Source organism: Campylobacter sp. 2014D-0259 (assembly GCF_008000505.1).
Classification (GTDB): Bacteria; Campylobacterota; Campylobacteria; order Campylobacterales; family Campylobacteraceae; genus Campylobacter_D; species Campylobacter_D jejuni.
The window spans coordinates 230687-346029 of sequence record NZ_VOAQ01000024.1 but is presented as its reverse complement, the minus strand read 5'-3'; the positions used below and the strand labels follow the sequence as shown (position 1 = coordinate 346029).

The 115343-nt window shown below is 30.9% G+C and carries 110 protein-coding genes, 3 tRNA genes and 5 pseudogenes (2 of these 118 running past the window's edge); 52 read left to right on the top strand and 66 right to left on the bottom strand.

The features are described 5' to 3' along the window. The 11 genes from legF to pseI all read right to left on the bottom strand — a co-directional run. Nucleotides 1-598 carry the 5' portion of a CMP-N,N'-diacetyllegionaminic acid synthase gene (legF, locus tag SR63_RS06370; protein WP_052785320.1) on the bottom strand. The gene continues 110 nt to the left of window position 1, outside the view, so 598 of the gene's 708 nt are visible here — the first part of the coding sequence; the start codon lies at nucleotides 596-598; the stop codon falls past the left edge of the window. Further along, complete coding sequence (ptmF, locus tag SR63_RS06365; RefSeq protein WP_147498403.1) at nucleotides 591-1493, bottom strand: L-glutamine-D-fructose-6-phosphate isomerase subunit; 903 nt, start codon at nucleotides 1491-1493, stop codon at nucleotides 591-593. The genes legF and ptmF overlap by 8 nt, the downstream gene beginning before the upstream one ends. Further along, nucleotides 1490-2515, bottom strand: coding sequence for a nucleotidyltransferase family protein (locus SR63_RS06360; protein WP_147498402.1), 1026 nt, complete (start codon nucleotides 2513-2515; stop codon nucleotides 1490-1492). The genes ptmF and SR63_RS06360 overlap by 4 nt, the downstream gene beginning before the upstream one ends. 8 nt (nucleotides 2516-2523) lie before the next feature. Beyond that, nucleotides 2524-3678 carry a GDP-N,N'-diacetylbacillosamine 2-epimerase (hydrolyzing) gene (gene legG, locus SR63_RS06355; protein ID WP_052785369.1) on the bottom strand — a complete coding sequence of 385 codons (1155 nt, stop codon included), beginning with the start codon at nucleotides 3676-3678 and terminating at the stop codon, nucleotides 2524-2526. Beyond that, nucleotides 3671-4675 (bottom strand): N,N'-diacetyllegionaminate synthase, encoded by a 1005-nt coding sequence (gene legI, locus SR63_RS06350; RefSeq protein WP_052785322.1) that lies wholly within the window; start codon nucleotides 4673-4675, stop codon nucleotides 3671-3673. The genes legG and legI overlap by 8 nt, the downstream gene beginning before the upstream one ends. Before the next feature lie 46 nt (nucleotides 4676-4721). Next, complete coding sequence (locus SR63_RS06345; RefSeq protein WP_052785323.1) at nucleotides 4722-5681, bottom strand: hypothetical protein; 960 nt, start codon at nucleotides 5679-5681, stop codon at nucleotides 4722-4724. 62 nt (nucleotides 5682-5743) lie between these two features. Further along, nucleotides 5744-6412: a class I SAM-dependent methyltransferase gene (locus SR63_RS06340; protein WP_022552360.1), complete on the bottom strand. Its 669-nt coding sequence runs from the start codon at nucleotides 6410-6412 to the stop codon at nucleotides 5744-5746. Beyond that, on the bottom strand, nucleotides 6409-7128 hold the full coding sequence (locus tag SR63_RS06335) for a class I SAM-dependent methyltransferase (RefSeq protein WP_022552359.1): 720 nt from the start codon (nucleotides 7126-7128) through the stop codon (nucleotides 6409-6411). The genes SR63_RS06340 and SR63_RS06335 overlap by 4 nt, the downstream gene beginning before the upstream one ends. Next, entirely contained in the window at nucleotides 7125-8288 is a 1164-nt protein-coding gene (legC, locus tag SR63_RS06330) for an aminotransferase LegC (protein ID WP_052793635.1), read from the bottom strand. The genes SR63_RS06335 and legC overlap by 4 nt, the downstream gene beginning before the upstream one ends. After that, nucleotides 8281-9252: a 4,6-dehydratase LegB gene (legB, locus tag SR63_RS06325; protein WP_057036474.1), complete on the bottom strand. Its 972-nt coding sequence runs from the start codon at nucleotides 9250-9252 to the stop codon at nucleotides 8281-8283. The genes legC and legB overlap by 8 nt, the downstream gene beginning before the upstream one ends. After that, complete coding sequence (pseI, locus tag SR63_RS06320) at nucleotides 9249-10280, bottom strand: pseudaminic acid synthase (RefSeq protein WP_052793636.1); 1032 nt, start codon at nucleotides 10278-10280, stop codon at nucleotides 9249-9251. The genes legB and pseI overlap by 4 nt, the downstream gene beginning before the upstream one ends. 257 nt (nucleotides 10281-10537) lie before the next feature. Between pseI and pseA the strand changes: the two genes are divergently transcribed. From pseA to wbuZ, 3 genes are read left to right on the top strand one after another with little or no spacing between them, the layout of a single operon-like run. Then, the gene (gene pseA, locus SR63_RS06315) at nucleotides 10538-11674 is read left to right on the top strand and encodes a pseudaminic acid biosynthesis protein PseA (protein WP_022552355.1); all 1137 of its coding nucleotides are present in this window, start codon (nucleotides 10538-10540) and stop codon (nucleotides 11672-11674) included. Further along, nucleotides 11671-12276: an imidazole glycerol phosphate synthase subunit HisH gene (hisH, locus tag SR63_RS06310; RefSeq protein WP_002856473.1), complete on the top strand. Its 606-nt coding sequence runs from the start codon at nucleotides 11671-11673 to the stop codon at nucleotides 12274-12276. The genes pseA and hisH overlap by 4 nt, the downstream gene beginning before the upstream one ends. Then, nucleotides 12277-13023: a glycosyl amidation-associated protein WbuZ gene (gene wbuZ, locus SR63_RS06305; RefSeq protein WP_002786691.1), complete on the top strand. Its 747-nt coding sequence runs from the start codon at nucleotides 12277-12279 to the stop codon at nucleotides 13021-13023. Here the strand turns inward: wbuZ and pseH are convergent. From pseH to pseF, 3 genes are read right to left on the bottom strand one after another with little or no spacing between them, the layout of a single operon-like run. Further along, nucleotides 12988-13461 (bottom strand): UDP-4-amino-4,6-dideoxy-N-acetyl-beta-L-altrosamine N-acetyltransferase, encoded by a 474-nt coding sequence (gene pseH, locus SR63_RS06300; protein WP_022552354.1) that lies wholly within the window; start codon nucleotides 13459-13461, stop codon nucleotides 12988-12990. The two genes, wbuZ and pseH, sit on opposite strands and share 36 nt — an antisense overlap. Continuing rightward, a complete protein-coding gene (pseG, locus tag SR63_RS06295; RefSeq protein WP_002784879.1) occupies nucleotides 13458-14282 on the bottom strand; it encodes a UDP-2,4-diacetamido-2,4,6-trideoxy-beta-L-altropyranose hydrolase in 825 nt (274 codons plus the stop codon). Before pseG ends, pseH begins: the two co-directional genes overlap by 4 nt. Next, nucleotides 14266-14964 (bottom strand): pseudaminic acid cytidylyltransferase, encoded by a 699-nt coding sequence (gene pseF / locus SR63_RS06290; RefSeq protein WP_002792808.1) that lies wholly within the window; start codon nucleotides 14962-14964, stop codon nucleotides 14266-14268. Before pseF ends, pseG begins: the two co-directional genes overlap by 17 nt. A 79-nt stretch (nucleotides 14965-15043) precedes the next feature. On the opposite strand from pseF, the pseudogene SR63_RS06285 reads away from it, so the two are divergent. Further along, a pseudogene (locus SR63_RS06285) lies at nucleotides 15044-16262 on the top strand (DUF2920 family protein). 13 nt (nucleotides 16263-16275) lie between these two features. On the opposite strand, the gene SR63_RS06280 reads toward SR63_RS06285, so the two are convergent. From SR63_RS06280 to dcd, 11 genes and pseudogenes are all read right to left on the bottom strand, one after another. After that, entirely contained in the window at nucleotides 16276-16497 is a 222-nt protein-coding gene (locus tag SR63_RS06280; protein ID WP_002786077.1) for an acyl carrier protein, read from the bottom strand. Beyond that, entirely contained in the window at nucleotides 16497-17558 is a 1062-nt protein-coding gene (locus tag SR63_RS06275; protein ID WP_004313910.1) for a beta-ketoacyl-ACP synthase III, read from the bottom strand. The genes SR63_RS06280 and SR63_RS06275 overlap by 1 nt, the downstream gene beginning before the upstream one ends. Then, nucleotides 17548-19110 (bottom strand): HAD family hydrolase, encoded by a 1563-nt coding sequence (locus SR63_RS06270; protein ID WP_147498401.1) that lies wholly within the window; start codon nucleotides 19108-19110, stop codon nucleotides 17548-17550. The genes SR63_RS06275 and SR63_RS06270 overlap by 11 nt, the downstream gene beginning before the upstream one ends. Continuing rightward, entirely contained in the window at nucleotides 19107-19523 is a 417-nt protein-coding gene (locus tag SR63_RS06265; protein ID WP_004313912.1) for a VOC family protein, read from the bottom strand. The genes SR63_RS06270 and SR63_RS06265 overlap by 4 nt, the downstream gene beginning before the upstream one ends. Further along, nucleotides 19516-20409 carry a class I SAM-dependent methyltransferase gene (locus SR63_RS06260; RefSeq protein WP_002829515.1) on the bottom strand — a complete coding sequence of 298 codons (894 nt, stop codon included), beginning with the start codon at nucleotides 20407-20409 and terminating at the stop codon, nucleotides 19516-19518. The genes SR63_RS06265 and SR63_RS06260 overlap by 8 nt, the downstream gene beginning before the upstream one ends. Further along, nucleotides 20406-20636, bottom strand: a complete 231-nt coding sequence (locus tag SR63_RS06255) for an acyl carrier protein (protein ID WP_004313913.1) — start codon at nucleotides 20634-20636, stop codon at nucleotides 20406-20408. Before SR63_RS06255 ends, SR63_RS06260 begins: the two co-directional genes overlap by 4 nt. 30 nt (nucleotides 20637-20666) lie before the next feature. Then, nucleotides 20667-21458, bottom strand: a complete 792-nt coding sequence (gene legH, locus SR63_RS06250; protein WP_004313914.1) for an N-acetyltransferase LegH — start codon at nucleotides 21456-21458, stop codon at nucleotides 20667-20669. Next, nucleotides 21455-22761, bottom strand: a pseudogene (locus SR63_RS06245) (DUF4910 domain-containing protein). The gene legH and the pseudogene SR63_RS06245 overlap by 4 nt, the downstream one beginning before the upstream one ends. After that, entirely contained in the window at nucleotides 22754-23884 is a 1131-nt protein-coding gene (gene pseC / locus SR63_RS06240) for a UDP-4-amino-4,6-dideoxy-N-acetyl-beta-L-altrosamine transaminase (RefSeq protein WP_002867330.1), read from the bottom strand. Before pseC ends, SR63_RS06245 begins: the two are co-directional and overlap by 8 nt. Nucleotide 23885: 1 nt before the next feature. Beyond that, the gene (gene pseB / locus SR63_RS06235) at nucleotides 23886-24890 is read right to left on the bottom strand and encodes a UDP-N-acetylglucosamine 4,6-dehydratase (inverting) (protein ID WP_147498400.1); all 1005 of its coding nucleotides are present in this window, start codon (nucleotides 24888-24890) and stop codon (nucleotides 23886-23888) included. Nucleotides 24891-24938: 48 nt separating this feature from the next. Then, nucleotides 24939-25499 carry a dCTP deaminase gene (gene dcd / locus SR63_RS06230; protein WP_002854086.1) on the bottom strand — a complete coding sequence of 187 codons (561 nt, stop codon included), beginning with the start codon at nucleotides 25497-25499 and terminating at the stop codon, nucleotides 24939-24941. A gap of 148 nt (nucleotides 25500-25647) precedes the next feature. Here dcd and accB point away from each other — a divergent pair, with 148 nt between their 5' ends. Both accB and SR63_RS06220 read left to right on the top strand, forming a co-directional pair. After that, the gene (gene accB, locus SR63_RS06225) at nucleotides 25648-26103 is read left to right on the top strand and encodes an acetyl-CoA carboxylase biotin carboxyl carrier protein (RefSeq protein WP_002853623.1); all 456 of its coding nucleotides are present in this window, start codon (nucleotides 25648-25650) and stop codon (nucleotides 26101-26103) included. Between the two features lies 1 nt (nucleotide 26104). Further along, entirely contained in the window at nucleotides 26105-27436 is a 1332-nt protein-coding gene (locus tag SR63_RS06220) for an acetyl-CoA carboxylase biotin carboxylase subunit (RefSeq protein WP_002854112.1), read from the top strand. Nucleotides 27437-27473: 37 nt separating this feature from the next. On the opposite strand, the gene salC is transcribed toward SR63_RS06220, so the two are convergent. Beyond that, nucleotides 27474-28289 carry a peptidylprolyl isomerase SalC gene (salC, locus tag SR63_RS06215; protein WP_002876752.1) on the bottom strand — a complete coding sequence of 272 codons (816 nt, stop codon included), beginning with the start codon at nucleotides 28287-28289 and terminating at the stop codon, nucleotides 27474-27476. Nucleotides 28290-28353: 64 nt separating this feature from the next. Here salC and gltX point away from each other — a divergent pair, with 64 nt between their 5' ends. The 4 genes from gltX to SR63_RS06195 are packed head-to-tail and all read left to right on the top strand — an operon-like array spanning nucleotide 28354 to nucleotide 32282. Further along, nucleotides 28354-29745: a glutamate--tRNA ligase gene (gene gltX, locus SR63_RS06210; protein ID WP_002876753.1), complete on the top strand. Its 1392-nt coding sequence runs from the start codon at nucleotides 28354-28356 to the stop codon at nucleotides 29743-29745. A 1-nt stretch (nucleotide 29746) separates the two neighbouring features. Continuing rightward, entirely contained in the window at nucleotides 29747-30982 is a 1236-nt protein-coding gene (locus tag SR63_RS06205; protein WP_002876754.1) for a malic enzyme-like NAD(P)-binding protein, read from the top strand. Further along, complete coding sequence (upp, locus tag SR63_RS06200) at nucleotides 30979-31605, top strand: uracil phosphoribosyltransferase (protein ID WP_002831283.1); 627 nt, start codon at nucleotides 30979-30981, stop codon at nucleotides 31603-31605. Before SR63_RS06205 ends, upp begins: the two co-directional genes overlap by 4 nt. A 5-nt stretch (nucleotides 31606-31610) precedes the next feature. Then, the gene (locus SR63_RS06195) at nucleotides 31611-32282 is read left to right on the top strand and encodes an MqnA/MqnD/SBP family protein (RefSeq protein WP_002876755.1); all 672 of its coding nucleotides are present in this window, start codon (nucleotides 31611-31613) and stop codon (nucleotides 32280-32282) included. On the opposite strand, the gene SR63_RS06190 is transcribed toward SR63_RS06195, so the two are convergent. Both SR63_RS06190 and SR63_RS06185 read right to left on the bottom strand, forming a co-directional pair. Further along, nucleotides 32279-32929, bottom strand: coding sequence for a potassium channel family protein (locus tag SR63_RS06190; protein WP_002853664.1), 651 nt, complete (start codon nucleotides 32927-32929; stop codon nucleotides 32279-32281). The two genes, SR63_RS06195 and SR63_RS06190, sit on opposite strands and share 4 nt — an antisense overlap. Nucleotides 32930-32939: 10 nt before the next feature. Beyond that, nucleotides 32940-34283 carry a TrkH family potassium uptake protein gene (locus SR63_RS06185; RefSeq protein ID WP_002876757.1) on the bottom strand — a complete coding sequence of 448 codons (1344 nt, stop codon included), beginning with the start codon at nucleotides 34281-34283 and terminating at the stop codon, nucleotides 32940-32942. A gap of 140 nt (nucleotides 34284-34423) precedes the next feature. Between SR63_RS06185 and SR63_RS06180 the strand changes: the two genes are divergently transcribed. Continuing rightward, nucleotides 34424-34499, top strand: a tRNA-Phe gene (locus SR63_RS06180). 107 nt (nucleotides 34500-34606) lie between these two features. Here SR63_RS06180 and SR63_RS06175 read toward each other — a convergent pair. Both SR63_RS06175 and SR63_RS06170 read right to left on the bottom strand, forming a co-directional pair. After that, nucleotides 34607-34683 (bottom strand) — tRNA-Ile (locus SR63_RS06175). A gap of 53 nt (nucleotides 34684-34736) precedes the next feature. Continuing rightward, nucleotides 34737-35837 carry an FtsW/RodA/SpoVE family cell cycle protein gene (locus SR63_RS06170; RefSeq protein WP_002853654.1) on the bottom strand — a complete coding sequence of 367 codons (1101 nt, stop codon included), beginning with the start codon at nucleotides 35835-35837 and terminating at the stop codon, nucleotides 34737-34739. A 77-nt stretch (nucleotides 35838-35914) separates the two neighbouring features. On the opposite strand from SR63_RS06170, the gene SR63_RS06165 reads away from it, so the two are divergent. The 17 genes from SR63_RS06165 (at nucleotide 35915) to SR63_RS06085 (ending at nucleotide 55479) form a co-directional block, all read left to right on the top strand. Continuing rightward, on the top strand, nucleotides 35915-36883 hold the full coding sequence (locus SR63_RS06165; protein ID WP_063674734.1) for an RluA family pseudouridine synthase: 969 nt from the start codon (nucleotides 35915-35917) through the stop codon (nucleotides 36881-36883). Further along, nucleotides 36828-38063, top strand: a complete 1236-nt coding sequence (locus SR63_RS06160; RefSeq protein ID WP_147498399.1) for a fibronectin type III domain-containing protein — start codon at nucleotides 36828-36830, stop codon at nucleotides 38061-38063. The genes SR63_RS06165 and SR63_RS06160 overlap by 56 nt, the downstream gene beginning before the upstream one ends. Continuing rightward, a complete protein-coding gene (gene trmB, locus SR63_RS06155) occupies nucleotides 38063-39241 on the top strand; it encodes a tRNA (guanosine(46)-N7)-methyltransferase TrmB (RefSeq protein WP_002856145.1) in 1179 nt (392 codons plus the stop codon). Before SR63_RS06160 ends, trmB begins: the two co-directional genes overlap by 1 nt. 69 nt (nucleotides 39242-39310) lie before the next feature. After that, nucleotides 39311-39976, top strand: coding sequence for a cell division ATP-binding protein FtsE (locus tag SR63_RS06150; protein ID WP_002856386.1), 666 nt, complete (start codon nucleotides 39311-39313; stop codon nucleotides 39974-39976). Continuing rightward, nucleotides 39963-40769, top strand: a complete 807-nt coding sequence (locus SR63_RS06145; RefSeq protein WP_002853622.1) for an FtsX-like permease family protein — start codon at nucleotides 39963-39965, stop codon at nucleotides 40767-40769. The genes SR63_RS06150 and SR63_RS06145 overlap by 14 nt, the downstream gene beginning before the upstream one ends. Then, on the top strand, nucleotides 40766-41959 hold the full coding sequence (locus SR63_RS06140) for a murein hydrolase activator EnvC family protein (protein ID WP_147498398.1): 1194 nt from the start codon (nucleotides 40766-40768) through the stop codon (nucleotides 41957-41959). Before SR63_RS06145 ends, SR63_RS06140 begins: the two co-directional genes overlap by 4 nt. Before the next feature lie 51 nt (nucleotides 41960-42010). Beyond that, a complete protein-coding gene (gene pyrH, locus SR63_RS06135) occupies nucleotides 42011-42730 on the top strand; it encodes a UMP kinase (RefSeq protein ID WP_002854049.1) in 720 nt (239 codons plus the stop codon). A gap of 10 nt (nucleotides 42731-42740) precedes the next feature. Then, on the top strand, nucleotides 42741-42965 hold the full coding sequence (locus tag SR63_RS06130) for a DNA-directed RNA polymerase subunit omega (RefSeq protein WP_126210856.1): 225 nt from the start codon (nucleotides 42741-42743) through the stop codon (nucleotides 42963-42965). Beyond that, nucleotides 42949-45144, top strand: a complete 2196-nt coding sequence (locus SR63_RS06125; protein WP_126210855.1) for a RelA/SpoT family protein — start codon at nucleotides 42949-42951, stop codon at nucleotides 45142-45144. Before SR63_RS06130 ends, SR63_RS06125 begins: the two co-directional genes overlap by 17 nt. An 11-nt stretch (nucleotides 45145-45155) precedes the next feature. Continuing rightward, nucleotides 45156-46361 (top strand): tyrosine--tRNA ligase, encoded by a 1206-nt coding sequence (gene tyrS, locus SR63_RS06120; protein ID WP_002856563.1) that lies wholly within the window; start codon nucleotides 45156-45158, stop codon nucleotides 46359-46361. Continuing rightward, entirely contained in the window at nucleotides 46358-47449 is a 1092-nt protein-coding gene (locus SR63_RS06115) for a nitronate monooxygenase (protein ID WP_002866264.1), read from the top strand. Before tyrS ends, SR63_RS06115 begins: the two co-directional genes overlap by 4 nt. Then, a complete protein-coding gene (locus SR63_RS06110; protein ID WP_002876763.1) occupies nucleotides 47449-49428 on the top strand; it encodes an N-acetylmuramoyl-L-alanine amidase in 1980 nt (659 codons plus the stop codon). The genes SR63_RS06115 and SR63_RS06110 overlap by 1 nt, the downstream gene beginning before the upstream one ends. After that, nucleotides 49425-51266, top strand: coding sequence for a bifunctional tRNA (5-methylaminomethyl-2-thiouridine)(34)-methyltransferase MnmD/FAD-dependent 5-carboxymethylaminomethyl-2-thiouridine(34) oxidoreductase MnmC (mnmC, locus tag SR63_RS06105; RefSeq protein WP_002876765.1), 1842 nt, complete (start codon nucleotides 49425-49427; stop codon nucleotides 51264-51266). Before SR63_RS06110 ends, mnmC begins: the two co-directional genes overlap by 4 nt. Before the next feature lie 119 nt (nucleotides 51267-51385). Next, nucleotides 51386-52525, top strand: coding sequence for a hydrogenase small subunit (locus SR63_RS06100; protein ID WP_002876767.1), 1140 nt, complete (start codon nucleotides 51386-51388; stop codon nucleotides 52523-52525). A gap of 2 nt (nucleotides 52526-52527) precedes the next feature. After that, complete coding sequence (locus SR63_RS06095) at nucleotides 52528-54243, top strand: nickel-dependent hydrogenase large subunit (protein ID WP_002866259.1); 1716 nt, start codon at nucleotides 52528-52530, stop codon at nucleotides 54241-54243. A gap of 10 nt (nucleotides 54244-54253) precedes the next feature. Then, the gene (gene cybH, locus SR63_RS06090) at nucleotides 54254-54946 is read left to right on the top strand and encodes a Ni/Fe-hydrogenase, b-type cytochrome subunit (RefSeq protein ID WP_002866258.1); all 693 of its coding nucleotides are present in this window, start codon (nucleotides 54254-54256) and stop codon (nucleotides 54944-54946) included. Then, entirely contained in the window at nucleotides 54943-55479 is a 537-nt protein-coding gene (locus SR63_RS06085; protein WP_002876768.1) for a HyaD/HybD family hydrogenase maturation endopeptidase, read from the top strand. The genes cybH and SR63_RS06085 overlap by 4 nt, the downstream gene beginning before the upstream one ends. Here SR63_RS06085 and recR read toward each other — a convergent pair. From recR to SR63_RS06070, 3 genes are read right to left on the bottom strand one after another with little or no spacing between them, the layout of a single operon-like run. Next, nucleotides 55476-56048 (bottom strand): recombination mediator RecR, encoded by a 573-nt coding sequence (gene recR, locus SR63_RS06080; RefSeq protein ID WP_002855930.1) that lies wholly within the window; start codon nucleotides 56046-56048, stop codon nucleotides 55476-55478. The two genes, SR63_RS06085 and recR, sit on opposite strands and share 4 nt — an antisense overlap. Continuing rightward, the gene (locus SR63_RS06075; RefSeq protein ID WP_002876769.1) at nucleotides 56048-57283 is read right to left on the bottom strand and encodes an ArsS family sensor histidine kinase; all 1236 of its coding nucleotides are present in this window, start codon (nucleotides 57281-57283) and stop codon (nucleotides 56048-56050) included. Before SR63_RS06075 ends, recR begins: the two co-directional genes overlap by 1 nt. Continuing rightward, complete coding sequence (locus SR63_RS06070; protein ID WP_002876772.1) at nucleotides 57280-57951, bottom strand: response regulator transcription factor; 672 nt, start codon at nucleotides 57949-57951, stop codon at nucleotides 57280-57282. The genes SR63_RS06075 and SR63_RS06070 overlap by 4 nt, the downstream gene beginning before the upstream one ends. Nucleotides 57952-58105: 154 nt before the next feature. Here SR63_RS06070 and dnaJ point away from each other — a divergent pair, with 154 nt between their 5' ends. Then, nucleotides 58106-59230 (top strand): molecular chaperone DnaJ, encoded by a 1125-nt coding sequence (gene dnaJ, locus SR63_RS06065; protein ID WP_002876774.1) that lies wholly within the window; start codon nucleotides 58106-58108, stop codon nucleotides 59228-59230. 115 nt (nucleotides 59231-59345) lie between these two features. Here dnaJ and SR63_RS06060 read toward each other — a convergent pair whose 3' ends face one another. After that, entirely contained in the window at nucleotides 59346-60617 is a 1272-nt protein-coding gene (locus SR63_RS06060) for a major outer membrane protein (protein WP_002876776.1), read from the bottom strand. Nucleotides 60618-60868: 251 nt separating this feature from the next. After that, complete coding sequence (locus tag SR63_RS06055) at nucleotides 60869-61324, bottom strand: low molecular weight protein-tyrosine-phosphatase (protein WP_002853170.1); 456 nt, start codon at nucleotides 61322-61324, stop codon at nucleotides 60869-60871. A 53-nt stretch (nucleotides 61325-61377) separates the two neighbouring features. On the opposite strand from SR63_RS06055, the gene SR63_RS06050 reads away from it, so the two are divergent. Together SR63_RS06050 and SR63_RS06045 are read left to right on the top strand one after the other, a co-directional pair. Beyond that, nucleotides 61378-62562: an MFS transporter gene (locus tag SR63_RS06050; RefSeq protein WP_002876777.1), complete on the top strand. Its 1185-nt coding sequence runs from the start codon at nucleotides 61378-61380 to the stop codon at nucleotides 62560-62562. Between the two features lie 17 nt (nucleotides 62563-62579). Beyond that, on the top strand, nucleotides 62580-63242 hold the full coding sequence (locus SR63_RS06045) for a DUF4230 domain-containing protein (RefSeq protein WP_002866250.1): 663 nt from the start codon (nucleotides 62580-62582) through the stop codon (nucleotides 63240-63242). On the opposite strand, the pseudogene SR63_RS06040 reads toward SR63_RS06045, so the two are convergent. From SR63_RS06040 to guaA, 8 genes and pseudogenes are all read right to left on the bottom strand, one after another. Then, nucleotides 63239-63449: pseudogene (locus SR63_RS06040) on the bottom strand (2-hydroxymuconate tautomerase family protein). The gene SR63_RS06045 and the pseudogene SR63_RS06040 sit on opposite strands and share 4 nt — an antisense overlap. Nucleotides 63450-63506: 57 nt before the next feature. Beyond that, a complete protein-coding gene (locus tag SR63_RS06035) occupies nucleotides 63507-63989 on the bottom strand; it encodes a DNA-deoxyinosine glycosylase (protein WP_002876781.1) in 483 nt (160 codons plus the stop codon). Then, the gene (locus tag SR63_RS06030) at nucleotides 63986-66145 is read right to left on the bottom strand and encodes a polyribonucleotide nucleotidyltransferase (protein ID WP_002876783.1); all 2160 of its coding nucleotides are present in this window, start codon (nucleotides 66143-66145) and stop codon (nucleotides 63986-63988) included. Before SR63_RS06030 ends, SR63_RS06035 begins: the two co-directional genes overlap by 4 nt. Nucleotides 66146-66214: 69 nt before the next feature. Continuing rightward, the gene (locus SR63_RS06025; RefSeq protein ID WP_002876785.1) at nucleotides 66215-68263 is read right to left on the bottom strand and encodes an LPS-assembly protein LptD; all 2049 of its coding nucleotides are present in this window, start codon (nucleotides 68261-68263) and stop codon (nucleotides 66215-66217) included. Beyond that, complete coding sequence (locus tag SR63_RS06020; protein WP_002855813.1) at nucleotides 68253-68705, bottom strand: RDD family protein; 453 nt, start codon at nucleotides 68703-68705, stop codon at nucleotides 68253-68255. The genes SR63_RS06025 and SR63_RS06020 overlap by 11 nt, the downstream gene beginning before the upstream one ends. Beyond that, the gene (gene purD, locus SR63_RS06015) at nucleotides 68702-69952 is read right to left on the bottom strand and encodes a phosphoribosylamine--glycine ligase (RefSeq protein ID WP_002859311.1); all 1251 of its coding nucleotides are present in this window, start codon (nucleotides 69950-69952) and stop codon (nucleotides 68702-68704) included. Before purD ends, SR63_RS06020 begins: the two co-directional genes overlap by 4 nt. 239 nt (nucleotides 69953-70191) lie before the next feature. After that, entirely contained in the window at nucleotides 70192-71652 is a 1461-nt protein-coding gene (locus tag SR63_RS06010; RefSeq protein WP_002866246.1) for a hypothetical protein, read from the bottom strand. A gap of 85 nt (nucleotides 71653-71737) precedes the next feature. After that, nucleotides 71738-73273: a glutamine-hydrolyzing GMP synthase gene (gene guaA, locus SR63_RS06005; protein ID WP_002866245.1), complete on the bottom strand. Its 1536-nt coding sequence runs from the start codon at nucleotides 73271-73273 to the stop codon at nucleotides 71738-71740. A 138-nt stretch (nucleotides 73274-73411) separates the two neighbouring features. Between guaA and SR63_RS06000 the strand changes: the two genes are divergently transcribed. The 3 genes from SR63_RS06000 to SR63_RS05990 are packed head-to-tail and all read left to right on the top strand — an operon-like array spanning nucleotide 73412 to nucleotide 76899. Continuing rightward, nucleotides 73412-73906, top strand: a complete 495-nt coding sequence (locus SR63_RS06000) for a hypothetical protein (protein ID WP_002866244.1) — start codon at nucleotides 73412-73414, stop codon at nucleotides 73904-73906. Further along, the gene (gene uvrC, locus SR63_RS05995) at nucleotides 73899-75701 is read left to right on the top strand and encodes an excinuclease ABC subunit UvrC (protein WP_002876788.1); all 1803 of its coding nucleotides are present in this window, start codon (nucleotides 73899-73901) and stop codon (nucleotides 75699-75701) included. Before SR63_RS06000 ends, uvrC begins: the two co-directional genes overlap by 8 nt. A gap of 1 nt (nucleotide 75702) precedes the next feature. After that, on the top strand, nucleotides 75703-76899 hold the full coding sequence (locus SR63_RS05990; protein ID WP_012006741.1) for a hypothetical protein: 1197 nt from the start codon (nucleotides 75703-75705) through the stop codon (nucleotides 76897-76899). Here the strand turns inward: SR63_RS05990 and SR63_RS05985 are convergent. The 4 genes from SR63_RS05985 to SR63_RS05970 all read right to left on the bottom strand — a co-directional run bounded on the left by SR63_RS05985 (nucleotide 76896) and on the right by SR63_RS05970 (nucleotide 80572). Then, nucleotides 76896-77798 (bottom strand): radical SAM protein, encoded by a 903-nt coding sequence (locus SR63_RS05985; protein ID WP_002866239.1) that lies wholly within the window; start codon nucleotides 77796-77798, stop codon nucleotides 76896-76898. The two genes, SR63_RS05990 and SR63_RS05985, sit on opposite strands and share 4 nt — an antisense overlap. Beyond that, nucleotides 77795-78817, bottom strand: coding sequence for a uroporphyrinogen decarboxylase (hemE, locus tag SR63_RS05980; protein WP_002876790.1), 1023 nt, complete (start codon nucleotides 78815-78817; stop codon nucleotides 77795-77797). Before hemE ends, SR63_RS05985 begins: the two co-directional genes overlap by 4 nt. 179 nt (nucleotides 78818-78996) lie before the next feature. Next, nucleotides 78997-79317 (bottom strand): invasion antigen CiaC, encoded by a 321-nt coding sequence (ciaC, locus tag SR63_RS05975; protein WP_002876791.1) that lies wholly within the window; start codon nucleotides 79315-79317, stop codon nucleotides 78997-78999. Nucleotides 79318-79372: 55 nt separating this feature from the next. Further along, nucleotides 79373-80572, bottom strand: coding sequence for an MFS transporter (locus tag SR63_RS05970; RefSeq protein WP_002876792.1), 1200 nt, complete (start codon nucleotides 80570-80572; stop codon nucleotides 79373-79375). A 112-nt stretch (nucleotides 80573-80684) separates the two neighbouring features. Between SR63_RS05970 and SR63_RS05965 the strand changes: the two are divergent. Beyond that, nucleotides 80685-81294 (top strand): annotated as a pseudogene (locus tag SR63_RS05965) (hypothetical protein). Here the strand turns inward: SR63_RS05965 and pdxA are convergent. Both pdxA and SR63_RS05955 read right to left on the bottom strand, forming a co-directional pair. Then, complete coding sequence (pdxA, locus tag SR63_RS05960; RefSeq protein WP_002876794.1) at nucleotides 81277-82371, bottom strand: 4-hydroxythreonine-4-phosphate dehydrogenase; 1095 nt, start codon at nucleotides 82369-82371, stop codon at nucleotides 81277-81279. The pseudogene SR63_RS05965 and the gene pdxA overlap by 18 nt on opposite strands. Next, nucleotides 82368-83141 (bottom strand): pyridoxine 5'-phosphate synthase, encoded by a 774-nt coding sequence (locus tag SR63_RS05955; protein WP_002876795.1) that lies wholly within the window; start codon nucleotides 83139-83141, stop codon nucleotides 82368-82370. The genes pdxA and SR63_RS05955 overlap by 4 nt, the downstream gene beginning before the upstream one ends. A 56-nt stretch (nucleotides 83142-83197) precedes the next feature. Between SR63_RS05955 and SR63_RS05950 the strand changes: the two genes are divergently transcribed. Next, nucleotides 83198-84172, top strand: a complete 975-nt coding sequence (locus SR63_RS05950) for an exopolyphosphatase (RefSeq protein WP_002876796.1) — start codon at nucleotides 83198-83200, stop codon at nucleotides 84170-84172. Here the strand turns inward: SR63_RS05950 and SR63_RS05945 are convergent. From SR63_RS05945 to SR63_RS05910, 8 genes are read right to left on the bottom strand one after another with little or no spacing between them, the layout of a single operon-like run. Then, on the bottom strand, nucleotides 84169-85119 hold the full coding sequence (locus SR63_RS05945; protein WP_002876797.1) for an SAM-dependent methyltransferase: 951 nt from the start codon (nucleotides 85117-85119) through the stop codon (nucleotides 84169-84171). The genes SR63_RS05950 and SR63_RS05945 overlap by 4 nt on opposite strands. After that, on the bottom strand, nucleotides 85116-85937 hold the full coding sequence (locus tag SR63_RS05940; protein WP_022552341.1) for a M23 family metallopeptidase: 822 nt from the start codon (nucleotides 85935-85937) through the stop codon (nucleotides 85116-85118). The genes SR63_RS05945 and SR63_RS05940 overlap by 4 nt, the downstream gene beginning before the upstream one ends. Then, the gene (gene glyS / locus SR63_RS05935; protein ID WP_052778056.1) at nucleotides 85934-87928 is read right to left on the bottom strand and encodes a glycine--tRNA ligase subunit beta; all 1995 of its coding nucleotides are present in this window, start codon (nucleotides 87926-87928) and stop codon (nucleotides 85934-85936) included. The genes SR63_RS05940 and glyS overlap by 4 nt, the downstream gene beginning before the upstream one ends. A gap of 55 nt (nucleotides 87929-87983) precedes the next feature. Further along, a complete protein-coding gene (locus SR63_RS05930; RefSeq protein ID WP_002876800.1) occupies nucleotides 87984-88604 on the bottom strand; it encodes an HAD family hydrolase in 621 nt (206 codons plus the stop codon). Continuing rightward, nucleotides 88601-88933, bottom strand: coding sequence for a hypothetical protein (locus tag SR63_RS05925; protein WP_002853180.1), 333 nt, complete (start codon nucleotides 88931-88933; stop codon nucleotides 88601-88603). The genes SR63_RS05930 and SR63_RS05925 overlap by 4 nt, the downstream gene beginning before the upstream one ends. A 9-nt stretch (nucleotides 88934-88942) precedes the next feature. After that, a complete protein-coding gene (locus tag SR63_RS05920) occupies nucleotides 88943-90568 on the bottom strand; it encodes a cation:proton antiporter (RefSeq protein ID WP_002859297.1) in 1626 nt (541 codons plus the stop codon). Between the two features lie 6 nt (nucleotides 90569-90574). Then, nucleotides 90575-90949, bottom strand: coding sequence for a heat shock transcriptional regulator HspR (gene hspR / locus SR63_RS05915; RefSeq protein ID WP_002876802.1), 375 nt, complete (start codon nucleotides 90947-90949; stop codon nucleotides 90575-90577). Between the two features lie 15 nt (nucleotides 90950-90964). Next, complete coding sequence (locus tag SR63_RS05910) at nucleotides 90965-91858, bottom strand: DnaJ family protein (RefSeq protein WP_002876803.1); 894 nt, start codon at nucleotides 91856-91858, stop codon at nucleotides 90965-90967. A gap of 199 nt (nucleotides 91859-92057) precedes the next feature. Between SR63_RS05910 and htrA the strand changes: the two genes are divergently transcribed. From htrA to SR63_RS05890, 4 genes are all read left to right on the top strand, one after another. Then, the gene (htrA, locus tag SR63_RS05905) at nucleotides 92058-93476 is read left to right on the top strand and encodes a serine protease HtrA (protein ID WP_002853541.1); all 1419 of its coding nucleotides are present in this window, start codon (nucleotides 92058-92060) and stop codon (nucleotides 93474-93476) included. A gap of 75 nt (nucleotides 93477-93551) precedes the next feature. After that, nucleotides 93552-94226: a response regulator transcription factor gene (locus SR63_RS05900; RefSeq protein WP_002777451.1), complete on the top strand. Its 675-nt coding sequence runs from the start codon at nucleotides 93552-93554 to the stop codon at nucleotides 94224-94226. Then, complete coding sequence (locus tag SR63_RS05895) at nucleotides 94223-95470, top strand: ArsS family sensor histidine kinase (RefSeq protein ID WP_002853920.1); 1248 nt, start codon at nucleotides 94223-94225, stop codon at nucleotides 95468-95470. Before SR63_RS05900 ends, SR63_RS05895 begins: the two co-directional genes overlap by 4 nt. Before the next feature lie 92 nt (nucleotides 95471-95562). Beyond that, nucleotides 95563-95637, top strand: a tRNA-Asn gene (locus SR63_RS05890). A 221-nt stretch (nucleotides 95638-95858) separates the two neighbouring features. On the opposite strand, the pseudogene SR63_RS08645 reads toward SR63_RS05890, so the two are convergent. Both SR63_RS08645 and SR63_RS05880 read right to left on the bottom strand, forming a co-directional pair. Continuing rightward, nucleotides 95859-96098: pseudogene (locus SR63_RS08645) on the bottom strand (ribbon-helix-helix domain-containing protein); the annotation flags it as partial. A 10-nt stretch (nucleotides 96099-96108) separates the two neighbouring features. Next, a complete protein-coding gene (locus tag SR63_RS05880) occupies nucleotides 96109-96708 on the bottom strand; it encodes a bacteriohemerythrin (protein ID WP_002866222.1) in 600 nt (199 codons plus the stop codon). A 147-nt stretch (nucleotides 96709-96855) separates the two neighbouring features. Between SR63_RS05880 and dccR the strand changes: the two genes are divergently transcribed. Next, on the top strand, nucleotides 96856-97521 hold the full coding sequence (dccR, locus tag SR63_RS05875; RefSeq protein ID WP_002853205.1) for a two-component system response regulator DccR: 666 nt from the start codon (nucleotides 96856-96858) through the stop codon (nucleotides 97519-97521). Next, complete coding sequence (gene dccS / locus SR63_RS05870) at nucleotides 97514-98704, top strand: two-component system sensor histidine kinase DccS (protein ID WP_002866221.1); 1191 nt, start codon at nucleotides 97514-97516, stop codon at nucleotides 98702-98704. The genes dccR and dccS overlap by 8 nt, the downstream gene beginning before the upstream one ends. A 42-nt stretch (nucleotides 98705-98746) precedes the next feature. Here the strand turns inward: dccS and groL are convergent, their stop codons facing one another. Both groL and groES read right to left on the bottom strand, forming a co-directional pair. After that, nucleotides 98747-100384 (bottom strand): chaperonin GroEL, encoded by a 1638-nt coding sequence (gene groL, locus SR63_RS05865; protein ID WP_002859291.1) that lies wholly within the window; start codon nucleotides 100382-100384, stop codon nucleotides 98747-98749. Between the two features lie 20 nt (nucleotides 100385-100404). Further along, nucleotides 100405-100665 carry a co-chaperone GroES gene (gene groES, locus SR63_RS05860; RefSeq protein WP_002825273.1) on the bottom strand — a complete coding sequence of 87 codons (261 nt, stop codon included), beginning with the start codon at nucleotides 100663-100665 and terminating at the stop codon, nucleotides 100405-100407. A 161-nt stretch (nucleotides 100666-100826) separates the two neighbouring features. On the opposite strand from groES, the gene SR63_RS05855 reads away from it, so the two are divergent. From SR63_RS05855 to SR63_RS05840, 4 genes are read left to right on the top strand one after another with little or no spacing between them, the layout of a single operon-like run. Beyond that, nucleotides 100827-103367 carry a hypothetical protein gene (locus SR63_RS05855; RefSeq protein ID WP_002866220.1) on the top strand — a complete coding sequence of 847 codons (2541 nt, stop codon included), beginning with the start codon at nucleotides 100827-100829 and terminating at the stop codon, nucleotides 103365-103367. A gap of 8 nt (nucleotides 103368-103375) precedes the next feature. Then, the gene (locus tag SR63_RS05850) at nucleotides 103376-103987 is read left to right on the top strand and encodes a riboflavin synthase (RefSeq protein WP_002877087.1); all 612 of its coding nucleotides are present in this window, start codon (nucleotides 103376-103378) and stop codon (nucleotides 103985-103987) included. Continuing rightward, entirely contained in the window at nucleotides 103951-104631 is a 681-nt protein-coding gene (locus tag SR63_RS05845; RefSeq protein WP_002866218.1) for a polyphenol oxidase family protein, read from the top strand. Before SR63_RS05850 ends, SR63_RS05845 begins: the two co-directional genes overlap by 37 nt. Before the next feature lies 1 nt (nucleotide 104632). Next, a complete protein-coding gene (locus tag SR63_RS05840) occupies nucleotides 104633-104836 on the top strand; it encodes a hypothetical protein (RefSeq protein WP_002853612.1) in 204 nt (67 codons plus the stop codon). Here SR63_RS05840 and SR63_RS05835 read toward each other — a convergent pair. Continuing rightward, entirely contained in the window at nucleotides 104833-105993 is a 1161-nt protein-coding gene (locus SR63_RS05835) for a M23 family metallopeptidase (RefSeq protein WP_002852845.1), read from the bottom strand. The two genes, SR63_RS05840 and SR63_RS05835, sit on opposite strands and share 4 nt — an antisense overlap. 121 nt (nucleotides 105994-106114) lie before the next feature. Between SR63_RS05835 and SR63_RS05830 the strand changes: the two genes are divergently transcribed. The 3 genes from SR63_RS05830 to SR63_RS05820 are packed head-to-tail and all read left to right on the top strand — an operon-like array spanning nucleotide 106115 to nucleotide 109035. Further along, on the top strand, nucleotides 106115-106840 hold the full coding sequence (locus tag SR63_RS05830) for a plasminogen-binding N-terminal domain-containing protein (RefSeq protein ID WP_002853792.1): 726 nt from the start codon (nucleotides 106115-106117) through the stop codon (nucleotides 106838-106840). Between the two features lie 2 nt (nucleotides 106841-106842). Further along, nucleotides 106843-108225, top strand: a complete 1383-nt coding sequence (locus SR63_RS05825) for an FAD-linked oxidase C-terminal domain-containing protein (RefSeq protein ID WP_002866217.1) — start codon at nucleotides 106843-106845, stop codon at nucleotides 108223-108225. Between the two features lie 3 nt (nucleotides 108226-108228). Next, on the top strand, nucleotides 108229-109035 hold the full coding sequence (locus SR63_RS05820; RefSeq protein WP_002854134.1) for a YihY/virulence factor BrkB family protein: 807 nt from the start codon (nucleotides 108229-108231) through the stop codon (nucleotides 109033-109035). Here the strand turns inward: SR63_RS05820 and SR63_RS05815 are convergent. The 4 genes from SR63_RS05815 to SR63_RS05800 are packed head-to-tail and all read right to left on the bottom strand — an operon-like array spanning nucleotide 108979 to nucleotide 112904. Next, nucleotides 108979-110238 carry a ComEC/Rec2 family competence protein gene (locus tag SR63_RS05815; protein ID WP_002877089.1) on the bottom strand — a complete coding sequence of 420 codons (1260 nt, stop codon included), beginning with the start codon at nucleotides 110236-110238 and terminating at the stop codon, nucleotides 108979-108981. The genes SR63_RS05820 and SR63_RS05815 overlap by 57 nt on opposite strands. Beyond that, the gene (locus SR63_RS05810; protein ID WP_002866215.1) at nucleotides 110238-110795 is read right to left on the bottom strand and encodes a DedA family protein; all 558 of its coding nucleotides are present in this window, start codon (nucleotides 110793-110795) and stop codon (nucleotides 110238-110240) included. Before SR63_RS05810 ends, SR63_RS05815 begins: the two co-directional genes overlap by 1 nt. A gap of 8 nt (nucleotides 110796-110803) precedes the next feature. Next, the gene (gene rny / locus SR63_RS05805; RefSeq protein ID WP_002853829.1) at nucleotides 110804-112357 is read right to left on the bottom strand and encodes a ribonuclease Y; all 1554 of its coding nucleotides are present in this window, start codon (nucleotides 112355-112357) and stop codon (nucleotides 110804-110806) included. Next, nucleotides 112278-112904, bottom strand: coding sequence for a 5-formyltetrahydrofolate cyclo-ligase (locus tag SR63_RS05800; protein WP_002860439.1), 627 nt, complete (start codon nucleotides 112902-112904; stop codon nucleotides 112278-112280). Before SR63_RS05800 ends, rny begins: the two co-directional genes overlap by 80 nt. Nucleotides 112905-112986: 82 nt before the next feature. On the opposite strand from SR63_RS05800, the gene SR63_RS05795 reads away from it, so the two are divergent. The 3 genes in view from SR63_RS05795 to radA are tightly spaced (each overlapping or abutting the next) and all read left to right on the top strand, a layout consistent with a single transcriptional unit that may run on beyond the window. Further along, the gene (locus SR63_RS05795; protein ID WP_002866214.1) at nucleotides 112987-113544 is read left to right on the top strand and encodes a TlpA family protein disulfide reductase; all 558 of its coding nucleotides are present in this window, start codon (nucleotides 112987-112989) and stop codon (nucleotides 113542-113544) included. Continuing rightward, nucleotides 113544-114410 (top strand): signal recognition particle-docking protein FtsY, encoded by an 867-nt coding sequence (gene ftsY / locus SR63_RS05790; RefSeq protein WP_002858085.1) that lies wholly within the window; start codon nucleotides 113544-113546, stop codon nucleotides 114408-114410. Before SR63_RS05795 ends, ftsY begins: the two co-directional genes overlap by 1 nt. Next, a protein-coding gene (gene radA, locus SR63_RS05785; protein ID WP_002854001.1) for a DNA repair protein RadA crosses the window boundary here: on the top strand, nucleotides 114410-115343 show its 5' portion. Its footprint extends 407 nt past the window's final position; only the first 934 of its 1341 coding nucleotides appear in the window; it begins with the start codon at nucleotides 114410-114412; its stop codon lies beyond the right edge, outside the window. The genes ftsY and radA overlap by 1 nt, the downstream gene beginning before the upstream one ends.

Genomic DNA, 115343 nt, shown 5'->3' with positions numbered 1-115343 from the left:
CTGTGTTTTTGCCAAAAACACTATCATTTTCTAAAAGATAATCCCTTTTAAAGATATAAATACTAGCGTTCATATCATAGCATTTTGGGGCACTTTGGCGAGTGGTAAAATTTCCTTCTTTGGATTTTACTACCTTGTTATTTTGTATTTCTACGAGGTTAAAATAAGGATTGCGTCTAGCAGGAGCTGCGGTGATGAGATTAGAATTATCATTTTCAACAAAACTTTCATAAGCTTTTTTTATATCAAGGCTTGAGCGAAGTGGGGCTGAAGCATCTAAGTCTATGAGAGTTTCAAAACGCGTTTTAAAATGCTCTTCACTTCTTAGTAAGGCATCGCGCATGACAGGAAGTTTTGCAGCCTGATCATTGGCAAGATGAGCTTCTCTTTTGAAAAAAACTTCAGCGCCATATTTTTGGGCTACACTTGCGATTTCATCACTATCAGTACTTATGACTATGTGTTTAAAAAGCTTTGAATTTTGAGCTTGTATGATGCTATAAGCTATCATTTCAAGTTCGTTAATCTTTCTAATATTCTTGTTTTTAACGCCCTTGCTCCCACCCCTAGCACAAATGGTACATAAAATTTCAGTCATTTTTTTTCCTTACTTCATCACAAATTTCAAGTACTTTTAAAGCTTGCTTAAGATCGCAAAGTTCTTTGTTTTGCTCAAAGACTGCTTGATGTAAATTTTGAAGGGTTTTTATCGTATCGTTTTCAAAATTTAAGATTTTTTGACTTTGATCTTTGTGATAAATTTCGATTTTATTGTTTATCAAATCGGCTTTAAAGCTTTTTTCTAAAGTATGGATGATAATTTCTCTTTTGTTAAATTTAGAAAAATAGTCTAGTTCTATATGAATTTTAGCTTCTTGTGAATTTTTTAAAGCCAAAAAGGCAAAATCATCGCTTGTTATGTCAAGCTCTGAAATTTTAGCATTTTGGGAGTATATAAGCTCTAAGTCTTTAAAAAGAAAAAAGGCTAGATCGATTTCATGAGAAAGATCGAGTAAAACTCCACCACCTAGCTCTTTTTTAGCGCTATAGTTTTGCTTGTAGTCTAAAGCTCTCCAATGGGGCAAATAAGAATTACAAACCAAACTAGCAAAATAAATTTTTTCACCTTTTAAAAGCCTTTTTAAAGCCACAATCACAGGATGAAAACGTAGTAAATACGCTACATAAATGTGATTTTTTGAGCTTGTGAAATTTTGCACTTTTTCAAATAAAGGTTTTTCTACGAGTATGATTTTATCTTTTACAAGCTCATCTAAAGTTTTTAAGGTGTTAAAATGCTCCGTAGTGATATTTGCGATGATAAAAAGATCAAATTCGTTTAAATCACATTCCTTTAAAGAGCGATAAATTGGAGCGTTTTTAAATTCTTCTTTAGCACTTAAAGAAAGCAAACTCACTTGATGGTTTAAATTTTTTAAGGCTAAAAAATGCTTTTTTCCTATGCTTCCAAAGCCTATGATTAAGATTTTCATTTAAAATCCTCATTGGCTTTTAAAAACTCATCCGGCCTTCCAATGTCAATCCAATAATCGTTGATGATATAGGTATTTACCTTGCCTTTTTGTAGAACAAGTTTGATGAGTTCGGGCATGTCTAAGTATTCATTTTTAGCAATTAAATTTAAAATTTCATTTTCAAGTACATAAATCCCCGCACTTACTAGGAATTTTTGGGTAGGTTTTTCTTCTATATTTTCTATAAAACCTTGTTTTTGGGTGATTACTCCATAAGGAATTTGTTGCTCAAACTCACGCACGCAAACGCTCATTAAAGCTTTTGATTTTTTATGCGCTTTTAAAAGATCATTAAAATCAAGCTCGGTTAAAATGTCTGCATTCATAACGATAAAACTTTCTTTAAATTCTTGTTTTATAAGGCTTAAAGCCCCTGCTGTACCTAGTTTTTTACGCTCTTTAATATAAGAAATTTTAACCCCAAATTTTTTCCCTTTTTGAAAATAATCTTCTATGATTTGTTTTTTATAATTCACACAAAAGATAAAATTTTCAAAATTTTGATTTTTAAGTCTTTGGACTATGCTTTCTAAAATGGGTTTTTTGCCTACTTTTAACATAGGTTTTGGAGTATCTTTAGTCAGCTCTTTTAAGCGAGAGCCTAAGCCTCCAGCCATGATGATAATGGAGTTTGGATTGGCTTTTAAAAGTGATGAAATAGATTTTATAGAAAGAATTTGCCCTTTTTCATCTAAAACAGGAAAGTCGTAAATATCGGTTTTAGCAGAAATTTTTAAAAGCTGTTCTTTGCTTGTATTTTCTTTTATGGTGATGGGATTTTTAGTGTAAATATCTTTGATACTATCTTTTAAAGTTTTGCCACTAATTAAAGCTTTTCTGATGTTTGAATCGCTAATGACTCCTAAAAATTTATCCTTTTTATCAACTATAATGCCTAATCTAACGCGTTCTTGCCCGACTATTTTTAAAGCTTCTTTTATACTAGAATCAGGGGTGAGTTTGAGTTTATTTATATCCACACTAAGCCTTATAAATCGATGAAATTTTTATGTAAAATTGTATCTAAATTTACATTTTTTAGGCAAGTTTTTATGATTTTATTGGGATTTTTATCATTATCATAAGGGTTTTTAAAATTTTTTAAATTTTGTTTAAATTCTTTGCTTTCTAATTTTTCAAAAGCTTGATCAAGATCGTTGATTTCGCAATCAATGATATTTCGAGTTCTTAAACGCCCTTTTTGTCTATCGCCTATATTAATGCAAGGAGTTTTAAAAAAAGGACTTTCACTAATACCACTTGAAGAATTGCCTATCATGGCCTTGGCTATTTTCATAAGACTTAGGTATTTTTGTGAGCCAAGATTATCAAAAAGTTTAGCCTTGTGTGAGTTTTTTTGGCAGTAATTTTGCAAAATTTCATTGATTAAAAGTCCATTTTCATCGGCATTTGCTTTGGTAAAAATCAAACTTGCGTTTTTAAGGGTGTCAAGTTTTTTAAGTAAGGTTTTAATTTCTTTTTGAGTATTTTTTACATTTAAGGTTAAAGGATGATAAGTGATTAAGTAAAGTTCTTTATCTAGTTTCATTTCTAAGGCTTTTTCTAAATCTTTTTTGCTTAAAAAATTCATATTTTTTATGATAGTAGAAGCTAAAGATCCTATATTAAAAACCCTTTTTTCTTCTTCTCCAAGTTGTAAAAGCCTTTTTTTATAAATTTCATGACTTACAAAATGTAAATGTGACATTTTTGAAATGCTGTGTCTTATACTATCATCAATAGCTCCTAAAGTAAGCTCCCCGCCACATAAATGCACTAAAGGTATGTGCATCAAAAGACACACACTTGCTACGCTAAGCATTTCATAACGATCGCCTAAAATGACTACCATATCAGGCTTTAAGTCTTCAAAAGCATCGCTAAAAGTACTAAAAGCTAAACTCATACTTTTACAAAGGCTTATTTTATCATCGTTTGCAAGCAGGATAGGGATTTTTTTAGTTATTTTAAATTCTTTTTCTATTTCTTTATAAGTCAGTCCAAACTCAGGGCTTAAATGTGCCCCTGTAGCCATGATTTGAAGGCTTAGATCTTTATCGTTTTGAATTTCATGGCATAAATTTCTTAAAAGATACCATTCAGCCCTTGTTGCACTGACTATACAAATCTTTCTTTTACTCACAGATAAGCTCATCTTCTTTGTAGTTTTTTGTAGCAATTTTACCTAAAAACTCTTCATATCTTATAGCACTTATACCATTTGCTGGGCGTTTGGTAGTAAGATTTTCTTCGTTAAAAATTTCTCCTTTTTGGATATCTTTTTTAGCGACTAAACTTTTTCTTACTATGTTGATATTTTTTCTTTCGCTTTTGCTTGCTTTTTTTATGCCATCACCCATAGCCTTTTGTATTTGTCTTATTTGAGTACAAAGCGTTTTTAGTTCATGAGGTTCTAGGCTTGCTTTATGATCAGGCCCTGACATATTTTTGTCTAGAGTAAAATGCTTTTCTATCACACAAGCTCCCAAGGCAACCGCAGCTAGGGAAATGTGTATGCCTTGAGTGTGATCAGAATAACCCACATCAAGCTTAAAAGCGTCTTTTAAGCTTTGCATGGCTTTAAGATTGACTTCATTAAAAGGGGCAGGGTATTCTGTAGTGCAGTGTAAAAGAGTGATATTTTGGCGTTTAGTGCCATTTTTACAAAGCACATTTAAAGCTTCTTCTATCTCGCCTAAATTTGCCATACCTGTTGAAAGTATGATTTTTTTATTAAGCTTTGCAATTTTTTTAAGATAGGGTAGATTGGTGATTTCTCCGCTTGGAATTTTAAAGATTTTTAAGCCTAACTCATTTAAAAGATCTACACTTTCAAGATCAAAAGGAGTAGAAAGAAAGGCAATATTGCATTTTTTTGTGTGTAAGATAAGCTCTTTATGAGCTTTAAGATCGAGTTCGAGTTTTTGTACCATTTGAAGCTGACTCTCATCACTAGCTGTGGTTTTAAGCTGATAGGGTGCTTTTTTAGCCTTTGTGCTGATACAGTTTTTGGCTTTAAAACTTTGAAATTTAACAAAATCAGCCCCTGAATCTGCTGCGATTTCTATTAACTTTTTAGCTAAATTTAAATCACCATTGTGATTAACTCCTGCTTCTGCGATGATAAGAGTTTTTTTCATAGTTTTCCTTAATTGGAATTAATACAAATATTCTAGATATTATTTTTTAATATCGGTATTTTAAAAATTTATTATTGCTAAAATTTTTACAAATTTGGTTATATTCTTTCTGATTAAAAACTATACCACCTATATAAAAACTTCCATTTATAGTAGAAAATTTTTCTTTAAATTTGTAAAGCGTATCGTTCTCTTGAATTCCTCCACCCAAGAAACAAAATTTGGAATTATTGTTGCTTGCATATTCAAAAAAGAAATCCAATAAAGCTGCATTGGCATTGGATTTTAAAACATTGGCACTTAAATGATAATAAGAAAAATCTCCACAAAGAAAAAATGATACATAAGCAAGAATTTCATTATTTAAGCTTGCTTTTAGTATTTTACTTTCGTTAAAATCAAAGAGTTTTTGAAAATAATCTTCGTTAAAATAATAAAATTTATCCGCTTGGTTTCTTTGCATAGTTTTACTATATAATGTAAAAAAATCTTTATAATCTTTTTTTGTAGCAAATTTTATTTGCAATTTTTCTCTAGCTTTTTTGACATAAGATCTTATTCTAGGGCTATAATTCATACGAATATTATCAATACCTTTTTCTGTGTTTACAATGATGGTTTCTCTACTTTTAGTAAAAAAAGGTAAAAGTTTTGAATATATTTTTAGATTTTCATCAAAAAAATGAAATCGGATAAAAAAAGCAATGATGTTTTGTTTAAAAGCTTCTGTTTTTAAAGCTTTTAAAGCTTCTTTGATGAAGTCTTCATTTTGAGAATTGCAATATATTCCACCATATCCATAAGGACTTTGCAAATCATAAAATTGAGAATTCTCTATTTTTTCCTTTATGGCTACAACCTTAAATACAAATCCATTTTTACTATACGAGAAATCAAATGTTTCTCCATAAAGTTCAGCATATTTTTTATTAAGATAAATATCATTTGATAAGCAAGAATAACGATTGTGAACTTGCAAATAATTTTCTAAAGAAATTCTACTCATCTTCCACTCCTTATAGGAGTTATTGATATACTCCCCCCCCCAGCCATAAAATATTTCATTAATTAAATCCTTTCTCCTTCTATGATAAATAATTTGTCAATTAATTTGTTGTCAGCTTCAAGGCTTTGTGTTTGTAGTTTTATCCATTTAAAATATTTATTTTTGTATAACTTTTTAAGATCTTTTTTGTTTGAATATCTAATCATTCCTATATGAGTATAAATACCACTCTTTGGAAGTTGAAAATCATCATTCGTATTGTCATATCCTTCAATACCTTTAGATATTGTGCTAGAAAAGAATTTTCCATTTATTTTTAATTTCATGATGGCTTTATTGAAAATTTTCTTTGTTTTTGTAAAATTATTACAACAGAGTGAACAATTATCAATAATAGCATCAAAACTTTCATCTTTAAATTCATCAAGTTTTTGTTCATAATCTCCAATTTTAATTTCTTGTATATGGTGACTTAAATTTTCATTTTCTAGACGTTGCTTAAATCTTTCTACTCCTGTTTTACTCCATTCTATGCCGCTAACACTGAAACCTTCTTTAGCGCAAAACCAAAGATTAGCACCTGTGCCAAGTCCTAATTCTAGTATATTTATTTTACTTCTATCTTTAACATTGTAAAAATTCTTTGCAATAAAACGGATTAAATTTTCGCTAGGGTATTTCCCCCATTCTTTTTGAGAAAAAATATTTTCCCAAAGAGTGCTGTTATTCATAATTTTTTTCCTTCAATTATATAAAGTTCACTGAGATTATTTTCAAGATTTTTTAATGTATTTATTTTTATATCTATAATTTGGTAATTCTCTCCTTGATAAAGTTGTTTTATGTCTTTTTCATCACAATAACGTATTATTCCCGTAAAAGCATCACTTCCATGAGTTGGTTTGCATGTGTGATAGGGTAGTTTTTCATCTTTAATAAAACCTTCGTTATTAAAACTTGGAGTAATGGAGAAAAATTTACCATTTTTTTTAAGTTTTTTAATTGCTTTTTCTATAATGATTTTCGTTTTTTTAAAATCATTATAAGCAAGTGAATACCCATCAATCCAAGCATCAAAACTTTCATCTTTAAATTCATCAAGTTTTTGTTCATAATCTCCAATTTTAATTTCTTGTATATGGTGACTTAAATTTTCATTTTCTAGACGTTGCTTAAATCTTTCTACTCCTGTTTTACTCCATTCTATGCCGCTAACACTGAAACCTTCTTTAGCGCAAAACCAAAGATTAGCACCTGTGCCAAGTCCTAATTCTAGTATATTTATTTTACTTCTATCTTTAACATTGTAAAAATTCTTTGCAATAAAACGGATTAAATTTTCGCTAGGGTATTTCCCCCATTCTTTTTGAGAAAAAATATTTTCCCAAATTTGGGCATTTGTACCTTGATTTGTTGAAATTTCTATATTGGATATATATTTTTTCATGATAGTCCTAAGTTTTTATTTGTTATTCTAACGCTACTAGGTAAATTAATCAAGCGTTTTTCTAATTTTTTAGTGTTTATAAGCTCATTGCTTTGACAGTTTTGAAAAGCTTTTAAACTCGGTAAGCTTTTCCATACAGGACGGACGAAAATATTATTTTTCAAGCATTCTTCTAAAAAGATATTTCTTAAATTCTCATCCTTAAAAAGCAAGGTATTGAGCCAAAAATTGCTTTTTTCATTGCTTTTTTCATCGATAAATTTACATTTATCGTGATTTTTAAAAAAATCCTTGTAAATTTTAGCAAGTTCTCTTTTGTTTTCTAAAAAAAGTTCTAAATTTTCAAGTCCTGCAAGCAAGATTGCTGCGTTTATATTGCAAATACGGTAATTATAAGCTATCCTATCATGATCGTATTCGTAAGGATGGGGGATTTTAGCTGTGGTGCTAAGGTGTCTTGCAAGTTTGGCTAAATTTTCATCATCGCTTAATATCGCCCCACCGCATCCACCTGTGATGATTTTATTGCCATTAAAGCTTAAAATTCCACACTTTCCAAAAGTGCCTAAGGCCTTGTTTTCATAGGTGCTTCCTAAGGCTTCTGCAGCATCTTCAATTAAAAGGATGTGGTATTTTTCACAAAGCTCTTTGATGGCTTTTATATGAGCGCTTAAACCAAAGGTGTGCATAATAACACAAGCTTTGATGAGTTTGTGTGTGGTTTTGTTATAGCTAAGATTATCTTTTTGATAAGTTTGATTTTCTAAAAAATGCTCTAAAGCCTTAGGGCTTAAACTTAGAGTGTTTTCATCTATGTCTAAAAAAATAGGTTTTGCACCTGTATAAGCTATAGCATTGGCCGTAGCGACAAAGCTTATGCTTTGAGTGATGACTTCGCAGTTTTCATCGATACCATTAGCTAGTAAAGCGATATGAAGGGCTGCTGTACCTGTATTTGTAGCGATGACAAAGCGTGCTTTGGTTTTTTCTTTTAAAGCTTCTTCAAAACGCGTTACAAATTCTCCTACGCTTGAAACAAAACCGCTATCGATACATTCTAAGAGATATTTTTTCTCATTGCCTATAAAGCAAGGCTCATGTAGGGCGATATTTTTTTTATTAAAAAGACTTTTTATAAAAGAAATTTCTTTTTCAAACATTATAAAGCTCACTTTTATAATTTTCTAAATTTTCTTTAAAATACTCTATGCTTTGTCTTAAACCTTCTTCTAGACTTATTTTGCTTTGCCAATTTGTAGCTTTTTTAAGCTTGTTTGCATCGCAACAAAGTCTAAAAACTTCGCTATTTTTAGGACGAAATCTTTGTTCATCTTGGATGATTTTTACCTTAGAATCTAAAATTTTTTGTATGAGATCAAGTACTTCTTGCATGGAGTATTCCACTCCTGAGCCTATATTATAAACTTCTCCAAAATGTTTTAAATTTAAAAGAGAGATAAAACCCTCGCAAGTATCTAGCACAAAATTTAAATCCCTTTTAGGGCTTAAATCTCCTAGTTTGATTTCCTTTGCTCCACTTAAAATTTGTGTGATGATGGTAGGTATAATAGCCCTTGCGCTTTGTCTTGGTCCATAGGTGTTAAAAGGGCGTGCAATATTGACATTTAAATTAAAAGAATTATAATAACTCAGCGCCATCATATCTGCAGCGATTTTGCTTGCAGAATAAGGGCTTTGAGGTTGTAAAGGGTGTTTTTCATCGATAGGTACATAAAAGGCTGTACCATAAACTTCGCTTGTTGAGGTGTGGATAAAATGTGAAATCTCGTTTTTTTTAGCTGCTTCGAGCATATTTAAAGTGCCATTTACATTAGTATCTACATAGCTTTGTGGGGCTGTGTAGGAGTAGGGGATAGCGATTAAAGCGCCAAGATGAAAGATCGCATCTATATTTTTGGTGATTTTTTCGCAAAAAAAACTGTCTCTTAAATCTCCACTTATAACTTCCATGTCTTTTAAAAAAGGACTTTTTTCTAAATGTCCCCAAAAATTAAAAGAATTATACTGACTTAAAGCTCTGACTTTAAAACCTTTTTTGACCAAACTTTCACAAAGATGAGAACCTATAAAACCATCAGCACCTGTAACTAAAATATTTTTCATTTAAAATCTCCTTGTTTTAAAGCATCGCCAAATTCTATATCTTTGCTAGCTTTTTTTCCTAAAAGTTCTTGATAAAATTTAGGATGTAGCCCAAAGCAAGGACGCACGGATTTTACATTTTCTTCGCTGAAAATTTCACCTTTTTTAATTTCTTTGCTTGCGTATAAACTTCTTGCAAAAACACGGTTTTTAAGTGCCTTTTCATCTAGATCTAACTTACCATCACCTAAAGCACTTTCAGCCTGTCTAACTGCATCTATCATAGCTTTAAATTCATCAAAATCAAGGCTAAATTTACTGTCTTCACTTTCTATACTTTTATCTAACATAAAGTGCTTTTCTATCACTCTAGCTCCAAGTGCTACTGCCATAACAGGGGCTAAAAAACCAAAGCTGTGATCGCTTAGTCCCACTTCAACATTAAATTTTTCTTTTAAACTTACTATGCCTTTTAAATTCATATCCTCTATGGCAGCAGGATAAGCTGAAGTGCATTTTAAAAAGATGAGATTAGAATTTTTTTCTTCTTTAAAAATTTCACAGATTCTAAAAAGCTCTTCTTCTGTAGCAATGCCCGTTGAAACGATAGTGGGTTTTTTTTCTTTGGCGATTAAACGTATGAAATTTTCATCATTAGCTTCAAAGGAAGCGATTTTATAGGCTATAGGATCAAAGCGTTTTAGAAATTCTAAATCTTCTTTGGCAAAAGGACTTGAAAAACAAAGTATGCCTTCATTTTGTGCGGTTTCAAAGATTTGAGAATGCCATTCATAAGGGGTTTTTGCACTTTCATAAAGCTCATAAAGTTTTCTTTTGTCCCAAAGTCCTCCTTTGATGATGAAATCTTCTTTGTCGCTATTTAGCGTGAGACTATCTGGAGTGTAAGTTTGGATTTTTATCGCATCAGCACCTGCCTTTTTAGCAGCTTTTATGCTTTGAAGTGCCATTTCAAGACTTCCTGCGTGATTGGCGCTAAGTTCTGCTATGATAAAAACTTTTTTATCTGTGTTAAAATTTCCTATTTGCATACTTTTCTTTCTTTGGTAAATTTCCTGACTAAAATGATATATAATTATATTATATATTTCTTCAATTTATATATTTATATTATATAAATATTACAACTTTGTTATGATTTTGCTTGGTTTCATTCAAAAAATGCCATATGGATTTAAATTATAGAATTCATTCATTTTTTAATTTTTATATAATATAAATATATAAAATCATAAAATAAAATTTAATTATAACGATATATATATTTAAGACTAATTAAAGGAAATTTATGAAATTTTGTAAAAAATGTGTGATGCCAGATACTAAGCCTGATTTACATTTTGATGAAGAAGGTGTTTGTGATGCTTGCCGTTCTCAAGAAGTTAAAAATCAAAATATTAATTGGCAAGAAAGAGAAAAAGAATTTTTTGAGCTTATAAAAAAATACAAAAAACATCCTGTTTATGATTGTGTTATCGGAGTAAGTGGCGGAAAAGATTCTACTTTTCAAGTGGTTAAAATGCTTGAACTTGGACTTAATCCTTTGTGTGTGTGTTTTGAGCCTAGCGTACCTACGAAAATAGGGCGCAAAAATTTAGACAATTTAAATCATCTTGGCGTGGATTTGATCCATATCAAGCGTGATCCAAAAGTTTATCAAAAACTTGCCCGTGAAGCTTTTATAAGAACAGGGGATAATGAGTGGCAAAACCATTTGGGAATTTTTACTTCTGTTCCACGCATAGCGGTAAATTTTGGAGTACCTTTGATCATCTGGGGAGAAAGTCCGCAGATAGAGTATGGCGGTCCTGCGAGTAGTAAAAATAAGAATATTTTAGGCAGAGAGTGGCTTGAAGAATTTGGCGGACTTTTAGGAAACCGTCCTTCTGATATGCTTGGGGTAAATGGCATCACTGAAAAAGATTTGTTTTTATATACTTATCCAAGTGATGAAGAACTTCAAAGAGTAGGGGTTACTGGGCTATTTTTAGGGTATTATTTTAAATGGGATTATAAAAAAATTCTTGAAATTTCTAAAAAATATGGTTTTTTAACTCTAGATCATCCTGTTGAGACTACTTATGAAAATTTTGAAAATTTAGATTGTTATTCTAATCATGTGCATGATTATTTAAAATACTGCAAATACGGCTTTGGTAGAGCAACGGATAATGCTTGTTTGGATATTCGTTTAGGTTATATCAGCCGTGAAGAAGGGGTGCGTTTGGTACAAAAATACGATGGCAAGCCCCCTAAAAAGGCTATTAAAAAATACCTTGAATTCAGTGGTTTTAGCGAGGAAGAATTTCAAAAAATAGTAGATTCTTTTACCAATAAAAAAATTTTTAAACGTGATGAAAATGGCAAATTTTTAAGAGATTATGATGGTTCTTTGGTAAGAAAAGACGAGTGTGTTTTAAAATGATAGCGCTCATTGATTACAAGGCGGGAAATTTAAACTCTGTTGCTAAGGCTTTTGAAAAAATAGGAGCTATAAATTTCATAGCTAAAAATCCAAAAGATTTGCAAAAAGCAGATAAATTGCTTTTACCTGGAGTGGGATCTTTTAAAGAAGCGATGAAAAATTTAAAAGAACTTGGTTTTATAGAAGCTTTAAAAGAGCAAGTTTTAGTACAAAAAAAACCTATTTTAGGCATTTGTTTAGGAATGCAACTTTTTTTAGAAAGGGGCTATGAAGGTGGAGTTTGCGAAGGACTTGGTTTTATAGAAGGTGAAGTAGTTAAATTTGAAGAGGATTTAAATTTAAAAATCCCACATATGGGTTGGAATGAGCTTGAAATTTTAAAACAAGTTCCTTTGTATCAAGGCATAGATAATAAGAGTGATTTTTATTTTGTGCATTCTTTTTATGTGAAATGCAAAGATGAGTTTGTAAGTGCTAAAGCACAATACGGACATAAATTTGTTGCATCTTTACAAAAAGATCATATTTTTGCTACACAATTTCACCCTGAAAAAAGTCAAAATTTAGGTTTAAAACTTTTAGAAAATTTTGCAAGGCTTTAAATGTTAAAAACTAGAATTATCCCTTGTGTTTTGTTAAAAAACGGACAACTTGTTAAAAGTATAGAATTTAAAGATTTTCGCACTATAGGGCATTTAACTTCAACAATGAGAATTTATAATGCACGCAATGTTGATGAGCTTATTATCTTAGATATAGATGCTTCAAAAAGTGGAGAAATAGATTTTGAAAGTATAGAAGATCTTGCTAAAGAATGTTTTATGCCTTTAACTATAGGTGGCGGGATAAAAACCCTTGAAGATATACAAAAGATTTTAAATTTAGGTGCGGATAAAATTTCTATCAATTCTAAGGCCTTAGAAGATATGGATTTTATAAGTAAAGCGGCTAATCGTTTTGGTTCTCAATGTATAGTTTGTTCTATAGATGTTAAAAGAAAAGGAGGGCAATTTTGTGTTTATGACAGGGGAAATTTACTTGAAAAAAGTCCTTTAGAACTTGCTTTAGAATATGAAAAAAAAGGAGCTGGAGAGCTTCTTTTAACTTCTGTGGATTTTGAAGGAAGGGCAAAGGGTTATGATTTAGAACTTTTAAAGATCTTTCAAAATAAACTTAAAATTCCTCTTATTATCAATGGAGGACTTAGCAATCCAAGTGATGGAGTTGAGGCTTTAAATTTAGGTGCTGATGCTTTAGCGGGTGCTTATATTTTTCATTTTTCTAAGTATACCCCTAAAGATGTAAAAGAAGAATTAGCTAGGCAAGGCTTTGCAGTCAGATTGCTTTAGGCAAATATGGTAAAAATCTTTATCTTCATCATAAATAGTAAAATGATTTTGTTGATATAATTTTAAAGCTTTGCGATTGTCTTTGAAAACATAAGCTTTAAGAGTATTTACTTTTAAGTTTTCAAAAGCGTATTTTATAATTTCATTCATTAAAATTTGTCCTACGCCTTTTAAATTAGGTTTTGCGTAAAGTCCAAATTCGCAAGATTTAGTTGTGATATTGACAAAATCAATTACGCCGATAATCTGCTCATCTTGAAAAACTAAAAAATATTTTTTGCTAGAATCTTGATGTAATTTTTTTAAAAATCTTAAATGTTCTTTAAAATCAATATATTTTGTTTTCATAAATTGATTGATATCGGGGTGATTGCGCCATTTAAAAATCAGCTCTATTTCTTGAGAATTAAGTTCTGTGAAATTTTTAAGTTTTATCAATACTTATACTCCACTTCATACCCTTTTTTAGCAAGCCAAGTTGCTGTAGATTCTTGATTTTTAACATAACAAATAGCTTTGAAATTTGCCTTTAAAAGCAAGGCTTCATTGACTAAAGAACTTGCGCTGATGATGAGTTTATTGCTTTCATTCATCAATTTTGCAATATTTTCATGATCGATAAATAATCTAATATTGTTATGTAATTTTGCAAATTTTTGCAATTTTTTAAGATTAGGATTAGAAGAGCTGGTTGCAATGCTGATGATTTTTGTTTTAGGTAATTCGCTAGCAATTTGTAAAGAAAGGTTTTTTATATCAGTTCCACCCATGCAAATGAAAAAATCATATTTTTTTTCTCTATTTTCTTTGGCCTCTTGATAAAATTCTTCCCTGATTAAAGCATAAGAAAAACCACATCTTACTTCGCATTTAAAAGGCACTAAACCTTCATAATCACTTGCTTTTGCATAGGCATTGACATTGAGTAAAATATCACAATGATGAGGCTTTATTTCATCATCAAAGCTTAGAATTTTCACCCCTGTTTCAAGCTTAATCAGTTTTTCATCATCTACGCTGATGCCATAGTGATCAATGATAAGAAGTTCAAATTTTTCTTCTTTGATGAGATTGATAAGCTCGTAGATACTTTCGCTACTAAGCTCATAAACAGGATAAGGAATTTCATCGATCAAGGAGCCTTCTAAAGGCAAGCAAGCAAAACTTACATCATCATATTGTTTAGCTAAGACTAGATCGCGTTTAATGTGTCCAAAGCCTATTTGACTGGAGCTATCGCTTCTAAAAAGCACTTTCATGATTTACCTTATAAAGTATTTTTGCAAATTCCAAATCTTGTATGGTGTCTATATCGCAAACTAAATTTCTTGGCAATACAAACACGCTAGAATGAGGTTTAAATATAAAATCTTCCTCAAGCCAAGCTTTGCTTGTACCAAAATAAAAAGCTCCTGCATCATGATAAGCTTTTGTTAGATCTTGTGAACGACTTTTATAATGTTTTTCATCAAACATATAAACTTGATTGTTTTCATTTAGATAAAATGCCCTTTGTATAGGATACTCAAACTCAGTAGCAGCAAATAAAAACTTGCTTTGATTTTGTATAAATTTTTCATAGGCTTGTTTTAAAATGTCTTTATTTAACAAAGGAGCAGTAGCATAAAGGCAGCAGACATGATCATAAATTTGATTTTGGCTTTGTAAAATTTCTATGGCATTTTGCACTACAGCAGTGCTTGAAGCATAATCATCGCTTAAATTTTTATCACGTACAAAAGGAGCTTTTGCACCGTATTTTAAGGCTACTTCTATGATTTCTTCATCATCGCTTGAAAGCACCACTTCATCAAAAATACCTGAATTTAAAGCATTTTCTATGCTATAAGCGATTAAAGGTTTGCCTAGGAAATCAATGATATTTTTTCTAGGAATTCTTTTTGATCCACCACGAGCAGGGATGATGCAAAGATTTTTCATAGTTAAGCCTTGTTTTTTGTGTTTTATTTTACTAAAATTTAAGTATAATTGTCTTTAAAATACAATAAAAGGCTTAAAATTGCTTATAAACCAAACCTTTGAAATTGATTCTTGTGATGATGTAGAACTAGGCATTAAAAGAACTAGCAAGCTTGAATACCGTATAAGTTATGATGATGAAAAAGATATCAAAGCTATAGTTTTTGTCATAGGAGGTTATGGAGCTAATGCAAATATTTCTTTTTTAGATTTTGATAGGGAATATATTGCTAAAAATTTTAACGTTGTAGCGGTGCATGTTTTTTATCATTGTTTTTGTGCAAGAATATCAAATAATAAAAAATATAGTGCTTCTATTAGCTTCATGGAGGAGGATTTGTTAAGTCTATCTAAGATTTTGTTAGATTTTGGCATTAATCCACAGAATCTTGATTGTAAAAATTCTACCAAGTATTATGAATTGCTTAATCAGCATATTATTACTTTAAAATCACAAGGAAAATTAGCGCAAAATTATCAAGCGAAATTTACTTCAACTTTTATCCCACCCAATGGAGATTATCAAAACTATGGCATTATGGCAGCTATTGATCATATCAATGCTTTAAAAGATTTAGTTAAACGTTTTCCAGAATTTGCAGATTTACCAAAAATTTATGGGGGGGGGGTCTTATGGAGGATACCTATCTTTACTCATAGCAAAAATAGCTCCTTGGTATGTGGATGGCGTGATTGATAATTCAGGAACTGTTTTGCCATTATTGGAATGTATAATAGGAAAAGATTTAAGTAGACCCGAATTTTTTTTTAGTGATTTAAATAAATTGGTAGGCATGTTTATTAAAACGTACTGGACTAGAGAAGATGAAAGATTATCTTATTTTTTTACTAATGAAAATTATATGATTCGTTCTTTGTTAAATTCTTCCCATTTAACTATACAAGCTAATATTAACAAAAATATTATTTTAGTATCTTATCATAGTTTAAAAGATCCATTTAATACAGCAAAAGATAAACAAACTCTTTTTTTAGCATATAAAGAGCTAGGATATGACGCCACTTTACATTTAATAAAAGATGAAAGCGAGATTGATGGAAGATTTATAAAGGACTTAAATCATGGTATGAGGATTGCTGATAAAGCCTTATTTAGAAAAGAACTTCCTTTAATGCTTGAAAAATTGCAAAAAAGAAAATCTTTAATGCAAGAAAATTCCATCTCTTATCCTTGTGGAAATAAAGTGTTTACTTTTAAAGATGTGGGAGATAAATTTGAATTAACGATAAAAGATTAAAACCTTAAAGGTTTTAATCAAGCTTTGCTAAATCGATTAAATCACTCACTTTTTGACAATTTTTCAAGTCCTCGGCTGTGATTTTTAAAGCAAAAAGATTTTTATAAAGCACCATCACAGATACAAAAGCCAAACTATCCCACTCGTCTATATCATCAAGTAGCATATCTTCATTTAAGTCTTCATCTCTATGCATAGCTTCTTTAAGCTCTTCTAAAAATTCAGTTTTTGTCATTATTTCTCCTTTGTGTAAATTAAAATATCTTTTGTGTATAAATCCTTGAAATTTAGCACCGCACTTCCCCAGCTAAGCCCTGCACCAAAAGCACTTAAACTCGCTTTAAATTCTTTTGGAGTATCTAGTTCGCAAAGTAGAGCAGGTAGTGAACAAGCGCTTAAATTAGCGTATTTTTCCATGATGAAATTAGGAACTTTATCATCATTAAGTTTTAACTCTTCTTTAATACAATCAACCAAATACGCATTAGATTGATGAAAAAGATGAAAAGCAATGTCTTTTTCTTCTACCTTGGAAAATTCTAAAATTTCTTTAAAGCTTTTAGGTTCGCATTCTAAAGCCATATTAAAAATATTTGCTCCGTCCATGTAAAGATTTTCTAATTGTCTAAACTCCTCAGTTTGCATGAGCGAATCATCGTTAAAAATATCTGCTTTAGGTATTCTCATCGCACCTTTTGGAATGATGAGTTTATCAAAATGTCTTCCATCGCTTCCAAGCTCAAAAAAGGCTTCATTAAAATCCGTTTTTTCAATCAAAGTTGCACTTACTCCATCGCCAAAAATTGGGGCTAAATTCATATTTTTAGGATGGATGAATTTGCTTAAAGTATCCCCACAAACGAGCAAAATTTTACCTAAGCCACTTTGTATTAAAGAATGAGCGACAAATAAGCCGTATAAATACCCTGCACAAGCTTGCCCCAAATCAAAAGCTATGGTTTTAGAGCTTAAATTTAAAAGCTGATGTAAATAACAAGCCGTAGAAGGCATGAAAAAATCAAGACTTTGAGTTACTACGATGAGTGCATCAAGACTATTTTTATCTATATTTAAACCTTGTAAAAGTGTATTGGCTGCGTGTTTGCCAAGATCGCTTACACAAGTGTTTTTATCACAAATATAACGTGTTTTTAAGCCTATGACTTTTTTCATTCTTTTAAGGGTTTTAATATCATTTGAAAAAACGCTTTCTAACTCATCATCAATGCAAATTTTATGTTCAGGTACGCTTACGCAAATGCCTGAAATTTTGGCTTTATCAAATCTAGTTTTCATGGATTATAAGTCCTTTAAAGTTTAAATTTTGAAATGAAACAAGGGCTGAGTTTTTTTCAGTTTCTTTAGAAATTTGTTCTAAAAAGCTCAAAAATGGCATATTTCTTTCGCCTTTTTGATAGTAAAGCCTTGCATTATTGTTTTTAAGATCAAAGAAATGTAAAGCTAGTTCAAAGGCTTTAAAAAACATTCTAGTTTCAAGTTTTCTACCTAAAGCCCTACAAGAAATGCAAAGATCATCGATAAATAAATTTCCTTCTTTACAAGAAAAAACAAAAATAGCGATAATCCCACTATCGCTTAATTTATCACTCATACTCACACTTACAATGAGTTCTTTTTGCATGTGTTGTGCGACTTTTTCTTGATTTAAGCGTGTGTAATTAGCGATAAATTGATTGGTTTTGCCTAAAAGTTCGCTAATGCGAGGGATATTTTGCAGATCATTTTTGCTAAAATTTAAGCTGATTTCAAGATTTTGAAAATATTCTTCATCGCTTAAGCTTTTAAGCTCTTCTCTTAAAGCATTGGCTGCTATATCTTTGGCACGAATTTGATCTTCTTTGGTATTTGAAAGTTTTAAAAGATTAGGAAAAAGTTTGATTTTATAAAGTATATTTTCATCGCATAAAAGTGTTTTAACGCCTGTAAATTTGGTATTTTCAAGCTCGGCGATATTATCATCTATAAAAAGCATGGCATTAGTATTTATATTAAATTTTTTAGCAATTTTTAAGATATTTTCACCCTTTGGCTCCCAATTGATCATTCTAACATCAAAATCATCCCATTGTAAGATGAAATCTTTCCTTATTTCAAAAAGTTTTTTTGCGTCTTTTTCTTCATTTTTTGAAGCTAGGGCAAGTAAAAACCCTTGTTTTTTAAAAGTTTTAATTTTTTCTTGTAAGGTTTTGTGCAAAGGACTTAAATTAAGATTATCTATACCCTCTTCACCTAAAATTCCTTGATACAAGGTATTATCAAGATCAAGTACAAGAGCTTTAAGAGCGGGTTTTACGAGTGCAGGGATGAGACTGAGTCCTAAAATTTGTGCTAAAAAAATCAAGGCTTTATTATTAAGCTTAGAGCCTGTAAGTTCTTCTTTAGCTAGGTCTAAAATATCTTCTTCATCAAAATACTCTTTTATGAGTTTTTCTATGTTAAAAATTTCACAATTTAAAATTTTTTTATCTGTTTTAAATTCTCCTAAACTAAGAACTAAAATAGGGTTTTGTGAAATTTTTCTTAGTTCTAAAAGTCTTTCTTCTATAAAATTTTGCACATTATTTTTATAGCGGGTTAAATCCAGCCATAAAAGTTCTAAATTAGCTTCTTTAAAATTATCAAAACTCAAGCTATCATCATAAGAGCTGAAATTAAACTCAGCTTTTAAATTAGCAAAATGTAAAAAAGGAGCAATGATACTTTGCACTCCTTCAAAAGCATGATTTCTATGGACATTAATAAGAAGATCTTGACTTTTGCTAAAGTCTAATTCTTTGGCGAATTTTATAAGCTCATTGCGTTTTAAATGGGGTGAAAAAAGATTCATTTTAGCTCCACAAGTTCGATTAAAAGCCTATTTGGCATCATGATAAAACAAAGTTTAGCAAAATAGCTTGCTTGCATAATAGGAACAATGCAAATGCCTCCTTGTTGTTCCAAAAGAATTAAATCTTGGGTGATGTTTTTACTTTCATAGGCTAAATGATACATTTTGGTATTATTTTTCAAATAGCTATCTAGTGGGCCTTTATCGTTTAAATTTTGCAAAAGTTCAAATCTATACTGTGGAAATGCTTCATTACAAGGAATGATAAATTCACCTCTTACCCCTTGTTTTTCATCTACAAATTCTGATTCTTTATAAAAACCTAGTTTAAAAAAACATTCCCTTTCTTTTTCTAAATTTTTACAAGCCACACCTATATGATGAATGGGTAAATTGAGTGTTGTATTAAGCATTTAAAACTACTGCCATAGTGATAGCATTTTTAAATTTCAATGCTTTTTCTAAACTATAATCATTTGCCATAAAACATTCATAAGTCTTAAGCTTTAAGCCTGATTTTTCTATCAAATCTTTAACTTCATCAGGATGGGAAAATAAATAAATATGATCAATAGCAGGAGCATTGATAGGAATAGTTGCAAAAATTTCCCCTCCATCGCTAAGAAGTTCTTTAGATCTTTTAAGGAATTCAAGAGGTTTTTCTACGTGTTCTAGCACTTCTCCAATCACTATCAAATCAGCTTTTTTATCAAAATCATAAGTAAAAAAATCTTGACATAAAAAATCACATTTTGTAATCAATCCCCCTACTTGTTGTTTTACCATTTTTTGAGTAAGTTCGCAACTTGTTGGAGAGATATCAAGTCCATAAAATGCGGAAAATTTACCACTTTTAACTGCTCTTGCAAAATATTCTCCATGGCCAGGGCCTATTTCAAAATAAGTTGTTTTTGGAGTAAAATTTTTTAAATATTGTGAAAAATACTTTCTCACTTTAATATGAGCTATCCAAACAAAAGAAGAAAGAGCTAAGCCTATCATGTATTGTTTCATATAGCTTTCATTAAAATAAACTTTATCCTTAACTTCATCAAAGCTAGAATAACGATAAGCCCCATTTTCTATGAAAAATTTTGTTTCTTCTAAAGTATCGTTAAGGATCAATAAATAACAATCGCATTGTTCTTTTATACTGATGCCATCTTGAATATAATAAGAAATTAATTTATCAAATTCTTCTTCGTCTTCTTGTGAAAATTCAATTTTTTTAAGATATTTAGAATGGATAGGATTTTTTTGAGCGATGGCTTGAAATAATTTTTCAATATTTTCTTTCATTTTTCTGCCTTTAGGGTTTGAATTTTTTCTAGTAAAGCGCTTTGAGATTTTAAGAGACCTAAATCTTCTTTGTTAAATTTGATTTCAAATTCTTCTTCTAAACTCATGATGATATCAATATGAGCTAAAGAAGTCCAGTTCTTGCAGTTTTCCATGCTTAAATTTGTATTTTCATCTACTTTGGTTTCAAGTATATTTTCTAAAATTTCATAAAATTGTTTTTCCATTGTATACCACTTTCTTGAGAATGTTGAAAATTAATATATTGTATCATAATTTTCTATTAGAATTGTTTGGTTTATATCTAATTTTTTCCATAAAATTTCTATATATTCTTTAGCGTTGTAAATATTTATATGATCTCCTGCAAAATTGTTTTTTTTAAAATTTTTAGTATTATTAACAATATTGATAATGTTAATTAAATTGGGCTCAGAAGATATGTCAAGTTTTCTAACATAATAACTAATGGTTTTATTGTATGATATATTGTTTTCATCAATTAAAATTCCAGAGAAAATTTTATGATATCTGTAAAATACATTAAATTGTTCTTCTGCATAATGTGTTAGTGTATGTCCTTGGCCTCCAAATGTCATATATTTTCCATTCTCTTTGGCTAAAACTTCATAAACACAATTTTCCCCAAAACAACTTGTTGTATCTTTTAAAAATAATTCTTCTTTTGCTCCTTTTATAGCAAAAGAAAATATAGGATCGTTTGTGCGTTTTACTCCTGTTTGTTTGCGAAAATATTCATTTAATGCTCCCATTTTTGTTTTGGAATTTATTTTGTCATAAACTTCATTTTTGCAAAAACTATAAGTAAAGGTTGGCATGATCAAAGTGCCTTCTTTGCCTATAACTTCAAAAAAGCAATTGAGTATAGTCTGTAAAAATTCATTTCTAGAAAGCAAAGGCACGCCAAAGTTAAAAAGTTCTGTATGTACGCATAAAATATCACCCCTTTTTATACCTAGTTGATAAAAAGCATCTATTAAATCTTTATCGGAGTATTTTTTGTCATTGTGTTCTAAAAAATATTTCATTTTACTAGTCCATAAAATTTTATTTTTTCCAAAAGTTCTTTAAATTCATAAGCTTGCATATTTAAGATATTGGCTATATCGATGATATCATTCTCTCCATCGCAGTAAGCTAGAAAATTACAAGCCAAAGGAATGTCATTAGCAGTGCTAAGGGTATGATATAGCCCTCTTTTGCCAAGATTGGGTTCGCATACTATGGTGTTTTCATATACGGCGTTGATTTCTAGATTTAAAATTATTTCTTGCATGCTTTGAAGTCCACCCATTAAGCCTTTTTCAGAGATAAAATTGAGATCATCTTTGCTAGTGTGGTATTGTTCGTATTCTAAGTATCTTGTGCGACATACTCCTACTATGCCAAGATTTACAAGCGGAGCATTGTATTGTCTTTCATCGCTTCCACGATCTAAAAAACTAAAAGTTTTGAAATTTTCTTTATTTTTAAGCGTATGCAAGGCAACTTTATCGCTTAGAGTGTTTTCTTTGGGTGTGTGTATGAGTGAGTAAGCATGATCATCACCTAAGCAAGAAAGCACAAAGCCTGCTTTAACATGTTTTTTTAAATGCTCTAAATGTTTGCTAAGATAGACTATAGAGCCTATGGTTTCAGGAATGATGACAAAGCGGTAATTATACTTTCTTTCTTTTAAACTCAAAAGCCATTTTGCTAGGAAAATAGCCACCACAGGACCACTAAGCTCATTATTTGCCATGGAAGGATGACAAAGATAGGTTGAAATTAAAATTTCATCTTTTGAATTTTGCGTACTAGGTAGGATAAAATCAGCATAATCCAAAACCCCATTTTCATCATGTTTCGCATTGATATAGACTTTGTATTTGCCTTTTTTGAGTTTTTTTCTTTCATTATGCGTGAGACAAAATCCCCAACGCCTTTTGTAATAACTCGTTACATAAGGAATAGCATCGAGCATTTCTTCTATGGAGTAAAGATGATTTTGAAGTTCTTCAAGTTCGATTTCTTTATCGATAGCTTCGCTATAATTTAGAAGGTGTAAATTATGCTTTTTAAAATCACAAATTTTTTCTCCTTCTGGAGTGATGATATAGGCTTCTTTAGCGTTCCATTCATCAGGGACTATCCAGTCAAAAACCTTTGTGCCACTTTTGATAGAGTGAAATTTGAGTATACCCCCCCCAGAGTTTTATTTAAAATTTCTAAGCTAGCTCTAAAACCTTGCCCTGTGATACTCCTAGGGATAGGAAAAAGTTCACAAGCTAGTTCATACATAGCCTTTCCAGTTTGGTTAAAATCTTGACTTCTAAAGTCTAGCTTATCCACAATATCCCTTTTTAACTTTTTCAAGAATGCTAAATAAAGTATCTTTTACAAATTTTGCATCTTTTAGATTCATTTCTTGATGACAAGGTATGCTAAGCTCGGCTTTGTAAAAATTATCCGCATTTTGGAGTCTGATTTCTCCTAAGAGTTTTTTATAAAAACTAAACTCATAAGTTGGTTTATAATGTACCTGTACGCCAATTCCTGCATGAAGTAAGCTTTCAAAAAGTTCTTCTTTTTGACAATAAAATTCAGGAAAAAGCAAGATAGGGTATAAATGTCTTGAGCTTTTTTTATAATTTTTGATTTTTATCGTGGAAAAATAAGGATTTTTTTCAAATTCTTTATCATAAAAACTTGCAATTTCTTCTCTTTTTTCAAGATTGTGATCGAGTTTTTTAAGCTGGTTTATCCCTAAAGCACAAGCAACATCGCTTAAGCGGTAATTATAGCCAAGTTCTACCATATCGCTATCCCAAAGCCTTTTTTTAATTATACCATGGCTTTTTAAAAGCTTGATTTTGGTGATAAGCTCTTCATTATCACTCACCACAGCGCCGCCTTCAAAAGTAGTGATGGGTTTAACAGGATGAAAAGAAAAGATAGAAAGATCGGCTTTTTTTCCTACTTTTTCACTTTTATATAAGGCACCTAAAGCATGGCTTGCATCATCGATTAAAGGGATATTGTATTTTTTAGCAAGGCTTGAAATTTCATCTATTTCAACGCTATTTCCCCCAAAATCCACCACGCTAATAGCTCCTATATTTTTACTATCTTTTAAAAGTCTTGCTTCTAGTTTTTTTTCATCAATATTGCCATCGTTTTTAATGTCGATAAACTCTACCTTAGCTCCAGCTATTAAGGCTGCATTAGCCGTAGCAGCGAAGGTTAAAGGAGTGGTTAAAACGATTTTTTCTTTGATGCCTAGTGCTGTATAGGCAAGATGAAGGGCTGAAGTGGCTGAGTTTAATACACAAGCGTGTTTTACGCCCACATATTCACAAAGGGCTTCTTCAAATTCATCTACCTTTTTACCCCCTGTTAAAATTTCATCTTTTAAAGCTTTTGTAAGCGCATCTATATCGCTTTGATCGATGTTTTGATGAGAATAAGTAAGCATTTTAAAAACCTTCGGTGTGATTGATGATTTCTAAAAGTTCTTTTTCGCTTGCCCATAAAGGATTATTATCCGAACTATAAGAAAAACCATCTTTTACCTTTTGTCCTTTTTCGCCTAGGGCATTGATACTAAAGTCATTATCTTTATCTACAAGTTTAATGCTAGGGCTTATGGCATAGTAGTTTTCAAATTCATAGGTTAAATGACTATCATCGCTTGAAATCATGATTTCATGTAGTTTTTCTCCTGCTCTGATACCTATGATTTTATGACTTAAATGAGGAGCTAAAGCATGAGCTAGATCGGTGATTTTCATCGAAGGAATTTTAGGGATGAAAATTTCTCCTCCGTGCATTCTTTCAAAATTGCTCAGTACAAATTTCACTCCATCTTCAAGGCTGATCCAAAAACGAGTCATTCTTGTATCGGTGATAGGAAGTTCTTTAGCTCCTTTGCTGATGAGTTTTTTAAAGAAAGGTACTACCGATCCTCTTGAACCTACAACATTGCCATATCTTGTAACACCAAAGCGTGTTTGTTTGTTACCTGCTATATTGTTTGCAGCGACAAAAAGCTTGTCGCTTGCAAGTTTGGTTGCGCCGTATAAATTTACAGGATTGCAAGCCTTGTCTGTGCTAAGAGCGATACATTTTTTAACTCCATTTTCAAAACAAGCGTCGATGACATTTTGCGCACCGTGAATGTTTGTTTTTATACATTCCATAGGGTTATATTCAGCAATAGGTACATGCTTCATTGCAGCAGCATGTATAACAAAATCCACATCACGCATAGCAGCACTTAAACGCTCTTTATCTCTTACATCTCCTATGAAATAACGCATACAAGGAGCATTAAAAACGCTTGCCATTTCAAATTGTTTGAGCTCATCACGAGAATAAATGATAATCTTATTAGGTTTATAGTTTTCTAGCAAAACCTTAGTATAAGTTTTTCCAAAAGAGCCTGTTCCGCCCGTGATTAAGATATTTTTTTTGTTAAACATTTTGCCTTCCTTTGCTTAAGTTTTTTTAAATTAAAGCAATAAGTGTTCCTATTTTAAAATTCTTGGTAAGGTAATGCCAGTTTGGGCTTGATACTTGCCTTTTTTATCTTTATAAGTGGTGTCACATTTTTCATCGCCTTGCAAAAACAACACTTGCGCTATACCTTCATTGGCATAAATTTTTGCAGGTAAAGGCGTAGTATTTGAAATTTCTATAGTGATATGTCCTTCAAAACCTGGTTCAAAAGGGGTAACATTGACGATGATGCCACATCTTGCATAAGTGCTTTTGCCAAGACAAATAGCTAAGACATTATCAGGCATTTTAAAATACTCTATAGTTCTGGCTAGGGCAAAAGAATTTGCAGGAACTATACATACATCGCCTTCAAAATCTACTACATTTTCTTCTACGAAATTTTTTGGATCCACTACAGTTGAATTAACATTGGTAAAAATTTTAAACTCACGCCCTACACGTATATCATAACCATAGCTTGAAAGTCCATAGCTTACCACACCTTTTCCTATATTTGCTTCGCAAAATGGTTCGATCATCTTGTGTTCTAATGCCATTTTTCTTATCCAATTATCCGCTTTTAAGCCCATTTTTAACCTTTTTAATATTTGTAATTGTTTGTAAGGATTATAACCTAAAAAATCTATATTTTTTATGATTTTTTTCTTTTTTAAAGTTAAATTTCAAGTTTTTTTATATAATACAAGGTTAAGTTCTTAAATTTTGTAGGAGAATTTTATGACAAAAGAAGAAATTAAAGAGTTAGTAAACCTTTTTGCTGAAGCAAATATTAGTAAAATTAAGATCAAAGAACAAGATGGTTTTGAAATAGAACTTGAAAGAGATATGTGCTGCGATGTTCCAGCCCCTGTTTGTCCTCCAGTTCCAGCTCCACAACCTATCAATGTAAGCGTTGTAAACGAAGCTCAACCTAGTCAAAGTGTAAAATCAAACAAACCAAGTATAAACAGCCCTATGGTAGGAACTTTCTATCAAGCTCCAAGTCCAGGTGCAGCACCTTTTGTAAAAGTAGGTAGTACGGTTAAAAAAGGCGATACTATAGCTATTATCGAAGCGATGAAAATCATGAATGAAATTGAAGCGGAATTTGATTGTAGGATCGCTGAAATTTTAGTTGCTGATGGTCAGCCTGTAGAATTTGGAATGCCTTTATTTGCGGTGGAGAAATTATAAAATGGAAATTAAAAGCATATTAATTGCTAATCGTGGAGAAATAGCACTGCGTGCTTTAAGAACGATTAAAGAAATGGGTAAAAAAGCAATTTGTGTGTACTCTGAAGCAGATAAAGATGCTTTGTATTTAAAATACGCTGATGCAAGCATTTGTATAGGCAAAGCAAGAAGTTCTGAAAGCTATTTAAATATCCCAGCTATTATTACAGCAGCTGAAATTGCTGAAGCAGATGCGATTTTTCCAGGATACGGATTTTTAAGTGAAAATCAAAATTTTGTTGAAATTTGTGCTAAACATAACATCAAATTTATAGGTCCTTCTGTGGAAGCTATGAATTTAATGAGTGATAAATCAAAAGCAAAACAAGTCATGCAAAGAGCAGGCGTACCTGTGATCCCAGGAAGCGATGGGGCTTTGGCAGGAGCTGAAGCAGCTAAAAAACTTGCCAAAGAAATAGGTTATCCTGTGATTTTAAAAGCAGCTGCAGGTGGCGGTGGTCGTGGTATGCGTGTGGTTGAAAATGAAAAAGATCTTGAAAAAGCGTATTGGTCGGCTGAAAGCGAGGCTATGACAGCATTTGGCGATGGAACTATGTATATGGAAAAATACATACAAAATCCACGCCATATAGAAGTGCAGGTTATAGGAGATAGTTTTGGCAATGTGATTCATGTGGGCGAAAGAGATTGTTCTATGCAAAGACGCCATCAAAAACTTATAGAAGAATCCCCTGCGATTTTGCTTGATGAAAAAACACGCACTAGACTTCATGAAACTGCTATTAAGGCAGCTAAAGCTATAGGATATGAAGGTGCGGGAACTTTTGAGTTTTTGGTAGATAAAAATTTGGATTTTTATTTTATAGAAATGAATACGCGTTTGCAAGTTGAACACTGTGTAAGTGAAATGGTAAGTGGGATTGATATCATAGAACAAATGATTAAAGTAGCAGAAGGTTATGCTTTACCATCTCAAGAAAGTATTAAATTAAATGGGCATTCTATAGAATGTAGAATCACGGCCGAAGATTCCAAAACTTTCTTGCCAAGTCCAGGTAAGATTACTAAATACATTCCACCCGCAGGACGCAATGTCAGAATGGAAAGTCATTGTTATCAAGACTATAGCGTGCCTCCTTATTATGATTCTATGATAGGCAAACTTGTAGTTTGGGCAGAAGATCGTAATAAAGCTATTGCAAAAATGAAAGTAGCTTTAGATGAGTTGCTTATAAGTGGGATAAAAACAACCAAAGATTTTCATCTTTCTATGATGGAAAATCCTGATTTTATTAATAATAACTACGATACAAATTATCTTGCAAGACATTAAAATTTCCCTAATTAAAGGGAAATTTTAATTGTAATTTTTATCTTAAATATTCTATATTGATTTTAGAGCGGAGTTTATCAAAATAATCCTGTATGAAATTTTGTCTTTGTTCGCTTACATAAGCGTTTAAAACTTCATTTTTAACTTGTTCATATTCAGGAGTTTGTGCCCCATCTTTGCTTTTAACTTCATAGAGTTCATAGCCATTTTTTCCATTTAAAACAGGGGAAAAGCCTCCAACAGGAATTTGTGATAAAAGCCCTAAAAGTCTTGGATCGGCATTGCTTGTGTTTAAAGATGTATTCTGTGGTTTAAGGATTGTTTTTTTTGTATTTTTGATATTTTCTAAAGTTTGAGGATTGTTTGATAAATAAATATTTGTATTAATTTGTGTATAAAAAGTGAATTTATCTTTATTTTGTTCGAAAAATTTTTTTGCTCCATCATCACTAAAATCAGTTTTTGCCATACTTGCGATTTTTTCATAAAGTTTTCTTTTTTCTAAATCTTTTTTAAAATTTACACGAAATTGTTCATAGCTTTGATTTTTGGATTTTAAATTTGTTTTGAAAGCATTTAAAGTGGTTTTGTTTTGAGCAAGCATTTTATTTATAGCATCATCAAGCTCTAGATCATTGACTACAATACCCAGTTGTTTCATTTGTGAAATTTCCATTTTTTCATTGATGAGTACACCTAAAGCTTTATTTCTATCAATTTTAAGCACTTTCATAGTTTGATCTATATCATAAGTTGTGATAGGCTCTTTATCCACAACTACAGCTATAGCATTAATGGTATTTGCACTAGCTAAACTTGCAAAAAATGCAAAACTTAATAAAATTTTTTTCATTTCAAACCTTTATTTAAGTATAAATATCGCATTATATCAATAAAAATTTAAGAAAAGGCAAAAAATGCACGAAAAACTTACAACGCGTTTTGCTCCAAGCCCAACAGGGTATTTGCACATAGGTGGACTTAGAACAGCTCTTTATAATTATTTATACGCTAGAAAAAATGGTGGAAATTTTTTACTTCGTATTGAAGATACGGATTTAAAAAGAAATTCCAAAGAAGCTACTAAAGCAATTATCGAAGCTTTTAAATGGTGCGGTTTAGAACATGATGGAGAAGTAACTTACCAATCAGAGCGTTTTGATCTTTATAAAGAATATGTCAAAAAGCTTTTAGATGAAGGTAAAGCGTATTATTGTTATATGAGTAAAGAAGAATTAGAAGAATTGCGCGCCAAGCAAGAAGCCGCCAAAGAGCGCCCAAGATATGATGGAAGATATAGAGAATTTAAAGGCACGCCACCTCAGGGTATAGAACCTGTTGTGCGTATTAAAGCACCTCAAAGCGGCGAGATTGTTTTTGAAGATGGGGTTAAAGGCGAGGTAAAATTTAAAGCAGAGGATATAATGGATGATTTTATCATTGCAAGAAGTGATGGAACTCCAACTTATAATTTTACTGTTGTTATTGATGATGCTTTAATGGGGGTAAGTGATGTGATTCGTGGGGATGATCATCTTTCAAATACTCCTAAACAAATTGTGCTTTATGAGGCATTGGGTTTTAAAATTCCTAAATTTTTTCATGTGGCTATGATACATGGAGAAGATGGTAAAAAGCTTTCAAAAAGACATGGGGCAACTGATGTTATGGAATACAAAGAAATGGGAATTTTACCTCAAGCTTTGCTTAATTTTCTTGTGCGTTTAGGTTGGAGTCATGGTGATGATGAGGTTTTTTCACTAGAAGATTTGAAAAAACTTTTTGATCCTTATCATATCAATAAAAGCGCATCTTGTTATAATGCTAAAAAGCTTGAATGGTTGAATGCTCATTATATTAAAACTTTACCTTTTGAAGAGATTAACCGTCAGCTTAAAGATCTCGGCTTTGATTTATCTGTTTATGGAAAGGCAGGATTTTTACTTGATTTATTAAGAGAGCGTGCAAAAACCTTGCATGATATTATCAATGGTGCAAAAAGCATAGTTAATGCACCGCAAAATTATGATGAAAATGCAGTGCAAAAATTTGTTAACGAAAATAATTTAGAATTGCTCCAGGCATTTGCTAATACACTTAAAGATCAAAAAACAGGTAAAGATTTTGAAGATTTTACAAATGATTTTTTAGAAAAAAAAGAAGCAAAGTTAAAAGATTTGGCTCAGCCTATACGCATAGCTTTAACAGGGAGTGCGGTAAGTCCTAGTATTTTTGAAGTATTAGAATTTTTAGGGGTTGATGAGTGTAAAAAAAGAATAGAAAATTTTTTAAAAGTTAGAGGAAAATAAAATGAATTTAAAAGAAGAAGCTTTAAAATACCATTTAGGTGGGAAAATTGATATTGTACCAAGTAAGCCAATGGCTACAAGTTATGATCTATCTTTGGCGTATAGCCCAGGAGTTGCAGAACCTTGCCTTGAAATCGCTAAAGATAATGAGCTTGCTTATACTTATACAAATAAGGCTAATTTAGTAGCTATAGTTAGCGATGGTTCTGCTGTTTTAGGACTTGGAAACATAGGAGCACAGGCTTCAAAACCTGTTATGGAAGGTAAGGCTTGTTTGTTTAAAAAATTTGCAAATGTCAATGCTTATGATATAGAAATTAATGTTCATAGTGCGGAAGAGATTGTAAATTTTTGCAAGGCTTTGGCTCCGACTGTGGGCGGGATAAATTTAGAAGATATAGCTGCGCCAAAATGTTTTGAAATCGAAGCGGCTTTGCAAGATTTAGGAATTCCTGTAATGCATGATGATCAGCATGGAACGGCTATTATTTCAACTGCAGGGCTTATGAATGCTATGGAGATAAGCGGTAAAAAATTTAAAGACATTAAGGTGGTTGTAAGTGGCGCAGGTGCCGCAGGTATAGCAAGTGCTAAGATGTATAGAAATTTAGGGGTTGAAAATATTATTTTAGTAGATAGTAAAGGAGTGATTTCTAAAGATAGAAATGATTTAACTCCTCAAAAACTTGAATTTGCTGTTGATTCTAAGGAAAAGACTTTAAAAGAAGTTTTAAAAGGGGCTGATGTTTTCCTAGGGCTTAGTGCGCCAAAAATTCTTGATGATGAAATGGTTTTAAGCATGGCAAAAGATCCTGTGATTTTTGCTTTGGCAAATCCTATTCCTGAAGTGATGCCTGAAGATGTAGTTAGACTTAGAAAAGATGCGATTGTAGGAACAGGAAGAAGTGATTATGCTAATCAAATCAATAATGTTTTAGGTTTTCCTTTTATTTTCCGTGGGGCTTTAGATGTGCGTGCAAGTAAAATCACTGAAAATATGAAAGTAGCTGCTGCTAAAGCATTAGCAGATCTTGCAAAACTTCCTGTAAGTGATGCAGTTAAAAAAGCTTATAATTTAAGCACTTTAGAATTTGGAAGAGATTATGTTATACCAAAACCTTTTGATGAAAGAGTAAAAGCTGCAGTAAGTACAGCTGTAGCAGCAGCTGCGGTAAAAGATGGTGTGGCTAAGGTGAAAAATTTTGATGAGAAAGCTTATTTTGAAAGCTTAAAATGAAAAATATTCATTGTATCAATCATCCATTGATCGAACATAAATTAGGAATTTTAAGGGCTAAAGAGACAAAGCCCTTTCAATTTCGTATGTTAATCGATGAAATTTCATCTTTTTTGCTTTTTGAAGCGAGCAAAGATTTTTCTTTAAAAGAAATTGAAATTTCAACACCTATACAAAAAACTACAGTAAAAAAACTTGATGAAAAGATTATGATTTGTCCTATTTTAAGAGCTGCATTAGGAATGCTTGAAAGCGTTTTTAAGATGATTCCTGATGCAAGTGTTGGATTTTTGGGATTTGTGAGAAATGAAGAAACTTTAAAGGCGGATTTTTATTTTCAAAAACTTCCCAAAGATGCAAAAAAACGCACTGCTATTGTTATAGATCCTATGTTTGCTACAGGTGGGACTGCTATAGAGGCTTGTAATTTTTTAAAAAGCCAAGGAGTTAAAAAAATAAAATTTATATCCATACTTGCTGCTCCACAAGGTTTGAAAAAATTTAGCCAAATGCATGATGATGTAGAAGTTTTTGTGGCTTGTATTGATGAAGGTTTAAATGAAAAAGGTTATATTATCCCAGGGCTTGGAGATGCAGGAGATAGAGTGTTTAACACTCTTTAAGAGAGATGATTTTTGGAAAAATTGATTATATTAATCTTTTACCTTTACATATATATCTTAAGAAATATCCCCTACCTAATGGTTATAAAGCAAGTATGGAGTATAAAAAAGGAGTTCCAAGTAAGCTAAATAAAGATTTATTTTATAGAAGAATTGATGCAGCTATCATTTCAAGCATAGAAAGTGCTAGAAAAAAATATAAAAATTTAGATTTGGGTATTTGTGCTAATAAAAGAGTTTTAAGTGTTTTAGTAGAAAAAAATACATCAAATGCCAAAGATCCAAGTTCAGCAACTTCAAATGCTTTAGCTAAAGTATTAAAACAAGATGGAAAAGTAATTATAGGTGATAAGGCTTTAAAGCTTTATCTAAAAGATCCTTCTAGATATATCGATTTATGTGCAAAATGGCACGAAAAAACAGGATTGCCTTTTGTTTTTGCTAGATTTTCTTGTGTGCAAAAAAAAGCTTTATATAAACAAATTTTGAAAAAATTTCCAGAAACAAAGATTAAAATTCCTTATTATATACTGCAAAATTATGCCAAAACAAGGGATTTAGATATAAAAGATGTTAGATATTATTTAGATGAAGTTATATATCATAAAATTTCTACCAAAGAAAAAACAGCCTTAAAGCGTTTTGTAAAGGCTTGTAAGGCTTTAAATCTTGCTTAATGTTCAAATTCTCTAAGCTCTTTAACTGTTCCAAGGAGTATTACAACATCTCCACTATAAACTGTCGTGGTTTCTAAATCAGGTAGTATTTCCCAGTCGCTATTTAATTTTTTATAAGAAATCACTTTCATATTTTGTGCTACATGTTTTAAAGAATTTCCTGCTAATTTTTCATCTATATTGATCTTAATAGCTCGTATAGTATTTGCTGAAAGATCAAAAACTTCATAATCAGCATCTTTAGTTAAAAATTCTTTTACTAGTCTTTTAGCACTTTCTTTTTCAGGATAAATAACCTTTGTTGCACCTAACTTAGAAAGAATTTGACCATGGATATTAGAGGTTGCTTTAGCAATGATATTTTTAACACCTATATCTTTAAGCGCCATAAGAGTAAGGATTGATTTTTCAACATTTTCTCCTATGCTAACAATAACAACTTCAACATCATGAAAGCCTGCTTCTTTTAGGGCTGAAATATTTGTAGAATCTAAAATATAAGCATAGCTTGGAGGATTTTGTATACTTTTTAAAGCTTCCTCATCTTTATCCGCAACGATAACAGTATGACCTCCAGCAATGAGTTCATCTGCTACAACTGAGCCAAATTTTCCAAGTCCTATGATTCCATAATTAAGATTTTTCACGATTTTACCTTTATAAATTAACCTTTCCTTCAGGGAATTTTAAATGAATAGCTTTGTCTTGTTTGAATACCGAGAGTAAAAAAGCAAAAACACCTATCCTACCACTTAGCATCATAATGATGATAATCACCTTGCTAGGATCACTAAACAAAGCGCATAAAGATAAAGTTCCACCATTTCCTACTGAAATTCCTACAGTTGCAAAAGCTGAAGAAGTTTCAAAAAGCAAGGCTATAAAATCAAATTTTGACTCTAGCAAGGAAAGCAAAATAACAGCTATTACTATATAAACAGCTGAACCTACAGCTATAATAAAAGCTTTAGATATAGTTTCTCTTGGAATTTCATGTCCAAAAATTCTAACTCTTCCATCGCGGATACTCCAATAAGCATAGAGCAATAAAACCATTACAGTTGTTACTTTCATACCCCCAGCTGTTCCACCTGGTGCACCACCAATAACCATAAACAATGATCCAAAAAATAAGCTTGCATCATGCAAATGTCCCATATCTAAGGTGTTAAATCCTGCTGTGCGGTAATTAATAGCGATAAAATATGAGCTTAAAATTTTATCGAAAAATGAAAAATGTCCTATAGTTTGAGGATTTGAGTATTCAAAAGCAAAAATAATAAGCGTTGAAGAGAAAATAAGAAAAATACTTGCAACAACAACCATTTTTGTATGTAGGCTTAAATTTTGCAATTTTTTTCTTTGAAAAAAGTATAATTCAACCAAAACAAAATATCCAAGCCCTCCAATAATAATCAAAGAAGTGATAATAAGATTAATTGCTATATCATGTTTATAAGCTATAAGCCCATGTTCAAATATAGTAAATCCAGAATTATTAAAAGCGCTAATAGAATGAAAAATTCCAAACCATAAAGCTTTTTTAAAATTCATTTCAAGGGCAAAACGCATGGTAAGAAGTATAGCACCTATCAATTCTATAGTAAAAATGAACAGCAAAACCTTTTTAAAAAATTTAAATAAACCATCCATTGATGGATAAAATAAAGACTCTTTTAGTAAATTTCTTGCACTAAAACCAACTTTTTTGCGTATGAGTATATAAACGAATAAACCTATACCCATATATCCCAAGCCTCCAATTTGCACCAAAGCTAAGATAATAATTTGCCCTGCTAAGGTAAAATCAACCGCAGTGTTCTTAACTACTAATCCTGTCATACTAACAGCAGATGTGCTTGTAAAAAAGGCATCCAAAAAATCAATAGGAGTTGTATGTGCCCAGCTTGAATGTAGTAATAAAGCCCCAAACAATGCAATAATAATATAACCAGCTAGTAAAATTTTAAAAGTTCGTCTATCTAGTCCAAATTGTTTCAAAAAATTTCCATTTGATAATGATCTAAAGCGGGTATTCTATCTTATTAAAACTTTAAGGGAAATAAAATTTTATTTTTGTATTTAAACTTAAATTAAAGAAAAAAAGATACAATTACATTTTTAATTTATCAAATCATTGTGGTTGGATAGCTCAGTCGGTAGAGCAGCAGACTGAAAATCTGCGTGTCGGCAGTTCGATTCTGCCTCTAACCACCACTTTATCTTTCAGAAAATCACATCACATACTTTTTTATATAAGATTGAAATATTTAAAGAACTAAAAATTATTTTTTAAAGAAAGAGTCTATAGCTTATATGTAGAATGGTGGATTTAGCAGGACTCGAACCTGCGACCAACCGGTTATGAGCCGGTTGCTCTAACCAACTGAGCTATAAATCCGCCTAAGTTGAATTAAAAGATAAAATTATATCTTATTAATGCTTAAAAATATTTTATTTAGCCTTTATATCCGTCCAAAAATATCTAAAAGTGATTAAATGCTGTAAAATTCCAAAAAAAATCATAAAAATAGTAAAAGAACTTCCACCATAACTAAAAAAAGGCAAAGGGATCCCAACTACTGGTGCAAAACCTATAGTCATTGAAATATTTACTGCCGCATAAATAAAAATAAATAATGCAACACAATTAATAGCAACTCTAGCAAAATAATCATCTTTAAGTTTATAATTTAAACTAAGTAGATGAAAAATAAGTAAAATATAAAATATAATTAATGTCAATCCCCCAATAAATCCAAATCTTTCTATCATGTAAGCGAAAATAAAATCACTAGTTGAAATAGGTAAAAATTTAAAATGAGTTTGCGTAGCTTCATCTTGAGATTTTCCGGTTAAACCACCATTTCCAATAGCTATCATTGATTGGGCTACTTGATAACTTGGTTTTTCTGAAATAAAATCATGAATTCTTTGCTTTTGGTAGGGTTTTAAAAGATGTGTATAAATAATAGGAGAGCTAACACTTATAGCTATAACAATACTTAACCAAATTTTATAATGAACTCCCATGATAAAAAGCACTCCAAAACCAACAAGTAGTAAAACCATAGCACTTCCTAAATCAGGTTCTTTTGCAATTAGCAAAAAAGGCAAGATGATGTAAAAGCTAAGTTTGATGAATTGTTTAAGCTTGTATCCATTTTTTGGAGGAGGATTTTGATAAATAAGATAGGCAAGCATTAAAATAAAACTAGGTTTAAAAATTTCAGAAGGTTGTATAGTAAAGTGAGTAAAAGGAATTTCAAGCCATCTTTTAGCACCTAATTTTTCAACCCCAAAAATATCTACGCTTAGCAATAAAAAAATATTAATCCAATAAGCAACAGGAATAATCCAAATAAATTTCCTTATGGGAAAGAAGAAAAAAACCATAAAAGCAAACAATCCCACACAGGCATAAACAAACTGTTTTTCTGCTAAAAAAGGATTAGCTTCAAAGATTAAGAAAAATGAAATAAGAATTATGGGTAAAAATAAAATGGGTTGCATATAGTCAAAATGAGTTAAAATTCTTCTATCTAATCTAAACAAAATTTGCCTTCAGTTGGTAATATAAAGCTATAATTATAAACTAAAATTTTAAATTTATCAAAACTTCTAAGGAAAAAATGCAAACTTTTTTAGTAGATGAAAATTCAAGGCTTGATGTATTTTTGGCTAAAAAATTAAACCAAAGTCGCAATCAAGTTGCTTTACTTATAGAAAAAGATTGTGTACAGGTTAATGATAAAATTCAAGATAAAAATTCATTTAAGCTTAAAAATGGTGATATTATTTCTATTGCAAGTTTAAAGCTTTGCAATGAGACAAAACCTCAGTTTGAAGTGGATTTTGATATTGATGTGTTATACGAAGATGAAGACTTGCTTGTTTTAAATAAACCTTCAAATTTAGTCGTTCATGGAGCAAGTAGCGTTAAAAATGCCACTTTGGTGGATTGGTTAATAGAAAAAAAATATACTTTATCAAATTTAGGAGGAGAGATAAGAGCTGGTCTTGTCCATAGATTAGATAAAGATACAAGCGGAGCTATACTGATAGCGAAAAATAATTTCACCCATCAAAAATTAAGCGAACAGCTTGCAGATAAAAGCATGGGAAGAATTTACCTTGCGTTAATTGATTTGCCACTAAAAGAAGATAAAATTATAGTAGAAAAATTTTTAATGCGTTCGCCTTCTAATGCTATTAAAAAAATAGCCATAGATAAGGAAAATAAATTCAGTAAAAACGCAAAATCAGCTTTTATAAATATAGTAAAAACTGAAAATTTAACTTTGATGGCTGCTAAGCTTTTTACAGGAAGAACTCATCAAATTAGAGCGCATTTGGCTAGTTTAAATCGCCATATTTTAGGTGATAGTTTGTATGGTTATAAGGGTAAGTATGATTGTAGGATAATGTTGCATGCTTATTTTTTGTATTTTATCCATCCAAAAACCAAAGAGCAAATTTTTGTTAAAGCACCTTTGATGGAAGATTTTAAAAATATTATGTTTAAACAAATTAATTTAGGAGAGAATGATGAAAAGATTTCGCTTGGGTTTTTACTTGAGTTTTTTAACTCTTTTGCTTAGCGCTTGTAGTGTTTCGCAAATGAATTCGCTAGCTTCAAGTAAAGAGCCTGCTGTAAATGAAAGCTTGCCAAAGGTTGAAAGTTTAAAAAGTCTTAGCGATATGAGTAATATTGCTTTTGAATGGGAGCCTTTATATAATGAAAATATTAAAGGATTTTATTTATATCGTTCTAGTGATGAAAATCCTGATTTTAAACTTGTAGGCACTATTAAAGATAAGTTTCAAACTCATTATGTAGATACTAAATTAGAGCCTGGTACTAAGTATCATTATATGATGAAAAGCTTTAATGAGCAAGGACAAATTTCAGAAGATGGCAAGGTTATAGAAGTGAGCACAGCTCCAAGACTTGAAGCTGTTCCTTTTGTTCAAGCTGTGACTAATTTGCCTAATCGTATTAAACTTATTTGGCGTCCGCATCCTGATTTTAGAGTTGATTCTTATATTATTGAAAGAACTAAAGGTGATGATAAAGAATTTAAAAAAATTGCAGAAGTAAAAAATCGTTTAAACGCTGAATACATCGATAGTGATTTAAAACCTAATGAAAATTCAAGCTATAGAATCATTGCTGTGAGTTTTAATGGGATAAAGAGTGAACCAAGTCAAGTTGTAAGTTCTACAAGCAAGGCTTTGCCTCCTCAAGTTGAGCATTTAAGTGCTAGCACAGATGGTTCTAATAAAATCATTTTAACTTGGGATGCTCCTACATATGAAGATTTTTCTTATTATAAAGTTTATTCTACAAGCTCAAGCTTCCTTCCTTTTAGTGTTTTGGCAAAGACTGATAAAAATTCTTATGAGGATATAGTAGAAGGAGCAGGTAAAAGCAAGTATTATAAAGTAACAATGGTGGATAAAGATGGTCTTGAAAGTCCTATGCCAAAAGATGGTGTAGAAGGTAAAACTTTAGGTAACCCTTTGGCTCCTAGTATTATTTTGGCTCAAAGCACAAGCGAAGGGATAAATTTAGAATGGAGCGATAATGATACTAGAGCTGTTGAGTATGAAGTAAGACGCTATGGCGGGGAGCAAAATGCTGTTTTTAAAGGCATTAAAGAAAAGCGATTAAAAGATGTAAAAGCTTTACCAGGGGTGGAATATAGTTATGAAGTTATTGCTATTGATTCGGCTGGGCTTCGTTCAGAACCTTCAAGCAAAGTTAAGGCAGCTCAGTAGTGCCAAATTTTAAAAGCAAAAAGATCAAAGAAATAAATCTACCTTATAGCAAGGATGATGTTGAATTTCTTTGGCTTGCTAAGAATGATAATGTTAGTCTTATTTATACAAAGGTTCAAGAAGAGAGTTTCTTTCTGCAGATTAAAAAAGCACAAAATGGTTTTGTGATTAAAGGCGATAAACATACAAAACCTTCTAAAATAGGTTATTTGCAAAAGGCTTTAAAAATCTTTAAAGAAGGTTTTTGTGAGGATATTATCAATGAAGCTTTTGGACTTAAAAACAATGCTTTAATTGAAAAAACACCATTTATCGTTGATAATTTTGATGAGCTTTTGTCTAAGCTTCAAGGTAAAATTTATATAGAAATAGGCTTTGGATCAGGAAGACATTTGCTTTATCAAGCAAAAGAAAATCCAAATGTTTTAATTTTAGGGGTGGAAATTTACAACCCAGCTTTAACTCAAGTAGCTAAACTTGCTAAAGTGCAAAATGTAAATAATATTTTGCTAATCCAAAGTGATGCGAGATTGTTATTGAGTGTATTAAAATCAAAATCAGTTGAAAAGATTTTTCTACATTTTCCTGTTCCTTGGGATAAAAAGCCTCATAGGCGAGTTATTGGGAAAGATTTTTGCAAAGAATGTGCTAGGGTTTTAACCCAAAATGGTCGTTTTGAGCTTAGAACAGATAGTTTTGAGTATTTTAATTTTACTCTAGAACAATTTTTGACTTTTCCTGCTCCAAAATTTAGTCTTAGAAAAAATGAAAATTTAGAAATTTCAAGCAAATATGAAGATAGATGGAAAAAGCAAGAAAAAAATATATATGATCTTTGGGTGTGGAATTTTAACCAAGAGTGTAAAAACTATGAGTTAAATGAATTTAATCTCTCATCGGTTGAATTTTCTAAAGAGGATTTGAAAAAAATAGAGCAGAATTTTAAAAATATTACTATAAAAAAAGATGATTTTTTCTTGCATTTTGAAAGCATCTATAAACAAGATGAGAATTTGCTTTTAAAGGTTGCTTTTGGAGCGTTTAATAAGCCTGAACATTGTTATTTACATCTTGATAAAACGATTGATTTTGTTTTTAAAGAACCATTTAAAATTCAAGAAAATATTAAAGCGATAAATGAATTAAAAGAAATTTTAAAAGTTCAGTTTAAAATATAATTTTTCTTGAAAATTAAGCAAAAATAAAGCATAATTTAAAAATTTAAAAAGGGAAATTAAGGAAAAAGGATGCCTAATTTAATCCAAGCAAATAAACTTACTTTAGGTTATGATGAATTAGTTATTAAAGAAGCGAGTTTTGCTTTTAAGGATGATGATTTTGTTTTTATTACGGGTAAAAGTGGGAGTGGTAAGAGTACGCTTTTAAAGTCTTTTTATGGAGATTTAGAACCTATTTCTGGTAAGCTTGAAGTATGTGGATCTTTGATGAATAAAATTGGAAATTTAGAACTTTTAAAATTGCGTCAAAGAATAGGGATTATTTTTCAAGATTATAAACTTGTACAAGAATATAGTGTTGAAAAAAATGTTATGTTGCCTTTAATGATTAAAGGTTATAGCAAAAAAGTATGCCATGATCAAGCTGCTAAGCTTTTAAAGCATGTAAATTTAACTTTTAAAGCAGATAAATTGCCTAATCAACTTAGCGGTGGTGAGCAACAACGCGTCGCTATGGCTAGGGCTTTAGCTCATAATCCAAAGCTTTTGCTTTGCGATGAGCCAACGGGAAATTTGGACGAGTATTCTTCTGATATTATATGGACTCTTTTAAAATCTGCTAGAGAGCTTTTAGGAACTTGTGTTATAGTGGTAACACATAGAATTCCTAGTAATTTAAGAGTGGATTATCGTCGTTTTAATATAGAAAATGGAAAAATGAATGAAATTTTTTAAAACACATTTATCTTTAATTTTACCTTTACTTTTTATGATGTTTGCTTTTGAATTTATTTTGATTACAAATGCAACTTTAAAGCATTATGAAGAACTTGTTAATAAAGATTATAATATTATAGTTGTCAGCAAAACTGAACTTGATCAGAATGTAGTAAAAACAAAAGTACCATTTTTTGCTGGACTTGAATCTTTAGATCCTAAGGATTTAATCGATCGTTTGAAAAATGATGTTTCTGAAAAGAATTTGAAAGTTTTAAAAGATTCTCTGCCAAAATTTTATACTTTAAAATTAAATTCTTTACCCGATCAAAATGAACTAAATTCGATTAAAAATCAACTTTTAAATATTGTAGGTGTTAGTAAGGTTGAAACTTTTTCCAAAACCCATGATAAGATATACTCTTTGCTTATTTTGATGAAATTTGTTTTTTGGTTATTTTTGTTTATCATTATTTTACTTGCCTTTGTTTTGTTTTTAAAACAGATGAGAATTTGGCTTTATGAACATACCGATCGTATTGAAATTATGTGTTTATTTGGAGCTCCGTTTTGGTTTAGATCTTTTATGCTTTATAAGGTGGTTGTGGTTGATTGTTTTATTGCTTTTGTTATTTTACTTGCCTTTTTTACCCAAATTTTTGATCTTTCTATTATCCAAGAAAGTTTAAAGGCTGTAGATATTATTTTTCCGCCTATTAATTTTATTTTACATTTGACTTTAATTTTTTTAGCTACTTTGTTTATTTGCTTGTTGTGTGTAAATACGGTTATGTTTAAGGTTAAAAGATGAGAAAAAATATTCTTATCTTTTTTTGTTTTTTTTTGTTTTTTGATATAAGTTTAGCAAACGCTATAAATGAAAAAACAAAAAGTTTAGAAGAAAATAAACGCATACAAGAACAGTTAAATAAAAAACTTGAAGATTTGGCTAGCGACATTTTAAATGGTGAAAAAAGTTTGAAAGATCTAAGTTTGCAAATTGAAAGCTTAAATTCACAAACTTCTAAGCTTGAAGCAAGTGCTAAGGCTCAAAATCAAGAGTTAAACACCCTTACAAGCCAAAATGAAGATTTGCTTAAAAGTAAATCAAATATGGAAGGTAAGCTTATATCTTTAATGGCCAAAGATTTTGCTTATGATTTACCTATCCCTCAAGGCTATATTGAAAGTGAAGAAAGTTTTATGGCTTTTGAAATTTTAGGAAGTTTAAACAAAGTTTTAAATGAAGAAATTTTTAAAATTTCTAAAGATTATGAGGGAGTAAGCAGGCTTATTGATGATAAACAAGCTCAGATTAATAAAATTAATGAAAGTCTTAAGGATTACAACGCTCAATTAGCCAAGCTTCAAAGTTTAAAACAAAAACAAATTAGCGAAATTAATAAACAAAAAACAGATCGAGCTATATATGCAAAAAAACTCGATGATTTGCAAGCTCAGCAAGAAGAGCTTAGAAAAACATTAAATCAATTAAAAATTATTAATGATAAAGAAGATGCAAATTCAAACAAAAATGATACTAAAATAGTAAAAAATAATCAAAAAATAAGACAATTAGGTTCAAGCTATCAAGGAAGTTCAGTCAAGCGTTACACAGGAAAAAAAACCATAGCTCCATTGGATTCTTTTACTGTGAAGCAAAAATTTGGAAATTATGTTGATCCTGTTTACAATCTTAAAATTTTTAACGAGAATGTAGTTTTAAGAAGCAATAAAAGCGATGCAGTTGTTAAAAATGTGCTAGATGGAAAAATAGTTTTTGCCAAAGATACTAGTATGTTAGCTCGAGTTGTTATTGTTGAACATGATAATGGCATACATACAATATACGCACATTTAGATAAGATTGCTCCTAATATTAAAGTTGGTAAGAATATTAAAAAAGGTGCCGTAGTGGGTAGAATAAAAAATGATCTTACTTTTGAAGTAACTCAAAAAAATTTTCATATCAATCCTTTGGAACTCATTAGCTTAAATTAGCTAAATTTAATGGAATTTAAAATATAATTTCAAGTTAAATAAGGAGAAATAATGCAAGAGAGAAAAAGAGTTTTAGTAAAATTTTCAGGAGAGGCTTTAGCAGGTGAAAATGGCTTTGGTATAGAAAATTCTATTTTAAAATTCATAGCTTCAGAGATTAAAGAACTTATAAAAAATCAAATAGAAGTAGGCATAGTTATAGGCGGTGGTAATATTATTCGCGGAGTAAGTGCTGCTAAGGGCGGATTGATTAAAAGGACAAGTGGAGATCATATGGGAATGCTTGCTACGGTTATCAATGCTATTGCTATACAAGAAGCTTTAGAAAGCTCTGGACTTGAAGTTAGGGTTCAAAGCGCCATTCAGATGGAAGCATTTTGTGAAACTTATATTATGAGAAGAGCGCAAAGACACTTAGAAAAGGGTCGTGTTGTGGTTTTTGCCGCAGGTACTGGAAACCCTTATTTTACTACAGATACAACAGCTATTTTAAGAGCTGTGGAAATTGATGCAGATATGGTAATAAAAGCTACAAAAGTTAATGGAGTTTATGATAAAGATCCAAAACAATTTGATGATGCAGTATTTTTAAATACTTTAAGTTATGATGAGGCTATGCAAGATAATATTAAAGTGATGGATGATACAGCTATAGCTTTAGCTAAAGATAACAAACTTCCTATTGTGGTTTGTAATATGTTTGAAGAGGGTAATTTACTTAAAATCATACAAGGTGATACTAGCCTTTGTTCAATCGTTAAAAATAATTAAGGAGAAAATTATGGATAAAAGAATAGAAGAAGTAGCGGCAAAAGCTTTGGAAAAAATGGGTAATGATAGATATCGCCTTTCTTTAGTGGTAGCAAAAAGAGCGGAACAATTGGCAAATGGAGCAACCCCTTTGGTAGACTTTGATAAAAATAAAAATAAACTTGCAGATATAGCTTTATATGAAATTGCAGAAAATAAAATCACTTTAGAGGGTTTAGTTGAAATCAATCGATGAAGAATTATTGCTTGAACAATTAATCGATAATGTAAAAAATTGTAAAGATTTAGAAGCTGCTAAGGCTTTGCTTTTCGAAATTTGTGGCCATGATGCCATTCTTGAAAAAGCGGTAGATTACTGTATATTTTGCCATGAAGGGCAGTTTAGAAAAAGTGGAGAGCCTTATGCGGTACATCCTATTTTAGTGGCAACACTGGTTGGATTTTTAAGTGAAAATAAAAGCAATATTTTAGCTGCTTTATTGCATGATGTGATTGAAGATACAAACTGCACTGAAGAAGAACTTAGAGAGCAGTTTGGTTCTGAGGTTTTAAAACTTGTTTTAGGACTTACTAAAATTATAGAAATTAGAGAAGATAATCTCATTTCATCAAAATCTAAAAAAAGTTTAACTAAATCAGCCTTGACTTTCAGAAATATGCTTTTAGCAAGCATTGAAGATGTTGGGGTTTTGATTGTGAAGTTATGTGATAGGCTGCATAATATGCTTACTCTTGATATTCTAAGAGAAGATAAGCAAAAAAGAATCAGCGAAGAAACTTTAGTTGTATATGCTCCAATAGCCCATAGACTCGGTATTTCAAGCATAAAAAATTATTTGGAAGATCTTAGTTTTAAATATCTTATGCCAGATGAGTATAAGCTTATTGACAATTATATCAACTCCAATAATCAAGAAATGCAATTAGGTTTAAATGAATTTATTTCCAAAATCGAACTTTTATTTTTGAGCAATGGCTTTAGACAAGGTAGTTTTGAAATTCAAAAACGCATTAAACATAGCTATTCTATTTATCTTAAAATGCAAAGAAAAGGCATTGGTATTGAAGAAGTTCTTGATTTGCTTGGGGTAAGAATTTTGGTTGAAAAAGTAAGTGATTGTTATTTAGCTTTGGGAATTTTACATACACATTTTAACCCCTTGGTTTCGCGTTTTAAGGATTATATAGCCTTGCCTAAACAAAATGGTTATCAAACCATACATACCACACTTTTTGATGCTAAAAGTATTATAGAAGCACAAATTCGAACTTTTGATATGCATAAAATTGCGGAATTTGGTATAGCAGCGCATTGGAAATATAAAGAAGATGGCAGTGTGGTTGCGCCTCGTCTTGATTGGCTTACAGATATTTCAATGCAAAGTATAAACAATCTTGAAAATGCAGAAGATTATAATGCTATTGAACTTTATGAATATGCTAAAGATAGTCTTTATGTTGAAGATGTCGCAGTTTATTCTCCTAAGGGAGAAATTTTCACTTTGCCTCGTGGTGCAACGGTTCTTGATTTTGCCTATGAAGTGCATACCAAAGTAGGGCTTCATGCAAAAAGTGCTTATGTAAATCGTATTAAAGTACCTTTGTTAACCGAGCTTAAAAATGGCGATATTGTGCGAGTGGTTACTAGTAATGATAAATTTTATCGCTGTTCTTGGATAGATAGTGTTAAAACAGGAAAAGCAAAAGCAAGTATAAGGGAATTTTGTAAGCAAAAAATCAGAGAGATTAATCTAGCAAGTTCTATTAATATGTTAAGTTTTATTTTTGGAGTTGATAAAAACAGAATTGAAACTTGGATAGAAAAAGAAAATTTAGCCAGACGTATTAGACAAGTAGCAACAGATAGTGCTTATTTAAAAGATATAGTTAATGGTCTTAAAAAATACGCCAAGAAGTCATATTGGTTTGATAAATATGAGATTAAAGAACAAAAAATAGGAAATTTTACTCTATATTGCAACCATAAAATCGCTAATGTGGATTTTGATTTTTGTTGCCATCCAAAAAGAGGTGATGCTGTTTTAGCTTTTGTTAAAGGTGGTAACGCTATTGTCCATCATAAGCTTTGCGATAGAGCTGATAAAATGATAGATAATAATCAAGATATGGTATTTATAAAATGGGATTCTAACATCCCTAAATCTTATAAATTGATTTTTTCTTTGGAAAATAAAAAAGGTGTTTTAGCGGAATTTTTGGCATTTTTAGCTAAAATGCAGATAAATTTATTAACAATTAATTTATCAAGTGATTTAAATTCGGCGGTAGATTATTTTGAGATTACAATGGAAATTCCTGATAATATCAACCCAGATAGTGTCAAGGATAGGTTAAAATCTCGTTGTAAAATTTTAGATTTTACATCTTTAAATGATGCTTATAAAGAAGGTTAAAAAGGTTTATTATGGATATAAAAAAAATATTAGCAGAAGTTAAGCGTGGCTGTGCAGAGCTTATTGATGAAGAAAGAATAGAAAATTTAATTAAAAATTATTATGAAAAGGGTGAAAATTTCTTCATAAAGGCAGGGTTTGATCCTACAGCACCTGATTTACATTTAGGTCATAGCGTGGTTTTAACAAAAATGGCTTTTTTGCAAAAACATGGAGCTATTGTGCAATTTTTGATTGGGGATTTTACAGGACAAATTGGCGATCCAAGTGGAAAAAGTGCAACGCGTAAAAAGCTGGATAAAGAGCAAGTTTTAATCAATGCTAAAACTTATGAAACGCAGGTTTTTAAGGTTTTGGATAAAGAAAAAACACAGATTAAGTTTAATTCTACTTGGCTTAATGAACTTGGAGCTGCGGGTATAGTAGAGCTTACTTCAACTTTTAGTGTAGCTAGAATGCTTGAGCGTGACGATTTTACCAAGAGATTTAAAGAGCAAAGCCCTATTTCGATTTGCGAGTTTTTGTATCCTTTACTTCAAGGATATGATAGCGTGGCTTTAAAAAGCGATATTGAAATGGGCGGAACGGATCAAAAATTTAATCTTTTAATGGGAAGACAGCTTCAAAGGGTTTATAATATAGGAAAAGAACAAGCTGTGATTATGATGCCTTTACTCGAAGGTTTAGATGGTGTAAACAAAATGAGTAAGAGTTTAAATAATTACATTGGTGTTACAGAAAAAGCTAATGATATGTATGCTAAAATTTTAAGTATTAGTGATGAATTGATGTTTAGATATTATGAACTTTTAAGTCAAAAAAGTCTAGAAGAAATCGCGCAAATAAAAAAAGATATAGAACAAGGCAATTTACATCCTAAAAAAGCTAAAGAAAATTTAGCTTTAGAGATTACGGAGCGTTTTCACTCCAAAGAAGAGGCTAATAATGCTAAGTCTGAATTTGATAGGATTCATTCTCAAAATGCTTTACCAAGTGATATGGCTGAGTTTGAAATACAAGGAAAAATTTGGCTTGCTAAGGCTTTGGTTGAATGTGGTTTGGAAAGTTCTACTTCTGCGGCAAGAAGAAGCATCAGTGCTAATGCAGTAAGTGTAAATTCTCAAAAAGTTAGCGACGAGCAAATGCATTTAGAACAAGGAGAATACATCTTACAAATAGGTAAAAGAAAATTTGCAAAATTAAAGGTAAAAGAATGAATTTACAACCCTTACAAATAGGAAAACATACTATAAAATATCCCATTTTTCAAGGGGGAATGGGACTAGGCATAAGCTGGGATAGATTAGCTTCTGCAGTTTCTTTAAATGGTGGACTTGGGATCATTTCTTCTGTGGGAACAGGATATTATGAAGAAAGAAAGTATGCAAGTAAAGAATTAAATGCTAAGCCTTATGGAAGTGAAAATTTTTACTCACGCAAGGGTTTGCAAGCTTTGATTAATAATGCAAGAAAAGTTTGTGGCGATGCACCTTTAGGGTGTAATATCTTATGTGCAAGTAATGATTATGCAAGAATAGCACGCGATGCTTGTGAAGTTGGTTTTAATGTGATTGTTTCAGGTGCTGGACTTCCCACAAATTTACCTGAATTTACTGCAGATTTTCCTGATGTGGCTTTAGTGCCTATCATTTCATCTGCAAAGGCTTTAAAAATTATTTGCAAAAGATGGCAAAGCCGTTACAATCGCTTGCCTGATGCAGTGGTTTTAGAAGGGCCAAAAAGTGGAGGTCATCAAGGTTTTACTTATGAGCAGTGCTTAGATCCAAATTATCAGCTAGAAAAATTAATCGCTCCTGTGGTAGAAGAGGCTAAAAATTGGGGGTCTTTTCCTGTGATTGCTGCAGGTGGAATTTGGGATAAAAAAGATATAGAAAACGCTATTTCTTTAGGGGCTAGTGGTGTTCAAATGGGAACGCGTTTCATAGGAACTTTTGAATGTGATGCAAGCGAAGAATTTAAAAGCGTTTTACTAGCTTCTAAAGAAGAAGATATAGAGCTTATTAAATCTCCTGTGGGCTATCCTGCACGTGGGGTTAGAACCAATCTTTTAAATTTGGTAGATAAAAGAATAGGTCCAAAGATCAATTGTATAAGCAATTGTGTAGCGCCTTGTGGACGCGGAAAAGAGGCAACTAAAGTAGGGTATTGTATAGCAGATAGGCTTTTTGATGCGTGGTCAGGTAAAAAAGAAACAGGGCTTTTCTTTACAGGTGCAAATGGATATCGTTTAGATAAGCTTATCAGTGTTAAAGAACTTATGGAAAAATTGGTTAATGGTGAATAATGGCTAAAATTTTTGTATTTTTAGTATTTGTTTTCACAACTCTTTTTGGAGCCTATGAAAATGAACTTGCAAATTTCGATAAAAATTTTATCGGTTCTAAAAGTGAAGTACAAGTAAAATTTCACCATCAGCTCAAAAGCCTTTATATACAAAGTGTTATTAATGAAGATGAAAAAACTAAAATTGAAATTTTAAAAAGATTGATCATCAGTTCAAATACTTTAAATTTAGATGACAAGTCATATGCTAATGAGTTAAAAGAAAGTGGTATAAGTGAAGCAAGTATTAATGCTTTAAGAAAGGCTGTTATTAAAGATATTAAGGTTCAAAATATTTCTCAAGATACTGAAAAATCAACTTTTGAACCTATAAAAACAGTTCAAAAAAATGAAAAAAAATCATCTAACGAACAAATAAAAAATACAGAAAAAACAAATTCTAAAACTTCGCAAGCACCAAAGAGTAGTATCGTTTCTAAAGCAAAAAGCGATGATAAAATTTATGTTTTAAAGTCAAGTAAAACAAACCAAGGTGTAGAGTTTGAACTAAATGCAGATTTGGATAAGGATCAATTAAAAAGTTTTGCTTTAGACGAAAAAGGAAACTATCGTTTTATTAGTGATTTTGAGGGGGTTTTAGAAGGGGGTAAAAAAGAGTTTAAATTTGATGACTATCGTTTAGTGATTTCACAATTTAATCCCAAAACCATACGCATAGTGGTTTATGCTAAAGAAAAAATTCCTATTGATATATCTTTTAAAGAAGAAAAATTAATTTTTTCAAAAGAAACTACTAGCCAAAAAAAGACTGAGCAAGTTAGTAAAATTTCAGAGAAAAAGCAAGATCAAAAAACAGAAATTAAAACCAAAGCTTTAGAAACAAAAAAACAAGATAAAAAAACCAATAACGAAAAAGAAAATCAAGAGCCTTTATATGTTTTAGATGTGGATAAAATTTCTAATGCTGTGGTGTTAAATTTAAGCGATGATTTAGATGAAAAAGAAATAGCAGTATTTGATACCAAAGATCAAAAATTCCGATATGTTGTAAGTTTTAAGGGTGTGTTAGAAGGTAATAGAAAAAGCTTTACTTTTGGACAAAATGTGATTACAGTTACTCAATACAATCCAAAAACTGTTCGTGTGGTTTTGAGTGCTCCTAAAGAATTTAAACTCTTAAAGGAGTTGGATAATAAAAATCTCACTTTAGGTTTTTATGCACAAACTACAAATCAAAATGTAAACAAAAAAGCAACTCAAAGTTCTAGTAAAACTTTAAATACAAATTACAAATCAGGAAAGCTTGTGGTTATCGATGCGGGGCATGGTGGAAAAGATAGCGGTGCCTTAAGTGATAAAAAAGGAAGCTTAAAAGAAAAAGATATAGTTTTAAGCACGGCTTTAAAACTTGGAAATGAACTTAAAAAACGCGGTTATAAAGTGCTTTATACTAGAAGTTCGGATAAATTTATCAATCTTCGTGATAGAACTAAATATGCCAATGATAAAAGAGCGGATTTGTTTATTTCTATACATGCTAATGCAGCACCAAATGCCACAAAAGCCAAAAGTAGTGAAGGTGTGGAAACTTTCTTTTTAAGTCCTGCAAGAAGTGAAAGAAGTAAAAAGGCAGCAGAAAAAGAAAATCAAGGAGATTTTGAAGAGATTAATTATTTCTCAAAACAAAGTATTTTAAATTTCTTAAATCGTGAAAAAATCGTTGCTTCAAATAAACTAGCCATTGATGTACAAAAAAATATACTCACTCAAACACGCAAAAAGTATAAAATCGTAGATGGCGGTGTAAGAGAAGCACCTTTTTGGGTTTTAGTAGGTGCGCAAATGCCTGCAATTTTGATTGAAATTGGCTATATCACACATCCAAATGAAGGCAAAAGAATCGCCAATAAAGCTTTTCAAGATTTATTGGTTAAGGGTATTGCTGATGGAGTTGAGAGTTATTTTTATAACAACCGATGAAAAAAGCTAAGTTAATCTTTAAAGATAATACTCCTTTTTCTTTGGATTTTGATGATTTTTATTTTAATTCCAAAGATGGTTTAAATGAAAGTAAATTTGTTTATACTCATTCTTTTGAATGGAAAAATCAAGAAAATTTCATTATCGCAGAGAGTGGTTTTGGTATAGGTTTAAATTTTTTTCTTACTTTGAAGCGCTTTTTACAAACTACTCCTTCTAAGCGTCCTAAGAAACTTTTTTATATTAGCATAGAAGCTTTTTATATCGAAAAAGAACAATTAAGAGAAATTTATCAAAAACTAGGATTTTATGAAGAGTTTAAAGAGCTTTTAGAACAATTTTTAAAATTTTATCCTAAAGCTAAAGAAGGGATTTATCGTTTTTATTTTGAAGACTGTTTTTTAGATCTTGTTTTTGAAGATATTACTATTTTAAAAGAATTGGATTTTAAAGCTGATATTTGGTATTTAGATGGATTTTCTCCAAATAAAAATTCGCAAATGTTTGATGAAAATTTAATTTTTGAAGTGGCAAGACTTTCTAAAAAAAATACACAAATTTGTACCTTTTCTTCGGCAAGTTTTTTACAAAAAAATTTAAAAAAATATGGCTTTAGAGTAGAAAAAACCAAAGGTTTTAGAAAAAGAGAAATGATTAAAGCTTATTTGGAAAATGAGCTTGAGTTTAAAGACAAAGAAGCGTATTTTTCAAGAACATTTTCATCTTTAAAAAATAAAAAAGTAGCTATTATTGGTGCAGGTATATCAAGCGCTGTTTTAGCTTATGAGCTTAGTTTAAGAGGTTTTGAGATAGATGTTTTTGAAAAACATTTAGAATTAGGCAAGGGTGCAAGTGGAAATGAAAGTGGAATTTTAAGCTCTTTAATCTTAAAACCTAAGGTAAATTTAGGGGAGTTTTCAGAGCTTTCTTTTATAGAAGCAAGCCGTTTTTATAGACAAATTTTAGATTTAGAATTTAAGGGTGTGGTGGAGTTTGCACATAATGATTTGATGCAAGAAAGATTTGACACACAAAGAGAAAATGTTTTGTTTAAAATTTCAAAAAATCAAGCTTTTTTAGAAGAGGGTGGAGTGATTTTTCCAAAAAATTTGGTTAAAAATCTTTTTGAAAAAAGTAAAGCTTGTATATATTTTAATCATGAATTTCAAGCTTATAAATTTGAAAATGAGTGTTTTACTTTAAAATTTAAAAATGATATTGTTAAAAGTGATTATGCGGTTTTGATTTATGCTATGGGTGCAGATACAAAAGATTTTGTTTTTTATGATGAGATGAAATTAAGCAAAGTAAGAGGTCAAGTTACACATCTAAAACCTTTTTTAAATACTCCATTTCCTTTATCTTCTAAGGCTTATATTTGCCCTGTAAAAGATGATTTGCAAGTGATTGGAGCAAGTTATGATAGGCTTGATGCAAGTTTAGAATCAAAAGAAGAAGATGATAAACAAAATATAGAAAATATAGCCGAATTTATAGATAAAAATACAAAATTAGAAATCATAGGTTCTAAGGTAGGCTTTAGATCTTATTCGAGTGATCGCTTTATGATAGTTGGAAATGCCTATGATGAAGTGTTTTATAAAGAAGAATATAAAGCTTTATTATGGACAAAAAACAAGGAGCAAAAGCTAGCTAAAATATCTTGTAATTTGTATTTTAATTTTGCTCATGGATCAAGGGGTTTTAGCACAAGTGTTTTAGCGGCAAGGTATTTGTGTGCATTGATAAATAATGAACCCTTGTATTTAGAAAAAAAATACATCCACGCTATTCACCCTGCAAGATTTTTGATTCGAAAACTCAAAAAAGGCTTATGATTAAGCTTTAATTAAGAGTAATACTAATATTTGCTTATGAGAGTAAGTTTTTAACTTTATTTTAACTTCCTTTATTTTATTATTATAGAGAATAAATTTCATGTTATAAAGGAAATATAATGATTGATTATCATCAAATAGAGTCGCGTTTATCGGCTCTTGAAAAGCTTCCTTCTTTGAAAGACAATGATAGTATTACAAAAGCATTAGAAAAGTCAGGTTTTTCTAGAAGGGATTTTATGAAATGGGCAGGTGCTATGACTGCATTTTTGGCTTTGCCAGCGAGTTTTACTCCTATGGTGGCAAAAGCTGCTGAGCTTGCTGATAGGCTTCCTGTTGTGTGGCTTCATATGGCTGAGTGTACAGGCTGTAGCGAGAGTTTGTTAAGAAGTGATACTCCAACGATTGATAGTTTGATTTTTGATTATATTTCTTTAGAATATCACGAAACAGTGATGGCTGCAGCAGGTTGGCAAGCTGAAGAAAATTTAGAAAGTGCCATTCAAAAGCATAAAAATAAATACATTTTAATGGTTGAAGGTGGTATCCCTATGGGTGATACAGAGCATTTTTTAACCATAGGTGCACATGGAAAAACAGGCTATGAGCTCTCAAAAATGGCAAGTGAAAATGCTTTGGCAATTTTTGCTATAGGAACCTGTTCTAGCTTTGGAGGAATCCAAGCCGCAAGACCAAATCCTAGTAACGCACAGCCTTTAAGCAAAGTAACAAGCAAAACTGTGATCAATGTTCCAGGCTGTCCTCCAAGTGAAAAAAATATAGTGGGTAATGTGCTTCATTATTTATTATTTGGTGAGTTACCAGCACTTGATGTGTATAATAGACCAAAATGGGCTTATGGTCTAAGAATTCATGATCTTTGTGAAAGACGCGGACATTTTGATGCGGGTGAGTTTGTACATGCTTTTGGAGATGAAGGAGCAAAACAAGGTTTTTGTCTTTATAAAGTAGGTTGTAAAGGGCCTTATACTTTTAATAACTGCTCAAGAGAGAGATTTAACCAGCACACTTCTTGGCCTATTCAAGCAGGACATGGTTGTATAGGTTGTTCTGAGCCTGATTTTTGGGATACTATGGGGCCTTTTGAAGAGCCTATGGCTAGTCGTAAATTTGATACTGTTTTTGGCTTGGGTGCGGATAGTGTTTCAGATAAAATCGGCATAGGTGTGCTTACACTTACAGGCGTTGCTATAGCAGCACACGCAGTGATATCTTCCATGCAAAAAGATAAGGAATAAAAATGAGTCAAAAAATAATCGTAGATCCTATTACAAGAATTGAAGGGCATTTAAGAGTTGAAGTTGTTGTTGATGATAATAATGTGGTAAAAGAAGCTTATGCGGGCTCTACTTTGTGGCGTGGTATTGAAACCATAGTAAAAGGGCGTGATCCAAGAGATGCGGGTTTTATGACACAAAGAATTTGTGGAGTTTGTACTTTTTCACATTATAAAGCAGGTATAGTTGCTGTTGAAAATGCTTTAGGTATTACTCCGCCTTTAAATGCGCTTTTAACAAGAACTTTAATGAATGCAGCTTTATTTTTACACGATCATATTGTGCATTTTTATCAACTTCATGGGCTTGATTGGGCTGATGTGGTAAGTGCTTTAAGTGCTGATGTTAAAAAAGCAAGCGATGAAGCTTTTAAATACACTTCAAATCCTTATGCAACAGGTGCAGATAAACTTCTTGAAGTGCAACAAAGACTTAAAACTTTTGTAGATAAAGGAAATTTAGGACCTTTTGCTAATGCGTACTATGGTCATCCAACTTATCGTTTAACTCCTGAGCAAAATTTAATTGTTCTTTCTCACTATCTAGAATGTTTAAGAATTCAAAGAATCATTGCTCAATGTATGGCGATTTTTGGAGCTAAAAACCCACATCCACAAAGCTTAACTGTTGGTGGTGTAACTTGCGTTATGGATTTACTTGATCCTGCAAGAATGGGTGAATATATGGTTAAATTCCAAGAAGTGCAAGACTTTGTTAATCGTGCGTATTATCCTGATCTTGTGATGGCAGGAAAAGCTTATGCACATGAAGCAAGTGTTTTAAATGATATAGGGGTAAATAATCTTTACACCTTTAAAGAATTTCAAATCGGAAGAGATGAATGGCTTTTTGAAAGTGGTATTATCAAAAATGGAGATTTAAGCAAGGTTTATGAAGTAGAAGAAGATAAGATTACCGAAGAGGCAACTCATTCTTGGTATGCAGACAATGAACCTTTACATCCTTATGATGGCAAAACAAATCCAAATTATACAGGACTTGTAGATGGAGAAAGCGTAGATCATCATGGAAATAATGTCCATTCTAAAGTGTTTGATACTAAGGGTAAATATAGTTGGATTAAAGCTCCACGCTATGAAGGAAACCCTATGCAAGTAGGACCTTTAGCAAATATCGTTGTAAATTATGCTAAGGGTAATCCAAATGTTGTTCCTGTAGTAGATGAGTTCTTAAAAGAAACAGGACTTCCTTTAAATGCTGTATTTAGCACACTTGGAAGAACAGCTGCGCGTTGTATTGAAGCAAAAATCGTTGCAAATAATGCTTTAAAAGCGTTTAATAATTTAGTTGAAAATTTAAAAGTAGATCAGAGTACTTGTGCTCCTTATGTGATTGATAATTCTAAAGAATATAAAGGACGCTATATGGGGCATGTGCCACGCGGAACATTAAGCCATTGGTGTAGAATTAAAAATGGCGTCATTGAAAACTGGCAAGCTGTAGTGCCTTCTACTTGGAATGCAAGTCCAAAAGACGCAAATGGCATAGGTGGAAGTTATGAGCAATGTTTGATAGGACTTAAAATCGCTGATGTAAAACAACCACTTGAAATCATTAGAAAAATTCACTCTTATGATCCTTGTATTGCTTGTGCGGTGCATGTAATGGATGCTAAGGGCAATAATCTAAGCGAATATAAAGTGAATGTCAATCTATAAGGAGGCTTTCATGCAAAACAAAGAAGAAAAATTGCAAAGAAAAGCTGAATATGAATTTAGCATAGGTTTGCGTTTAACGCACTGGGTAAGAGCTATTGCTATAGTGATTCTTATTGGCACAGGATATTATCTTTCTTATGTGTTTCAAAGTCCTATTAGCAACGGCGAACCCGTAAATTTTATGCAAGCAAAATACCGCTTAGTGCATCAAGCGGTGGGTTTTGTTTTAATCGCTTGTATTATTTTTAAAGTATATTTGTTTTTCTGCGATAAGGTAAGCGCAAAAGAACGCAGAAGTGTATGGGATATTTTTAATATCAAATTATGGATAGAACAAGTAAAATTTTACATTTTCTTAGGAAAACATCCGCATTTAAAAGGGGTTTATAATCCTTTGCAATTTGTAACTTATTTTTTCTTTTATCTTGTGATGTTAGGTATCATTCTTACAGGGCTTATTCTTTATACTCATACTTATCATGAGGGCTTAGGTGGGCTTTTATATCATATTTTAAGACCGCTTGAAGCTGCAATGGGTGGCTTGGCTGATGTAAGAACTTATCATAGAATTTTGATGTGGGTGATTATGATTTTTGTACCAGTACATATTTATATGGCGATTTTTAACGCAGTAAAAGGTAAAGATGGTGCTATGGATGCTATTATTAGCGGATATAAATATATAAAAGAAGAAAAGCATTGAAATTCTTAGTCCTTGGAATAGGCAATATCATGTTTGCAGATGAAGGCTTAGGCGTTCATCTTTGCAAACAACTTGAAAAAAACTACAAATTTACTCATCCTGAATTTACTTTAGATTTTATTGATGGTGGAACTTTAGCTTTGCAACTTAGCTATATCATCGCTAGGTACGATAGACTTATCGTTTTAGACTGCATAGAAGCGCAAGATGCGAGTATAGGAGATATATTTTTCTTTCCTTATGATGCTATGCCTAATAAAATCAGCTGGAGTGGAAGTGCTCATGAAATAGAAATGCTTCAAACCTTACAATACATGGAACTTGCAGGAGATTTGCCTAAAACACACATCTTAGCTTGTGTGCCAAAGCGTATTGAAGCGATGAGTTTTAAGCTTTCAGATGAGCTTATACAAGGAGCTAAAATCATGGAAAAAACTTTACTTGATTTTTTAACCAAGGAAGGTTTTGCTTATGAAAAGATTGCGGATTTTTCTTTGCAAGAATTAGCCGATATTTCTTATAAAAATTACTAAATTTTTGTTCTAAAATTCATAGCTTTATTTAAAGAGATTAAATCCACATTTTCTAAATTCACACCACTTGGAATTCCTTGAGCGATTTTACTAAAAGTTAGGTTTAAGCCTTTAAATTTATCTTCTATAAAAAAGATAGTTGCATCAGAATTAATGCTATGTGTCAATGCAAAAATGAGCTCAGAGATATTTAGCTTAAGTATGATTTGCTTTAGTTTTTCAAGTTTTTCTTCATTTAACTCATCTAAAACAAAATATAGCCCATTGTAACTTTGACTCTCTTCGAGTGTTAGTATATCTTTTGGGCTTTCAACTATACATAAAATGTTTTTATTTCTTTCTTCATCGCTACAAATTTCGCAAAGCTCATTTTCGCTTAAAGCACCGCATTGCCCACAAGGTTTTATAAAGCGGATAGCATTTTCTATATTGTGTGCGAGTTTCATGCCATCGATTTGATTATTTATGCAAAGATGATAAGCAAGCCTTATAGCGGTTTTTTTTCCTATGGTAGGTAAATTTGCAAAACTTTCAACAAGTTCATTGAATTTTTCTAGGCCTTTTGCCATTATTTTTCTTTATCTCCAAAGAAAATTTTAAAGCAATGCTTTCCATCATCATAAAAATAAATCAAATCAAAATTATGCAGTTTACATACCTCTGAAACTATATAAAGTCCTAGCCCCATACCTTTGACCTGATTATGTTTTTCTCTTGTAAAAGCTTCAAGATAATGCTCTATAGGCTCTGCTAAAGGTTTGCCTGGATTTTTAATGGTAAAACATTCTTTACAACAAAAAAGCTCACAAGTGCCATTGTTTGAGTATTTTAAGGCATTATCGATAAGATTTTTTAAAATTACAGAGAAAATTTCCATATCAACATTGATTAAAGCATCATATCTTATATCAACTTTTACCACTTTGTTAAAATCATCTCTCATAAGGTGTTCTTTAGCTTCTTCAAGTATAGCGCTAAAACGACTAGGTTTAAAGTGTAAGTTGTAGTTTTTTGAAAATAAATTTTCGATTTTGGCAAATTCATTGATCAAAGAATCCATGCGTAAAAATATAGCGATAAGTCTTTCTTTTTGTCTGTCTTCTTTGATCATTTCAGAAATGATTCTCCCTTTTCCTATAGGGGTTTTTAACTCATGCATGATTGTTCTTAGGAAAAGTTGTCTTGATTGGATTAATTCTTGGTTTTTCTTGAAAGCTTTTTGAAATTCAAAGGCGATCTTACCTACTTCATCTTCTTGATAGTCTAAAAAATCAGGTTGTTCCCCATTTGCAACTTCGGCAACTTGTCTTCTTAATTTTTTTAAAGGCTCTAAAGATCTTAATACCGAAAAATACATAAAAACAACCAGCAAAGAAAAAGAGAAAAATCCTATCAATAAAAGATTATAAACCCTATCGCTAGTATTTTCTTCATATAAGCCATCAAAATCTTTACATTGAACATCAAAATAAAGATTGCTATGATATTTTAAAGAAGAAAGAGTACAAAGCTCTCCGCCTGCTTTAAAAAGTGATTGTCCATTATTTCTTATAGCTTTTACAAGATGGGGATTTTGTATAGCGTTAAAACCGCTGTTTCCAAGATAAGCTCCTATTTCAACACCTGAAGTGTTTTCATAGGAGATGAGTAAATTTTTTATAAGATTTTCTTGTTTTAAACTTTCTTCTTCATTATAGGCATTTCCTTCTATTTTTAAAAGAACGATAAAAAGCACACAAACCAAGAAAAAAGTAACAACAAATAAAATAATCAGTTTGGTATAAATAGAATAATTTTTTGTCATCCTATCAGTTTATATCCTATACCTCTAACAGAAAAAATATGTTTTGGAGATTTTGAACTATCTCCTATTTTTACTCTTAAGCGACCGATGATAACATCAAGGCTTTTAGAATCTTTATCTTTTAGATTTTTACAGCGACTTACAAGCTGTTCTCTTGAAACGCTGTATCCGTGTTGTTGGATAAGGTATTCTAAAATTTCAAATTCAGCAGGAGTAAGTGTTAAAACCTTATCTTCATAGGTGATCTCATGTCTTCTTTCATCGATTTTGAAAGCAGAATTAATATTTTCATTATTAGTGTGTTCAACTCTTTTTGTGCGACGAATAAGACTCATAATCCTTGCATACATTTCTTTTGGATCGTAAGGCTTTGGTAGATAATCATCAGCGCCGATTTGAAGCCCCACAACTTTATCGCTTAAGTCGCCTCTAGCTGATGAGATAATAATAGGAATATTGCTTTTTTGTCTGATTTCTCTACAAACTTCAAGACCATCAATTCCTGGTAAAGTTAAATCCAAGATTAGACAATCATAGCCTTGAACGCCTACATTTAAAGCACTTTTAGGATTTTCAAAATTTGTGATTTTAATATTAAATTGCGCTAAATACTCAGATAATAATTGCGCAAAATCAGGATCATCTTCTATCATCAACACATTAATCATTTTGGTATCCTTTAAATTTTATCTAAGATTTATAATCTTTACATAATTTTATTTAAAATTTGATAAATTATTGATTTTATTTTTGCTAAAATTAGATTTTTGAATTTTTAAGATTAAAATTCTAGCAAAATTTTAAATTTTTTAAAGGAATAATGTGGAAATAAGTTATTATGAAATTCTTGAAATCACGCAAAGTGCTGATAAAGAAACCATAAAAAAAGCCTATAGAAAAATGGCTTTAAAATACCATCCCGATAGAAACCAAGGCGATAAAGAAGCAGAAGATAAATTCAAGCTTGTTAATGAGGCCTATGAAGTTTTAAGCAATGATGAAAAGCGTGCTATTTATGATAGATACGGAAAAGATGCCTTAAAAGGCGGTGGATTTGGTTCTAGTAGCTCAGGTTTTGGTGGTTTTGAGGATTTAGGAGATATATTTTCTAGTTTTTTTGGAGAAGGCTTTGGCTCATCATCGCGTCGTAGAAAAAGTTCAAATGATGAGAAAATCCCTTCCGATTTTATCGTTAATTTAAAATTAAGTTTTAAAGAAGCGGTTTTTGGTTGCAAGAAAAATATAGACTTTACTTATAAATGCTCTTGTAAAACTTGTAATGGAACAGGGGCTAAAGATGGAAAACTTCAAACTTGTCCAAAGTGTCAAGGTAGAGGACAAGTTGGGGTTTCTCAAGGTTTTATCACTTTTGCACAAACTTGTCCTGATTGTCAAGGAAGTGGAGAAAAGGCTAGTGAAAAATGTAGTGATTGTAAAGGTTTGGGTTATAATGAAAGCAAAGATAGTGTCGAGCTTAATATCCCAGAAGGTATAGATACAGGTATGAAACTTCGTGTCAATGCTAAAGGCAATATCTTAAAAAATGGCACTAGAGGGGATATGTATGTTAAGATCATCGCTGCTGAAGATGATACTTTTGTCAGAGATGATGATGATATATATATAGAATTTCCAGTGTTTTTTACTCAAGCTATCTTAGGGCAAAGTATTAAAGTACCTACCATACGCGGTGAAGCGACCTTAAATTTACCAAAGGGTGCTAAAGATGGACAAAGATTTGTTCTTGAAAAAGAAGGAGTAAAAGATGTTCATAGTTCTCGCATAGGAAATCAAATCGTTCAAATTTCTATCAAATTTCCAACTTCTTTAAACGATGAACAAAAAGAACTTTTAGAAAAACTAAGTGAAAGTTTTGGTATCAAAGATGGTATGCATCAAGAGCAAAAAGGGCTTTTTGAAAAAATCGCTAATTGGTTTAAGTCTTAATTTTCCTAAAGCTTTTAGCTTGGGAAAATTTTTTATATAAATTTAAGTTTTAAAAATAAGGCATAAAAAAAGGCGGAGTAAAACCCCACCTTTGAAAGTTAAACTTGAAAGCTTCTTAGAATTTGTAAAGAGCTTGAAGTCTTACAGCATCGTGATGAGTGCTTTCAGGATCTGTATCAACATTTACATAAGAGTAGAATGCTGAGAAGTTAAGTTTTGGAGAGTATTTGTAATCTACTCTTGCAACTGCTTCAAGTTTTTTACCACCTTGACCAATTATATTTGTTTTTGTTCCACCGTATACGAAGTCAGCACCAACGCGAACTGTTTCGTTGAAAGTATATCCAGCAGTTACATAACCGAAGATATTTCTACCAATATCGCCATTTAGGTTAGATCCTCTAGTATAGAAAATTTCCTCACCTGCTAGTAAAGAACCGATGTTACCTTGATCTTCGATCGTAGTTACAGTAGCTTTATCTTTTTTACCGTAGTATAAACCACCAAGGCTAGCATCCCAACCATTTACCTCAACAGTACCTCTTAAAGCAAAGAAATTTCCATTTGCTGCATCTAATCTATCTTTAAGTTTATTATCTACTGAGTTTCCTAGGTAAGCACCTTCAATGCTCCAGTTGATTCCATCAAAGATAGTTGTGCTATAAGCTGCATCCAAGGCATACAAGAATGCATTTTCATTCATATAAGCTAACCATAATTGTGGGTTGAATTGTCCGCCAGCTATATCGTAAGAGCCGATAGCTGCAGCACCATAAATATTTTTGCTCCAATCTAAAGCACCGCTTACATCACCATCTCCATTTACATTACCTTTGTTGAAAGTTCCGTTAACTACATCTGCTGTAGCTGGAACTTTCTCATTGAAGCTATCCATTGCAAAAGCAGCTAGAGTTAAACCATCGATGCTGTTATTTACTACTTTAACACCTGTTCCAACTAAACCATCGATGCCATTATCTGTCCAGATAGTGTTTAGTTGTTGTTTACCAGCGATTACGCTTGTAGCAACATCTTCATTTGTATAAGTTAAGTATAATTGACGAACTGTTAAAGTATCACTTGTGTTGCTGATGCTGTCTATGCCATAACCACCATCTTGTGAGTTGTAGTCAAATTGAACGAAAGCTTTAAAGTTGTCTGATATAGCACCGCTGAAGTTAACTTGTGCTCTGTATTTATGATCTTGTTTTCCAGAAATACCAGAACCAAAATTTGCATTGCTCCAATCATTGCTTGTTTCATATCTGTATCTTAATACACCTGATACATCGATATCTTTGATCGCTTCTTCAAGTGGAGTAGCGTTAGCTGCTGAAAAAGCACCTGCAGCAAGAGCTGCAACTAAACTAAGTTTAACTAGTTTCATGAGAATTCTCCTTGTCAAAAATTAATAAAACATCGTAATTGTAGCACATAAATTTGGAGTTTTTTCTTAAGAAGCACTTAAAATAGTAAAAATTTTAAATCCGAAGGATAAAAACATCTAAAGAAAAGCCTAGCTAAAGGGATTTAAGCTAGGCGTGTAATTTTAAGGAGTTTTTCTTATGAATGTTTTTCGGTTCGTTTAGAAGTATAAGCCTAAAAAGTAAACGAGAAGTAATATATAGTTGTTTTAAATTATTTTGATAAAAAAACAAGTAAATTTTTACAAGCTAGGGATAAAATTTTATAAGTTTCATCAAAATTCCCACTATACCAAGGATCAGGGACTTCATCGTAGTTTAGACTAGGACTAAAATCAGTGATTTTTAAAACTTTGTTTTGGGTGTTGGTGAAGTTTTTTAAAACATTTTTGAAATTAGAATTGTCCATGGTAATTAAAAAATCGCTTTCATCGCAAAGCTTTTGAGTGAGTTTTTTGCTTGTGAAGTTTTTGTGTTCTATGTTAAGTTGGGCAAGCTTGTTTTTGGTGCCATAGTGCATACCTTCTCCATCGTGTTCTCCTGAAGTTCCAGCACTGCTTATAAAAAATTCTTTTTCTAAATTTGCTTTTTTGACAAGATCTTTCATGATAAATTCTGCCATAGGTGAACGGCATATATTGCCTAAGCATATAAAGAGTATTTTTTTCATTTTTATCCTTGAGTTTTAATTAAAAATTATAAAAAATATCATACAATAAATCCATGGAAAATTTCAATAGAACTTTGCTTGTGTGTTGGTTTGGTGTTTTTACCACAAGTATGGGGCTTAGTCAAATCGCTCCGATTTTGCCTTTTTATATCAAAGAACTAGGACATATTGATACGAGTGAAATAGCGTTTTATTCAGGGCTTGCTTTTGGGATCACTCCGCTTTTTATGGCTGTTTTTTCACCTTTGTGGGCTTTTTTGGGTGCAAAGTATGGTTATAAAAATATGCTTCTTCGTGCAAGTTTTGGGATGTCGGTTTTAACCTTATGGCTTAGCTTTGCTCATAGTGCTTTAGAAGTGGTTTTTGTGCGGGGTTTAACAGGGATAATCTCAGGTTTTACTTCTGCTGCTGTTGTGTTTATCGCTGTGATAGCACCTAAAGAAAAAGTGGCTTATGCTTTAGGAACTCTTTCTACGGCTTCTATAAGTGGAAGTTTGCTTGGACCTTTGTTTGGTGGCTTTGTGGCTGAATTTTTTAGCATTAGTGCGGTTTTTGATGTGGTGGCTTTTTTGATCGCTTGTTCTTTTGTGACGATTTATTTTTTCATCCATGAGAGAAAAATTCAAAAAGAGGCGAAGAAAAATACTCAAAAAGTAAAAGAAAATAAAACCCTTATCATCGTTCTTTTTATCACTACTTTTGTGATACAATTTGGTACTTTTGGAGTGATGCCGATTTTAAGTATTTATGTTGAGCAAATTCATCAAGGTGGAAATTTGGCTCTTTGGGCGGGTATAGTGGTAGCTGCAAGTGGGATTAGTAATCTTTTTTTCGCACCAAAACTTGGAAAAATTGCTGATAAGATAGGGCCTAGTAAGATTATTTTGATAGCTTTGATATTTTGTGGAATTTGCTTTTACTTGCAGGCTGTAGCAAGTAATGTTTATACGCTTATTTTCGTGCGTTTGTTTATAGGTGTAGGACTTGGAGGGCTTTTGCCTTGTGTGAATGCCTTGCTTAAAAAAAGTGTGAGTGCTAAAAATTTAAGTGTGATTTTTGGTTTTAATCAAACTTGTCAATTTTTGGGAAATTTTTGCGGTGCTTTTGGCGGAGGGCTTATGGCTTCGCATTTTAGCGTGGAATTTGTTTTTGCTTTTGTGTGTTTGATTTTTATCATTAATGCTTTTATTTTTTTAGCGTTTGAGAAAAAATATATCTTTTCAAATCAAGGCTTATAAATTTAGAAAGGTTTAAAATGGAAATGATTTTATTTGCTTTAGTGATGATTTTGCTTGTGTTTTTATTTATAGTACTTTTTAGGCAATATAAAAGCTCTAAAATAGAAGAAAAAAGCACGCAAAGCTTTAGCGATATCATGCAGCTTAAATCCATAGGAGAGTTAAGTGTTTTTCAAGTTTTTAGTAAAGAGATTGTCACTAAAAAAGATAGTGCTTTTAATGGAATTTGGAAAAATCTTTTAGGATGGTCTTTGAGTGAAAGACAGATTGCTTTGATTTTTGAATTTGAGATCACTTTTTTGTATGATTTAAGAGATAAAAACTTTGATATTTTGCCTTTAGGGGACGATACTTATAAGATCATCATGCCAGAGTGTAGATATAAACACAGCATCATAGATATGAAATTTTATGATGAAAAAAATGCTAAATTTTTACCTTTTTTACTGCCTGATTCTATCAATAGTACGGGGATTAGTTTTAGCGAAAGTGATAAAAACAAACTCATAAAAGAAGCTAAAGATGAGGTTAAAGACTTGTCTTTAAATCTTATCCAAAATTTGGAAAGCAAAATTCATAAAAGCGCTAAGGATACTTTAGAAGCTATTGCTAAAGGTTTTGGGGCTAAGAGAGTGGAATTTGAATTTAAGGATAATACGCAAAAGCTAGATGTAAACTAGCTTTTTTCTTGTCTTGCTTGGGTAATGCTTTTTCCACCTAGTCCGTAATTATCTGTATCGATTTCATCGATAATTACTACAGTGGAGCTTTTATTTTTGTTTAAAACCTTAGCAAGTAAATCCGTTACTCCTGGCGATAAGCTCTTGTTTTTGTTCTGTTGTAGGTTCTCCGTTTTCTTTGGTGATGTGTATATTTACAAAAGGCATTTTTAACTCCTTAAATTTTTATAATTATTCTAAAATCTAAAAAATTAAAATATTCTTTTATTTTGTAAATTTTTTGATTATTTCATAGTTTTGTAAAAGCTGTTCAAAAGAAAAATTTAAATTTGCGGGAGAAGTTGAGGGGAGGGCTATGGCTTCTAAGCGAGGGTGGAATTTAACAAAAAATTTATAAGCGCTTTGTCCTGTAGTAAAAATGGCTTGGATTTTGGCTTGAGAAAGGATCAGGCTTAAATCATTGGCTTTTGCATAACTTATAGTTTTATCATCTGAATTTTTTATCTTGCAACTTTGAAGTACATCCCAAAGAGCGATATGTTTTTTTCTTAAAAAGGCTTGTTGTTCTGTGATATTTTCTAATTTTACATCAAAAAGTGTTTCTAGTATGGGCCAAAAACGATTTCTTGAGTGTTGATAATAAAAGCCATCTTGTCTTGATTTTACTGAAGGAAAAGATCCTAAAATTAAGATTTTAGAATCTTTGTCAAAAAAAGGCTCAAAAGGATGAGTTAGAAATTTACTCACTCACACAAATCCACAGAAATTTTTCCGTTTTTAATTTCGCTAATTTTAACTTTTAAGCTTTGGTTTTCAGTTAAATTAAGATGCTTGCTTTTTGAGCTATGCAATAAACCATCAACACCATTTTTAAGTTCCACAAAGGCTCCAAAAGGAGCGATTTTTTTAACAATACCTTGAAATTCTTGCCCAAGTTCAAAGCCTGATATATCTTTGTCTTTAGAGCCTTTTTTAGTTCCTTTTTGAGAGCTTGTGATGTTTATGATGTAGTCTTTTGCGGCTTTGATTTGCTCGTTTTGACTACCTGCTATTTTTACTTCACCTTTTTCGCGATCTAAGTCTATAGAAACGCCAAATTTTTCTATGATTTCTTTGATGGTTTTTCCAGCTTGTCCTATGATATCAACGATTTTTGAAGGATCAACGCTAAAAAGCTCAAGTTTAGGTAAAACTTCTTCATTGACTATGATTTCTTTTGCAGCTTCTTCCATGATATTTAGGATGTGAATTCTTCCTTCTTTGGCTTGATATAAAGCTTGTTTTAGTGTTTCTTGATCGATTCCGCCTAGTTTTATATCCATTTGAAGAGCAGTAACGCCGTCTTTGCTACCAGCTACTTTAAAATCCATATCCCCATCATGATCTTCAAGTCCCATGATATCTGTTAAAACAGCATGCTTGTTATCTTCAAAGATAAGCCCCATGGCCACTCCTGCAACAAGTTTTAAGCTTGGCACTCCTGCTGCTTTTAAGGCTAAAGATCCGCCACAAACCGTTGCCATAGAACTTGAGCCATTGCTTTCTAAAATTTCACTGACTAAGCGGATTACATAAGGATAGTTTTCATCCACGCTTGGATAAAGTGCTCTTTTGGCTAAATTTCCATGTCCTAGTTCTCTTCTTCCTGGAGCTTTGATAGGACTTGCTTCGCCTACTGAAAAACCTGGAAAATTATAATTTACCATAAAGCGTTCGCTTATAGGATTTTTTTCTGTAAGCAAGTCTATCATTTGAGCATCGTTTTCTCCGCCTAAGGTTGCAACAACTAGAGCTTGAGTTTGTCCACGAGTGAAAAGACAAGAGCCATGAGCGTTTGGCAAGATATTGGTTTCTATACTGATAGGACGAACCTCGTTTAAACTTCTACCATCAGCTCTTTTGCCTTCATTTAAAATTTGCTCACGAATAAGTTTGCGTTTGACTTTAGCTAAGGTATTTAAGACACTTTCTTCGCTCCAGTCTTTAGCGATTTCAAGATTTAAAATTTCTTTAGCGATTTTATTTAATTCGCTCGCTCTTTCGCTTTTTGCCATTTGATTGATGGCTTCTTTGATTTGTTTTTGGAAATTATTTTCTATAAAAGCTAAAATTTCAGGATGTTCAATCTCATTTTTTAGTTCGATTTGAGAATTTTTTTTGTGTTTGCTAAAGGCTTCTTCATAAGCATTTGAACCATTTAATATAGCTTTTTGAGCTAAATTTAGAGCTTCTAAAATTTCATCTTCACTAAGTTCATTCATATTTTGTGAAGTGGTTTGAGTTAAAACATCAGCATAAGGAGCTTCGATAAAGATTTCATTTTCTTTTTGATCAGGTAAGGCTCTCATTTCTATCATCAAAAGCTCATCTTTTACACCTGCTACATAGAGATCTAGGGTGCTATTTTGAAGTTCCTCATTGTTTGGATTGAGTATGAAATTTCCATCTATCTTTCCTATACGCACACCACATACTGGAGCTTTCATAGGTATATCACTAAGATAAAGTGCCACACTTGCGGCATTTAAGCTCATTACTTGCAAATCTACTTTAGGATCAGCTGAGAGAACCATCACAACGATTTGAGTCGGATAAGTATAGCCTTTTGGAAAAAGAGGGCGTAAGCTTCTATCAATAATGCGCGCTGTTAAGGTTTCTGCATCGCTTGGCTTGGTTTCTCTTTTGACATAACCACCAGGGATTTTTCCTGCGGCATAAGCTTTTTCGATGTATTGGACGGTTAGAGGTAAAAAATCTTCTTCAACTTGTTTTTCTTCTCTTGCAACTGTAGCTAGAACAACGCTTTTGCCTTGTCTCATTAAAACAGCACCGGCAGCTTGTTTGGCGACTTTGTCTATATCAAATATTTCTGTATTTTTGTTAATTTCTATGCTGTATTGCATTATTTTTCCTTTTTTACCAGATAATAAATTCGTAAAATTTTTTAAAATATTTAGCAAATTTCATCCTTTTTAAATTTTGTTTTCACTTTCTGCTAAAGAGAAATCGTATTTTACTCCTCCTAAAGGATAGAAGTTGAAAATAAAATAAACTCCGCTTTGATTTTTAGCTGTGATGCCACCACTTGTGAGTTGTGGATCGATTCTTTCTCTATACATTAAAGAATAGTTCCAACATTTTCTTTGGTAGGTATAGCCAAGTTCCCACATGTTTGCATGAGCTCTTTGAGTATCAAACCAAATTCCACCAAATAAATTGTAATTAGGTGTGGCAATATAATTTGCTCTTGTGCCAATAAAGCTATATTTTCCATACTCATCGTTTTGATAAGCATGAGAAAACATCCAATTAAATTTTGAATTTGTATTGACTTCTATTTGGCTGATGACATTGGTAAAGCGACTTTGTTCATAAGAGTAAAGCACTTCGCTGTTAAGATTGATGTTTTCATTAAAATAATAAGTTAAAAGATTTTGAAGTTCATAGAATTCATTTTGTTTATTGAGATAGTCAAGTGAAATTCTGTGTTTGAGTTTTTTTTGTCCTTCGTTGTTATAGAAATATTGCACAGCATAAAGACTTGTATGTTCGTTTTCTTTGTCGTATTCTTCAAGATAATTTTGCGTGATTTTACCTGATTTTGCTCCTGGTAAAATGTAATTCACCCCTAAATTTAAAGTATGAAAGAAATTTTCATAAGCTTTTGAAAGATCGGTGTAGAGATTAAAATCATGAGTGTTTCTGAAATAATGCTCATGGTTTCTTTCGGGATCGTTGCTATAATTTACAAAAGAAGCATAAAATCTTTCTGTAAAAGTAAAGTGTAAAAAGTCTCCAAAAAAAGCGTTGTGATACGAGATAGGCAAGTCTAAATTTAGCTCATTTGCATAAGAACCAGCAGGTCGGTAAAAATTATGAAATGAAGCATCAAATGAATAACGCAAGCGTTCATCAAAAAGGTTATTTAAAAATCTATGATATTGAAAGCTTGGATATTCTTGTAAGGTTGTATTGTTGCTAAGTTTAGATGTGTCGATATAATATCTTGCATAAGCTCCATAAAAATTGTTTTCATCGGCTAAAAAATAATTGATTTTGGAGGTTACAAGCGAGTTAAGATCTCGATAATCCCTACTTCCTAAATTTAAATAATCCACATCGTTGAGATAGGTTGCATCTATCCATAGGCCTTCTTGAAAATTATCACTGAGTAAAGATTTGATTAAATCATCTCTTGAGTATTTTAGTTCTATTCCATAGTGGGTTTGATTTTTCAAATTTTCATCGTGAAAATAGGAGCTATTTTCCCTAAAAGCACCAAAATTTAATTCTCCTGTTGAATATGGAGAATCAAGAAATCTTAAAGTAGAATAAAGTCCAAAACCACGGTTTGTTCGAATTTGTGGATCAAGTTCTAAATCCCAATTTTCTTGAGTGGCTATATAAATAGGTTGTTCATAGTATAAGCCTTCGCTACTTTTTAAAACGATTTTTGGGATTAAAAGCCCGCTTTGTCTATGAGTATCAGCGCTAAATCCAAAATAAGGTAGATAAAAAACTGGGGTATTTTTAACATATAATCTTGCATTGTAAAGATGAACAAAATTGGTTTCCCGGTTAAGCCAGCCTTTTGAAAAACGAATTTCCCAATCAGGATCTTCAACATTGCAGCTTGAAACTGCTGAAATTTTGCTTTCAAAGACTTTATCATTTAGATGGCTTGTTTTGCTTTGAAACCATACTTCAAGATTGTTATTGGAAAAGAAAAAATTACTAAAATCGGCTTGATTGGAATTTAGGTTGATTTTAGCATAATCAGAATGTGATCTTTCGTTTTGTCCCCTTAGGATGTTAACATCGCCAAAAAGCTCAACATCTCCGGTTTTTTCATTGTAAATTGCTTTATTGGCAGTGATGAAATAAAAATCAGAAAAAATAATAACATCATTGTTTGCAGTAAGAATATCACCTTCTTTTTTTGCATCAAGAGCGTAAATATCAACTTGTGCTGCATTTAAAGCTATGCTAGTTCCTAGCAATAGGGAAAATTTACGCCACATCGACTACTATTGTCCTTGCTAGATAATCCTCCCAAGCTTTGCGCAAATCATTGCTTAAAGCCCAAGCAAACCCAAGCATAAACGCCATAGCACTAACTTGTCTTATGGCAGATCTGATGCAACTTTGGATGAGATTGGGTTTGTCGAGAAGATTTTCATCCAAGATGATAATTTTGCATAATATTTTTCCCAAACTTGCCCCATAAAGATAAGTAAAAATCGCTTGATAGCTAAAATGAAGCAAGATGAAGCCAAGATAAAAATTTCCTATAATTTGAGTCGTTTCAAATAAATCTTTTGCTTGGATTAGACGATCATAAAAAATGATAAATACAATCAAAGAAATAACCATATCATCGATTAAAAAAGCTAGAACTCTTTTTCCAAAACTTGCTATTTTTAGATTTTCACGCTCTAAGCGGTCTTGTAAATTTTCTTTCATTTAAGAACCTGATGAGCGATGTCTTTTCTGTATTGTTTTCCTTTGAAATTTACATTATCACAAAGTTTATAAGCATTTTTTTGCGCTTCTTCTATACTTTTTCCTGTGCCAACGCAAACTAAAACTCTTCCACCATCAGCCATTAATTTGCCATCTTCTAGGCTTACTCCAGCATAAGAAATATGAGAGTTTTCAGGAATGTTATTTACAGTAATTTCACTTTTTGGTGAACTTTTGTAAGGATAGTTTTCACTCGCGCATACAACCCCTACTGCAAATTCTTTTTTGATTTTGATTTTCGCGTGTCTTAAGCGTCTTTGAGTAGCAGCTAAAATAAGCTCTAAAGGATCTTCGATTAAAGGCATTAAAACTTCACATTCAGGATCGCCAAAGCGAACATTAAATTCTAATACATAAGGTTTATTTCCAACGATCATAGCGCCTATAAATAAAACGCCACAAAATTCCGCTCCTTCTTTTTTCATACCTGCTAAAGTCGGTAAAATAATATCTTTTTGAACTTTTCTAAGCAAACTTTCATTCGCTAAAGAGCTAGGGGCGTAAGCACCCATTCCACCAGTATTTGGCCCTTGATCATTATCGAGTAATTTTTTGTGATCTTGTGCTGCAGGAAGTAAAACAAAATCATTGCCATCACATACTGCAAAAATGCTTAATTCATAACCGTCTAAAAATTCTTCAATTACAACGAGTTTTCCAGCATCTCCAAAGCTTTCTCCACTAAGCATTTTAGCTGTTTCTTCTATAGCTTCTTCATGAGTTTTAGCTATAATAACGCCTTTTCCGGCACAAAGTCCATCAGCTTTTACTACTATGGGAGGGGTTAAACTATATATAAAATTTTTTGCTTTTTCAATGTCATTTGTGTTTAAAAATTTGGCTGTTTTGATGCGGTATTTTTTAAGAAAGCTTTTCATAAAAGATTTTGAGGTTTCAAGCATTGCAGCAGCTTTGCTTGGCCCAAAAATAGCAAGTCCTTGTTGTTTAAAAATATCTACAACCCCTTCAGCTAAAAAACTTTCACTTCCTACTATACAAAGATCAAAACCTTTTTCTTTTGCATAGGTTGCTAAAACTACTGGATCTTTTAGGTTTAAATTTGTTCCAAGACTTTCGGTAGCGCCATTTCCAGGAGCAAAATAAAACTCTAAATTTTTGTCTACTCTTCTTAAGGCTAAAGCAATAGAGTATTCTCTTGCGCCACTACCCAAAATCATTATTTTCATTTATATCTCCTTTTAAACCCAAACAGCCGTTTAACAAAGATTGACCCCAAAAAGTCAAAGAAAACCGCTAGGTAATTTTTAAAGGCTGCAACTTCTCGCTTTTTTCAAAGCTCAAACGATGCCACAGAACACGGTAAATCACACAATCGCAGTTAATAAAAATGTGTTGAATCACTTTAAATACCACAAACTGTTTAGGCAAGGAAATTATAACTTAATTTAGCTTAAATTTCTATGTCTTAAATCAGTTTAAATTTGGTTTTTCCTGATTTGTCAAAATGCTTTCCTTGTAAAATAATATCGGCAACATTTTCCCAAACATGTTTTTCATCAATATAGACTATATCAAAGGTGTTATCACGCATTAAAGACTGATAATTTACTTTTTTAGGTGCGTATTTTACTAAATAATACGGATTTTGTGAAAAGTTTTCAATTTTTAATTTGCATAATAAATCTAAATCCGATGTGACAACTAAAAATTTTTTTCTTTGTTCTTTTGTGATTTTTTGAATATACACTAAAAGTTTTTGATCAAAAGGATTTAGAGCGGATTTATTTAAGCGACTTAAGTAATGTTCTGCAAAAGAAAGAGAACAGAAAGAATTTTCTATATTACTCATAGTAAAATAAGAATTTTTAACCCCTGATGATTTTAAAGATAAGTGCCAAATTTTAACATCCATTATGGTTGCGCATAGATTTAAACCTGTGACAATTTTTTTAAAGAGCTTTTCTCGTGAAAGTTTAAAAGCATTTTCGAAAATATTGTAATTTTTCTTATAAAAATCTTCCCTTATAGCATCAAGTCTTTTTAGTGTTGTTCTGTAGTATTCTGCTTCTTTTTGTAGTTTAGTCAATCTTTCTTGTCGTGCTTTAAGTTTTTCAGGGTCTGCATTGGCCGCATTGCTTTTAAGATTTATTTCAGATTGTAAAGTTTTCATTTGTGCTTCAAGTGAGGCTAGACGATTGTTTCTTGTATCTATGGTGGCTACTAAAGCTTGGTAATGACACTGCAAAGATAAAAAAGTTTCGTTAAAAATTTTAGTGATATTTGGTTTTTGATCAGCTATCATTTGCTTGTATGAATTCTCTAAATGCATCATGATGCTTTTTAATGCGCTAAATTGGGTTTGGTCTATGCTATTATCCATAAAAATTAAAGTATCATAAGCTTTAAATAAAAATCTTTTAAGTATAAGATAATCAAGTATGCAGGGAATTTCCTTTTCATCTTGTAGATTGGCTTGAAGTGTTTCTACGGATAAAATTTCATGAGCAAAATATTTTTGTATAGCTTGAGGTATAGTAAAAGAAAGAGGAATTTTTTCTATAGTGTCAAAGTCTGTCGTTCTATAAAGTTCTGTTATATAAGCACTTCTTCTTGAGTTTTGCAAGTCTTCTAATTCATCATCATTATCAGTTTTCCAAAAATCATGCTCAGTGATAAAATCCCCTTCTTTAAATTCTTGAAATTTTGAAGGTTTTATACCTGTTATGGTTTTGCTTGTTTGAACGGGCTTGCCGTCTTCTGCTTTTTTTTCGCTAGAAAGAGTTCTAAATTCCACAAGCATACCAACACTTGGCATACTTTTTTTATCATTCCAAATTTGGCGATTGAAGTCAAAAAAGGTATTTGCTGAGTTTGTAACGGTTCCACGTCCTGTAGAATCCATATAAATAGCTATTTTTCCATGCATATTTCTTCCTTGAAATTTCTTGAATAAATTCTAGCCTTATTTTTATAAAAATTTTATAATAAAAATAAGAGCTAGAAAAAATGGATCATTCCCATTCTATGGTTGCAGGTGGTTTGCTTGAGATATCATAAACAACGCGGTTTATACCTTCTACTTCATTGATGATACGGCGACTTATGTTTTCTAAAACTTCATAAGGTAAATGCGAGAAAGTAGCTGTCATACCATCGCTTGCATCTACAACGCGTATGCAAACTGCATTATCATAAGTGCGGTTATCCCCCATAACCCCAACGCTTTTAATATTTAAAAGCACGCAAAATGCTTGCCAAGTTTTATCATACCAACCTGTACTTTTAAGTTCTTCGAGTAAAATTACATCAGCCTTGCGCAATAGTTCTAAGCTAGGGCGATTTACTTCTCCCATAATGCGTATAGCAAGCCCTGGCCCAGGGAAAGGATGGCGATAAACCACTTCTTTGCTAAGTCCAAGCTCAAGCCCTAAAGCACGCACTTCATCTTTAAAAATTTCTTTTAAAGGCTCTATGAGTTTAAGATTCATTTTTTCAGGTAAGCCCCCTACATTATGATGGCTTTTAATGGTTTTGCTTGCACCTACAACAGAACTTTCTATGATATCAGTATAAAGTGTGCCTTGAGCGAGATATTTTACATCTTTATGTTTTTTTGCTTCTTCTTCAAAAACTTCTATAAAGGTATTTCCTATGATTTTTCTTTTTTGCTCAGGATCTCTAACATTAGCCAAGCGACTTAGGAAAATTTCACTTGCATCAATGCTGATAAGATCGATACCTAAGGTATTTTTAAACATAAATTCAACTTGTTCTTTTTCTCCACTTCTTAAAAGTCCATTGTCTACAAAAACTACTATAACTTGCTCTTTTATAGCGCTAGCTAAAAGTGCAGCAACTACGCTACTATCTACTCCGCCACTTACTGCGCAAAGCACTTTATCACTGCCTACTTCTTCACGGATTTTTTCTGCTTGAGTTTTTGCAAAAGAACCCATATTCCAAACGCTTTCACAATTGCAAGCGTATTTAGCAAAATTTTTTAAGATATTTTTGCCAAATTCACTGTGTTGTACTTCTGGGTGAAATTGTAGAGCAAAGAATTTCTTATCTTCATTTCCAAAAACACAAAAAGGACTATTTTCACTTGTGGCTAAAACTTCAAAACCTTGAGGTAAATTTTCTACCTTATCAGAATGACTCATCCAAACAGTTTGTTTTTTTGGAAGATTTTTAAACAAAGCGCTATCTTTTTTAACTTCTATGTTTGCTTTGCCGTATTCTTTATGTCCTGCAGGTGCTACTGTAGCTTTGTAATGATGTGCCATAAGCTGCATACCATAACAAATTCCAAGAATAGGTAAACCTAAGTCAAATATACCTTTATCGCAAAAATACGCATCAGTTGCATATACGCTTGCTGGACCTCCGCTTAAAATAATACCTTTTGGTTCTTTCGCCTTAATATCAGCTAAGCTCACATTAAAAGGTAAAATTTCTGCATAAACTCCTTGTTCCCTTAAGCGTCTTGCTATAAGCTGAGTGTATTGAGAGCCAAAGTCTAAAACTAAAATATCTGCTTTTTTCATTATTTACCACCTATGTAATTGTTCGTATTTTTTAATGGTTTTTACCGAACCATTTTGTTCATAGCTTGTGTATTGAGGGTTGCCTTTATATCCGCAAGCACAGAAGAAAATTAAGAAAAGAAATGCTAAAATCATCTTATGGGAAAAAGAAATAATATTAAGATGACTAAAAACGCTAGTGCTGTTATTAATGAATTGATGGATAAACCTCATTATAAGCCTTTAAAAACCTTATTTTTTTGCAAAGATTTTTTAAGTTCTTTTCCGCTTGCTAAGCAACGTTTGATTGCTAAAATTTATGTAAAAAATCATATTTTAAATATAATAACCTTACATCCAGCAGCTTATCAAGAATTAAATCATGATGATAGCAAAATTTATATTAAATTTCTCATAAAAGCGTATGGACAAAAATATCCTTTAAGTGGATTTGTTGATATAAAAGATATAAAAATCTTTTCTCAAAAATACACTTATGCAGTAAATAAAAACAAAAATGATGAAAAACTCTCTAAAAATTCTTATTTGGAGCTTTCTAAGGGTGAATTTAAAAATTGCTTTGAAGATGAAAAATTATTTAAGAAATTTGAAGATTTAAGAGAGCTTATAAAAAAAGGTTCTAATCTTGACTAAAGAGAATTTAGAAAATGAGTTAAAAACTCTTCCTAATAGTGCTGGAGTGTATCAATATTTTAATCAAGAAGGAAAGCTTTTATATGTAGGTAAGGCTAAAAATCTTAAAAATCGTGTCAAATCTTATTTCGCTTTTACTCCAAATTTACATGCAAACCCAAGAAATTCTTTAAGAATTCAAAAAATGATTGAAGAAACAGTGCATTTGGAATTTATCACTACTAATTCAGAAGCCGATGCTTTGATTTTGGAAAATTCTTTTATCAAACAACTGCATCCAAAATATAATATTTTACTAAGAGATGATAAAACTTATCCTTATATTTATGTGGATTTTGAAGAAGAATTTCCACGCTTTGAGATCACTAGAAAATTAGTAAAAAAAAGCAAAATTAAATATTTTGGCCCTTTTTTTAAAGGCGCTAGAGAGCTTTTAGATGCGCTTTATTTATACTATCCTTTAAAGCAAAAAGCAAGTTGTAAATCCCCTTGTATTTTTTATCAAATTTCTCGTTGTCTTGCGCCTTGTGATAAACGCATTAGCAGGGAAAAATACCTTGAAATTTTAGATGAGGCTATGCACGCGCTTTTAAATCCTAGTATTTTAATAAAAAATTTAGAAAAACAAATGCTTGTTTTAGCACAGAATGAAAATTATGAAGAAGCAGCTAAAGTAAGAGATCAGATTGTAACGATTAAGGATTTAGAAGTTAAGGTTGAAATAGATATTGCAAAATTAGAAGATTTTGAAGTATTTGCTTTAGCTTTTGAAAATTCCATGCTTTCAACCTTGCGTTTTGTAGTGCAAAATGGAAAAATTATCAGTGTAAATTCTAAGATTACTCCTATAAAAAATGATATACAATGGGATAAAAATGAAATTTATAAGCAACTGATTTTAGAAAATTTTAGCATGGATATTCCTTTGCTTGCAAATGTTATTTATGTTTATGAAGAATTTGAAGATAGAATGCTTTTAGAAGAAATTTTAAGCCAAAGGTTTGATAAAAAAATCAGTATTAAAATCCCTAAAATAGGAGAAAAAAGAAGAATTTGTGATTTGGCTTTTCAAAATGCCCTTTTAAATATAGAAAAAGAGCAAAAAAATCATGATTTTACTATACAAAAAGAATTAAAGTCTTATTTTGAGCTTGAAAATTTACCAAATGATATAGAAATTTTTGATAATTCTCATTTGCAAGGCATGGCAAATGTTGGAGCTATGGTAACTTATAGTGCAAATTCTTGGGATAAGTCAAAATATCGCAAATTTCATTTAAAACATAAAAATGATTATGATCAAATGCGTGAAGTTTTAATGCGTAGGGCTTTGGACTTTGATAAAATACCCCCTCCTGATTTATGGCTTATAGATGGAGGCAAGGCTTTGCTTGATTTGGCTAAAGAAATCATTGTAAGTAGTGGGGCAAATGTCGATATTTTAGCTATTTCAAAAGAAAAAATCGATGCAAAAGCACATAGGGCTAAAGGAGGTGCTAGAGATAAAATTCATTCCTTAAAAGGAGAATTTAGCCTAAGTATTAACGATAAAAAACTACAATTCTTACAGAAATTAAGAGATGAAGCGCATCGTTTTGCTATCAGCTTTCATCAAAATACTAAGAAAAAACAGGACTTGAATAGTTCTAAGCTTGTAAATTTAGGACTTAGTTCAGGGGTTATACAAAAACTTTTAGCGTATTATGGAAATTTTGAATCTATATATAAGGCTGATTTTAAAGATCTTGCAATGCTTGTAGGCAAGAAAGTGGCACAAAAGATAAAGGAAAATTGATTTGATATTAGCAGGGATAATTTTTATTTTTAATCTAATTTTAGCGTATTTAAGTATTGATATCTCAAAGCTTGATAGTGTTGCTGAACAACTGAAAATAGGTATGTTTTCTAGCATTTTTGTTTTATCTTTAACACTTTTTATTTTTGCTTTTAGACAAAATAGAAATATAAACAAAATATATCAAAAAATTTTTTACATGCAAAATGATTTTTTAAATTTTCAAAAAAAGATTGATGTTGATAGCGTGCTTGATTTGTTAAAGGAAAAATTTGAAACTACGGGTCAAAATTTAACTAAAACATCCCATGAAAAAGATAGATATTTGCATTTATTGGAGGAAAATTTATATCAGCTTGGAAATATATCCAATGCAATGCGTTGCTTAAATGAAGGGTATAATAAAGAAATTAATTCTTTGATTTTAAATGCCTTAAATTCTCAAAAAGATCAAATTAGATTAGAATTAAATGAGGCTTTAGAGCATCATAAAAGCATTATAGGGACATCTCATGGAAAGGTTTTGCAATTTGAAGCAAGTGTGGCTATAGTTAATAATGATGAGCTTGAGAATTTTTTACTTGCAAATTTACTTTCGTATTTTGGCATAGAAAGCACTTGTTTTAAAAATTTAAGTTTTGATGTTAATGACTTTCATTTGATTTTTATCAAGGATAAAATTTTAAATGAAAATGTAAAGAAAAACTATGATTTTATAGTGATGGGTCGCCATAAAAATACACATTATGAGTATTTTTTAACTTTACCTTTTGAAAAAAAAGATCTTGAAAATATTTTGCAAAACAAGCTTGATAAGGTTTGCACTTTAAAATTTAAAACCCCTTATCAAAATAATGTATTGCTTTTTAAACAAAATGATTTTGATGCAACCTTATTTTTTAATATAATAGAAAAACAATGCGATAAAAATGTATGTATAAATTCTTTTAGTCAATTAAAACAAGAATTAAGCAAGGAGACTTATCGTTTGATTTTGCTTGATTATGAATTAATTAAATTTGATCTTGAGCAAATGAGAAATTTGTTAAGTGCTTATAAAAAACAGCATCCACAAAGCCATATCATCTTTTTTTCAAAGGAAAAAGTTGGGGATTTTGATTGTGTGAGCGAAGTTTTAAGTGATGTAAGTAGAAATGATCTTATAACTTTACTTAGAAAGTATTTACCAAAGGCCTAAGCTTTATAAAATTTAACTCCAGCTAAATCGAGAATTTTTACCTTTTTTTCTTTGATAAGTTGATTTAAGAGAGTTTTGGATTGTTCATCAAATTTCACTTCAATGTCTATTTCGCTTTGTGAGCGCAAATGAAGCATTTTTAATAATTCTTCTTCATTGAAGCTTAGTTTTTCACCTTCATAATGTCTTTTGGCTAAGAGTACAGGAGTAGAATCTATAAGTTTAGAAAGTTCTAAAAGTTTTTCTTCGCTTACTTTTTTAACGGCATAAGCAGGAGGTCTATCTATGGTGCTTAGATCAACCCTTAAAGGCATGATTTTTTTTAAAGCTTGATTAAGTGCTTCAAATTCTTCTTCGTTGTCATTAAGATCTTTAACAACTAGAATTTCCATAATCAAATCTCCGTTAAATCTAGCTCTAAAATCTGCCATTTTTTCTATCATTTTTTCTAAATCTATGTTTTTTAAAGCTCTATCAATACGATAAAAAGTTTTAGCAACTGCACTATCTAGGCTAAATTTGACCACATCTAGTTTTAGCAAAGCATTAAATTTGTCTTCGTCTAATACAGCTGTGCCATTGCTTAAAATAAGCAATTTTTTATCTTTAGCAATGCTGCGTAAAGATAAAATAAGCTCATTTAAATGAGGATAAAGACTAGGCTCTCCGTTAGCAGTAAGGGTAAGAAAATCAAATTCAACATTTTTTTCAAGCACAACTTTAACTTCGGAGATAATTTTATCTATGCTGATAATTTCATCCTGTTTTTCTTGGGCTTTTTTTGGATCAAGCTCACAATAAACACAATCAAAATTGCATTGTTTTTTGCTAGGGCTTAAATCTATACCCAAAGATCTTCCAAAACGCCTTGAGCTAACAGGACCAAAGAGTATTTTCATTTAGCTGAACTTTCTTGTACAAGCTTGATAAAATATTTTGCATTTTCAACAGGAATATCAGGCAAGATCCCATGTCCTAAGTTGAAAATATGAGCTTTATTTTGCATGGTTTTTAGTATTTTTTCCACTCCTTCTTTGATGGCATTTTTATCATAAAGTCTACAAGGCTCCATGTTGCCTTGAAGAGTGTATTTGTGTGATAGTTTATCACGTGCTAAATCAAGCGGAGTGCTCCAATCAACCCCAAAAACATCAAAATTACCATCGATTCTATCCAAATAACCGCTAATGCCTTTAGGGAATAAAATTACAGGTATATTTGGGTATTTGCCTTTAATAAAATTTGAAATTTCAAGCATATAATTAAAAGAGAATTCAAAAAACTTATCGTATTCTAAAGCACTTGCCCAGCTATCAAAAATTTGTATAGCATTAGCACCTGCTTTAATTTGCTCTTCTAAATAAAGTTTTAAAACTTGAGTTAGTTTGTTTAGAATTTTATGTAAAAGTTCTGGGTTTTGATAAAGCATTTTTTTACACTTTGCATAATTTTTACTTCCACTTCCTTCTATCATATAGGTAGCTATAGTCCAAGGGCTTCCGCAAAATCCTATTAAAGCCTTGTTTTGAGATAATTTTTCTCTAGTAAGCTTTAAGGCATCATAGACATAATTTAATTTTTTATGTGCATTTTGATCGTCAAGTTTTTCTAAGTCTTCTAGGGTTGAAATAGGATTATCAAAAACAGGCCCTTCTCCTTTTTCAAAACGTAAATTCATACCCATTTCAAGAGGAACAACTAAGATATCTGAAAAAATGATTGCTGCATCTACATCTAAAATATCAATAGGCTGTAAAGAAACTTCAGAAGCTTTTTTATAGTCTTTGCATAAAGAGAGAAAATCACCCGCTTGTTTTCTTACTTCCATATATTCTGGCAAATATCTTCCTGCTTGACGCATCATCCAAATAGGGGTGTAAGGTGTAGGTTTTTTAAAGCAAGCATCAATAAAAATCATTATTTTCCTTTGTTTTTAGCAAAATTATAACAGAATTTGATAAATTAAATTGGTCAATTTTTCTATATTTTCTTCATATGGAGGAAATAATAAATTTTTTCATTTTATCCAGAGTTATGAGAAATTTTACGAGAATTATTGGAATTCTCGTTTGTGTAGTTTGAGTTTTGATTTGTATATTAAGCCTTTGTATTGTTTGTGGCATTTCCTGCGTCAATTGTAGCAAAAAGCTTATTTAGCAAAGTCTCCTCATTTTTTTTGTATTGATCTTCTCTCATTTTTTGCCAAGCATAAGATCTAAAATCTTCTCTAGCAGCACTAAGATCAATATCTTCGTTAGTAAATTTGCTTGAGCTTGTTTTTTCTTCTTCCTTTTCTTCTTTGTTTTTTACTTCATTTAATGTGGCTTGAAATTCATCTGCTGAAGTATTTTTCTCTTTAACCTTTGTTGTGGTACTAAAGATAGCATTTGATGTTTTTTGAGTATTATCTACTACCATTTTCTCCTCCTTTATTTAACTTTACATTAAATAAACAAGCAATTTCTATTCCAATTTATATCTTTTTAAAACTTTTTCTTTGAAATTTTTTATAATTTAATTTATCTTTGGCAAAAAGTAAGGCAAAAATCAAAGCAGGGCTTACAAAAAGTGCCGAAAATAAAGCATTAAATTCTATACCCAATCCTGCTAAAACAATCCCACCTAAAAAACTTGCTAAAGCTATGCCTACATTAAAAGCTGCTTCATTCACACTTACTGTGCTGTCTATGACTTTATAAGTGTGGCGTTTAGCTTTAGTAATGCTAAGCATTTTTAGCGCAGGTATGGTTGAAAAGGCAAAAAATCCTATCAAAGCTACGCTAAAAATGATTAAAATTTTAGAATGCATGGTGAGAAATACGCTTAAAAATACTAGAACTTGTATGCTTAAAATAAGACGCAAAGAAAAAATAGCACCTTTTTTATCTACTATTTTTCCGCCCCATAAATTCCCACAAATTGCACAAATTCCATATAAGAGCAAGATATAAGCTGTATCTTGGACTTTAAAACCGCTTATTTCTACAAGTAATTTTTGCAAATAAGTATAAAGAACAAATTGAGCCCCACAACTACAAATGGTTATAGTATAAGTTTTTAACAAATTTTGATGCGAAAAAGCAGGGATTAAATTTTTAAGACTTGTTGGGCTAGGATGTAAATTTTTGGGCATCATATGCCATACTCCAAAAAATGCTAAGCTTGTAATGATAAAAATAAGTAAAAAGATAAATTTAAAGCCAAAATAATGTCCTATGAAAGTTCCAAGCGGTACTCCAGTAACTAAGGCTACAGTAAGTCCTGTGACCATTATAGCTAGAGCGCTTGATTTTTTATCATCTGGGGTTATAGCACTTACAGCTAAGGTAGCAATGACAAAAAATACCCCATGTTGTGTTCCTGCTATAAAACGCGCAAATGCTGTAAGATAGAAATTTTGGCTAAAAAAGATAATGAAATTTGCTAGAGCAAAAATTCCAAGATTACTTAAAAGTTGTATGTGTCTATGAAAACGACTTAAAGGTATAGTAATAAGAGGAGCGCCTATAACAACACCTATGGCATATAAGGTTGTAAGATAGCCCGCGGTTTTTGCATCTACGCTAAAATACGCTTCAACATCAACCAAAACTCCTGCCATAACAAATTCGGTTACGCCCATACAAAAAGCACTAAGAGCTAGTGCAAAAAGAGCTTTTTTGTAATTTTGCATTTTAAGTTCCTTATAAAAAATAAAAACGCATTATAATAAAATAAAGGCTTAATTTCCTTAAAAAATTCAAAATATTTTTGTTAAAATAAAATAAAAATTTTAAAGGTAAATAATGAAAAAAATTATTTTATTGCTTGGTTTAAGTTTGGCGAGTTTAGGGGCTTTGAGTTTTGATGAGCTTATTTATAAAGATGAAGTAAAACCTAGTTTTGATTGCTCTAAAATCAAATATGATGGCAAAAGTGATGATGAGCTTATGATATGCAATAAAATTGGTGTGCGTAATGAATTTGAAAATAAAAAACTTGCTTTAGTAGATAACATCTATAGCAGTTTGTATCAAAATATTTCAAAAAAAGCAGATAAAAAGACGAAAAAAGATTTTAAAGCCAATTTCAAAAAAGATGATTAAAGAAAGAAAAATTTGTATAAAAAATATGCAAAATACAAAAGCAGAGGAAAATCCTATTTTACCTTTACTCAATGCAAGTGATTGCATGCAAGAAGCTTATGCTAAAGCTTTATTAGAACTTATGCAAAGAGCAAAAAAAGATACAAAGATTAAAGAAGTTTTAGAGCAAATTTTTAAAAATAAAGTTGATAAATATGAAAATTTACTCACTCAAAGTTTAAATACCAATAAAGATTTGCAAGATTTTATAGACAGCTTGGCTAAAGAAGATTTGATTGATTCTAGGCTAAATTTAAGCTTTAGGGTTTAAATTGATTGCAAATTTAGCCGCTTCAAAATAACTTTTAGTGTTGATTTTAGCATTTTTATAGGCCTTATCAAAGGCCGTGCCATGATCAACGCTGACGCGTATGATGGGTAAATTTAAACTCACATTGATGCTTTTATCAAAATACAAGGCCTTTAAAGGAGCAAGGGCAAGATCGTGATACATAGCTACTAAACGATTGCAGTTTTTTAAACCAGCCTTGGTAAAAGCTGTATCAGCTACTAAAGGATAGGGTAGATAAACGCCCTTGCCTTTAAAATTTAAAAGCAATTCTTTTTGTAAATTTTCATCTTTTAAGGCTTTTTTGAAAAATTTTTCATCTTTTTTAGAGTATAAAAAGGCATTGACAAAGGCTATAGCTTTTTCCATGATTTTTTCTTCTTCTCCACCTATAACTCCATAATCTCCAGCGTGAGGATTAAAACCTAAAAGTCCTATTTTTTTAAAATGCGTTTCTTTGTAAAAATCTTTTAAAAAGATGCTTAAATTTTTAAAAGTGATTTTTTTACTCACCTTAGCTAAAGGTATATGTTCGCTAAAAAGCCCTACAAAAAGTTCTTTACAACCTAATATCATAATGGCATTTTTTTTAAAAAAATCCCTTAAAGCATCGGTATGTCCTTTGTATTTAAGTCCTGCATCTTCCCAAGCTTTTTTGTGTATAGGTAGAGTAAGCAAGGCATGGGCGTGTTTTTCATAGACAAAATAACTTGCCGCCTTAAAACTTAAAAAACCATAAAGTCCACTTTTTGCATCTATTTCTCCGGCTTTGATTTCAAAATTTTCATCCACTTTAAAGCCTAAAGGAAGGCAAAAAGAGTAAATTTCAAGAGAATTTTCTTTTTTTATAAAATTAAATTCATAGTCTTTTCCATCTTTAAAAGCTACGATTTTTGCATTAAAAAGTTTTAAATTTAAAAGTTTTGAAGCTTTATCAAGCAAGTTTTCGTGGATAAAATAAAAAGGTGTGCAGATTTTGCTTAGTTCTTCATGAGAACGCACTAAAATTTCAAGTCCTATGCTGTTTATATCGCCTATGCTAATGGCTAGTTTTTTCATCTTTTAATAAGTTCTTTCATTTCCAAAATAGCGTTTTTAAGTCCTGTAAATACAGATCTTGCTACAATGCTTTGTCCTATATTTAGCTCACAAATTTCTTTAATTTTTACTATGAGTTTTACATTTTTGTAATTTAAACCATGTCCTGCGGCTACTTTTAAGCCAAGCTCTACGCCCTTTTTAGCACAGAGTTTTAAATTTTGCAATTCTTTTTCAAATTGAGCTTGTAAGGTTTTTTTATCTTGATCAAGTTCTTTTAAGGCAAAAGCAGTATGAGAGATATTGCTGAAAAGTGCGTTGTGTAAATTCGTATAATGTCCCGTATGAAGCTCTATGAATTGGGCTTTTAAAATTTTTGATTTTTCTATATCTTCTAAACTAGGATTAATAAAAAGTGAAACTTCAATGTTTGCATTTTGAAGTTTTTCTATGCTTTGTTTTAATTTAGCATGATTTAAACAAAGCCCCCCTTCTGTAGTAAGCTCTTCTCTTTTTTCAGGCACTAAAGTAACGCGGTGGGGTTTGAGTTTAAGAGCTAAATTTAAAATTTCATCATTTAAAGCACATTCTAAATTGACAGGGCTTTTGCAAAATTTTATAATATTTTCCAAGTCAAAATCCTGAGCATGACGGCGATCTTCTCTTACATGCAAAGTGATTTGATCCCCGTGTCTAGCTACTATAAAAGCAGCTTCTAAAAGATCAGGATCATTTACCATTCTAGCTTGTCTTAACACTGCAATATGATCGATATTTACACCTAAAAGCATATTTTTCCTTTAGAACTTTTTTTGCTATTATACTATAAAATCAAATAAGGAAAGTCATGTTAGGTATAGATCTTGGTTCAAATACTTTAAGAGCAGTACAAATGGATGAAAAATTAAATAAATTAAAAGAATATGAATTTGTTATTGGGGCAGCGAAAAATCTAAATCAAAGTGGAGAAATTTCTAAAGAAGCCATACAAAGATTAAAAAATACTTTGAGTATTTTAGCTAAAGAGCAAGATTTAAGCAAAGCGAGAGCTGTAGCGACTGCAGCTTTTAGAAAGGCAAGCAATACAAATGAAATTTTTGCCCATTTAAAAAAAGAATTTGGGATTGATTTTAAGCTTATAGATGCCAAAAGTGAAGCTAAGATCAGTGTTTTAGGTATGCAATCAGGTTTAAGAAGGCTTAAAATTTGGGGAGAGTTTGCATATTGTGATTTAGGAGGGGCTTCTTGTGAGCTTTCTTTTGGAAAAAGTTTTAAAAGTTTTGATTTTGGTATTATTAGTTTTTATGAAAAAAATTACCATTCTTATTATAAATCTTGTATTTCTTATAAAAAATTAATAAAAAAATATCCTAAATTTATCATAAATATTAAAGATAAAAAACTTAAAATTCATTTTTTAATTGCAAATCCCTATTTAAAGCATTTAGCTTTTAGGGCTTTTGATGAGGTGGCTATGATTAAAAAGGAACTTCGTTCTTTAGGAGTTAAAACGGTGGTTTTAAATTCCGGAGTTCCTACTACACTTAGCGCATTAAAACAAAATATAAGCTATGAAAAGTATGAAGCAAGTAGAGTAAATGGCAAAAAACTTTACCATAAGGATTTTTTAAATTATGCTATTAAACTTTTTCATATGGAAGAAAAAAAGGCTATAAAAGAAGTAGGCGCGATGAGAAAAAATTATTTGAGTGCAGGTTGTTTGCTGTTTTATGCTTTGTTTGATAAACATAAACTTCTAGTCATTGATGAGGGTTTAAGGGAGGGGGTTTGTTTAGCGAGTATGAAAAATATAAAATTTTAGTTTTTTTGAAATTCGAAAAAATGAAATTTTTCATCAAAATTAAAAAATAAAATTTTAGCTTGAGATAAAAAACTTTCGTAAGTTTTAATGTTTTTATTTTTTGTGTATTTTAATAAATCTTCAAAACCAAAATCCATTAAAGCAAGACTTTGTTTTTTAAAAGCTAAAGGTTTAAAATCATATTCTTTGATGAGTTTTTGAAGATGAGTAAAATTGACATTATAAGTTAGATCGCTTTTGCCGAAAAAATCTTTTAAAGATACTTCAAAAGGGCTAAAAACTTCGTGCTTTTGATAGATTCTTAAGCTAAAACTTTGTGGATTTAAAGTTCCATAGTCAAATCCCGCAAATATAAATCTCTCACAAGTTTGGTTTAAATCTTTAAAAAAATTTTCAAGCTCTAAACTGAGTTCACCTTTTTTAAGATTTAAAGCTTTGCATTTTGTGATTAAATTTTCATCCATATTTTTAAAAATAAGTTTAAAATTTTCTACAAATGCCATTTTATCATGATCTATAAGTTCGCAAGCAAAACTATCAAAAAGTTCATTGCAAAAGAAAAAAGCGTTCTTAAAATGGCATTCTTTAAGACTATCTTTGTGAGTAAATTCCACTCCTTCTAAAGTCTTTTTTTGTAAAGTTCTTAATTTTTCATGCGGTTCTATGACGAAAAAAGAAATTTGAGAAAAAATTTCAGGTCTTAATTCAAGCAAAGCGGCTAAAAAATCACGACTTAAATATCCTTCATTAGCACCTATTTCTACAAGTTCTAAAGGGAGTTGTAAAATTTTTTTATCTATTAAATTTAAAAAATGCTTGGCTAAAAGTGTGCCAAAAAGATTTCCTACGCTTACAGCAGTAAAAAAATCTCCGTTTTTTCCTATACTTACAGCATTTTTATAATAGCTTTCATGGAGCCAAGCATGGAAAAAGTCACTAAATTTCATTGAAAAATAGCATTAAATTTGGATACAAAATCCAAAGGATCAACTTGTTTGCCTCCAGCTAAAATTCCAAAATGCAAATGCGGCCCACTTACCCTACCACTAGCCCCACTAAGTCCTATAAGTTCACCTTTTTTTATCTTTTGTCCTACTTTAACATCGATTTTAGAAAGATGATAATATTGTGAATAAATTCCAAAACCATGATCAATGACTACTGAATTTCCTGCGAAATAACGATCTTTTGCAATTTTTACTACACCTGAATTGGCTGCATAAATAGGCGTTCCTGTGGCGGCTCTAAAGTCCGTTCCACTATGATAACTTGCTACTTTTTCATTAAAAGTTCTTGCTTTGCCAAAATCACTTGTGATAAAAGAATTTAAAGGTATATTAAAAGCACCGTTAAATAAAGCTTTTGGAGTATAAGAACTATAAATCGCATTGGCTTCTTTTAATTCTTTAGCGATGCGTTCTTGTATGGTTTTTGGTGGAAAAATCTTTTTGTTTTCAACTTGCAATTTTTCACTTTTATAATTACCTTCTAAAGTTTTTATGAAAATTTCTTCTTTTTTATCTTTATAAAATGCGATAAGTTTTGTATTTTGCGGGGGATTTTTGTAAGGTAGGGAAAAAATAGCTAGAATTTTTTCTTGATTTTTAGGATGCGCAAATGTGGGAATATTTTTATCATTATTTTTTAAAGATAAAAAATTTTTCTTATCTAGTTCCAAAAATAAAGCTTGACCTTTGATGAGTTCTAAATTTTGAGCTCCAAAAAGCCAAAGAGTAAGGCTTAAAAGAATCCATAAGGCTTTCATAGGCTTAACTCTTTAAGATCGGCGATTTTTAAAAACTCCGCATAAATTTCATAAACCAAAGCTTGGCGATTATTTTTAAGTTTTTCATCTTCAGCATTAATCATCACTTGATTAAAAAACTCATCAATAAAAGGCTTAAGTGCAAAAAGATTTTCAAGTTTTTCTTGTAAAGAGTTGGCTTTAGTTTTTTCTTGAAAAGCTTTGTAAAGTTTACTTTCTGCTTCTTGAACAAAAAGACTTTCATCAACTTTATGAGGATTTTTAGTGGCGATATTGGCTAGTCTTTTAAAGGTTGCAAAATTTTCATTAAAATTATCTTTTTTGCTAAGTTTTATAAGAGCATTTACGCTTTGATTGATATGGATAAGATCTGTATTTTGTGAGCTTAAAACCGCTTTTACAAAAGAAGCATTGACCGTATAAAAAGTATAAAGTCTTTCAAAAATAAAATCTTTTAAAATTTGCATATCAAAGCTTTTATAATGACTTGAAAGTTTTTCTAATAAAATTTGGATATCAAATTCTTTATTTAAATTTAGAGCGATTTTAATGATCCCATTGGCTGCTCTTCTTAAGGCATAAGGATCCTTTGTTCCGCTTGGAATTTTTCCTATGCTAAAAAGTCCTATAAGGGTATCAAGCTTGTTTGCAAGGGCTACTATGCTTGAAAATTCCGTGCTTGGAAGTGGAGCTTGTTCGGAATTAGGAAGATATTGTTCTTTGATGGCTAAGCAAATTTCATAATCTAAGCCCATTTTTTGCGCATAATAACTTCCCATAATGCCTTGCAAATCAGTAAATTCATAAACCATTTGTGTGGCTAAGTCTGCTTTGGCGTATTTTAGTGCTGTGCTGATATTTTCGATTTTATCATTATGAAGCATTTGACATAAAATTTCAGCAATTTTAATCTCTCTTAAACTTTTATCTTGCATTGTGCCTAAACCTTCAAGATAGGTCATTTTGGCAAGTTTTTCAGGTTTTAAACCATTTTGTAAATCATTTTGATAAAAAAACATTGCATCGCTAAGTCTTGCACGCAAAACTCTTTCATTTCCATGTATGATTTTTGAATAATCTTTACATACTGCATTGCTTACTACTATAAAATGATTACTTAAGCCTTTATCGTTAAAAACTGCAAAATAACGTTGATTTTCTCTCATTGAAGTGATGATTACTTCGCCAGGAATTTCTAAAAATTCTTCTTCAAAGCTTCCTAAAAGTGCATTAGGGTATTCTGTGATAGCAACTACTTCAGCTAAAAGTTCTTCATCCTCTCCAATTTGTATATTTTTTTGACTTTCTATGAGTTTAAATTGCTCAAGTATTTTTTCTTTTCTTTTGATTGGATCAAGGATAATATAGTTTTTTTCTAGTAGTTCAAAATATTCTTTTGCATTGTTAAAATCTTGCAAATCATAACTTACACTTCTGTGAATGAAAGTTTTTTTAGCACTTTTTACCCCATAACTTTGAAAATTTACAAGTTCATCATTTAAAATGCAAGCTATAGAACGGATCGCACGGATGAATTCAAAAGAATTTGCACCCCAGCGCATACTTTTGCCAAAACTAAGACTTTTTAGAAATTTTTCTATCATTTCTCCTAAAATTTCTTGACTTTGTAAACCTTTAATAGCTTTTTGATGGTATAAAACTTCCTTGCCTTTGATTTCTTTAAAAGTGAGTTCATTTTCACTGATCCCTGCTTTTTGTAGGAAGCTTTGCCCCGCAGGAGTTAAAACCCCATCTTTATAGGCGACATTTTTAGGTGCTCCTATAAATTCAGCAAAGCTATCTTCTTGTTTTTCTGCAAAATTTTCATGAAAAAAAACTAAACGACGCGGAGTATAATAAAATTTAAAATCATTTACCAAGCGGTATTCTTCTAAAACATTTTTCCATTTTTTTTCTATATTAGCTAATTCTTTTAGCAAAGGAATAGCAGGTAATTCTTCTGTGCCAATTTCTATTAATAATTCACTCATAATTTACTCTTTTTAAAATTTATTTCTAATTTTAACTAAAATTTCATTAAAAAACTTATAAATACTTTTCCAAAAAACCTTTAAGTTCACTAGCGTTGCTAAATTCATTTTCTTTTAAATCTTTTTGATACCATTTGGCATGAAAATAAGGCAAATTAGCATTTTTAGCACATTCTTTATCTTTTTGACTATCCCCTATAAAAACGCTTGTTTTATATGGAGCCTCACTTTTTAAAAGCTCTAGCATCATAGGATGAGGTTTGGGTTCTATGCCCAAGTTTACGCCTAAAATTTTATCAAAATAAGGAATGATTTGATGTTTTTTAAGTATGTTTGAAAGTGAGCTTTGCGGGGCGTTAGTAGCAATAGCTAAAAAACAATTTTTGCTTTTTAAAAATTCCAAAAGTTCTTTCACCCCTTCAAAAAGCACCACGCTTTGTTCATAGTGTTTGACAAAATATTTTTCATAGCCTTCTTTAAAACTAGAATGATGGAAATTTTCTATATTATAAAGTTCTTTTGCCCAGTCAATATTAGGAGTATTGATGGTTTGCATAATGATTTCTCTTGAAAGTGGGGCTAGGTTTAAATCCTGTCTTATTTCATTGACTGTACAAGAAATGGCATTTGCGCTATCGATTAAAGTTCCATCCATATCAAAAAATACATTAATCATTCATAATCCTTTAAATAATTTTTATGTTTTTCTTTTTTTTCACCTTGTTTTTTTTGCTTATCTAAAGCATTGGCAAGATTTAAAAGTTCGCTTTTTTCTTTGGAAAAATCTAAACAAGCATTGACAAAAAATTCAAGATTTTTTGCGTAAGTTGAGTTAAGATTTACCGCGGGATTTTTTTCAAAAAATTTAGCATTTTTTAACATTCTTTCTTCAAATTTAGTTTTATCAAAATCTTCTTTTTTAAGTGCAGATATAGCGCCATTGAAAAATTTTTCAAGATTTCTTAGGTATTTTACGCGTAAGGCTTTTTCTTCATTTTTTGTCAAAATTCTTCCTTAGGTATTTTTATGAATGCGGCATTCTAGTGCTTCTTGAACTAAATTTCTAGCGATTACTTTTTCAGAGCGAATGATGCGTATATTTTCATCTATGCTAGAAAAAAGCATCTTTTTCAAAGTTCCATTTACATGAATGATAGTATCTATAGGTTTTGGATAATTAGCTAGCACTTGACATAAAATTTCAAGTTTAGCTTCATTTGTAACTGTGATAATAGCTACGGCACATTCTTCTATATTGGCAATTTTTAAGGTTTCTTCTTGAGCAGCATTGGCAAAAACGACATTTTCACCCCGACTAACTCCAAGTTCTACTAAATTTAAATCACTTTCTAAAACAAGATAAGGTACGCCTGTGTTTTTGATTTTTTGTACGACTTCTTGACCTAAACGTCCGTAGCCAAAAACAACAAGATGATTTTTAAGCTTGATATTGCTGTCAATATTTTGCACAGCGTTGGTATTAAGTGCTATATCTTCTACAACATTGGTAATTTTTCTTATATTGTTTAAAATAAAAGGTGTGATAATCATGGTTAAAATAGAAACAACAATTAAAATTTGTGAAGTTTTGATATCAAGCATATTTTTTGCTTGTAAAAGAGAAAAAATTGCTAGGGCGAATTCTCCAATTTGCGCTATGGCAAAAGCTGTTTTAAGCGCTACTCTTTTTTTGGTGTAAAGAAATAAAAAGCCAAAAACTATGCCAAATTTTAAAGCCATTACAAGAAGGGTTAAAACTATGATTAAAAACCAATTTTGCGCTACTACATCAAGTTGAATTTGCATGCCTACAGTTATGAAAAAAAGCCCTAAAAGCAAATCTCTAAATGGGATCAAGTCCGCTTCTATTTTGTGTTTATATTTTGTTTCTGCTATCAAAGCACCTGCTATAAAAGCACCCAAAGAATAAGAAAATCCAAAATAATTTGCTAAAAAACTTGCTCCAATAACCATAAATAAAACTGTACTGATAAAAATTTCCTGAGAAGAAGTGTGGATAATGAGTCTAAAAATTCTATCCACTAGATATTTACCTATGAAAAATAATAAAGTGATTAAAATAAGTGCTGAAATTAAAGTGGTAAAAAGGAGTTTTTCTATGTTTTGATTGTTGGATGAAAAAATATCTACAAGCAAAAGCAAAGGAATAACGGCTATATCCTGAAAAAGCAAAATTCCCAATGCTTTTCTGCCATATTGCTCATTTATATCGCCATTATCATTTAAAATTTTAAGCACCACTGCAGTTGAAGAAAGTGCTAGTGCAAAGCCTACTATGGTAGCGCTTTTATCTCCAAGTCCTAAAATTCCTATAGCAAGTAGCATAAAAACAAAGCCACAAGTAAGCATCTGCAAAGAGCCGTTTAAAAAAACTTCTTGTTTCATTGCCATTAAATGCTTAAAAGAAAATTCAAGCCCTATGGTAAACATTAAAAACACTATACCAAATTCGGCTATATGGGTGATTTCGCCTTTGCCACTTAAATGATAAATTTCAGAAATGATTTCTCCAGCAGCTATATATCCAATGATAGTTGGAATTTCAAATTTTTTAAATATGACATTTAAAACTATAGCTATAGCAACGGTGATTAAAAAAATTTCTAAAAAATTATCCATTATTTTTTATTTTTTCTCATAAAAAATCAAATCAAAGCTATTTTTATGCTTGACAACGGCTTTACTAGCCGCTTCTTTATCTTGTTGTTTGCTTAATTCTAAGCGTAGTTCATCAATTAAATTTTCAAATTCGTGAAGTTGGTTTTTCAATTTTAAGATAACATCTACTCCAGCAAGATTGATTCCCATGTCTCTTGTTAAACGCAATATAAGTTTAATATGATCAATATCCCTTTGAGAATAAAGTCTTATTTTGCCATCGGTTCTACTTGGCTCTATCAATCCTTCTCTTTCGTATTGCCTTAAGGTTTGTGGATGTATGCTTAAAACTTTAGCCACAACACTGATTAAATATACAGGTTCATCATAATGGTGTTCCATATTTTATTCCTTTCTTTAAGGTAATTTTTCTTTTAAGAGTTCTATAAATTTTTCATCAAGAGTATCTAAATTTGGCAAAACAACATTTAAAATCAAATACATATCCCCATAAATATCACTTTTTCTATTTTGCACCCCATAACCTTTTAAACGAATTTTTTGGTTATTTTTTGAATTAGGCGTTATGTTAATTGTCGCTTCTTCCTTACCTTCTTTGAGTGTTTTTATATTTATTTTTCCACCAAAAAGTGCAGTTTTTAAAGAAATATCAACCTTTTGATATAAATCATCATCTTCTCTTGTGTAAATAGGACTTTCTTCTATTTTTACAATAATGATTAAATCGCCTCTAGCTCCATTTCTGCTTTGTTTTCCTTTAGAGCGAATTCTTAGTTTCTCGCCTTCTTTTATACCGTGTGGAATTTTAAATTTAATGGTTTCGCCTTGAAAATTAAAACTATGTTCCCCGCCTTTAACAGCTTTTTCGAAAGGAATGTGAAGCTCTAGATTGCTGTCTAAATTTTCTTCTTCAAAACCTCCAAATCCTCCAAAACCACTGCTAAAGCCTTTTGAAGAAAAGCCGTTAAAACCCCCTCTTGAGCGTCCACCAAAGCCTCCTCCAAAGAGATCTTTTAAAATATCGTCTAAATTTACCCCACCAGCATTTCTTGAAAAATCATGAAAACTTTGTCCACCAAACATAGAATCGCCGTATTGGTCATACTGAGCTCGTTTTTTTTCGTCACTTAAAATTTCATAAGCAGCATTAATTTCTTTAAATTTTTCTTCTGCGCCTTTTTCTTTGTTGATATCAGGATGATATTTTCTAGCTAGGCGACGGTAAGCTTTTTTTATTTCATCTGCACTAGCATTTTTGCTAACTCCAAGAGTTTCGTATAAACTATTCATGTTATATTTCCTTAAAAATTTTTACTTGATTATATAAAGGATTAAATTATAACATAAACTTTAGCCTAAGTCAATCAAGTTTTATAAATTTTTATCACTCAAGGTTTTATTTACAATTTTGTAAATTTTCGGTTTTATACTATGAAGACAGTAAAATATTTTACGAGATAATTTATCTTTAAGAACAAAAGGAAATGAAATGAAAAAGATTTTTTTATCATTAAGTTTAGCAAGTGCTTTATTTGCTGCAAGTATTAATTTTAACGAATCGACCACAACGGCTAATCGTGTGAATCCTGCTGCTGGAAATGCAGTGCTTTCTTATCATGATTCTATTAAAGATGCAAAAAAATCAGTGGTTAATATTTCCACCTCAAAAACTATTACAAGAGCGAATCGTCCAAGTCCTTTGGATGATTTCTTTAATGATCCTTATTTTAAACAATTTTTTGATTTTGATTTTCCTCAAAGAAAAGGAAAAAATGATAAAGAAGTGGTGAGTTCTTTGGGATCAGGGGTGATTATTTCAAAAGATGGTTATATAGTAACAAATAATCACGTTGTAGATGATGCTGATACGATTACAGTGAATTTACCAGGAAGCGATACAGAATATAAAGCAAAACTTATAGGTAAAGATCCAAAAACAGATTTGGCTGTTATAAAAATAGAGGCTAATAATCTTTCAGCTATTACTTTTACAAATTCTGATGATTTAATGGAAGGAGATGTTGTTTTTGCACTTGGAAATCCTTTTGGAGTCGGTTTTAGTGTTACAAGTGGGATAATATCTGCTTTAAACAAAGACAATATAGGTTTAAATCAATATGAAAATTTTATACAAACAGATGCTTCTATCAATCCAGGAAATTCAGGTGGAGCTTTGGTGGATAGTCGTGGATATTTAGTAGGTATTAATTCAGCTATTCTTTCTCGTGGCGGTGGAAATAACGGCATAGGTTTTGCTATACCTTCAAATATGGTTAAAGATATAGCTAAAAAACTTATTGAAAAAGGCAAGATTGATAGAGGATTTTTAGGTGTGACTATTTCAGCTTTGCAAGGTGATACTAAAAAAGCTTACAAAAATCAAGAAGGAGCTTTAATTACTGATGTTCAAAAAGGTTCAAGTGCTGATGAAGCAGGGCTTAAGCGTGGAGATTTAGTTACTAAAGTTAATGATAAGATTATAAAAAGTCCTATTGATCTTAAAAATTATATAGGAACTTTAGAGATTGGTCAAAAAATTTCATTAAGTTACGAAAGAGATGGAGAAAATAAGCAAGCAAGTTTTATTCTTAAAGGTGAAAAAGAAAATCCTAAAGGCGCACAAAGTGATCTGATTGATGGTTTGAGTTTGAGAAATTTAGATCCAAGACTTAAGGATCGTTTGCAAATTCCAAAAGATGTTAATGGTGTTTTGGTTGATAGTGTTAAAGAAAAGAGCAAAGGAAAAAATTCTGGTTTCCAAGAGGGTGATATTATCATAGGTGTTGGACAAAGCGAAATTAAAAATTTAAAAGATTTAGAACAAGCTTTAAAACAAGTTAATAAAAAAGAATTTACCAAAGTTTGGGTATATCGCAATGGTTTTGCGACTTTGCTTGTGCTTAAATAAAAATAACGGAAGGATTTTCCTTTCGTTATAAATTTTAGTTTAAAATTAAAATTAAGTTTAAAATAAAGGAAAACTATGACAAATATTCTTATGATAGAAGACGATTTAGAATTAGCAGAAATTACAGCTGAATATTTGGAAAAATTTGATATGAAAGTTGATATAGCTCATGAGCCTTATATAGGCCTTTCTAAGCTCGCATTAAAAGAGTATCAGCTTATCATTTTAGACCTTTCTTTGCCAGGACTTGATGGGCTTGAAGTGTGTGAAGAGATTCGTAAAAAGTATGATACGCCTATTATTATTTCAAGTGCAAGACATGATATTACAGATAAGGTTAATGCTTTAGAGCTTGGAGCAGATGATTACCTACCAAAACCTTATAATCCAAAAGAATTACAAGCACGTATTAAAAGTCATTTAAGACGTATTTCAAATACAAAAAGCGCCATAGCAAAAAGTGTAAAAGATCTTGTTTATGATCAATATAAGCATATTATTACCATGAAAGGACAAGAGCTTACTTTAACTAATGCTGAATTTGATATTTTAAGCTATTTGATTAAAAAAGAGGGTGGAGTGGTAAGTCGTGAAGAGCTTGTTTATAATTGTTCTTCTATTAGTGAGGATTCTAGTAATAAAAGTATAGACGTTATTATCAGTAGAATTCGTCAAAAGATGGGAGATGATCCAAAAACTCCAAAATATATTCACTCTATACGTGGAATAGGTTATAAGCTTACTCAATGAATAAATCTTCGATTTTTTATACTATAACTTTTATTTTTATTTTTGCTGGGGTTAGTGTTATACTTGGCTTTTTGTGGCTTATAGAATACGATCAGCAAAATTATACTAGAGAATTAAATACAAAATATTCTTTGATAGCTAATGCAAGGCTCTTAAATTTTGCAGGAGTTATCAGCGAAAAAGAATTTGAAGAGCAGACAAAAAATTATAATAAAATGGATGAGATAACAGAAGCAAAGCAGATCCGTAAAATTCTTTTTAGAGGTGATGTTTTAGCTAGGGTTGAGGTTAATAATGGCTTAATCGAGATTATTTCTTATAATAGACAGGTGTATTTAAATATTATTTATGATGGAAAGGTTTATCTTTATAAGGATCAAGATTATCAAACCTATAGGTATTTTATTATCAAAGCTATAGCTGTAGCTGTGATTTGTATTCTTGTATTGCTTTATATTTATATATTTAAAAAATTAAAACCACTTAAAAGACTTAAAAAACAAATTGATAAATTTGCCCAAGGAAAGCTTAACGATATAGAAGATGTAAGCACTGGGGTGGATGAAATTTCACAAGTAAGTGAAGCTTTTTATCAAGCCATTGTTCAAATTCGAAAGCTAAACCAATCTCGTCAGTTTTTTTTAAGAAATATTATGCATGAACTCAAAACTCCTATTACTAAGGGGCTTTTAACTTTAGAAATGATAGAAGATAATAAATATAAAGAGCGCTTAAATGGGGTTTTTACTAGACTTGAAATTTTAATTAATGAATTTGCTGCTATTGAGCAAATTACTTCAGGGGCTGCTTTTATAAATAGAAAAAAATACAATATTTTAGATGTTTTAGATGAAGCCAAAGAAATTGCAATGCGAGATGATAGCAATATACGTATTTTTATGGAAGAAAGTTTTTTTGTAAATGTGGATTTTAAACTTTTTACTACGGCGATTAAAAATATGATAGATAATGGTATTAAACATTCTGAAGATGGGTTTGTGCAAATTGATATTATAGATGATTATATTTGTTTTAAAAATCGTGGTCCTGAGCTTAACAATACTTTAGAATACTATACTCAAGCTTTTACTCAAGGATCAAAACAAAAATCAAGTTTTGGATTAGGGCTTTATATTGTAAATACTATTTTAGAAACACATGGAATGAAGCTTGATTATTTATATGAAGATGGGGTAAATTTGTTTTATTTTAGAAATTTAAAAAGTGTTATTGTTAAGGAGTAAATTAATTTTTTTACATAAAAAATGTATTTTTGTGTAAAAACCCTTGACAAAGTTTTTTAATTTCACTATAATCACATTTTACTTTTAAATATTCCGGATTAGCTCAGCGGTAGAGTAGTCGGCTGTTAACCGATTGGTCGTAGGTTCGAATCCTACATCCGGAGCCACTTTTTTAACTCCATTTTTAATATTCATAAATGTATTTTAATATAAAAAATTAATAAGTCTTTATCACAAAAAATTGTGATAAAGTTTTTTATTTTGTTTGTTTAAGATTTTTGACAATTTTATCTATTTTTTTACTTGCCTTTTGATAATCCCCATCTTTAAGTTCTTCTAAAGCTTCAATAGCAAAATCAAAATCACCAAGTTCGTTATCGTTAGAATCTTCTTGGAGATTTTTGACAATTTTATCTATTTTTTTACTTGCCTTTTGATAATCCCCATCTTTAAGTTCTTCTAGGGCATTAACAGCAAAAGAAAAATCTTCAACTTCATTAAGATAAGCCTCTATGGCTTCTTTTACTATGGCTGATTTTGGTTTAGAAAGATTTTTACTTAAATTATCCAAACGCTCCTTAAGCTCTAAAGGCATTCTAAAAGAATAAGTTTTTACATTGCGTTTCATTTTATCCTCCTTAAGAATGTTTTTTGTAAAATTTTATAGCTTGTTTACAAGTTTTACAAGTAAATTTATGACCTTGTAATTCTATTTTTTGATGAATGCTATAAGGAACATCGTGAATTTTACCAGGACAATTACAGGTATAAAGATAAAATTGTGGATGCTCATTATCTTCATCTTCTGCTGCTTCAAAGCTAACATCACCACCATCATCTGTAGACAAAGAAGAACTTCTCCATTTTTCAACTTTCATGTCTTCATATAGTATATGTTCTAAAAGCCACTTTTTAGCCACTATATAAAGTTTTTCTTTAAGATCATTGGTTGATTTGATATCTTTGATCAAGTTGATCATGGTTTGGATGATTTCTTTATGTATTTTTCGATGTTCTTCTAAATTTGGATAGCCTATTAGCTGCATGTATTTTTCTTCATCATTAAAGTGATCTTTCATATAATTAAAAAATTCAGCCAAAAGTTCTTTGACTTCATTTTTACTTACAGATCTATCTGATACAACTTCAACTTTTGCAGCAAGTTCAAAAAGCTTTTTATGTTGCTCATCAATTTTAGCATTGTGCACACTATAGCTGTTATCCCATTTTGGAAGCATTTTAACTCCTTAAGGAAAAATTTATTTGTATAAAAGGATTATAGATAAAAATAAATTAAATAAAAATGAAATTTTATTAAATAATTGATAAGAATTTTGATACAATGATATATATTTAAGAGATTTGAAGTTAGAAAGATTTAAATTATGGCTGCTAAAATTTTACTTTTAGAAGATGATTTGAGCTTGAGTGAGATCATTGAAGAGTTTTTAAACGATGAAGGATATGAAGTATTTTTATGCGATAATGCACAAGAAGCTTTAGATATGGCTTATGAAAGATATTTTGATCTTTGGATTTTAGATGTAAAAGTTCCTTTAGGAGATGGATTTTCATTACTTAAAGAATTAAGAAAAAGCGGAAAGCAAACTCCAGCAATTTTCATGACTTCTTTAAACACAACAAACGATTTAAAACAAGGCTTTGACGCAGGTTGTGATGATTATATAAAAAAACCTTTTGAACTTGCCGAGTTATCTATCAGGGTTAAAGCTTTGCTTAAAAGAGCTTTTTCACATAAAAATGAAGATTTTGAAGATTTAGGAGATGGATTTAGATTTGAATTTACTACACAAATTCTTTACCATAATAATAAAGCCTTGACTTTACCGAGTAAAGAAATTAAGCTTTTGTCTTTATTACTTAAAAATAAAAACAACTTTTTAAGCACAGAGAGAATTTTTGAAGAACTCTGGGATTATGATGAGGAGCCTAGTGAGCTAAGTTTAAGAGCTTATGTAAAAAATTTACGTAAAATTTTAGGAAAAGAAAAAATTATAAATCAAAGAGGCAGGGGATATTGCTATGGCTAAAAAAGTCATTAGGCAAATTTTATTAATCTACTTAACAACTACAGGTATTTTTTTAACTATTTTTTTTGCATTATGGTATCAAAAATTATATGAAGAATTAGTTGTTTTAAAGGGTGCCACTTTGAGAGAAAATCATAGAAATATTGTTATAAGCATCTTAAATTCTCGTTTTACCCCTATAGATATAAGTGCAAAAAATATTGCTCAAAGCACAGCGCTAAAATTTGCTATATTTGATGCTAAAAAGATTGTTTTTAGTAATATAGATTTTGATTTAAGAAAAGCAAAGATAGAGCTTAAAGGTAGAGGTATTTGTGATAATAAGGTTTTTTTCCTTGCTCCTATGAGTGCAGATCATTATTTTTTAAGACATGCTAGCAATGAAGAAGTAAATACTAACGATGGTTTGCAAATTTTAATACAGGGTGAAGATGTTAGCAAAGATCTTTTTTGGATTAGAACGAAAGTTTTTGGTTTTGCTATTATGGCTTTTTGCATATTGGGTTTAATATCTTATATTTTAGTAAAAATTGCTCTAAAGCCTTTGGAGGATAAAATCAGCACACTAAATCGTTTTATTAAAGATTCAACTCATGAACTCAATACCCCATTAAGTGTTATTTTGATGAGTATAGAACAACTTGAGCATCAAAATTTAGGAGATAATGCTAAATTTACAAGGATTAAGCTTGCTGCAAAAAGTTTGTCTCAAGTGTATTCTGATCTTGTTTTTTATAATTTCCCTAATACTTTAGAAACAGAAAAACAAAAATTTGATTTAAGAATACTACTTGAAGAAAGATTGGAATATTTTAAAGTATTTTTTGAGCAAAAAAAAATTACACTAAAGCTTGATTTAAATCAAGCAAATATTTTTGCTCCTAAAAGTCAAATTTCTAAATTGATTGATAATCTTATAAGCAATGCTATTAAATACAATAAAAAAGGTGGAGTAATTTCTATAATTTTAAAAGCCAATTTTTTAAGTATTGCGGATACAGGTTGTGGAATTTCAAAGTCAAATTTAAATCATATTTTTGATAGGTATACAAGATTTAATACTGATCAAGGAGGATTTGGTATAGGGCTTTCTTTGGTAAAAAAAGTTTGTGATGATAATGATATTAAGATTATTTGCGAATCTGTAGAAAATCAAGGGAGTGTTTTTAAATTAAATTGGTAATCAGCAAGGAAAATCCTTGCTGATAAGAGGTTGGAGCAGATATTACATCATTCCGCCCATGCCACCCATTCCTCCCATACCGCTCATATCTGGCATAGCAGGTTTATCTTCTTTAATTTCACTAATTGTTGCTTCTGTGGTTAAAAGCATACTAGCTACAGAAACTGCATTGAGTAAAGCTACTCTTTCTACTTTAACAGGATCGATAATTCCACTTTCAAGCATATTAACATATTCACCTTTTGCAGCATCAAAGCCTGTATTTTCATCTTTAGCATTTTCTACGCTATTTACAACCACACCTGCATCAAAGCCTGCATTTTCAGCAATTTGTCTTAAAGGTGCTCTTAAAGCTCTTTCAACGATAGCTGCACCGATTGCTTCATCGCCTTGTAGATCAAGTTTGATTTTAGCTTTTGCTTTGATAAGCGCTGCACCACCACCAATTACTATACCTTCTTCAACTGCTGCTTTAGTAGCACTTAAAGCATCATCAACGCGATCTTTTTTCTCTTTCATTTCAGTTTCAGTTGCTGCACCTACTTTAATAACTGCAACACCGCCACTTAATTTTGCAAGTCTTTCTTGTAATTTTTCTCTATCATAATCTGAAGTTGTTTCAGCAATTTGTGCTTTGATTTGGTTTACTCTTGCATCGATATTTGCTTTTTCACCTGCGCCATTTACTATGGTTGTATTGTCTTTATCGATGATTACGCTAGAAGCTTGTCCAAGATCTTGTATGGTCGCACTTTCAAGAGTTCTTCCAAGTTCTTCAGAAATCACTTCTCCGCCTGTTAAAATCGCTATATCTTCAAGCATAGCTTTTCTTCTATCGCCAAAACCTGGAGCTTTTACTGCTGAAATATTAAGAACACCGCGAAGTTTATTTACAACCAAAGTTGCAAGTGCTTCACCTTCAATATCTTCAGCGATAATTAAAAGTGGTTTGCCTGTTTTTTGAATTTGTTCTAAAACCGGTAATAAATCTTTTAAATTTGCAATTTTTTTATCAAAAAGCAAGATATAAGGGCTTGAAAGCTCTACTGTCATTTTTTCTGCATTAGTGATAAAATAAGGGCTTAAATAACCTCTATCAAATTGCATACCTTCAACTACATTTAATTCATCATTGATTGATTTTGCCTCTTCAACAGTGATAACACCATCTTTGCCCACTTTTTCCATAGCATCAGCGATTAAATTTCCGATTTTTTCATCAGAATTGGCTGAGATTGTAGCAACTTGTGCAATTTCTTTTTTATCTTTTACTTCGCGAGAAAGTTTTTTAAGTTCTGCTACTATAGCTTCGCAAGCTTTATCCATACCGCGTTTTACTTCAATAGGATTTGCACCTGCTGTGATATTTCTTAAACCTTCTTTGAAAATTGCATGAGCTAAAACCGTTGCAGTAGTTGTTCCATCGCCTGCTTGATCAGCTGTTTTACTCGCTACTTCTCTTACAAGTGAAGCGCCCATATTTTCAAGACTATCTTTAAGCTCTACTTCTTTAGCAACACTTACGCCATCTTTAGTAATGCTTGGAGCACCAAAGCTTTTTTGGATTAAAACATTGCGTCCTCTTGGCCCCATAGTTACTTTTACCGCGTCATTAAGTTTTTTAACGCCCTCATAAAGTTTATTTCTTGCTTCATCTGAAAAAATAATTTCTTTTGCCATTTTTTATCCTTTTTTATAAATTATTTTAAAATTCCTAAGATATCATCTAAATTTAAAACTAAATATTCATTATTATCAAGTTTAATTTCTGTTCCACCGTATTTAGCAAACACGATTTTATCACCATTTGCAATATCAGTGATTTCTTTACTTACTGCTACTACTTCACCCATTAAAGGCTTTTCTTTAGCATTATCTGGTATAATTATGCCTGAGGCTGTTGTTTTAGTTTCTTCTACGCGTTTAACTAGAACACGCTTTCCTAAAGGTTGAAAATTCATTTTTGTCCATCCTTAAAAATATTGATTTTAGCACTCTTTTATTTAGAGTGATAATATCATACTATAAAAAATGAATTTTGTCAATACTTTAAATTAAAATATTTATAAAAGTTTAGTTTTATAGACTAAAGTTATTTTATAAAATAAACTAAAGGATAAAAATGAAAAAGATTTTTTATGGAGTTATAGCTTTTGTTGTTGTGCTTTTAATTGCTATTTATACCATACTTTTCACAAGTTTTGGTAATAATATAGTGGCAAATATAGCGCAAAAAAAGATCAAAGAAAGTGCGGGATTAGATGTAAATATCACGCATTTTAATTTACGTTTTTCAAGTCTTGAATTGCAAGCAAATATCGCAAATATGGCAGATTTTAATCTTAAGGGAGCTTTGAGTCCTTTTAAGCTTGGATTTGATCTTGACTATCTTATTTCTTTAAATCAAAATTATGCTAAAAATTTAGGTTTAAATTTAAATCAAAACCTTTCTTTTGTCGGTAAGATTCAAGGTAAAGCAAGTGATTTTACTTTAGATGGAAAGGGTTATTTGTTAGGTTCAAATGTACTTTTAAATGCAAGAATGTATAATTATAGCCCTATTGCTTTAAATTTAGATGCGCAAAATCTTAAGATAGAAGAAATACTTCATCTTTTATCTTACCCTAGTTACGCTAAAGGTTTTTTAAATGCTCAAGCAAAAATTTCAGCACAGAATTTAAAACCTGATGGGAATATCATCATAAAACTTGATACAAATTATATAAACTATGAGGCGATAAAAAAAGATTTTTCTTTAGACTTGCCTTTAAATTCTAATCCTAAAGCAGAAATTTTGGCCAATGTTAAAGAAGATAAGATTTATGCTGTAAGTAAAATTTACAATGATTATCTTAACTTACAAACCCAAAAAACTCTTTATGATATTAGCAAGAATGCTTTAAGTACTGATTTTAATTTAAGTATTCCTTCTCTTGTAAAGCTTGAAACACTTACAAAAACTAGACTAAATGGTAATTTGGGTGTAATAGGTCAAACAAGTGTTGTAAATAATGCCTTATCAAGTTTAAATGCTCAAGTTATCGGACTTGGTGGAGAGGTAAAGGCAAGTTTGAAAAATAATAAAATTTTTGCAGATATTAATGAAGCAAGTTTGGAAAAATTATTAGCTCTTGCAGGATATGGAGCTTTGGTTTCTGGAAATTTAAATGCTAAACTTCTAAATGCAGATTTGGATTTTTCTAATTTTGATCTTGAAGCAAAAATAAACAATGCAAAACTTAACACCAATGAGCTTAAAAAAATAGCTAAAATAGAGCTTCCAAATACAATTTTTAGTTTTGACGCTAAAGCAAATGCAAAAAATAGCAATATTGCTTACAATGCTTTGCTTGCTTCAAATTTGCTTAATATCAAAAAACTTCAAGGAAGTTATAATTTAAAAAATAGTGAGTTAAATACAGATTTAAATGCTTTTATCGATGATTTATCTCAGTTTAGTGCTATAGCAGGACAAAAATTACAAGGCAAGGCAGATCTTGCTGCAAAAGCTCATATTATAGGCACTCAAATACAAAATTTAAATGCAAATGCAAATTTGGCAGATGGTGTAATCAAGGCTGATTCAAATGGTAAAAAACTTGATTTAAACATTGATAAACTTGATTTATCTAAACTTTTTGTTATAGCAGGTATGCCAAATTATGCCAGTGGGATTGTTAATGCAAAAATTAATTTAGATAATATCGATTTTAACAACCTTAATGGTAAAGCAAATTTAGAAGCTAAAGGTATTTTAAATGCTACAACTTTAAGTAAAATTTTAAATAAAAATTTTCCAAACAATACAAGTTATGATTTAAATACCAAAATTAATTTTAAAAACAATATCGCTCAATTTGATTCTGTTTTAAATTCATCTTTAGCTGATCTTACAAAGCTACAAGGAAGTTTTGACATAAGCAAAATGCTTTTAAATTCGGATTTTAATCTAAAGATAAATGATTTTTCAAAACTAGGCTTTTTGTTGGATAGAAAACTTAAAGGTAAGGCAGAATTTAATGGAAAGGTAGGTTTTGATAAGAGTTTAAATTTTGTTGTAAATAGTCCAAATTTATTTGAAGGGAGGCTTCAAAGCACACTTAAAGATAACCTTTTGCTTGCTGATTTAAATGGAGTGGATTTAAGTAGTCTAGCTCAAGGTTTAGATTTTATGGATGTTTATCAAGGTAAGGCAGATGTGAAGGCAAATTACAATCTTTTAAGTGAAGAAGGAGAGGTTAATTTGGATATGAAAGAGGGTAAATTAAAACCAAATCTTATTACCAATGCTTTAAAAATTTTAACACTAAAAGATATTACCAATGATGTTTATCGCACTGCTAATGCTAAAGCTTTGATTAAAAAAGAAAATATCAAACTTGATCTTAATATGCAAGCAGATCGTTCTTATATTTTAGTACAATCAGGAGCTTTAAATTCTAAAAGCGGAGCTTTAAATTTGCCTTTTGATATTAAACTCGATAGAGCCAATTTTAAAGGAAGTATTACAGGAACTACGGAAAATCCTAAAGTGAATTTAAATGCAGGAAGTGTGTTAAATTCTATTAAAAATGTAGTAGGTGGCGGTGTGAGTGATGGTGCTAAAAGTACGGGCGATAAAGTTGATAAAGCGGTGAATAAATTATTAAATAAGATTTTTTAAGGTAAAAAATGTTTAATGGACTCATAAGAGAAATTGCTAAAGTTCAATCTTATCAAAACAATACTTTAAGCTTAAAAGCAAAATATCGCCCAAATCTTGGCGATAGCATAGCCGTAAATGGAGCTTGTTTAAGTGTAACAAAACTTTATGAAGGGGGTTTTGAAGTGGAGCTTTCTCGTGAAAGTCGCACTCATATAGCTATAGAGAATTTAAAAGATAAAGTTCATATAGAACCTGCTTTAAGATATGGCGATAGAATTGATGGGCATCTTATGCAAGGACATATTGATTTTATCGGCACACTTGAAAAGATTCAAAAAGATGAAAATGGAGTGGATTTTTATATATCTTTACCTAAAGAAGCTATGAAATTTATGGCAGAAAAAGGAAGTATAGCTGTTGATGGAGTAAGTCTTACTATCAATGAAATTTTAAAAAATGGTATTAGGCTTACTATTATTCCTATTACTTTTAAAGAAACGCTTTTTAAAGACTATCAAGTAGGTAGAAAAATAAATATAGAAAGTGATTTACTTGCTCGTTATATTTATGCACAATTGCAAGGTAAAAACAAAGGATTATCATGGGAAGAAGTCGAAAGAATTTCTTATCTTTATTAGAAAATGATAAAGTCGTTATTTTTTGTGCTTTTGATAAGGATTATAATGTTTTTAGAGCTAAGGTTTATAGTGAGAATTTATTTTATCATTTAGGTTTTAAAGATATTAAAAAATGTGTTTTTATGGATCAAATTCACTCTCATAAAGTTATCATTTATGAAAAAAATTTAAAAAATCTTAGCTGTGATGGGCTTATAAGTAAAGAAAAAAATATCGCTCTTTGTGTTTTAAGTGCGGATTGTCTGCCTTTGATCTTATATCATGAAAGCGGCATTATAGCAGCTTTGCATTCAGGTAGAAAAGGAAGCTTTGAAAATATCCTAAAAGAATGCGTTGATCAAATTACTATGCAAAATTCACATTTAGATAAGAATAAATTTCATCTTTTTATCCTGCCTGGAATTTGTGCTAAAAATTATGAAATAGATGGAGAAATTTTAGAATTTGCTAAAAAAGAATTTAAAGAATTTGTTCAAGATGATAAACTTGATTTAAAAGCTTTAGTAAAATTTCAAGCTCAAAATTTAGGCATTGAAAATATTAAAGATTGTGGAATTTGTAGTTTTGATGATGAGAGTTTTTTTTCTTATCGTCGTGATAAAACGCCTAAGCGTTTTGTGAGTGTGGTTTATTTAAAGGATTAAAATGTATGAAAGAAAAGATTTAAGAGTGTTAAAAATCATTCAAAAAGCTAGAGAATTTGGCGATGGAGATTTGTTAAATGAAGCTTTGGTAAAACAATTGATTGATGCAGATTTTTGTGAAATTAATGAAAAAGAAAAAGAAGAGCTTGCAACTCTTCTAAATTCTTTAATCAATGCAAAAGATAAAGCGTTGTTGAGTAATTAAAATTCTATATAGTTTTCAAAATCTTCTTCTTTTGGAGGATTAGGTTGATTCGAGGCTAGGGCTTCTTTAACAACCTGCTCGTATCCAGCTATGATATGTTTAAAATTCTCTTTTGCTTTTCCACTAAGTTCTGATTTGGCGATTTTTACAACAGATGCAGGATTTATAGCTTTATTATTTAAATATACTCCAAAATGCAAATGAGGACCTGTGCTCATACCTGTTGAACCAACATATGCAATTACTTGTCCTTGATTTACCTTTTGTCCGTTTTTAATTTTTGCAAAACGACTAAGATGAGCATATAAAGTCATATAACCTGAGTCATGCTTGATTTGAATTACATTTCCATAACCACCTTTTGTGCCTATAAAGGTTACTACTCCTTTGCCAGCACTTTTTACAGGAGTTCCAGTAGGTGCAGCATAGTCTATACCAAGATGGGCGCGATAGCGTTTTAATATAGGATGATATCTTGCTGTTGTAAAAGGAGAGGAAATTCTAGTGTAGTTCACAGGTTTTGTAAGTAAAAAAGATTCTAATTCTTTGCCATCGCGATCATAGAATATATCATTATAAGAAAAGACTTCTCTAGCGCTTTTATTAATTTCTACCATTGCCATTTTTATATTTATATCGCCCCAAAGTTTACCCATGCGTCTTTTTTGTTCATAATATAGGGTTACTTCATCACCTTTTTGGATATTGCGAAAATTTATACTTCCTCGAAAAGCACGAACCATAGCACGAGCTAAAGTACTGCTACCACTTTCTTCATAGACATCTTGATAAGCAGAGCTTTTAATGGTTAAATGTAAAATTCTATCTTCTTTTTGATAAGATACAGGAGTAAAAGCAAGAGTGTATTGTCCATCTTTATCTTTATAGATATGAATTTGTAAATCATCACTAATTGGAATTAAAACTTGTTCTATGTTGTTGTTTTCATCTTTTAAAACTTGATATTTTATTTTATAGGCTATATCAGAAGCAAGTTCTTGATCTTCTCTATCAAGTCCATAATAAAGCGACATAGGTATGGAATTTCTTTGTAAGAATTTAAGCAAGGTATCTCCATTATCCCAAGTTAGCTCTTCAACACTTAAAGCTGCAAAACTTTGAACAACAAAAATAAATAAAAGCAATAATTTTTTCATGAGATAACCTTAATTTTTAAAAGAATTTTGAAATTTGAAAGCTATATTTTACTTTATTTTTCTTACAATTGCTTAACAAAAAAGGATTATAATTCTATAAATTTTTATTTAAGGAGCAAATTTGTTTAAAACTATAGTGTGTTTTTTAGCTTTAAACCTTAGCCTCTTTGCGGTTGGATTTGATTTAAAACCTATAAAAAGTGAACTTGTAAAAGTTGATGATATTTATGGTTATATTAAAGATAGTGATGATATAAAACTTTATTCAAGTGGCGTAGTAGTGCAACATTTTAGCAATTCGCAAAGTATCATCGCTAGAGCAAGTGTTATAGATAAAAAAAATGGTTTGGCAAAATTAGAATTTAGTGTTTTTTCAGCTCTTAAGCAAGATGCTTTGCCTTTACCAAATGTTTTACCTAAAGTAGGTGATGAGGTTGTTTTAAATTTTCTTTATGATAGAGGATTGGTAATTGCTCCTGATGAACAAACTTATAATGAACTTGTTAGAGAATTTCCGCAGATATATTTTACCCATATTGACATTTTTGGAGCACAATTAATTAGAACGGCCACTCTTTCTCCTAAGCGTTCAGATTTTAGGCAATTTTGTGATGATAATGCGGTTGGCATTTTGGTTGTGGCTTTGGAAAATCAAGCAGAAGTTGTGGATTGTCAAGATTTTAATAAGCTTTATGAAGTGCCTATAAGCAAGCCAACTAGCGTTCAGGTTCCTTTTTATTCTCGTATAGGTGGATATAAAAGTAATTTTTTTGATTTTAACTCTCAAGAAATAGGGAATTATTATAGATATTATGATGCTTTGATTAATCTTCCTAAGGTGCAATAAACATGAAAAAAGAATTTGAACAATATTTTAAACGATTTTTAGGAGAAGAAAACGCTTATTTTGATGAAATTCACAAAAGAGCTTATAGCTATGATGCGACAAAAAAACATTATTTACCCGATGGGGTTCTTTTTCCAAGAAATGAAGAAGATATTGCTCAAATTTTAAAATTTTGCAATGAAAATAATATCATAGTCATACCACGAGGCTCAGGATCTGGTTTTACAGGAGGAGCTTTAGCTGTTAATGGCGGTGTGGTGCTTGCTTTTGAAAAGCATATGAATAAAATTTTGGAAATTGATCTTGAAAATTTAGTGGCTGTTGTGCAACCTGGGGTTATTAATATACATTTACAAAAAGAAGTGGCTAAATACGGACTTTTTTATCCGCCTGACCCTGCTAGCATGGAGTATTCTAGCTTAGGGGGTAATGTAAGCGAAAATGCTGGGGGAATGAGAGCTGCAAAATATGGCATTACAAAAGATTATGTGATGGCTTTAAGGGCTGTTTTGTCTAGCGGAGAAATCATTCGTGCAGGAAAACGCACTATTAAAGATGTAGCAGGTTATAATTTGGCAGGAATTTTAATCGCTAGTGAAGGTTCTTTGGCAGTTTTAAGTGAGCTTACTTTAAAATTAATACCTTTACCTAAATTCAAAAAAACTGCTTTTGCTATTTTTCCAAGTGTAAAAAGTGCTATGAATGCGGTTTATAAAAGTCTTGCTAGTGGCGTAAATCCTGTGTCTATGGAATTTTTAGATAATCTTAGCATTAGAGCGGTTGAGAGTAAATTTAACAAAGGTTTGCCTATAGAAGCTGGAGCTATTTTGATTGCTGATGTGGATGGTAATGTTAGAGAGGCTATTGATGAGGATTTAAGAAATTTAGAACATTATTTTTTAGAAGCTGGAGCTAGTGAATTTAAAATAGCAAAAGATGAACAAGAAACCGCAGATATTTGGTTTGCTAGAAGAAATTGTTCTCAAAGCATTGCCATGTATGGAACTTTAAAACTTAATGAAGATATTACAGTTCCGCGTTCTAAACTACCTGCTTTGCTTGAAGGTATAGATGAGATTTCTAAAAAATATGGTTTTAAAATTCCTTGTTTTGGACATACAGGGGATGGAAATGTGCATACTAATGTTATGGTTCCTGATAAAAATGATAAAGAGCAGGTGAAAAAAGGCTATGAAGCTGTGGAAGAAATTTTTAAATTAACAGTGAAACTTGGAGGAACTTTAAGCGGAGAGCATGGTATCGGACTCTCTAAAGCACCTTTTATGAATTTAGCTTTTTCTGAAGCCGAAATGAATTTAATGAGAAATATTAAAAAAGCTTTTGATCCAAATAATATACTAAATCCTTTTAAAATGGGACTTTAGAAGGTGAAAAATTTTTTTACTATTTTGCTAAATTTGCGTGATAAGGAAATTTTAAATTATGCAGCAGCGCTTAGTTTTTATACTGTATTATCTTTAATACCTATTTTATTTGTATGTTTTTCTGTTTTTACGCAAATTTCTAGTTTTAAAGCTTATTATGAAAAAGCAAAGCAAGTAATTTTTGCTTTTTTAATACCAACGCAACAAGATGTTGTTGCTACCTACATCGATACTTTTTTAAAAAATAGTGTAAATTTGGGTATTGTAGGTCTTATTGCTATGGCATTTACTTCTTTAGCTTTTTTTTCAGGCTATGATTTTGTAATCAATCGTATTACTAAAAATGAACCTAAAGGACTTTGGCAAAGCATTAGTTCTTATTGGACTCTTTTAACTCTTGTTCCTTTGGGGCTTGGGCTTAGTTTTTATATTTCAGGTTTTATCCAACAAACTTTAGATGATTATAAAATAGGGTTTAATTTTTTTGAAATTTTACCCTTTGTAATTATTTGGGGTTTATTTTTTATATCTTATTCAAGTTCTGTTCATAAGGGAACTCTTAAAAGTTTAGCTTTAGTATCTTTTGGAGCGGGTGCTATTTGGTATATAGGAAAAAATTTATTTGTATATTATGTGGTATATAATAAAACATACGCTAGTGTTTATGGATCTTTTTCTACTATTTTATTCTTTTTTATTTGGATTTATATTTCTTGGATTATTTATCTTTTTGGGCTTAAACTCTATTATTTTCTAAATTACAATCATAATGAAGGGAATAAAATTCGCAAAAATACAAAGAAAAGCTAGATATTTAAATCGTACAGAGATTAAAGAAGCAATAAGATAACTTATAAAAATCCAAAATGGGATATAGATATTAGTTCCATAAATTTTAAATTTAAAAAATTCATCTAAGATAAAATTGAGCAAATCTCCATAGTTTATAAGATGCAAAAATAATACTAAAGGATAAAATATTACAAAAATTCCACTCAAAATAATACCTAAAATTTGTTGGTAGCTTATAAGTGGAAAAAAATAAAGCACAGGTAAAACCATAGCAAAAAAAGTCCAAATATTAAGCAAAATAATATTTATAAGATTATTAAATTTATTTGCAAAATGATGCATATATAAAAAAATATAAAAAACACCTAAAATAGAAAATAAAAATCCAATACTAAATAAAAGTCTAGGGTAAAGAGAAATGCACAATAAAATACTACAAAAAAGCGTAAAGAAATTAATAATTTTTATATTTTTGCACAATAGATAAAAAACCCAAAAAGCCATAATCAAGGAGCGCACAAAAGAAGGGATAAATCCTATTAAACAAGCATAAGCTAAAAGTAGTGTAAAAATTAAAATACTTAAATCTAAACGTAAATTTCTATAAGGAAAATATATTTTTTGGAAAAAACTATAAATTGGAGCTAAAATAAAGAAAATTAAACTAAAAAGCAAGCCTATGTGATAACCGCTAATTGCTATAAGGTGTGCTATGCCATAGTAATTTACATCGTTTCTAAGCTCTAAAGATATGGGCAGTGCAAAAAATAAAGCACCATAAAATTCTTTAATTTTTTCATTTGTATGTTGATTTAAGAAGTAAGATATAATGGGATTGTATTCTTTTTCTTTTAATTTTTCAAAATCATAAGAAGGTACATAAAAACTTTTGCTCAGATAGTCTTTAAAGTTAATATTATGGGTGATAATTCTAAGGCTTAAAAGTTGATTCTTGCTTAAATTTAAATCCTTAAAACTTGTAGTATAAAAAGTGAAGTTTTCAGTTTGTAACTTTAAAACCCAGTATTTTTTATTTTTTTTATTATATTTTGTATATTGGTGCGTTAATAGAGCGTTATTTATAAAGTAATGTTTTTGGTTTTTAAATTTTAAAAAATTATTATATTCTAAAAGGATATTAAAAATAAAAATAATAACAACAGATAAAAATAAATAATGAAATTCTTTAAAAGAGTAAAAAAAAGAATTCCATAGAGACATTATTTTTTAGAAAATTTACTTAAATAAAGCCAAATTATTCCAGCTAAAAATAATAAAAATAAAGGAGCGGCATAAGGATATAAACTCAGTTTATCAAAAATTGCTTCAATAACATACCCAAAAGTATAAGCAGCAAAACCTAGAACAATAGCCCATGCCAAACTAGCTAGAGTATTGATAATAAAAAATTTAATAAAATTATATTTTGCCATACCTGCAGCTATGGGAATGAAAGTTTTTAAACCATAAATAAATTTTTGAGTTACAAGTAAAATAATTCCGTGTTGTTTTGTTTTCATCATAGCAAGGGCTAGCTTGCGTCGGTGTTTTTTAAAATAAGGCATAATATCTTTTTTGTAATATTTTCCAAGTATAAAAAGCAAAGTTGAACCTATGGTATTAGCAATAAAAGCAAGAGCAATGCAAAAACTAAGATCCATTTTTCCTTGAGAACTTAAAACTCCTGCGGCTAAAATTCCAACCATTCCGCCCCCTAAAGAGTAAAAGAATAAAACAATATAACCATATTTTATTAAAGTATCAATCATATCTTGCATAATAAACCTTATTTAGCGTATTCTACAGCTCTAAGTTCACGTATAACATTGACTTTAATTTCACCAGGATATTGCATTTTTTCTTGAATTTCAGCTGCTATTTCCTTAGCCAAAAGTACACTTTCATCATCATTAACAAGCTGAGCATTGGCTATGACGCGAATTTCTCTTCCGGCATTGATTGCATAGGCATTTTTAATTCCTTCTTTACTTTTAGCGATATCTTCTAGCTCACTGACTCTTTTTAAGAAAGCTTCTAATACTTCTCTTCTAGCTCCAGGTCGTGCAGCACTTAAAGTATCTGCTGCACAAACAGCTGCTGATTCTATGCTTGTAGCTTCTTCGTGTCCATGATGTGCGTAAATAGCATTGATTACTACAGGATGCTCTTTATAGCGTTTGCAAAGTTCTGCACCTAAATCCACATGAGATCCTTCAAAATCGTGGGTTAATGCTTTTCCTATATCATGTAAAATTCCCGCACGACGTGCTAAATTCTCATCCCCACCACACTCAGCAGCAATGATTCCTGCAAGGTGAGCCACTTCCAAAGAATGTGCTAAAGCGTTTTGTCCATAGCTTGCTCGGTATTTGAGTTTTCCTATGAGTTTTACAATTTCAGGGTGTATTTTATTTAAACCTAGATCCATAACTATGGTTTCGCCTTCTTCTAGAATAGCACTATCAAATTCTTTACACACTTTTTCGTGAATTTCTTCTATGCGCGCGGGTTGAATTCTGCCATCTTCAACTAAAAGTTCTATAACTTTTGTAGCAATAGCACGGCGATAAAGATTAAAACAACTTACTATAATAGCACCTGGTGTATCATCGATGATAATATCAACACCTAAAACCATTTCTAAGGTTTTAACATTGCGCCCTTCTTTACCAATGATACGTCCTTTAAGTTCATCGTTTTTAATGTTAATAACATTGATAAGTCTTTCAGCTGCAAATTCACCTGCAAAACGAGAAGTAGCTTGAGCAATGATGAAGTTAGCTTTTCTTTTGGCTTCATTTTTTGCTTCTTCTTCATATTTTCTTACTATATGTGCAATTTGCTCGCGAGAATTTTCTTCTACTTTTTTAAGAATGATTTCTTTGGCTTCATTTTGCGTAAGTCCTGTAGAATGTTCTAAAATTTTTAAAACATCGTCAAGTTTTTCTTGATATTTATTTTTTAATTTATCAACATCAGATTGTAAGTCTTGAATGTGTTTTTGTGACTTGCAAAGGTATTCTTTATCTTCTTTTAGTTTTTCTTCTTCTTGCTGAAGTTTTTGTTCTTTTTTAGAAAGATCATCAAATTTTTGATTAAAATCTTTTTGAATTTTGTGAGTTTTTTCTTCGTATTTTTTTTTAACTTCTAATTCTGCATTAAGAATTGAATTTTTTGCATCTTTTAAAATAAGCTCCGCTTCGTATTCTATAGCTTTGGCTTTGGCTTTAGCTTGTTCTACGAAAATTTCATATTTGGCATCATTGATTTTTTTTGCAACTAAATATCCTATACCGAGTCCGACTATAGCGGCTATAAGTGCGATAAGTGATTCTATCATTTTTTCTTTCTTTCTTGTAATATTTTTTATAAGGGTTTATGTATAATTTTCCTGAAATATCATGCTTTTGTGTTAGATTATTTTGACTTAAAGCATCTATACTTTGGACAAATATTATATGAGGTTTGTAATTTAAATTTTCAAAAAATCTATCATAAAAACCTTGCCCATGTCCTATTCTTTTTAAATTTTTATCGACGCCAATTACAGGCACAATAGCTAAATCAATTTTTGCTTTAAAAAAAGAATCTATAGGCTCTAAAACCCCAAACCTTTTTTTAATAAAAGGCAATCTTAATTTTACAATTTTTAAACTTTTATCTTGCATAAATGGAACAAAAAGTTTGTAATTTTTATTAAGAATATGGCGAAATTTTATTAAGTTTGGTTCATAATGCAAAGGAATAAAAATTAAAATATTTTTAGCTTTAAATAGTTTTATTATTTTAAGACATTCTTTAAATATTTTATAATCTTGTTTGAAATTTAGTTTTGAATGTTTGAAAAGGCGTATTTTTTGCAATGCCCTAAAATCTGTTTTTTCCATTAATATGCCTTTAAAAAAATATTATCTTATGTATGTTATAATTTTAGCATTTTTATAAAGAAGAATAAAGGATTGATAAATAATGAAGATTAAAAAAATACTTTTACTAGTGGCAATATCTTGTTTGTTTGTTGCTTGTGGCAATGATAAAGAAAAGCAGCAAAATGATGTAAATTTAAGTACCGAGGCAAGTATCAATCAAAGTGATGATATGAATTTTAAACTTAATTTGATTGATGGAGGATCAATTTCAGTTAAAAAAGAAAATGCCGTTTTAAATTTCAACGATGAAGATAAGGCAACTTTGTTTGTATTTTTTACTACTTGGTGTACCCCTTGCATTGCTGAAATCCCTCATCTTAATAAATTACAAGAAAAGTATAATAATGATTTTAACATAGTTGGAGTTTTATTAGAAGATAAATCTAACGATGAGATTCAAAAATTTATAGAACAGCATAAAATATCTTATAAAGTCGCTAATGGTGAAAATAACTATCTTTTAGCTAAAGCTTTAGGCGGGGTAAATGGAATTCCTACTATGTTTCTTTACAACAAGCATTCTAAATTGATTAATCAGTATTTAGGGCTTATTCCTGAAGAAATGCTAGAAATCGATATACAAAAGGCTATACTTTAATGTTTAATTTTTTTAAAAAAGGACTTGCAAAAACTCTTGAAAATATTGTTGGAGTTAAAGGAGAGAACAAAAAAATAACCAAAGATTTGCTTGAAGAAATTTTGCTTGAAGCAGATGTAAGTTATGAAATAGTTGAAGAGATAATTTATTATTTACCACCTCAAAATGAAGTAAAAAAAGAAGATTTAAAGCGTGTTATGGGTTCTTATTTTCTTTATGAAAAAAAAGAAACCAATCAAGAAAAACCTTTTGTAGAGCTTATTTTAGGAGTAAATGGAGCAGGAAAAACAACAAGTATTGCCAAGCTTGCTTATTTATACAAAAACCAAAATCAAAAAGTGATTTTAGGGGCGTGTGATACTTTTAGAGCAGGTGCGATTGAGCAATTAAAACTTTGGGCGCAAAAAGTGGATGTAGATATAGTTTTAACTGCACAAGGGCATGATCCTTCAGCGGTTGCTTTTGATACCATTTCTAAAGCAAAAGCAAAGGATTTTGATAGAGTTATTATCGATACAGCAGGGCGTTTGCAAAATCAAAAAAATTTAGCTCATGAGCTTGAAAAAATTGTAAGAATTTCAAACAAAGCTTTAGAAGGCGCACCCCATAGAAAAATTTTAGTTTTAGATGGAACACAGGGAAATGCTGGAATTTTACAAGCTAAAGCTTTTAATGAGCTTGTAAAACTTGATGGTGTGATTATTACAAAGCTTGATGGGACAGCTAAAGGGGGTGCACTTTTTAGTATAGCAAGAGAGCTTGAGCTTCCTATTTTTTATGTAGGCGTGGGTGAGCAAATGACGGATTTACAAGAATTTAATGCAAGTGCTTACTTAGATACTTTATTAGATCCTATTTTTGAATAATGGCAAAAAATAAAGCACTTTTTGAATGTCAAGCTTGTGGAAATCAACAAAGCAAATGGCTTGGAAAATGTCCTGATTGTGGAGCTTGGGATAGTTTTGTAGAATTAAAAGCTGAGCAAATTAAAGTTTTAAAAGAGCTTGCGCAAGTTAGTATGAAAACAAGTGAGGCTGTTTGTATTGAAGATGTGGAGTTAGAACATTTTACAAGATACAGCACAGATGATAATGAGCTTGATTTGGTTTTAGGCGGAGGGCTTGTTGAAGGTTCTTTAGTGCTTATAGGCGGAAGTCCAGGTGTGGGAAAATCTACACTTTTGTTAAAAATTGCTTCAAATTTAGCTAAACAGGGTAAAAAAGTGCTTTATGTCAGTGGCGAAGAAAGTAAAGCTCAGATTAAATTAAGAGCTGATCGTCTTGAGGCTAATACTCCGAATTTATTTTTACTTACTGAACTTTGCCTTGAAAATATTTTAGAAGAATTGCACAAAAAAGATTATAGCATTCTTATCATTGATTCTATACAAACTTTATATTCAAATAAAATTACTTCAGCAGCAGGAAGCATCACTCAAGTGCGTGAGATTACTTTTGAACTTATGCGTGTGAGTAAGGCTTATAATATCAGTACTTTTATCATAGGGCATATTACTAAAGAAGGTGCTATAGCAGGGCCTAGGGTTCTTGAGCATATGGTAGATGTGGTGCTTTATTTTGAAGGAGATGCCACTAAAGAAATCAGACTTTTAAGAGGCTTTAAAAATCGTTTTGGTGGAACGAATGAAGTAGGTATTTTTGAGATGACTGCTAAGGGTTTGATCAGTGCAAAAGATTTGGCAAATCGTTTTTTTACTCGTGGAAAGGCTATTTCAGGAAGTGCTTTAGGTGTTGTGATGGAAGGATCTCGTGCCTTGGTTTTAGAAGTTCAAGCTTTAG

Bases quoted from the DNA above. Each gene is read 5' to 3' on its own strand.
- SR63_RS05945 (WP_002876797.1), bottom strand. From the start codon at position 85,119: ATGAAATTTAGTGACTTTTTCCATGCTTGGCTCCATGAAAGCTATTAT.
- SR63_RS06260 (WP_002829515.1), bottom strand. From the start codon at position 20,409: ATGAAAGAAAATATTGAAAAATTATTTCAAGCCATCGCTCAAAAAAAT.
- wbuZ (WP_002786691.1), top strand. From the start codon at position 12,277: ATGTTAAAAACTAGAATTATCCCTTGTGTTTTGTTAAAAAACGGACAA.
- SR63_RS06100 (WP_002876767.1), top strand. From the start codon at position 51,386: ATGATTGATTATCATCAAATAGAGTCGCGTTTATCGGCTCTTGAAAAG.
- SR63_RS05815 (WP_002877089.1), bottom strand. From the start codon at position 110,238: ATGTCTCTATGGAATTCTTTTTTTTACTCTTTTAAAGAATTTCATTAT.
- SR63_RS06010 (WP_002866246.1), bottom strand. From the start codon at position 71,652: ATGCATGGAAAAATAGCTATTTATATGGATTCTACAGGACGTGGAACC.
- SR63_RS06050 (WP_002876777.1), top strand. From the start codon at position 61,378: ATGGAAAATTTCAATAGAACTTTGCTTGTGTGTTGGTTTGGTGTTTTT.
- ftsY (WP_002858085.1), top strand. From the start codon at position 113,544: ATGTTTAATTTTTTTAAAAAAGGACTTGCAAAAACTCTTGAAAATATT.
- upp (WP_002831283.1), top strand. From the start codon at position 30,979: ATGAAAAATATTCATTGTATCAATCATCCATTGATCGAACATAAATTA.
- SR63_RS05835 (WP_002852845.1), bottom strand. From the start codon at position 105,993: ATGAAAAAATTATTGCTTTTATTTATTTTTGTTGTTCAAAGTTTTGCA.
- pseG (WP_002784879.1), bottom strand. From the start codon at position 14,282: ATGAAAGTGCTTTTTAGAAGCGATAGCTCCAGTCAAATAGGCTTTGGA.
- pseC (WP_002867330.1), bottom strand. From the start codon at position 23,884: ATGCTTACTTATTCTCATCAAAACATCGATCAAAGCGATATAGATGCG.
- SR63_RS05950 (WP_002876796.1), top strand. From the start codon at position 83,198: ATGTTAGGTATAGATCTTGGTTCAAATACTTTAAGAGCAGTACAAATG.
- guaA (WP_002866245.1), bottom strand. From the start codon at position 73,273: ATGAAAAAAGCAGATATTTTAGTTTTAGACTTTGGCTCTCAATACACT.
- legC (WP_052793635.1), bottom strand. From the start codon at position 8,288: ATGTTTGAAAAAGAAATTTCTTTTATAAAAAGTCTTTTTAATAAAAAA.
- pseA (WP_022552355.1), top strand. From the start codon at position 10,538: ATGAAATTTTGTAAAAAATGTGTGATGCCAGATACTAAGCCTGATTTA.
- SR63_RS06165 (WP_063674734.1), top strand. From the start codon at position 35,915: ATGCAAACTTTTTTAGTAGATGAAAATTCAAGGCTTGATGTATTTTTG.
- legB (WP_057036474.1), bottom strand. From the start codon at position 9,252: ATGAAAAATATTTTAGTTACAGGTGCTGATGGTTTTATAGGTTCTCAT.
- SR63_RS06150 (WP_002856386.1), top strand. From the start codon at position 39,311: ATGCCTAATTTAATCCAAGCAAATAAACTTACTTTAGGTTATGATGAA.
- SR63_RS05800 (WP_002860439.1), bottom strand. From the start codon at position 112,904: ATGGAAAAAACAGATTTTAGGGCATTGCAAAAAATACGCCTTTTCAAA.
- hspR (WP_002876802.1), bottom strand. From the start codon at position 90,949: ATGGAACACCATTATGATGAACCTGTATATTTAATCAGTGTTGTGGCT.
- SR63_RS05895 (WP_002853920.1), top strand. From the start codon at position 94,223: ATGAATAAATCTTCGATTTTTTATACTATAACTTTTATTTTTATTTTT.
- accB (WP_002853623.1), top strand. From the start codon at position 25,648: ATGACAAAAGAAGAAATTAAAGAGTTAGTAAACCTTTTTGCTGAAGCA.
- recR (WP_002855930.1), bottom strand. From the start codon at position 56,048: ATGGCAAAAGGCCTAGAAAAATTCAATGAACTTGTTGAAAGTTTTGCA.
- SR63_RS05810 (WP_002866215.1), bottom strand. From the start codon at position 110,795: ATGCAAGATATGATTGATACTTTAATAAAATATGGTTATATTGTTTTA.
- hemE (WP_002876790.1), bottom strand. From the start codon at position 78,817: ATGATTTTTATTGATGCTTGCTTTAAAAAACCTACACCTTACACCCCT.
- glyS (WP_052778056.1), bottom strand. From the start codon at position 87,928: ATGAGTGAATTATTAATAGAAATTGGCACAGAAGAATTACCTGCTATT.
- SR63_RS06340 (WP_022552360.1), bottom strand. From the start codon at position 6,412: ATGAATAACAGCACTCTTTGGGAAAATATTTTTTCTCAAAAAGAATGG.
- SR63_RS05825 (WP_002866217.1), top strand. From the start codon at position 106,843: ATGAAAAAAGAATTTGAACAATATTTTAAACGATTTTTAGGAGAAGAA.
- SR63_RS06280 (WP_002786077.1), bottom strand. From the start codon at position 16,497: ATGACAAAAACTGAATTTTTAGAAGAGCTTAAAGAAGCTATGCATAGA.
- gltX (WP_002876753.1), top strand. From the start codon at position 28,354: ATGCACGAAAAACTTACAACGCGTTTTGCTCCAAGCCCAACAGGGTAT.
- SR63_RS06195 (WP_002876755.1), top strand. From the start codon at position 31,611: ATGATTTTTGGAAAAATTGATTATATTAATCTTTTACCTTTACATATA.
- SR63_RS06115 (WP_002866264.1), top strand. From the start codon at position 46,358: ATGAATTTACAACCCTTACAAATAGGAAAACATACTATAAAATATCCC.
- SR63_RS05955 (WP_002876795.1), bottom strand. From the start codon at position 83,141: ATGCTTTTAGGTGTAAATATCGATCATATTGCAGTGTTAAGACAAGCT.
- SR63_RS06060 (WP_002876776.1), bottom strand. From the start codon at position 60,617: ATGAAACTAGTTAAACTTAGTTTAGTTGCAGCTCTTGCTGCAGGTGCT.
- SR63_RS06070 (WP_002876772.1), bottom strand. From the start codon at position 57,951: ATGATTAATGTGTTGATGATAGAAGATGATCCTGATTTTGCGCAATTA.
- pyrH (WP_002854049.1), top strand. From the start codon at position 42,011: ATGCAAGAGAGAAAAAGAGTTTTAGTAAAATTTTCAGGAGAGGCTTTA.
- SR63_RS06345 (WP_052785323.1), bottom strand. From the start codon at position 5,681: ATGAGTAGAATTTCTTTAGAAAATTATTTGCAAGTTCACAATCGTTAT.
- legH (WP_004313914.1), bottom strand. From the start codon at position 21,458: ATGAAATATTTTTTAGAACACAATGACAAAAAATACTCCGATAAAGAT.
- SR63_RS06335 (WP_022552359.1), bottom strand. From the start codon at position 7,128: ATGAAAAAATATATATCCAATATAGAAATTTCAACAAATCAAGGTACA.
- SR63_RS06205 (WP_002876754.1), top strand. From the start codon at position 29,747: ATGAATTTAAAAGAAGAAGCTTTAAAATACCATTTAGGTGGGAAAATT.
- SR63_RS06110 (WP_002876763.1), top strand. From the start codon at position 47,449: ATGGCTAAAATTTTTGTATTTTTAGTATTTGTTTTCACAACTCTTTTT.
- SR63_RS06095 (WP_002866259.1), top strand. From the start codon at position 52,528: ATGAGTCAAAAAATAATCGTAGATCCTATTACAAGAATTGAAGGGCAT.
- SR63_RS06145 (WP_002853622.1), top strand. From the start codon at position 39,963: ATGAAATTTTTTAAAACACATTTATCTTTAATTTTACCTTTACTTTTT.
- SR63_RS05880 (WP_002866222.1), bottom strand. From the start codon at position 96,708: ATGCTTCCAAAATGGGATAACAGCTATAGTGTGCACAATGCTAAAATT.
- SR63_RS05840 (WP_002853612.1), top strand. From the start codon at position 104,633: ATGTATGAAAGAAAAGATTTAAGAGTGTTAAAAATCATTCAAAAAGCT.
- SR63_RS06160 (WP_147498399.1), top strand. From the start codon at position 36,828: ATGATGAAAAGATTTCGCTTGGGTTTTTACTTGAGTTTTTTAACTCTT.
- SR63_RS06000 (WP_002866244.1), top strand. From the start codon at position 73,412: ATGGGAAAAAGAAATAATATTAAGATGACTAAAAACGCTAGTGCTGTT.
- rny (WP_002853829.1), bottom strand. From the start codon at position 112,357: ATGATAGAATCACTTATCGCACTTATAGCCGCTATAGTCGGACTCGGT.
- dcd (WP_002854086.1), bottom strand. From the start codon at position 25,499: ATGGGCTTAAAAGCGGATAATTGGATAAGAAAAATGGCATTAGAACAC.
- pseB (WP_147498400.1), bottom strand. From the start codon at position 24,890: ATGTTTAACAAAAAAAATATCTTAATCACGGGCGGAACAGGCTCTTTT.
- SR63_RS06140 (WP_147498398.1), top strand. From the start codon at position 40,766: ATGAGAAAAAATATTCTTATCTTTTTTTGTTTTTTTTTGTTTTTTGAT.
- SR63_RS05970 (WP_002876792.1), bottom strand. From the start codon at position 80,572: ATGCAAAATTACAAAAAAGCTCTTTTTGCACTAGCTCTTAGTGCTTTT.
- SR63_RS05795 (WP_002866214.1), top strand. From the start codon at position 112,987: ATGAAGATTAAAAAAATACTTTTACTAGTGGCAATATCTTGTTTGTTT.
- SR63_RS05845 (WP_002866218.1), top strand. From the start codon at position 103,951: ATGGGAAGAAGTCGAAAGAATTTCTTATCTTTATTAGAAAATGATAAA.
- groL (WP_002859291.1), bottom strand. From the start codon at position 100,384: ATGGCAAAAGAAATTATTTTTTCAGATGAAGCAAGAAATAAACTTTAT.
- SR63_RS06045 (WP_002866250.1), top strand. From the start codon at position 62,580: ATGGAAATGATTTTATTTGCTTTAGTGATGATTTTGCTTGTGTTTTTA.
- SR63_RS06030 (WP_002876783.1), bottom strand. From the start codon at position 66,145: ATGCAATACAGCATAGAAATTAACAAAAATACAGAAATATTTGATATA.
- purD (WP_002859311.1), bottom strand. From the start codon at position 69,952: ATGAAAATAATGATTTTGGGTAGTGGCGCAAGAGAATACTCTATTGCT.
- SR63_RS06220 (WP_002854112.1), top strand. From the start codon at position 26,105: ATGGAAATTAAAAGCATATTAATTGCTAATCGTGGAGAAATAGCACTG.
- SR63_RS06265 (WP_004313912.1), bottom strand. From the start codon at position 19,523: ATGCTTAATACAACACTCAATTTACCCATTCATCATATAGGTGTGGCT.
- SR63_RS06025 (WP_002876785.1), bottom strand. From the start codon at position 68,263: ATGTGGCGTAAATTTTCCCTATTGCTAGGAACTAGCATAGCTTTAAAT.
- pseF (WP_002792808.1), bottom strand. From the start codon at position 14,964: ATGAAAAATCTTTGCATCATCCCTGCTCGTGGTGGATCAAAAAGAATT.
- ptmF (WP_147498403.1), bottom strand. From the start codon at position 1,493: ATGAAAATCTTAATCATAGGCTTTGGAAGCATAGGAAAAAAGCATTTT.
- SR63_RS05910 (WP_002876803.1), bottom strand. From the start codon at position 91,858: ATGAATAGTTTATACGAAACTCTTGGAGTTAGCAAAAATGCTAGTGCA.
- dccR (WP_002853205.1), top strand. From the start codon at position 96,856: ATGGCTGCTAAAATTTTACTTTTAGAAGATGATTTGAGCTTGAGTGAG.
- SR63_RS06130 (WP_126210856.1), top strand. From the start codon at position 42,741: ATGGATAAAAGAATAGAAGAAGTAGCGGCAAAAGCTTTGGAAAAAATG.
- legI (WP_052785322.1), bottom strand. From the start codon at position 4,675: ATGAAAAAAACTCTTATCATCGCAGAAGCAGGAGTTAATCACAATGGT.
- dccS (WP_002866221.1), top strand. From the start codon at position 97,514: ATGGCTAAAAAAGTCATTAGGCAAATTTTATTAATCTACTTAACAACT.
- SR63_RS06055 (WP_002853170.1), bottom strand. From the start codon at position 61,324: ATGAAAAAAATACTCTTTATATGCTTAGGCAATATATGCCGTTCACCT.
- mnmC (WP_002876765.1), top strand. From the start codon at position 49,425: ATGAAAAAAGCTAAGTTAATCTTTAAAGATAATACTCCTTTTTCTTTG.
- SR63_RS06075 (WP_002876769.1), bottom strand. From the start codon at position 57,283: ATGACAAAAAATTATTCTATTTATACCAAACTGATTATTTTATTTGTT.
- SR63_RS06270 (WP_147498401.1), bottom strand. From the start codon at position 19,110: ATGAATCTTTTTTCACCCCATTTAAAACGCAATGAGCTTATAAAATTC.
- SR63_RS06020 (WP_002855813.1), bottom strand. From the start codon at position 68,705: ATGAAAGAAAATTTACAAGACCGCTTAGAGCGTGAAAATCTAAAAATA.
- cybH (WP_002866258.1), top strand. From the start codon at position 54,254: ATGCAAAACAAAGAAGAAAAATTGCAAAGAAAAGCTGAATATGAATTT.
- ciaC (WP_002876791.1), bottom strand. From the start codon at position 79,317: ATGGTAGTAGATAATACTCAAAAAACATCAAATGCTATCTTTAGTACC.
- SR63_RS05855 (WP_002866220.1), top strand. From the start codon at position 100,827: ATGAAAAAGATTTTTTATGGAGTTATAGCTTTTGTTGTTGTGCTTTTA.
- SR63_RS05930 (WP_002876800.1), bottom strand. From the start codon at position 88,604: ATGATTAATGTATTTTTTGATATGGATGGAACTTTAATCGATAGCGCA.
- SR63_RS05850 (WP_002877087.1), top strand. From the start codon at position 103,376: ATGTTTAATGGACTCATAAGAGAAATTGCTAAAGTTCAATCTTATCAA.
- SR63_RS05985 (WP_002866239.1), bottom strand. From the start codon at position 77,798: ATGAAAATACTCTTTGGTCCTGTTAGCTCAAGGCGTTTTGGAAGATCT.
- SR63_RS05900 (WP_002777451.1), top strand. From the start codon at position 93,552: ATGACAAATATTCTTATGATAGAAGACGATTTAGAATTAGCAGAAATT.
- salC (WP_002876752.1), bottom strand. From the start codon at position 28,289: ATGAAAAAAATTTTATTAAGTTTTGCATTTTTTGCAAGTTTAGCTAGT.
- groES (WP_002825273.1), bottom strand. From the start codon at position 100,665: ATGAATTTTCAACCTTTAGGAAAGCGTGTTCTAGTTAAACGCGTAGAA.
- SR63_RS06275 (WP_004313910.1), bottom strand. From the start codon at position 17,558: ATGAAAACTAGATTTGATAAAGCCAAAATTTCAGGCATTTGCGTAAGC.
- hisH (WP_002856473.1), top strand. From the start codon at position 11,671: ATGATAGCGCTCATTGATTACAAGGCGGGAAATTTAAACTCTGTTGCT.
- pdxA (WP_002876794.1), bottom strand. From the start codon at position 82,371: ATGAAAAAACTAGCCATTAGCATAGGCGATATAAACAGCATAGGACTT.
- SR63_RS05940 (WP_022552341.1), bottom strand. From the start codon at position 85,937: ATGAAAGCCTTATGGATTCTTTTAAGCCTTACTCTTTGGCTTTTTGGA.
- htrA (WP_002853541.1), top strand. From the start codon at position 92,058: ATGAAAAAGATTTTTTTATCATTAAGTTTAGCAAGTGCTTTATTTGCT.
- SR63_RS05920 (WP_002859297.1), bottom strand. From the start codon at position 90,568: ATGGATAATTTTTTAGAAATTTTTTTAATCACCGTTGCTATAGCTATA.
- pseI (WP_052793636.1), bottom strand. From the start codon at position 10,280: ATGCAAATAGGAAATTTTAACACAGATAAAAAAGTTTTTATCATAGCA.
- tyrS (WP_002856563.1), top strand. From the start codon at position 45,156: ATGGATATAAAAAAAATATTAGCAGAAGTTAAGCGTGGCTGTGCAGAG.
- SR63_RS06255 (WP_004313913.1), bottom strand. From the start codon at position 20,636: ATGGAAAAACAATTTTATGAAATTTTAGAAAATATACTTGAAACCAAA.